Origin of the sequence: Mucilaginibacter sp., from assembly GCF_041660805.1 — a bacterium.
Lineage (GTDB): Bacteria > Bacteroidota > Bacteroidia > Sphingobacteriales > Sphingobacteriaceae > Mucilaginibacter.
This window is the reverse complement of record NZ_JBAZVP010000008.1, coordinates 57,672-173,014: the sequence shown is the minus strand read 5'-3', so window position 1 is coordinate 173,014 and position 115,343 is coordinate 57,672. Positions and strand designations below refer to the sequence as shown.

The following is a 115,343-nucleotide window of genomic DNA, read 5'->3' as shown; positions in this document are numbered from 1 at the left end:
CATTTCCGTTTGTACAATTGAATACAACACCTCGTAATTAACTGTGTTATCTATCCTGTCATCATTTAAAGCATTTTTTGCATTGAAATTCACTTTAACATCAACAAAAAAACGGGTGCCTAATAGTTGCTCTTCCGGGTAAAAACCGTGATAAGCAAAAAATTCTGCACCTTCTAAAGCTACTTTTACCATAACCAAAAGTAAGCGGATTATTTGATTTTGGATGGGATTAAAATTGACGGGTACTTCATTTGTTATTTTTTGCGAGACTGATAATAAATTTTCAAAAAAGTTTTCGCGCAAAAAATATGTTTAAACGGTTTAAAGCTACTTTTTGTAATAAAGGGGTCTCACACAATAAAAAACAACGATTTCGGCATATTTAAGTCGCCCCTAATTCAATATATTTGACCCACCAATTTATACTGCCATGGCTAAAACCGACCTGTACGAAGCACCTGACTATTACCTTTTAGATGAACTGTTATCTGAAGAACATAAGCTGATACGCCAAAGTGTACGCGATTGGGTAAAGAAAGAATTAAGCCCGGTTATTGAAGATTATGCTCAAAAGGCTGAGTTTCCGATGCACCTGATAAAGGGGCTTGCCGAAATAGGTGCCTTTGGCCCAACCATACCTGTTGAATATGGTGGCGCGGGGTTGGATTATATGGCTTACGGTATTATTATGCAGGAGCTTGAACGTGGAGATTCTGGGATACGGTCTACATCATCTGTACAAGGGTCATTGGTAATGTATCCTATTTACGCGTACGGATCTGAGGAACAAAAACAAAAATACCTGCCCAAATTAGCTTCGGGCGAATTAATGGGTTGTTTTGGGCTAACCGAGCCAGATCATGGTTCAAACCCCGGCGGCATGACCACGAATATTAAAGATAAAGGCGACCACTACCTTTTAAATGGTGCCAAAATGTGGATCTCAAATGCCCCCTTTGCTGATATTGCAATTGTTTGGGCAAAGGATGAAACGGGCAAAATACGCGGATTGATTGCAGAGCGCGGCATGGAAGGTTTTACCACGCCAACCACACATAATAAGTGGTCGTTACGTGCATCTGCCACGGGCGAACTTGTTTTTGATAATGTTAAAGTACCCAAAGAAAATATATTGCCAAATGTTGCCGGATTAAAAGGCCCCTTAGGCTGCCTCAACCAGGCCCGATATGGTATTGCCTGGGGTGCTTTAGGTGCGGCTATGGATTGTTATGACACCGCCCTGCGCTATTCAAAAGAAAGGGTGCAATTTGGAAAGCCAATAGCAGGATTTCAGCTGCAGCAAAAGAAACTGGCCGAAATGATAACCGAGATTACAAAAGGGCAATTACTGGTTTGGCGCCTGGCAACTTTAAAAAATGAGAACCGTGCAACAGCCGCGCAAATATCAATGGCTAAACGTAACAGTGTTGAGATAGCTATGCACATAGCCCGCGAAGCCCGGCAGATGCTTGGCGGTATGGGAATTACAGGTGAATACCCAATAATGCGGCATATGATGAATCTCGAATCGGTGGTTACTTATGAAGGTACCCATGATATTCATCTGCTAATAACCGGCATGGATATAACTGGTGAAGATGCTTTTAAATAGTAGTAAAAGCATCCAAAAAAATATTTATTAGTAGTAAGTATTTGCACGCGAGTATTATATTTGTTGTTTACCCCTAATTAACTTACATTGATCTGGAATAAAGACAATTTTGCCAAAACTTTAAACAGGCATTTTTGGCTTTATACTTTTCTGATAGCTTTAGCATCTTGCTCCCCCAAAAACACCTATAAAGACGACGGTAAATACTCCAAAGAGTTTGAACAAGCCCGTAAACAAATAGAAAAAGATTGGTTAAAAGGCGATGTTAAACAAGGCCTGCTTGCGTTTGACAGGTCATTTAATAAGATAGAAAACCCAACTATAAACGACCGTTTCCGTTTCTACGGATATCATTTCATTTACTATCAAAAAACAGTATCCCAGTTTGACAAAAGCCTGCGTTATGCTGATAGTATGCTTGCCATAAACGCTACAAGCGAAAAACACAGGCAGTATTATCTGAATATAGCTGATGCAAGTTTTGCCCGCGGCGATGCGCTTTTTGAACTAAAGCAATTTAGCGATGCCTACCAGTCATACTACCAGGGGTATCTTATTGGTAAAAACTATTTAAATTTAGAAGCCCTTGGCGATTATACTTATCGTATGGCCATGATGATGTATAAAAAGGGGCATTACAGAATAGCTTCTAATTATTTTAAAGATACCTATGGGTTCTTTAAAAATTCAGGCGATGGTTTTGTTTTCTTTTATCGCAGGCAGGAACTTTTAGACAATATCGGTTTGAGTTATCGCCATCTTAACCAGCCGGATAGCGCCATGATCTATTTTGATAAAGCGTTAGCCCTTGTAAAAGAAAAAGGCTACTTATATCCGGATAGAAAACAACAATTAGAAGCGGCACGCGGTGTTATTTATGGTAACCAGGCAGATATCTACATTCAAAAAAAACAGTATGTACAGGCAGCGGCGCTGCTCAAAAAAAGCATAACGATCAATTTACAAAAAGGGCGCGATAATCATGATGCCGAGTTAACTGAAATTAAGCTGGGCCAGATCTATCTAAATCTCGGGGAAAAAGATTCGTTAATTACTTTACTCGGGAATTTGCGTGCACAATTGGACTCTGTAAAAAACGATGATGCCGAAGCAGATTATAATCGTTTGATAGGCAATTACTACATCCAACAAAATGATCTGAAAAAAGCGATCGGTCACTTACAGCTTTACGACTCATTAAAAGATTCAATTACACAAAAGGCAAGCCTTTTAATGCAGACTGACGTTGACCAGCAGCTGGCCAATTATGAAAAGCAGCATGAGATAGATTTATTAAGCAATGATAACAAGCTGCAGGCTATCTATTTATATGTATCTATCTTTTTTGCTGTAATGGCGCTTATCATCATATTTCTGGTGTATCGTAACTGGCGGCGGTCTAAAAAAGATGTACAAACAGTTAACCTGTTAAATAAGCAGATAAACGAACAAAATGGGATATTAGAAAGCGCACTAAATGATCTTAATAATAGTAGTAAAGAGAAGGACCGCATATTGCGTACTGTTGCACATGATCTGCGTAACCCAATTGGTGGTATAGCGTCGTTAACCGCTATGATGGCCGAAGATGAGTACAACGAAGAGCAAAAAGAACTGATAAACCTAATCAAGGAAACCTCTTATAACTCATTGGAACTGATCAATGAAATACTGGAGGCAACAAATATGTCATCTGTTAACCTAAATCTTGATCAGATAGAGATTAATTCGCTGGTAAGTAACAGTGTTGAACTATTACGTTTTAAAGCCGCAGAAAAGGGCCAGCAAATTTTATTGCAAACTTTAGATAAGCAACAGGAACTATACATAAGCCGCGAAAAAATATGGCGGGTTATAAGTAACCTGATAAGTAACGCCATTAAATTTAGCCCTATTGGTGCATCTATTGAAGTAAAGGTGTTTGAAAAAGATAAACAGGTAGTTATTGCGGTTGAGGATAATGGCATTGGCATCCCGGATAAATTAAAAGACCAGGTGTTTAATATGTTCACCAGTGCGCAAAGGCCGGGTACAGCCGGCGAAAAATCATTCGGGTTGGGTTTATCTATCTGCCGGCAGATAATGGAAAAACATAACGGTAAAATATGGTTTGAAAGTAACGGGTTAAACGGAACAATCTTTTATATAAGCCTGCCGTTAGTGGGAACGGATATTGTTGCAGATCTACCTCAAAAAATTGGCGTACCATTGTCCTGATCCTTTAACAATACGCTGCTGAGTCTTAAAATCGATATATATCAGTCCAAACCTTGGGTGATAGCCTTCGGCCCATTCAAAGTTATCAGTAAGTGTCCACACAAAATAACCGCTTACCTTACATCCCTCCTGTTTAGCTTTTAAAACCTGTTGCAAATGAGTTTGCAGGTAGGCTATCCGCTTAGGATCGTTAACCTCGCCATTAATTACCTCATCCGGGAAGGCAGCCCCGTTTTCGGTGATCAGTATTTTCTTTATCTGCGGATATGCATTAAATTTTTTAAGAATATGATAAATAGCCGGTGGATATACTTCCCATCTCATAGTGGTTAACTCTTCCACATTCCTGTCTTCGGCTTTAACTAAACTGGCGCCAATGTATGGGGTAAAGAAAGAGTATTTTACAATTTCACGGGTATAATTTTGCAGCCCTATAAAATCAAAATCGAACGATAGCTTTTCTTCATCACCCGGCCGGTAATACTTTGAGATCCCTTTTAAGGCCACAACCTCATTGGTTGGGTAGCCCAAACCTATAATAGGTTCAATAAATAGCCTGTTTATTAGAGCATCGGCACGTTTGGCCGCGTTGATATCTTTTGGCTTATCAGAAAAAGGCTCAATATATGAGCAAGAAAACGTTGTGCCTATTATAGCATCAGGTAAAAGCTTCCGTAAAACTTTAGCACCCGCAACTATACTTAATACAGTGTGATGTACGGCAGGTAAAAAATTCCGTAACCCTCTCCTTCCGGGCGCATGCATTCCTAAAAAGTAACCCGCACCGGTAAACACGGCAGGCTCATTCATCACCATCCAATTTTTTACACGGTCACCAAAGTTTTGGGCGCAAATAGTAGTGAACGCCGTAAACCAATCTACAACAGCACGGTTAGTCCAGCCGCCCCTGTCTTCAAGCGCTTGTGGCAGGTCCCAATGGTAAACAGTTACCCATGGTTCAATACCTTGTTTAAGGCAATAATCAATAACCTTATTATAATGATCAATACCTGCTTTATTTACTTTGCCCTCACCATTGGGTAAGATCCGGCTCCATGATATAGAAAAACGAAAATTAGGGATATTTAATTCTTTTATAAGATCTATATCGCGTTCGTAATGTTCGTAAAATTCGCACGCTACGATAGGTTTATCGTTATTTAAGATCTTACCTTTTTTAGCCGAAAAGGCATCCCATATGGATGGGCCCTTGCCGTCAGCATCGCATGAGCCTTCTGTTTGCAGGGCGGCAGTAGATACTCCCCAGGCAAAATCATCGCCAAAAAGTTGTTTTGTAAGTTGCGGATCGTGGATGTCGGGCGTCATGCAATTGAGCTGGTTAAAGCCCAAAATGTACATTATTATTGTATAAAAAAAGCGTTACAGTTAAAAAACCTTAGTGTTTAAATGACGAACGCATGCTTTTTAAAAAAAGCCACTCACGAAAGTCACTGATTACTCTTGAAAACATGGTTAGCAGTTTCATAATGCTGTGATTTAAATGTTATACTAATTTACGGCGGCCATATAAGCTTAATGTGTGATTTACATTATATAATTATTAACATAATTTATGCCATGCTACCTGATAATTACCTGTATGATGCTTACTTTTACCGCGATGAAAAGCTACTTTATCCGCCTGTTTAATTATGACCAGTTTGCTAACAGGCAAATAAATGAATTAATACAGAAAACAAATGCGGGCGGTAAGCCTGTGGAGCTAATGGCGCACCTGCTTTCTGCAGAACAGGTTTGGCTTGCTCGCTGTAAAGGTATCAACACAAGCGGTGTAAGCTCCTGGCCCAATTGGCAGGCAGATAGCCTTGAAAGTATTATTAACAGTAACCATAATGAATGGATAGCATTTTTAAACACGCTATCTGAAAGTGATTTTGATAACATTATTCATTATCAGAACTCCGCAGGCGATGATTTTGAGAATACTTTATGTGATATTATGGCGCATGTTATTAACCATGGTACACATACCCGGGCACAAATTGGCCAGCACTTAAAGGTCAATGAAAATGATAAGCTGCCTATAACAGATTATAGCTACTATTTAAGACAAGTAAACCAATAACCATATCCTTATAAAGATTAACCTGTATAAATAATGAGAAGAATAATTGCCGCCGCCCTGTTAAGCATTACCTTATTTAGTTGTGCAGATACAAAAAAACAAGAGAAGGACCTGCTTACCGAAGTAATAAAAACCCATGATCGTGTTATGTCAAAAGATGAGCTGATCATGATAAACAAAATGAAGCTTGATACTTTGATTAAGGAAACAAAAGATCCGTTATTTAAAGCTGAGGCAACCAAGTTTGTCGCGGAGTTAGGGGCCGCCGACGTTAAAATGGAAGATTGGATGCACAATTTTGATGCAGAAAACAAGAATAAATCGCACGAAGAGATCATGGCCTATCTGACAGACCAAAAAAAACAAATTGATAGCATTGATAAACAGCTAACTACTGCTATAACATCATCAAGTACCTTCATTAAACAAAATAAAAACAAATGAGAAAACTAACAGGGGCACTATTCATCATCTTATTTTATACAGCCTGTAAGTTTAATGCTGCCGAGACGCCTAAATTGCCTATTTATGGTAACCGGGATACAGTAAGCAAAGTTGTAAATGGTAAAACAATTGTTGATTCAGTTTATGCCACTATACCTGCATTTAAATTTGTTAACCAGTACGGTGATAGCATTACCAACAAAAGCTTGAACGGTTATGTATATGTGGCCGATTTCTTTTTTACTACCTGCCCTTCTATTTGCCCTATAATGCACCGCAATATGCTTAAAGTCTATGAGGATTATAAGAACGTAAGCGATTTTAAGATCATATCGCACACCATTGACCCCAAGCACGATAGTGTTGCCGTGCTTAAAAAATATGCCGATAAACTTGGAATAAGTGGAAACAGCTGGTGGCTGTTGCAAGGCAAAAAAGAAGAAACCTATCAGTTAGGTGAGAAAAATTACCTGGTAGCTGTTAAAGAAGATAGCGGTACACCAGGCGGTTATGTTCACCAGGGATGGTTTGTTTTAATTGATAAACAAAAGCGCATTCGTGGATATTATGATGGTACCGACGAGAAACAGGTTGATAAACTAAGGGCTGATATTAAAACCCTGCTTGCCGAAACCAATACAAAAATAGCGCAATGAAACTAAGGGTAATTGGTGCCGTAATTATACTGCTGTCTGTTATAATTGCATCTTGCCAAAGCGAAGAGCAGCTGGAATTTCAGCGATATTATATTGGGGGCAAAATAATTTACGAACAAAAATGCCAGAACTGCCATAGCGCTAAAGGCGAAGGATTATCAAATCTTATCCCTCCCCTAACCGATTCTGCTTATCTTAAAACCAACAAAACAGCATTAGCCTGTATGGTAAAATACGGTATTAAAGAAACTATTATCACCGTTAATGGCAAAAGTTACGAAGGCGCTATGCCTGCAACAGACCTTGCAGCTGTTGATATTGCCAAAGTACTTACCTATGTTACCAATTCATTTGGCAATAAAATGGGAGTTGTTACCTCTGAGCAGATGGATAAAGATCTATTAAAGTGCAAGTAGGTGCTTATTTAATGAATATTATAGATAAAATACTTTTAAATAAACAATTCAATATTGTTGGATCGTTACAAAGTATTGAAACTATATTATTGACTGATAAAGGAAAGAGTTTCATACTGAAAAAGATGAATGATTGTCAATATAAATGCCTGGCAAATATTTCTATCGGCACGCTGTTAATCAAAGGAGGAATAGGCCTTGTTGATGGTATAAAAACAATGGTAATGCTTAAACCTGTTGCCAATAATATAATAGAAGTCACTTTAAAAACACACTTGAGAATAGAATTGGTTTTTGTAGCTATTATTTGGTTATCAGCCATTTGTTATCAAGTTTCAGATCGCCAGAATGTTCCTTTATGGGTGAATTTAACCCTGTTTCCTACAACATTAATTTGTTTTTGGGGTGTTTATAGATTCCAGGAACAAAGATTACAATTAAAAATTGAGACCCTTTTAAAAGCGGAGGGAAACCTTCCTATTTAATTTTTCCTACCTTTGTAATTGCAAAACGTTCTATCGCTCTTCGCTTCGGCAAAGGGAGGAAAGTCCGGGCAACATAGAGCATCCTGCTTCCTAACGGGAAGGCGCCGGCAGCCGGCGACAGCAAGTGCCACAGAAATGATACCGCCTCTGATTTTTATCAGCGGTAAGGGTGAAAACGTGAGGTAAGAGCTCACGGCTTTTCCGGGCGACCGGGATCGCGGTAAACCTCAGGAGTTGAAAAACCAAATAGGTTCTGAAAGCGGAGCTGCTCGCTTCCGTGCCGATTCGTCGGCCGTCAGAATGGGTAGGTTGATTGAACCTTTTAGCAATAAAAGGGCAAGATTAATGATAGAAATTCCCCTTCCGGGGAGAACAGAACCCGGCTTACAGGTTTGCTGCTGAGAAAATCCCCTCTTTGGAGGGGATTTTCGGTTTTTAGAGAGTGGTTTATTTAGTGAATAGTTTCTTGAAAAACATAACCACTCACCTAATCAACTCAATTAACAACCCTCTAAATTGAAAGTGTGTAATTTACTATACAATATATATATTAGCTGCTCAAACATTCTTCCCGTTTTTTAGTTTATGAACACATGGCGAAAATTTTAATCATTGATGATGAACGGTCTATCCGTAATACCCTTAGAGAGATTTTAGAATACGAAGACTATATTGTTGAGGACATAGATAATGGTGTGGACGGCCTTGAGTTGATCCGTAATAACGATTATGACCTGGTACTATGCGATATTAAAATGAACCGCATGGATGGCATGGAAGTGCTTACAGAGGGCTTAAACATTAAGCCCGACCTGCCTTTCATCATGATATCCGGCCATGGTACTGTTGAAACCGCTGTTGAAGCCAGCAAAAAAGGCGCCTTTGATTTTATATCAAAACCACCTGATCTTAACCGCTTACTGATTACCGTACGTAACGCCCTTGACAGGGGAAGCCTGGTTGTTGAAGCCAAAGTTTTAAAGCGTAAGGTATCAAAGGTGCGCCCAATTCTGGGTGAATCGCAAGCTATTTTAAGAATAAAAGAAACTATTGAACGTGTTGGCCCTACTGATGCCCGTGTATTGGTTACAGGTGCCAATGGTAGTGGTAAAGAATTGGTAGCCCGCTGGCTGCATGAAAAGTCAAACCGCGCTAACGGGCCTATCATTGAGGTGAACTGTGCGGCCATCCCTTCAGAATTGATTGAGAGTGAACTCTTCGGCCACGAAAAGGGTTCATTTACATCAGCTATTAAACAACGCATAGGTAAGTTTGAATCTGCCAATGGCGGTACGCTCTTTCTTGATGAGATAGGCGATATGAGCCAATCGGCACAGGCAAAAGTATTGCGTGCACTTCAGGAAAGCAAAATTACCCGTGTGGGCGGCGAAAAAGAGATTGATGTTGATGTACGCGTTGTTGCAGCAACAAATAAGGACTTGCTAAAAGAAATTGAGGCAGGGAATTTCCGTATGGATCTTTACCACCGTTTAAGTGTAATCCTGATACATGTACCACCGCTTACCGAACGTCGTGATGATATTGCTTTGCTTACCCAAAGCTTTTTGGATGAAATATGCAATGAATATGGCATGCCTACTAAGAAGATCTCTGATGCCGCACTGGATGCCCTGAAAGCCCTGCCATGGACAGGTAACATCCGCGAGCTTCGTAATATGGTTGAGCGCTTGATCATTTTAAGTGATAAAACTATTACTGATGCCGATGTTAAAGCATTTGCGAACCCATCGGCACCGACTGCGGCTGGAGCAGCTAATGCCGCACCACAAACAGACTTTGACCAGTTTACCAACTTCCAGGAATATAAGGATTATGCCGAGCGTGAATACATTAAATTCAAGCTGGAAAAAAACAACTGGAACGTATCAAAAACTGCGGATGATATTGATATACAACGCAGCCACCTTTACAGTAAGATCGAAAAATTTGGTTTGAAGAGAGGGGAATAAAGATTTAAATATGTAGAGACGAGAAGTATCTCGTTTCTACATGTAATTGGCTATGCCGGTTCGACTCCGGCGCTGGGTACAAAATCACTTGCCGTAAGTTGAACGTATGTTTGGCTTACGGTTTTTTTATTATTAGCGAGGAGATGCAAATGCCTCCGCAGCTTATGTAGGCCTTAGAAAGGTTCATTCTCCCAATAACCATATTCTATTTTCATAACTTTTTACCGTGAGACTGCACCTTTAGCATTACGCAAAAACCAAAGGTTTAGGTGTAACTTACATGAGCTGTTCTGTTGTCACAGGTAATTATATATTTCGTTTGTTGCTTTCCAACGCAACAAACTCCGGCAAGTAATCAGGAGTGCACCCTTTTGATACCATTTCATCTTTATAGAGACCTGTTTTTTCGCCAAGAGCGACACACCTATTTCGATACTTTTTTTCATAAACTCCAATCCAGCCTGCGGTGAAATTCATGGCCCATTGAACTTCGGGCTCTTCTATGGTAATACTGGTCTCAATTGCTGAAAGTAAGTCGGGCGTATTTTCTGGAGGCGTATGTCCCATCCATCTTAATCTTGCTTGATAGTACCAATAAGTTCGTCTTTGAAGTGAAGAAGGACTATTTTCCCAAGACTGGATCAGTGCAATTGTCTTTTTCTCCTTAGTGAGCTGATTGGCCATTAGCCAATCTATTAGCTGATTTCGCTCATTAAATGGATGAGTCTGCATATCCTTATCAAGTATATTAATCAAATCTTGGGAAAGAAGCTTATTATCCATAATCAAAATGGCCAATTGCCTGGGCAAAAACCTCCCGGTTGACCATAGTTCCATAGCCAGTTCATGATCCTTTTTGATATCCTTAGCAATTTTACGTAAGTCCCCCAGCTTGGTTTTGGTATTGATTTGAGCTATGATGTTTCCAGCTTGTGAAGAGAGTTTCATATCAATCTTTTGTTAGTGAAAATAAATAATAATTGCGCTGCAATAAAACATCTCGCTAAATTAATATGATTCGACAATAACCCAGCCTTTACTTTTTAACTTATTCCATAGCTGCCTAAAAAAGGCGATTTTCTTTAAATCTGTTAAAAACTCAGTTGACAATAATCCTGTTTGGAGTACCGGAAAATTTAGGTAGTATCCAACTTTACTGTACTAATTTAAAACCCCCTTTACAATGATGTAAAGAGGGGTTTTTGTTTCTTCAGTTTTTCGGTTCAATTCAACCCCGTCGAAGGCAAACCTAAGCGATTTCTGACCCTGATCTAACTCACTATAAATCCTATTCTATAAAACCTTTAACTTTTAAATCTTGGATTATTGGCTCTATAAGACGTAAAAAGCGCTCTAAATGTTGAAAGTATTCCCGCTCAGGGGGACACCCCTCTTTACAGTACGTAGAGAGGGTTTTTGTTTTTAGGGGACTTATAAGTGCTTCCATTGCTTGGAAACAACGCTTTTTGGTTCGATCTCCGGCAAGGTTAATCCATTACACCCGGCCGTATTGGTCGAACCGGCAGATATAATAATTAATTAATTAAGCAGATTCTTATTAAGAATACTGCATATGGCTCCGATTGTGTTCGAATGGATAAATGCGAACGTTTGACGGCATTACTTAAGTTAATATTGCCATCTAAACTTATAGCCATGTCGATTATCAACAAACCCGGAATTTGTATTTTACTGATCTCTTTTTTATTTGCACCCTACGCACACGCTCAAACTGCAACCTTTAAACCTAAGTCTGGTCTGGATTCTTTGTTGATAGCTATTGAGGGTACAATGAAGAAAGAGCACATGCCAGGATTAATGCTTTCCATTGTAACTAAAGATTCTATCTTATATTCGGGAGGGTTAGGCTACAGTAATCTTGAAAATAAGGTCAAAGTAAATAGCTCAACTTTATTTCACATGCAGTCGGTGACTAAAATGTTCACCGCCCTGGCAATACAGAAGCTTATAGCAGATGGCAAGCTTAATTTAAATGATGAGCTTAGCGTAATAGCACCTAAAATCTTATTTAAAAATGCCTGGGAGAAAACAGACCCTGTGAGGGTAGTCCACCTACTCGAACATACTGCAGGATTTGATGATGTGCATCTGAACAGCATGTTTAACAGATCAGGAAAGCCGCTCAATGGCCTCAAAGCTGTAGAAGCTATCTCAAATTCGCTTACTTCGAGGTGGCGACCGGGAGAAAGGATGTCTTATTCTAATCCAGACTATGTAGTTTTAGGATATCTGATTGAAAAGCTTTCACGAAAGCCCTGGAACGAATACATTATGCAAAACGTGTTGTTACCTCTTGGTATGGCAGGATCGTTCTATGATCTTAACGGGCAGGAGAACCCCAAATACGCCAGAGGTTATTATTCTACAGGTAATACTTATAAGCAATTTATTTTTGCTCCGCCTGGCGGTAACGGGGCCGGCAGTGCACTGGTATCCAATGCAAATGATATATCAGAATTTATAAAGAACCTTCTGAATGGCTGGAAAACGGTTAATGGGCAATGGTTGTCTGAATCCAGCCTTGAAGAGATGGAGAAGGTGCACAGTACCCTTGCCGCCAGGTACGGGCTTAAGACTGGCTATGCGCTTGCTAATGAGCTTTTCCCAAACAATAAAAAAATTACTTTTAGAGGCCATAATGGCACGGGAGAAGGGTTCAACTCCTGGATATTTTATAACAGAGAAGCAGGCATTGGTTATTCCATCTGCAATAATGGCAACAAAGGGATGTGGCCAATTTCACAGCTTATTGAAGATTTTTTGACCAGAGCGCTTAAACAGCAAAAACTTCAGGACAGTAAGCATAACATAGATTATTTGTCTCCATTAACCGGATACTACCGATTCACAAATCCCCGCAGTGAAAAAATAGGGTTCTTTGAAAAGGTTTTTGAAGGGTTTACGCTGTCTATTGTTAAGAATAAATTAGTAGTAACTTTCCGGAACGGTCGGTCAGATACCCTGATTAACACCGGAGGCAACGTGTTCAGAGCTTCAAATGATATTATTCCGTCATTCGTATTAGGTAAGGATAAAAGCGGACAGCCTTTTTTCCATGGCTACGGCAATGGTTTTTATCAAAGGACTTCCTATGGATGGATACTTTTTCAAAAGACACTAATACTTGGTGGTATTGCAGCGATGATCCTGTCTGTTTTTGTTGCTCTTGTAACGATCATTCTTAAGATGTTCAAAAAAGCGAGATGGATGGACGTTATTTTAACTGTTTTGCCGGCTTTGGGCGTATTATCGCTAATAGCAGCCTACCGCAAGATGAGCCTTACCGATGAAATTAATAAAGCCGCATTCTCAAGCGTAAATTATACAACTATATATATCTTTTTAGGAACATTGGGGTTCGGCTTGCTAAGCCTTGCATCAATATATTTTCTTTATAGCCGTTGGTCAGTAATAGGCAACCGTTGGTTTAGAGCACTGTTGACATTAAATAATATATTTATCTTCTACATGGTCTGTTTGCTTTTTTATCACGGGTGGATAGGCGTACGGATTTGGAGTTTGTAAACGTTGAAGCAACATCCCGGAAATAAAAAGATATTCAGGATTCCACTCCATTTACAGCACAATTTCAAGGTATCGACAAATAGCATTTAAATAACCTATTCGCTTCAAATCCTCGATAAAATGGTTCGACAATAATCCTGTTTCTGGTACCTGAAAATTTAGGTAGTACCCAACTTTACTGTAATAATTTAAAACCCTCTTTACGATGACGTAGAGAGGGTTTTTTAATAAGCATAAACTGTTTAAAAAATTGTCCTGATCTCTTTTGCGGGAACGCCTCCGACAACAGTATTGTCCGGAACATTTCTGCTAACGACCGCACCGGCTGCAACGACAGCGTTTTCGCCGATGGTCACACCTGGTAAAATGGTTGCGCCCGCACCAATCCAGGCATTTCGTTTTATCAAAATAGGTTTGCATAGCATCCCCCGCCGGTCTGCGGGATCAAGCGGATGATTTTCCGTAATGAGATTCACTTTCGGGCCAATGAGCACATGGTCTTCTAAGGTGATGCCGCCCATATCCAGGAAAGAACAGGCATGGTTGATGAAGACATGTTTGCCGAGATTTATGAACCGACCAAAATTGGTGTAGAACGGCGCAAATATGGTAGTACTCCCGTCCAGTGCAGTGCCAATAATCTCGCTAAGTTTCGTTCTGACCTCATCTACATTGGTTGCTGCATTGAGTGCCGGTGATAAAGACAGTGTGCGGCTGACCACCTCATTTACCCTAAAAAATTCCGGATCATCCAGCCTGATGAGTTCTCCCGCTTTCAATCTTTCGAAAATATCTTTCATAATATCGTTGACCCTTTATTTCTTTTAAAACAAATCTTTACAATGCGTGCACCGTCTGGCACGAGTATGCAGTGCCGGGCTAAGGGTGGCGTACTCGTGTCTTTTATGTTTGGTACTCATTTAAGCTAAAAGTAATTCATAGAATGCTACTTTGCAAGAAGCAGGCACGGTGATAACACCGACTATAGGCTGAACTCAATCAAGTTTATATGCATCAACTGATTTCCCTAAAAATGTCGGCACATAAATGATCCTGGCTTTGGGATCATAACCAATATCTGCGGTTCTTTTTTTCGTTCCCGATGAAATAGGTTCGACCTTTTCCAGGCTCTGGGTACCGGGCCAAAGTAAGCTCTATTTTTAGTTCTTACTCCGGTTTTTTATTTTGGTAAAAACACGTTCCCAAACAGCTTAATATTAAAACAATCCTGAAACTCGGTTACTCCCTTAATATCGACTATTCCGGATGATTTAATTTCGTTACCTGAGAATTTAATACCTGAGGTGCTCTTGGCAAAAAGCACCTTACTGTTCTTGTTTAGCACAAAATGATTATTACTTATCACAATGTTATGGTGCACGGGCTTATTAAATTTTTTATTTTCCGGGTGGATGCTGATGACGGGGGCACCGCATTCAATAAACTCATTATGCCGAATGGTAGCATTTTTAACCGATCCCGATTCAAACCAGCTTTCGGCGTCATCCTCAATCAGGACAGCATTCCCGCGGACGCGAAAGAACCGGTTGTGCTCAATCAATATCCTGCGACGGGTTGTGGCGAGAATGGCGCGTGTTGGAATTCGTGCGATAATAGTATGATGAACCCATAGTTCTGGTGTCCTGGTTGTGTTTTCAACTACATCATTAGCCTGAATATCTTCCGGAACTGTTTTTTTGAGCGTTAACAGGATGTCCTTGTCGTTAAGTCTTTCGCTATTAACTACAATATTGGCGGAGTACGGGTTTAATGTTTCGGCATGCACAAAGTCAATACTGTCTCCCGGCAAAAACGCGGTGAAGCCATAAGTCTGGTTATGCATAAAACGCACCTTTATTTTATTTTCGGCAGGTCTTTCAACAATTCTCAGATGGGTCCCATGTACATTGATAGCATCGTCATTAGCGGCCGAAAGATAACTATTGCTAATTTCTATCCTTCCGCTGCAACCCGAAAAATGTAATATATCCGCCCAGGCAGAACATGTTCTGCCTGTTCCCTCTTCCGGCCTCACTATTACCGAATCCATTTTGATATTACGACAGAACTGACTAACAATCCCCATACCATGCATAAAGTAGATTCTGACATTTTTAAGCCTGATATTGCTACTGTATTGCATAAAGATACCAGCACAATCCCGAAGCACATCTCGGGTCTGATAAATCAACCCGGCCTTAAACCCGGGATTTTTATCAAAAAAAGCCCTGACAATGCCATTACCCATATCGGCATATCTTACTTTCTCCAGGTTCATATCCTGTCTTTCAACGTATTCTGTTTTCGGGTCAAACACCTGCCAGTACCATTCCGGCTTGTGCCTCCACCCCTCGCCTTCCCACCATAATACGCTGTCCTTAATACTGTATGCCGAACTGCCGTTCATCTTTAAGTCGGCGTAGCGTTCTGTCAAGGCCATAATCTGCATTTCAGATACCGTTGGCCGATAATAATCATAACTTAGCCCTTCAAGGCTTATGTTACTGCTATTGCTGATACATGTCTCTATCATTTTGCCTCGTAAAATAATTCTTGCTTTATTGGCACTCACATTTACGAATTTGGAATTGACGATATACAAGGCTATTGCCTTCGGGGCCATGGGCACATCGTTAGTGTTTGATATATGCAGGGCCGTTTTGTAGGAACTATCAGGATAAATATTGTATCTGCCTTCTTCGAAATTTATACTGACTGGTTTTTTACTGCTTGCCTTCGCTATAATCATTAGTGACTTGTAAAAAGACCCGGGCTTTATCCATACTTTGTCACCGGCAGATAAGATCAGATGGTTGATACGATCAAATGTTTTCCATGGCTTGCTATATGTAGTGCCGGTATTAGCGTCATTCCCTTTTTGTGGGTCAATGTAGTAAATTTTTCCGCCGGGCGATAATTTACGTTCACGATAGGAAGGATAAGGATTCGTAGCTTTCGCGTTGATGGTGAAAAACGCGGTAACCAAACAAATTATCACTCTGTAAATAATTCTGTTCATTAAAATTGTTATCAGGTATTGATCTGTTAAAGTTAATTTCTTTTAACACTATTATACTTGATTGCCAAAAATGATTACCTACTAAAAATAAATAAATTAACGCGTCTAAAATACAAGGCAAATTCTTAGCAGATAAAAATTATCCATCATTTCCTTACATTTAGCCTGTGATGGTGTTATCCGCACCCTGCCTATCATCCGCTAAAATCCTTACATTGCCGCAAAAATCATCAATGCTTTTAAAGTCCAATAAAATAAGCGGTACCAGGCTGCAGGTAAATATTTATGCTGCTGTTACAGTCTTTTTAGCCTACACCATGATCTTTGGTTTCCGTAAATCGTTTACGGTAGCTACTTTTGATGGTATAACTGTAGCCGGTTACAGTTATAAAACACTTTTGGTGATAAGCCAGGTACTGGGCTATATGCTGGCAAAATTCTACGGTGTAAAATACATTGCCGAACTTAAACGTACCGGCCGCGGAACTATAATATTTATACTTACGGGCATAGCATGGTTTAGTTGGTTATGTTTTGCACTGGTGCCTGTACCCTATAACATTATTTTTTTGTTTGTTAACGGCTTCCCTCTCGGTATGCTGTGGGGCGTTGTCTTCTCCTACATAGAGGGCCGCCGGGGGACTGATTTTATTGGCGCCACACTTGCGGTGAGCTTTATTTTTGCGTCGGGTTTTGTACGTTCTGCAGGTGGGTGGCTGATGCTGGAGTTTGGTGTTACGGAGTTTTGGGTGCCATTTTTTACCGGGCTATTATTTGCGGGCCCGTTGCTGCTGTTTGTGTATTTGATGGAAAAGATCCCGCCGCCTGATGCCGGCGATATAGCCGACCGGATGGAACGCACTCCCATGAGTAAAGCCCAACGTAATGCCTTTGTACGCGCGTTTTTGCCCGGCCTTGCCGCGTGTATTCTTATATACACTTTCGCTACCATATTCAGGGATATCCGCGATAATTTTGGCGCCGAAATGTGGAAGGAAATGGGCTTTTTTAATCAGCCTGCTATTTTTTCTAAAACCGAAACCCCTATTACGCTTATCATTCTTGTGCTTATTGGCAGCATGGTAATGATAAGGGACAGCTATAAGGCACTAATGACGGCACACATTTTCATAGGCATTGGTTTTTTACTGGCAGGCTTATCAACCCTGGCATTCTTAAACGGCAGTTTGGCGCCAATATGGTGGATGACCACCGTAGGCCTCGGTCTTTATATGGTGTATATTCCTTTCAATGCTGTCTTTTTCGAAAGGCTTATCGCTACATTCAGATACGCCGGTAATGTGGGTTTCCTGATATATCTGGCCGATTCCTTTGGTTATGTAGGAAGTGTGGGCGTGTTGTTCTCTAAAGAGATATTTAAGGTGAAGCTTAACTGGGTTACTTTTTTTTCAAACAGCGTGATCGCTTTATCAGCCGTTGGCCTGTTTCTTACGTTGTTCTCCGCCCTTTATTTCGCCAGGAAATACAAACAGGCCCATTCAGCCTGATGCCACTTAATTTATAATCGATAAAACAAAACCGTTAAACAGGTATCTTTATCATTATGATATCCTACGAAGAACAAGTTTTAACAGAACTGCATGCCTGGCAGCATCGGATGCAAAAAGGGCCTTCGTTATCAAACCGGATAGCCAAAAGCCTGCAGAATAAAATTAACGGTTGGATACCCGAGAAAGTTCATAAGGTTATAACCGTTACTATCGAAAAGATGATAAAGGCAACCATCTTTGGCATCAAATACACAACCACAATTAAACTGGCGCCTGATGCCTCTTTGCTATTAAGGGAAAGCTATATTAAACAACAGGTAAGCTTTTATCAAAAAACAGCAACTGTAGAAGGCGCTGTAACCGGTGCTGGTGGCATCTTAATGGGCTTTGCCGATTTTCCTGTTCTTATCGGTATAAAAATGAAACTGTTGTTTAATATCGCCTCTCTTTACGGGTACGATGTTATGGATTATAAAGAAAGATTATACCTGCTGTATATCTTCCAGCTTGCTTATTCCAGTCAGCAAAGGCGAAATGAGATCTATCTGCTGCTACAAGATTGGGATAACTATAGCCGGGCTTTACCGCAAAACGCGGAAGATTTTGACTGGCGCATATTTCAGCAGGAGTACAGGGATTATATTGATCTGGCGAAAATGGCCCAGCTGCTACCTGTTATTGGGGCCGCTGTTGGCGCTATTGCTAATTATAAGCTGGTTGCACAACTGGGCGAGATAGCCATGAATTGCTTTAGGATGCGGATAATGAGCAAAGCAGGAAGATTGGAGCGTTAATATTATGACAGACCTAATTTTGCAAACATCCAACGATTATACATTACTTTTTTTAAGGGTTGTGGCCGGAATAATCATTTTCCCGTATGGTATGCAAAAACTATTTGGATGGTTTGATGATTTGGGCGGAGGTATAGGTATTAAAGAGTCATTGGAGCGGCTAAAGAAAAAGAAAGTTCCGGTATTAGTTGGCTGGCTTATTATTATTGGACAATCTTTCGGTAGTATCGCGCTCATACTGGGTTGCCTGGGAAGGGTTGCTGCTTTGGGAAACTTCATCATTTTTACGGGCGCCCTTATTTCTCACATACCCGAAGGATGGACTTTGAACTGGTTAGGGAAAAAGAAAGGTGAAGGTATTGAATACTTTATACTGCTCTTATCCCTCCTTTTAATTATAATAATAAGAGGCAGTGGGCCTCTATCAGTCGATTTTTGGCTACAGAGTGTTTAGTTATGCCTGATACGCCTTCCTAAATTCAGATGGTGTAAAGCCGGTGTTTTTTTTGAAGAATGAATTAAAATTTGGCTGTTCGGCAAATCCTATGCTAAACCCAATGTCTTGCATTGTCCAATCTGTTTGAAGCAGCAAGGCTTTAGTTTCTTCCAACAACCGGTTACGAATATGAGTACTTACATTTTGCCCTGTATGTTTTTTTAATACGGCATTAAGATAGTTAGGATGCACAGATAAATCAGCAGCGAATTCCTTAGCTGTTTTTAAGCGGATTGGGTTAGAGTAATTTATATTAGATGTTTCACGCTCCAGTAAGTCAAAAAAGTGGTAAATACGTGTAAAATCTTCCGAAACATCATCTGGTTTGGGGTAACGGCCAATCTTTAAACTTTCTACCATCAACAGCTGTAAATAAGCCTGCATGGCCTCCTCTTTATAATCAGAGTTAGAAAGATCTTCTTTTTCCATAATTTCAAACAACTGATTAAGAACGGGTAATTCACCTTCCGAAAGCCGTAATACCTTTTTACTCTTATCATTAAACAAGCCAAATTTTTCAATTTTCGCTCTAAGTTGCGGATGTGCATTGACAAATGAGCTTTTAAATAACACATAATGACCGCCCGATTCTTCTGTGAGCTTTTTCCATGATATGATATCATTCGGATGAATAAATAAGATGGTAGGCTCTTCAATATAGTAAGTATTTAAGCCCATTGTAAAAACCCCGCCACCTTTTGTGATCAGCAGTATTTTGTAAAATTCCCGCCTGTTGGGCGACAAATAATTTCTGCATTCATGATGTTTCCTGTTAAATACCCTTATGTTCCAGCTTTCATAAAACTCTCTAAAAACTGGTATCATATCAGGAAGGTCGCGAAGTGTATCGATAGCTTTACTATCCAATGAAAGTTGTTTCATAACCAAAGTTTTAATAAATATAAACAGAATTAAACGTGTAACTAACAGCAATTTGTTCGCATATTTCTGTCCACTGCCTCCCTTCTTTAATCATCTGACAGGGAATCACTATCTAACTGTGCCTTTTTAACACTTCTAAGGCAAAATCTTTGAAATTCATAAGTATTGCTTTGCTATTGCTTAACTATAGCCCTCTTCATCTTGCCACCTTTGTTATGTCAACTAAAACAAATATATCATGGATATCACACTCAATCAATCAGAAAAAGTACTAAGCCTGGCTAAGTCTAAAGCCCGGGAAATAGGCATCCCCGTTAATATTGTTATTATGGATACCGGCGGGCACCTTAAAGCGCTGGAACGCATGGATAACGCATTCATTGGCTCGCTTGATATTGCTATCCAAAAAGCTAAAACAGCAATGCTTTTCCGGATGAACTCTGAACAAGTTGGAGAGTTTCTTAAGCCGGAAGCGGCCACTTACGGACTTGAAAATACAAACGGTGGACTTGTTGGCTTCCCCGGCGGAATGCCAATTAAATTAGAAGGTACAATCATAGGATACATTGGTGTATCGGGGGGTGCAGTCCCTCAGGATTTTTCAATCGCGACAGCCGGAAGCATCATAGGATAATTAAACAAATCACACTTAAACAAAGCCAAAATTATGAACAACAAAAGAATTCTGATAACCGGGGCAGGCTCCGGATTCGGAGAAGGAACTGCTATTGGTTTAGCACAATTAGGACATCAGGTTATAGCAGGGGTTCAGATATCGCCACAAGTAACCGCGCTTCGCCTTAAAGCGAAAGAGCTTGGGTTAGAAAATAACCTTCGGGTTGAAAGGCTTGATATTTTAGACCCTTATGATGTAAACTATGCTTTAACCTGGGATATCGATATACTTTTAAGTAATGCCGGAATGGGTGAAGCAGGCCCGGTATTTGAAATACCTGTTGATTTAGTAAGGCGCAATTTTGAAACTAACGTGTTTGCCCCTCTTGATCTGGCTCAAAAATTCATAGCAAAGTTCATTAACGAAAAAAGAAAGGGGAAAGTGGTTTTCACCTCATCAATGGGTGGCCTGTTCACTCCTGCCGGCTATGGTATTTATGTTTCAACTAAACATGCTTTAGAAGCAATAGCCGAAGCTTTACAAAACGAACTTAAACCTTATAATATCCAGATCCAGACCATAAATCCCGGTGCTTATTTAACCGGATATAACGAAACGATGGCCGATAATCCGTTCCGTTGGCTGGATGACAGTAAGAACTTTACAAAACGTGCTGATATGAGGGCTACCTTTGATAGCCTTTTAGGTACACCCGAAGGTAGGTTAGATCCTAAAGAAATGATTGATGCCATGATTGAAATTGTGCCGTCAGAAACCGGTAAGTTTCGTAATGTGGTTCCTAAATTTGTAGAAGATATGTTGAAAGACCATCAGCTAAAGGCCTGGGAAAATACAATCTAAAGCTAACTAAAGTAATTAGGTTGATGTATAAACACCCCACCAAAGGTGGGGCGTTTATTTTAGATGGCATTTAATTGACAATAACCTTATGATGTAAATAGCTAAATGAATACGCTTCCGCCTCACAAATTATAATGAACTATCTTTGCTGCTTTCCACTTATAACAGATGATACAGCAAGCACTCCAAAATTTAAAGATAAATACCCTTAACCCAATGCAGGAGGCTGCGATCAGTGCCGCTAAAAAGGGTGACGTGATACTGTTATCGCCCACCGGATCAGGTAAAACATTGGGCTTTTTATTGCCTTTGCTTGGTTCGCTCAATACTGATATAGCAACTGTGCAGGCTATGATATTGGTACCCTCGCGTGAGCTTGCGCTACAAATAGAACAGGTATTTAGGGCTATGGGCAGCGGCTTTAAAGTGAACTGCTGTTATGGCGGGCACGCTTTAAAAATAGAATTGAATAACCTTTCGCAACCACCCGCTGTTTTGATAGGCACACCCGGCCGGATAGCTCACCACCTGCGCCGTGAAAGTTTTGATACCGCTAATGTTACTACATTGATATTGGATGAGTTTGATAAAGCTTTAGAGTTCGGCTTTCAGGAAGATATGGCCTATATTATCAGGCAGCTGCCGTCAATTAAGAAACGTATGCTTACCTCTGCCACACAAATGGATGCGATACCATCCTTTACCGGTATTCACAAGCCCCTAACGCTTGATTATTTAACCAACGCCGCCTCTGCGCCGGACCTTAAACAAAAAGTAGTTATATCAGAGCCTGCCGATAGATTAGACGCCCTTTTTGCGCTGGTATGTAAAATAAGCGATAAACCCACACTGGTATTTTGTAATCATCGTGAAGCTGTTGAACGCATCAGTGATCTGCTTTATGATAAAGGGTTACCGCATGATATTTTTCACGGAGGGATGGAGCAGGACGACCGCGAACGTGCCTTGCTCAAATTCAGGAACGGCAGCCATAGGATATTAATTACAACAGACCTTGCTTCGCGTGGTTTAGACATCCCGGAGATTGAACATGTGGTACATTACCAGTTGCCACATAATGAGGAAGCATTTTTACACCGTAATGGGCGTACCGCACGTATGCACGCTAAAGGTACCTCCTACCTTTTGTTAGCACCTGATGAAAAACCATCCTACTTAACTGAATTACCCGAAATTGAAGAACTGCCCCAAAAAACAACTATCCCCCAACCCTCTCCCTGGGCTACGGTTTATATAGCCGCCGGTAAAAAAGATAAGATAAATAAGGTTGATATTGTAGGCCTGCTGCTTAAAAAGGGCGAACTGGCTAAAGAAGACCTCGGATTAATAGAGGTGCTTGATTATTCGTCATATGCTGCGGTTAAACGTAAGCATATAGAGCGCACCGTACAATTGGTTAAAAACGAAAAGATAAAAGGCAGAAAGATCAAGATCGATATTTCAAGATAGAGATTTATTTAGCCCTGCAGTTGCTTATTATTTTTACATAAATACGGTATCTTAGCTGTACACTAAAAAACCTCATTATGAAAAAATTATCTTTATTTACTGTACTGGCAATGTTGTTTGCCTGTAGTTCTGTTTTTGCTCAAATAACTAAAGAACAGAGTGTTGCTGAATGGACGCGTGCCAAAGCTTACACCAAAGCCTATCTTGATGCCATGCCTGCAGATGGTTATACTTTTAAGCCTACTCCGGAAGTTAAAAGCTTTGCCGAACAAATGCTGCACATTGCAGACGCCGATTACTTTTTCGTTTCAACAGTAAGTGGTAAAGAAAGTCCGTTAGGAAAAACTTCTTTAGAAAAAACTATACCCCAAAATAAAGAAGCAACTACAAAAGCAGTAATGGACAGTTATGACTGGGTAATCAGCGCTGTACAAGGTATGACTCCAGCACAGTTTCAGGAAGTTGCAAGTATGGGAAAAGACATGAAAGTAGTTAAGGGATTACTTTTGGCTAAAGGCTTTGAGCACCAAACCCATCACCGTGGCCAAACAACAGTTTATATTCGCCTTAAAGGTGCAACCCCTCCAAACGAAATGCTTTTTTAATAGCAGATAAACTTGTTAAACGTACTTTTTAATTTAACCACAAAGAATATCCAGATTTTGTAATACTTATAATCCTGGTGTTCTTTGTGGTTTTTTTCTTCGTGCCTTATGGATAACTACCGTTAGCCATTTATTTATTCGCAAACACTTGCAATTGCTAAAATAATTAGCAAATTTGTATTGTGAATCAGAACTCCATTTCCATAAAAGCCGAGGCGCGTGTGCTGTTTGTTGATATGAACAGTTATTTCGCGCGTTGCGAGCAGCAAGCAAATTACTGGCTGCGCCACAGGCCGGTTGGGGTTTGTGTTTACACAGGCAAGTATGGTTGTGTAATATCGCTCTCAACAGAAGCTAAGGAGCGCGGTTTAAAAGCAGGCATGCGTTTAAATGATGCCATGGCTATATGCCCGGAGTTGGTCCCTGTTGAAAGTAACCCCACCCGTTACCGCGAATACCATAAAAAGATCATTAATGTAATGCGTAATTACTGTAATGATGTGGTTCCAAAAAGCATTGATGAGGCCATCATCAACCTGAGCAATTATGATCATATTGACCCAATGCAGATAGCCATCAATATTAAAAACGATATTTTAAAAGAAGTTGGCGATTGGCTCACCTGCTCGGTAGGGATTGCACCTAACGCGTTTTTAGCTAAGCTGGCCTCCGTTAGGGGCAAAAAAAAGAACGGGTTAATGATGATTACCCCTCAAAATATTGATGCTGTTTTAAGCGAATTAAAATTGGGCGATCTGCCCGGTATTGGAGCTAATATGTCATACAGGTTGGAGCGCGCCGGGGTTAAAACCCCGTTAGAAATGCGTTACGCCACACCACAAAAACTAAAGGCCATTTTTAAAAGCATTGATGGTATTTACTGGCATTACCGCCTAAATTTTATTGAAACTAATATTGCAGCGCATGATTATCAGGGTATGCAGGCTATGCGGCAGATCTCAGCAGAAAAACGTAAACACATTACTTATATCGATCAGTTATTTATGACCCTGTGCCTCACATTAGAGAAACGCATGGTACACCATAAATTTTATTGTAAATCGGTAGGGTTTACGGCTCGGTATGAAGATGATACCCGCTGGGATGATGCCTTTACTATTAGCACACCCGTACAAGACGCCATAAGCCTGATGCGAATGATCCGCATTCGTATTGCTAAGTTTGAGCAGGGCACAAATTCGGCCCCTGTCTTAAATACTAAAATAACACAAATGCGTGTGGCGGTTACCAATTTTGTAAACAATGGTAATATGCTTTACAGTTTGTTTGAGGATATGGACCGCAAGGAAACCGCTTTTAGGACCATGCACGAAATAAAAGATAAATTTGGTTCTGATAAATTGGTACGCGCCGTTGAAATGACGGACGGTAAAGTTATAAAAGATGTTATTGGCTTTGGATCAGTGAAAGATTTGACAGACCTGGATTATAAAACAATAAGTTAACCGCCGGCTTCCTCCCTATAGTGAACAATTACGTGAAGTAAACAATGCTTTAGTTGACATTCCGAATAAATATTCACGGAATAATATAACTTAATCAAAAAGCACTAATTTAACCATGTTAACTAACCATACAGTATGAACATATTGTTGTGCTATAAATCAGCACTATCGCTATTATTAACAGTATTCTTTTTATCGCAGTGCCACGTTAAACCCGTTCCTCAAAAAATCAATCAAACTACACCCTATGGTAACGGAACCGCTCAGCTGATATATCCTGCTAATGATATACCGCTTAAAAGTATGTTCGGCATCAATAGCTATGAATGGAACTTCCTTCAAAACCCTGCAGCGCCCGGTGATAGAAATGTTATTTATGAAGCTAATATGTCGCTTATAAAATGTTTTAGCTCGGTAAGGCATTATATGAACTGGAATAAATTAGAGAACACTGAAGGCAACTATACCTACAACCCCACCAATAACGGCAGCTGGAACTACGACTTAATATATACCCGCTGCAAACAGGAAGGAATTTTGGTTTTGGCTGATATGAAGAACCTGCCGGTGTGGATGATGAACACTTACCCGCCAGACCAGCGTGATAATGAGAATGTACCAGCTCCGTACGGATCAGACCGGAATAAACCGGCATCATATGTAATACAGGCCCGTACAGCTTTCCAGTTTGCAGCGCGTTACGGCTATAATACCGCCGTTAACAAAAGCCTCGTAAAAGTTGATAGCCGGCCGCGCTGGGCAAACGACCAAATTAATACTGTTAAAATTGGTATGGGCCTCATTAAGTATATTGAATGCAATAACGAGAACGACAGAGGGTGGAAAGGTGATAAAGCCACGCAATCACCTGAGGAATATGCGGCTAACATGTCGGCTTTTTATGATGGGCATAAAGGTACATTGGGTGCAAATACCGGCGTTAAAACTGCAGATCCTAATATGATAGTGGTAATGGGCGGGCTTTCTACGGCTAACCCGGATTATGTACAGAGAATGATAAACTGGTGTAAAACCAACCGGGGTTATAAAGCGAATGGTAAAATAAACTTATGCTTTGATGTGATCAATTATCACTTATACTCAAATAATGGCAGTATACTTACACACAAAAAAGCTACAACCGGGATAGCGCCGGAGCTTTCAGAAGCTGGCATTATTGCCGATTCTTTTATTAAAGTTGCCAATGGTATCCCGGTATGGTTAACTGAAACGGGTTACGATGTAAACCAGGAAAGCTATCAGCATGCTCCTCCTGTTGGTGATAAATCAGCATTAATGACACAGGCAAACTGGATCTTGCGCTCATCACTATTATATATCCGCCACGGAATTAAAAATCTGTTTTTCTATCAGTTATTTGATGCTTTCCCTAATAACCCGGTACAATATTCAACATCGGGCCTGGCCGAAGGAACCCAACGCCGTCCCGCTGCCGATTATATATTGCAAACCAACAAATTAATGGGTAGTTATCTTTACAAGGGAACCATTAATGCCGATCCACTGATTGATAAGTACCAGCTGGGAGCAAAAACCATGTACATACTAACCGTACCCGATCAAAAGGGCCGGACGACAGATTACACACTTGATTTGGGTAAAGCAACCTCGGCTATTATACACACCTTAAAAGTTGGTGCGGATATGATGGATAATAAACAGGTAAGCACAACAGGTGGTAAGCTTAAAATAACAGTTACAGAAACACCTGTTTTTGTGGAGGCAGCACAGTAAGTTTAATTTTAACTCAAAGGCAACGGATAATAAAGCTAATTAACAGTTACATGCCAATTTATCCGCTTAAAAAGTTATTTTTGCGCTTGAATGAAGCACATACGTAATTTTTGTATAATAGCCCATATTGACCACGGTAAAAGTACCCTTGCCGATAGGTTATTAGAATATACCAATACCATTACCCAGCGCGAATCGCAGGCACAATTGCTTGATGATATGGACTTGGAACGCGAACGCGGTATTACCATTAAAAGTCACGCCATCCAGATGGATTATGAACTTGATGGCCAAAAATATATCCTTAATCTTATTGATACACCTGGGCACGTAGATTTTTCTTACGAGGTATCCCGCTCTATAGCTGCATGTGAAGGCGCGCTGCTTATTGTTGATGCTGCACAGGGTATACAGGCGCAAACTATTTCTAATCTTTATTTAGCATTAGAGAACGACCTGGAGATTATCCCCGTACTAAATAAAATGGACCTTCCCGGTGCTATGCCCGAGGAGGTTAAAGACCAGATAGTTGAACTGATAGGTTGCAAACGCGAAGAAATTTTGGCAGCATCAGGTAAAACCGGTATGGGGGTGCATGATATTTTACGTGCCATTGTTGATCGTGTCCCCGCCCCTGTTGGCGACCCGGACGCACCGCTACAAGCATTGATCTTTGACTCGGTTTATAACTCATTTCGTGGTATTGTGGCTTACTTTAAAGTGGTTAACGGCGAGATCCGTAAAGGCGATAAGGTAAAGTTCTTTGCTACCGAGAAACAATATATTGCAGAAGAAGTTGGTACACTTAAATTGAAGCAACTACCAAAAGATGTAATCAAAACCGGTGATGTAGGTTACATTATATCGGGGATCAAAGAATCGCGCGAGGTAAAAGTTGGTGATACTATAACAACCATCAATCGCCCATGCGAAAGCGGTATACAGGGTTTTGAAGAGGTTAAGCCAATGGTATTTGCCGGTATTTACCCGGTTGATACTGAGGATTACGAAGAGCTGCGCGAGTCAATGGCTAAGCTACAGCTGAACGATGCTTCACTGGTTTTTGAACCAGAGTCATCAGCGGCTTTGGGCTTCGGTTTCCGTTGCGGTTTCCTGGGGATGCTGCACATGGAGATCATTCAGGAGCGTTTAGAGCGCGAGTTTGATATGACGGTTATTACAACCGTACCAAACGTGTCATATGTCGCCTATACCACTAAAGGTGAGCCAATAATAGTGAACAATCCTTCTGATCTGCCTGACCCAAGCAAGATAGATTTTGTAGAGGAGCCTTACATTAAAGCTACCATCATAACCAAATCTGAATTTGTTGGATCGGTAATGTCACTTTGTATCCAAAAGCGCGGTTTTATTAAAAACCAGTCTTACCTAACGTCTGACCGTGTTGAACTGGTGTTTGAGATGCCAATGGGCGAGATCGTTTTCGATTTTTACGACAAGCTAAAAACAATATCAAAGGGCTATGCCTCATTTGACTATCACCAGATAGGTTACCGCCAGAGTGATCTTGTGCGTTTAGATATTAAACTGAACGCCGAGCCGGTTGACGCTTTATCTTCACTGATATTCCGTGGTAACTCTTATGATTTTGGTAAAAAGATCTGCGAAAAACTAAAGGAGTTGTTGCCACGTCAGCAATTCGAAATTATTATACAGGCATCAATTGGTGCCAAGATCATTGCCCGTGAAACAGTGAAGGCTTTACGTAAAGATGTTACCGCTAAATGTTATGGTGGTGATATATCACGTAAGCGTAAACTGTTGGAAAAACAGAAAAAAGGTAAAAAACGCATGCGCCAGGTAGGTAACGTAGAGATACCACAATCGGCGTTCATGGCAGTATTGAAATTAGACTAATTTAGATTTGAGATGTTAGGTATGAGATTTGAGACAATGCAAATTTCTATCTATATCTCAAGTCTCACATCTCATATCTATAATGCAGTTATTAGACGGAAAATACGTATCAGAAAAACTTAAGGTTGAAATAGCCGAAGAAGCGGCTAAAATATTGGCAGCTACGGGTCGCAAGCCGCACTTGGTAGCGGTACTGGTTGGCCATGACGGTGGCAGTGAAACCTATGTGGCCAGTAAAATGAAGAACTGCGAAAAGGTAGGCTTCAAATCTACACTGGTACGTTATGAAGATGATGTTACCGAAGACGAATTACTTGCCAAAGTAGCCGAATTAAACGCAGATGCAGACATTGATGGTATCATCGTGCAGCTTCCCCTACCTAAACATATCGATCCTGAAAAGGTAACTGAGCAGATAGATTACCGCAAAGATGTTGATGGCTTCCACCCTGTTAACTTAGGCCGCATGCAACGCAATCTGCCATCATTTATCCCTGCTACCCCTTATGGCATTACTTTAATGCTGAAAGAATATGGCGTTGAAACATCAGGCAAACATTGTGTGGTTGTTGGCCGTAGCAATATTGTAGGCTCACCTATGAGCATCCTGATGGCGCGTAATACCTACCCCGGCAATTGTACCGTAACTATTTGCCACAGCCGCACACCTGATATTAAAAAGTTCACGCTTGATGCTGATATCCTGATCGTAGCTATTGGTAAAAAGAATTTTATCACTGCAGATATGGTGAAAGATGGTGTTGTTGTTATTGACGTAGGCATGAACCGCGAAACATCAACCGTAACAAAATCTGGCTATAAATTATATGGCGATGTTGATTTTGAGGGAGTTGCCCCAAAAGCATCATGGATAACCCCCGTACCCGGTGGCGTAGGTTTAATGACCATTATTGGGTTATTGAAAAACACTTTAGCTTCGGCCAATAAAGAAGTGTACGTTTAGGTTGTAAAGGGCAGTAATTGGTTCTTTAAAGCCCAATTCTATCCCAAAAGGATTCTATGCCTATGTAGATGCCATCTTTTCTTATTTCTATAGGGTAAGCATCTACATAATCATTTTGTCCCGGGCTGCCTTTACCTGTTTCCAAATCATAAGAGTAACGGTGAAATGGGCATATGATCTTTCCATCCTTACACCAGCCGCCACTTAATTCGGCACCTGCATGCGGGCAACTTGCGCCTAAAGCATACAATTTGTTATCATATTCAATAATACAAATGTTTTTGCCGCCGGCCTTTACTTTTTGGATGGTTGGCTCACCTGTTAAGGTAAGTCCGGGTAGATGATACCACTTCACCGGAACTTAAAAATCAATCTTTAGGTTCATCAAAGCAGGATTTTTCATTACCTCATCCATACTGGTTGTGAGTGTTACTTTACGCCTGTCGGCAGATAATATGGCTTTAGGGTTGTTTATCTTCTTAACAGGCTTGGCAAAGTTTAGTACCACCTTATAAGGCATATCTATCAGCATGGCTTTTGCCATAGCAAACTTTGAGCCTGCACTTTTTAAGAACGCGTTAAACTTAACCTTATCAATTATGCGGTAAAATTTGTGCGGGGTTATATCATATGTATAATAGCTTTGCCCTGTGATAAGTGGCTGTGCATCAAAATTTTTAACGGCATTGTTTTTGGCAACACTATTTAGCTGGTTATTCATTGATATACTGCTCAGATGTTGCAGGTAATATTTCAGATCGGCAGCATTCTTTGCTTCATGCCTTATACTTACCTTCATGATGTTTTTATTCAGATCCATTTTAATGGCAAGATCACTTCCCTGTGCCATTTTCATTTCATCTATATTCATCCCCTTTGAAATACTATCGGGCAACGCACTGTAAAAATTGAGTGTGGTATCCTTAACCAAGGCAAATTGCGGGGTTTCCCTAACGGAATCTGTCATGAGGTTCATTAAAACGGATACGGCCTTACCCATGTCAAAACCATAAGTGACGTTACAGGCGCCGTCAGGTTTAAAATCATAGCGTTCTTCAATATCAACACATGAATTTAGACTCAGCAAAACGAAAAATAAAACTGGGAAGAAAAGTTTTTTCATATTGCATTAATTTAAAGGTAATTATAGCAAAATAAGTTGATAGATTACGAGCATTATACTATACATTTTTTTATTGCTGAAATGTCATTTTGAGGCACTTTCAATCACCTTTTGCCTTTAAACTTTAACCTTTCATATCAAAAGGGTAACTTTGCGCCCTATTATGGCACATCAAGTTCCGGAAGACGGCACACTGCTTCCTTTAATGGAAGAGTTTTATACGATACAGGGCGAAGGATACAACACCGGTAAGGCAGCTTATTTTATTCGCCTGGGCGGATGCGATGTGGGTTGTCATTGGTGCGATGTAAAGGAGAGTTGGGATGCCGAGCTACATCCGCTTACCGCTGCCGATACTATTGTTGAGAACGCCTCCCGTTACCCTTCAAAGGCCGTGGTAGTTACCGGTGGCGAGCCGCTGATCTATAATTTAGATTACCTTACTCAAAGCCTTCAGCAAAAAGGTATTAAAACATTTATTGAAACATCCGGTGCCTACCCCCTTTCCGGCCATTGGGACTGGATCTGTTTATCGCCCAAAAAATTTAAAGCGCCTACACAACAAGTTGCTGATAAGGCGCATGAGCTAAAAGTGATCGTCTTCAATAAATCTGACTTTGCGTTTGCAGAACACCATGCTAAACTGGTTGGCCCAAACTGTAAACTATATTTACAGCCCGAGTGGTCAAAAAATAAAGAAATGACACCTCTTATTGTTGACTATGTAATGGCCAACCCGCAATGGGAAATATCATTACAAACCCACAAGTATTTAAATATCCCTTAATGTTGTAACTTAGTGTATTGAATAACGTATCAGTTAACAATGCGCATAGCCTTATTTCTGCTTATTTTAATGGGTTTTTTACCGGTATGCGCGCATGCGCAGCAAAGGCTATATTCCACCGCGGATAAAGAGGCCATTAAATACTACGCGCTGGCCAGTCAAAGCATTGATGAGCATTTGTATGACGAAGCCATTCTACAGCTGCAAAAAGCATTAGGCATTGATAATAAATTCATAGAGGCACATGCGCAGTTAGCAGATGTATTGCGATTGAGGCGGCAAAATAAACAGGCCATTGAGCATTATCTTAAAGTTATTGAGCTAAACCCCGACTATAACCGCTCTGTTTATTTAAAAGTTGGCGATTCTGAAATTACAGAATCGCAATATGCCAGCGCACAGCAGCATCTTGAAAAGTACTTAACTTACCCAAACATTACAGCATCAAATATAGCTTATGCCCAAAAGCTGGTGAATGATTGTAAGTATAGTATCCAGGCCCTGCTACATCCCGTAGCTTTTAAGCCGGTAAACATGGGGGCCGAAATTAATACTGCTGCTGATGAATATTTACCCACAGCTACTGCGGATGAAATGACGCTTATCTTTACCAGGAAGATAAATAATAACGAAGATTTCTATAAAAGTATTAAGTTAAATAACACATGGCAAAAAGCTGATTACCTGAGCAATATTATAAATACAGCGCAGTATAATGAAGGGGCACAGTCCATATCGCAGGATGGTAAATATTTATTCTTTACAGGATGTAACCGGCCTGATGGTTTAGGCAGATGTGATATTTATATATCTCAAAAGAAGGGTGACGACTGGGGTAAACCATTTAGTTTAAGCGCACCATTAAATACATCGGGCTGGGAAGCGCAGCCTTCTATTAGTGCAGACGGGCGAACATTGTATTTCGTAAGCAACCGTAAAGGTGGCTATGGCGGATACGATATCTGGAAATCAAGCCTCACAGAAAAAGGATGGGGTGCCCCTGAAAATATGGGCCCCGAGATAAATACAGCGTTTGATGAGCAGTCCCCTTTTATCCACCCGGACGATAGTACATTTTACTTTTGCAGTAACGGGTGGCCGGGCTTAGGTAATAAAGATCTTTTTGTAAGCAGGCTGGGTACCGATGGCAAGTGGAAGAAACCGGAGAATTTGGGCTATCCCATTAACTCCAGCGGTGATGAGAACGGTTTAACTATAACAGCTAATGGCGAATATGCCTTCTTTGCATCTAATAATCTAAAGGGATTTGGTGGATACGATATTTATACCTTTCAATTACCCGTAAACGTGCGCCCTAACATGGTAACTTATGTAAAAGGCAAAATAGTAGATGGTAAAACTAATGAACCTTTAGAATCGGCTATTGAAATAATTGACTTGCAAAAGAACATACCTGTTTACCAGGATTACAGTTCAGAAGACCAGGGTGAGTTTTTGGCAACTATTGCCGGCGGAAAAAATTATGGGCTAAATATCTCTAAAGAGGGCTATCTGTTTTATTCGGATAACTTCTCGTTGATTGGCCATAACGCTAAAAACGCTTATAATATTTCTATATCATTGTCGCCTATTGAAGTGGGCGGTAAAGTGATATTAAAGAACATATTTTTTGATACCAATAAATTTGATCTGAAGGCCGAGTCAAAAGCCGAGCTGCAAAAATTAATAGAATTTTTAACACTTAACCCTGCTGTGCATATAGAAATTTCTGGCTATACAGATGATATTGGCAACGATCAGATAAACCAGTTGTTATCAGAAAATCGTGCAAAATCGGTATATAGCTATTTGGCTGCAAACGGCATAAACGCAAACCGCCTTGTTTACAAAGGCTATGGCAAAACCGAACCTATTGCACCCAACACATCAGATGAGAACCGTGGCAAAAACCGCCGTACAGAGTTTAAAATAATAACAAAATAAAGGTAAAAGCAAAAAGTCCAAAACTGAAAGCTATGTGTTGCTTTCGGCTTTGGACTTTAAATTTTCTGCTTTAATAAACTTTAATTCCCTACTTCTGACAGGAACTTAATGCGCATCAGCTGTACTTCTTCACGGGTATAATCATCAGAGCCGAGCTCAACTAAGGCATCGTCAATAGAATCGATCTCGGCAGATTTAAAGTAGTCGAAAACTTCTTCCTGCTTATCTTCATCTATCATTTCATCAATGTAATAATTCAAATTAAGCTTTGTGCCCGAGTTTACAATGGTTTCAACCTCTTTTAATATCTCTTCATAGGTTAAGCCTTTTGAAGCCGCTATATCATCTAAATTTAAGTGTCGATCAATATTCTGGATAATAAATACTTTTAATGCTGATTTATTAGCCGCGCTCTTGATCACCATATCAATTGGGCGGTCTATATCGTTATCTTCAACATATTTATTGATCAGGTCAACAAACGGCGCACCAAATTTCATGGCCTTACCCGCTCCCACACCTGATATTTGCTTCAGCTCTTCGGTATTGATAGGATAATGTGTGCACATTTCCTCTAACGATGGGTCCTGAAAGATCACGAACGGTGGCAAACCTTTTTGTTTAGCCAGCTTTTTACGTAAATCCTTAAGCATCTGCAGCAGTACGGTATCTAATGCACCACCGGCTTGTTTAGGACCGTCCTCGCCTTCATCCTCGTCCATTGGGCCCATTTCTCTGTTTAAGACAAAACGGATGCTGTAAGGGTTATCAATGAATGAATTACCTGATTTTGTTAAATGCAGCAGGCCATATTGGTCAATATCCTTAGATAAGAAATTATTCAGCAGTCCCTGTCTCATTAAAGAGTTCCACAGGTTTTCGCCTTCCTCAACGCCCGATCCAAAATAATCCAGCTTATCGTGCTCGTAATTCTTAACCTGGGCATCATCTTTACCCATCAATATGTTGATGATGTGGCAATCGTCAAACTTTTCACCAATCAGCTTAATTAAGCTTAATGCTTTGTGCAGGTGCACTTCGCCATCAAAATGTGTTTTAGGTGCACTGCAGTTATCGCACATACAGTTACAGCCGGCTTCGTTAAAGTTCTCGCCAAAGTAATGCAGTAATTGTTTACGGCGGCAAACAGATGATTCGGCATAATCAATAACTTCTTTCAGTATTTGCGTGCCTATCTCCCGCTCAGCTACAGGTTTATCTTTCATAAACTTCTGCAACTTATCAATATCCTTGCCTGAGTAAAAGGCTACGCAAACCCCTTCGCCGCCATCACGGCCTGCCCTACCGGTTTCCTGATAGTAGCCTTCCATGCTTTTGGGCATATCGTGGTGTATAACATAGCGAACATCGGGTTTATCTATACCCATACCAAATGCTATTGTAGCTACAATAACATCCACATCTTCCATCAGGAATTTGTCTTGCGTATCGGCACGTACTTTAGGGTCTAAACCTGCGTGATAAGGTAATGCCTTAACGCCATTAAGGCTTAAAGCTTCGGCAACCTCTTCAACCTTTTTGCGGCTCAGGCAGTATATAATGCCTGATTTGCCCTGGTTTTGCTTAACAAACTTTACTATTTCTTTTATGGCATTACGCTTGGCCCTAACCTCGTAGTATAAATTTGCACGATTAAAAGATGACTTATAAACCGTAGCATTATTCATTTGCAGGTTCTTTTGAATATCCTGCTGTACTTTGGGCGTTGCTGTAGCAGTTAAAGCAATAATGGGGATATCATCGCCAATATTGCTGATAACTTGTCTTATTTTGCGGTATTCGGGGCGGAAATCATGCCCCCATTCTGATATACAATGCGCCTCATCAACGGCTACGAATGATACCTGATTAAGCCTTAAAAAATCAACGTTCTCTTGTTTGGTCAGTGATTCGGGGGCAACGTAAAGTAATTTGGTTTTACCACTTAAAACATCGTCCTTAACCCTTAAAATATCTGCTTTTGTTAATGAGGAATTTAAAAAGTGCGCTATACTGTCTGAACCTCCAAAGGCCCTTAACTGATCAACCTGGTTTTTCATTAGGGCAATAAGCGGCGAAATCACTATTGCAGTACCTTCGCTCATGAGTGCGGGTAACTGGTAACACATAGATTTGCCGCCGCCTGTAGGCATTATTACAAATGTATCGTTACCTGCTAAAATATTAGTTATAATCGCTTCTTGTTCACCTTTAAAGTTATCAAACCCGAAAAAATTTTGCAGGTTATCAAAAAGCGACTTCTTAGTCTCTATCATTATTTACTTGTGCGTTTGGAATTATGGTTCAAAATAACAAAAATTTATAAATAAACGCAGGGTTTAGTTAAAAATTTTATATTAAAATGATTATTTGATTAAAAACAATTTGTTTATTTATCGCTTTAAAGAATGGTAAAAACCGTAATGAAATATTTAGTTTTACTTAATATTAAATTTACAAACTAATGCACATATTTAACGTGGATTTGCCAAATTAAAAATTCTCTAACTTACACAATGAATAAAAACTATTATGCCATTATTATGGCAGGCGGGATTGGGAGTCGTTTCTGGCCAATTAGTCGCACATCTTATCCTAAGCAGTTTATTGATATACTGGGTACAGGCAAAACTTTAATTCAAAATACATATGATCGCTTTCTAAAGGTTTGCCCCAAAGAAAATATTTTTGTTGTAACTAATCAAAGTTATACCGATCTGGTTAAAGAACAATTGCCGGATATGGAAGATCAGCAGATACTGACTGAGCCTGTAATGCGAAACACCGCCCCTTGCGTGGCTTATGGTTGCTTTAAAATTGAAAGCATGAACCCTGATGCCGCAATTGTAGTAGCGCCATCAGATCATTTGATATTAGACGAGGCTGCATTTGTTGTTGCTATTGAAAAATCATTAAAAACAGCAACAGAACAAAATTGCCTGATAACTTTAGGCATTAAACCTTCGCGCCCTGATACAGGTTATGGTTATATACAGTATACCGATCAAACACTGCATGATGAATTTCATAAGGTAAAAACCTTTACCGAGAAGCCAACCGTTGATATTGCCAAGACCTTTATTCAAAGTGGTGATTTTTTATGGAACGCCGGCATATTTGTATGGTCTGCTAAAGCTATTGTTGAGGCCTTTAACAACTACTTGCCCGAAATGCATGAAATATTCGCGGAAGCAAGATCTGTTTATAATTCTGACCAGGAAAAATCTTTTGTACATAAAATATACCAGCGCTGCATAAATATCTCTATCGATTATGGTATTATGGAGAAGGCTTCAAACGTATATGTGCTGCCGTCTGAATTTGGATGGAGCGATTTGGGTACCTGGGCGTCTATTTACCAGCTTGCTGATAAAGATTACGTAGGTAATGCAGTTATCCCTTCAGATAAGGTTATTATGTATGACAGCAGCAATTGCATGGTAAACGTACCCGGCGAAAAGCTGGTAATACTACAAGGCCTGCATGATTTTATAGTTGTAGAATCAAACAACTCCCTTTTGATATGCCCACGTGATCAGGAGCAAAACATCAAACAGGTTGTTGCCGATGTGAAAAGCAAATTTGGGTCTAAGTATATTTAACCCCCCAGCCCCCTGAAGAGGGAGCTTTTGAAAAGCATAAAGCCCGGTCTGTTTTTACAGCCGGGCTTTATTATTAAAATTTTGCTCCCCCTTCAGGGGGCTGGGGGGTTCGCTGTCTTATAGCCTCATACAATATTACACCTGTAGATACTGATACATTTAGCGATTCAATTTCGCCAAACATTGGGATCTTGGCCAGATGGTCGGATATGCGGATGATCTCGTTACGGATACCATCTTCTTCAGACCCCATGATTATTGCGGTTGGTGCGGTATAATCAGGGCTGTAGATATAATCATTTGTCTTTTCGGTACAGCAAACCAATTGCAAACCCGATTCTTGCAAAAACTTAACGGTTTGCATAAAGTTATCATGTCTGCACACCGGGATCTTGTATAATGCGCCTGCTGAAGTCTTAATCGCATCAGGGTTTATCTGCGCTGAGCCTTTTGCGGGTATCACTATTGCATGTACGCCGGCACATTCTGCAGTACGGGCAATGGCGCCCATGTTGCGAACGTCGGTTATGCTATCCAGTACTAATATTAACGGGACTTCCCCTCTTTCAAATACTTCGGGAATGATGTTCTCTATTTTTTGGTAAATGATTGGTGATATGAAAGCGATTGCACCCTGATGGTTTTTCATGGTGATACGGTTCAGTTTTTCAACCGGCACCTGTTGCCCTGTTATCTGATGCTCGTTCAATACGTCTTTAAGCTCATTTAACAAGCCGCCGCCTAAGCCGCGTTGAATGTATAAAGCTTCAATTTCTTTACCTGCCAGTATCGCTTCAATCACTGCCCTTATACCAAAAACCATCTGATTGCCTTCACGTGGCGGAGGTTTAGAATTATATGCCATTTCTAAAAAAATTATTTCGCCAAAAGTAGCTATATTAACTGATTTAACCCTTATTGAAGTGAACAACTATGGCCTTATGTTTATAATACTTAACAATTGCCTACATTTATCAACATAGGTGAGCGTTAGGTACTTATAGCGTTATTAACACGTTATACACAGGGAATGTTAATAACGCCTCATGAAATTTATAGCGCTGACAATGTTTTTATTATGTGGAAAACTCAAGTGTTAGCGAATTAACAAGCAGGTAAGAACATTTTTTGTATATTTTTGTTCGTTATGATTTTCGAGAACGATACCCCCAATTACAAGCCAAATTCTACCGATCGCAAAAGCAGGCTAAGCACCCCTACTCCATTTAGTGGATTAGGCAAGCTGCCCCCGCAGGCAGTTGATCTGGAGGAAGCAGTTTTGGGTGCGCTGATGTTGGAAAAAGATGCTCTTTCATCAGTAATTGATGTATTAAAACCAGAGGTTTTTTATAAGGATAATCATCAAAAAATCTTTAACGCCATACGCGTTCTATTTGAAAAAACATCACCGGTAGATATTCTTACTGTTACCGCACAGTTACGCCAGCAGGGCGAACTGGAAATGATAGGTGGTGCTTATTATATAACAGAGCTAACCAATCGTGTAGCATCCGCAGCAAATATTGAATACCACTCCCGTATCATCATACAAAAATTCATACAGCGCGAACTGATCAGGATCTCAACAGAGGTAATTAACAGTGCTTATGAAGATACCAGTGATGTACTGGAGCTTTTAGATAAAGCCGAAAAGAACCTTTTTGAAATAGCACAAAACAATCTTCGCCGCGATTCGCGCAAGATGGATGATCTGGTACACCAGGCTTTGAAAGATATTGAAGCGCTTAAAGATAAAAAAGACGGACTTACGGGTGTTGCATCTGGCTTTACAGAATTAGACAGGATGACTTCGGGCTGGCAAAAATCAGATCTGGTTATTATAGCTGCCCGCCCTGCAATGGGTAAAACGGCATTTGTATTAAGCTGTGCCCGCAATGCCGCGGTTGATTTTGATAAGCCGGTTGTAGTGTTTTCATTAGAAATGTCATCTGTTCAGTTGGTTAACCGTTTAATATCCGGCGAAACCGAAATTGAGCAGGAAAAGATCCGTAAAGGTACTTTAGAGGAGTGGGAATGGCAGCAGATCCACTCTAAAATTGGCCGTTTAGAGCAGGCCCCATTAATTATCGACGATACTCCTTCATTAAATATATTTGAATTTAGAGCTAAATGCCGCCGTTTAAAGGCTCAGCACGATATTCAACTTATCATTATTGACTACTTGCAGCTAATGCAGGGTAAGGCTGATGGTAAAGGTGGTAACCGTGAACAGGAAATTGGTAGTATTTCACGAGCGCTGAAAACTGTTGCGAAAGAATTGAACGTACCGGTTATAGCATTGTCGCAATTAAGTCGTGCGGTTGAAAACAGGCCGGGTGGTTCAAAACGCCCAATGCTGTCAGATTTACGTGAGTCTGGTTCAATTGAGCAGGATGCGGATATGGTATTATTCCTTTACCGCCCTGAGTACTACGGATTAGATGTAGATGAGGACAATAACCCAACCCAGGGTGTTGGTGAAATTATTATTGCCAAACACCGTAATGGTGAAACAGGTAAGGTTAGGTTAAAATTCGTAGGTAAATATGTGAAGTTCCAGGATCTGGAGCCAAGCATGGATAGCTTCCCTGCACCAGGTGCTGCTTTTGCGGGCATAAACCCGTCGCAGGATTTTGAAAACAAGCAAAGCAACTTTATTATTCGTCCATCAAGAATGGATGATATTGACGACGAACCGCCGTTTTAAACCTTAACTGAAAGAGACAGATATTATAGCCCATCCGATTTATGATCAGATGGGTTTTTTATTTGAATTACCCTTCAAAAGCTCTCTCAATATGGTTTGAGATTATACTATCAACCCTATTACCACCCCAATAATAATAATAACGGGAGCCTTTATTTTAGTAAAATTAAGGAGTAAAAAGGTGGCTGCTACCAATCCGTAAGCCATAAAGCTTAACCCGAATGGTTTTACCAGCAAGATAAGCGCTGTTGCCATAAAGCCTACTGCTACAGCATTAATTCCGCTCAAAGAATTTTTGATCCGGGTTATTTTTTTCAGATCATTCCAAAAGGGAACTATGAATAATATTAATATCAATCCCGGCAGGTTAATACCAATTACAGCTACCAGGCTCCCTATTACTTGCCCAAATACGCTGTAGCCTTTGTTCCCCATGGCAATGCCCCCTAAAAAAGAGGTAAAGGCAAACGTTGGGCCCGGCAATGCTTGTTGCAAGGCGTATCCCGATAAAAATTCCGAATTGCTTAAATAATGCTTCAGCTCAACAAACTCTGTATACATTAAAGGCACTAACACCTGCCCGCCGCCAAAAATGAGGATACCGTTGCGATAAAAATTTTCAAACAAACGTATAGGTAAACTAAAGGGGGATGTTTTGTTAATAATGGCGCCCAATACTGCAAAAAACAGCAGTATCCCAATAAAGTAAGCTACCTTATTGGGGTTTACGTTAGCAAAAAGCTTTACCCTTAATTCATTTTCCTGTTGCTGTGTTTCTAAGGCGGATGATATGATGCCCCCCAACAATATTAAAATAGGGAACGCATATGGGGTTTGTAAAATTAACGTGGCAATTAACGAACCTAACGCCAGCATAATTGTCACCTTGCTTTTTAAGAACTTGCGGGCAAAAACATAAGTAGCATAAGCAACAATCCCAACCGCCATAGGTTGAATAAAGCGAAGTATGGAGGTAAATTTATCTTTATCAGCAAACATTTTGTAGCTGATGGCAGCCAAACACATGATAGTTGCTGAGGGTAAAATCCAGATCAAAAAAGTAATTATGGCTAAACGCAGCCCACCTACTTTCCAGGCTATACCTACCAGTGTTTGGGTGGATGACGGGCCCGGCATTATTTGCGATAATGCGTTTAGCTCCATTAATTCCTCCTCGGTAACATAGCGGCGCTTCTCTACAAACTCGCGCAGTAAAACGGCAATATGTGCCTGCGGGCCGCCAAATGCAGTAAGTGTGTACAAAGACACATCGCGGATAAATAAAAGTTGTTTGCCTTTCAATGGTTACCTGTTAATAGTCGTCATCGTCGTCGTCAAAACCTTTCAAATTCATATAAACGCCCTGTAGCTCAGAAAGGGCATGCATATCGCGTTTAGCTTTGGTAATCTCAATACCTTTTTCATAAATACTTATGGCATCATCTTTACGGCCTAAAGCTTCGTATAACTTACCTAGGTGATAATAAGTACCGGTGTAATTTGGGTGATTGTTAACTAGGTCCTCATAATAGTCTAAGGCCTTTTGGGTGTCATTAAGTCGCAGATACTCTGTAGCAAGGGCGTATTTTAAAAATTCATCTTCGGGTTCGTTCTGTATAAACGCTAATAGCTTATCTAATCTGCTTATCTCCATTTTAAACTCTCTCTTTTTTAACTAAATTTGTGCCAGTCCTAAATGACAATACCTGTAAAAATATAAACCAATTATAATGATGAAAATACTGGTATGTATCAGCAATGTTCCGGATACCACGACAAAAATAACTTTTACTGATAACAACACCCAATTTAATACCAATGGTGTTCAGTTTATATTAAACCCTTATGACGAAATTGCCCTTGCGCGTGCCATTGAGCTAACCGATGGCGGTAAAGGCAGTGTTACTGTCATTAACGTTGGCGAAGTTAGCACCGAGGCCACAATACGTAAAGCTTTGGCAATTGGCGCTACAGATGCCGTACGCATAAATGCTAAACCGCATGATGCCTGGTATGTGGCCTATCAAATAGCACAATATGTTAAAGCAAATCCGTTCGACCTGATACTTACCGGCCGCGAATCAATTGATTACAATGGTTCAAAAGTAGCCGGGATGCTGGGCGAATTATTAGATATCCCATCGGTATCTATCATCAAAAAATTAGATGCCGAAGAAACCCGGGCAACTGTTGAGCGCGAAATAGAAGGTGGTAAAGAAGTATTAACTATTCCCTTCCCTTTTGTAGCCGGTACTGCCGAAGGTGTTGCCGAACCAAAGATCCCGAACATGCGGGGTATTATGAGCGCACGTACCAAACCATTAACTGTTGTTGAACCTGTAGAAGTAAAAACTTTTTCGGAGATCATCAGTTATGAAACACCGGCACCGCGTGGACAGGTTAACCTGGTACCCGCCGATGACCCTGCCAAGCTGGTTGAGTTATTGCACACCCAGGCAAGGGTTATTTAATTAATTATTTTACGTAGAAGATCTATTTATGTCAGTTTTAATATATGCGGAAAATGCCGGCGGTAAATTCAAAAAATCAACTTTTGAAGCTGTATCATACGCCAAAGCCATTGCCGATCAAAACAACACCAATTTGGTAGCTATTTCTATTGGTGATGTTGCCAATGATGAATTAACCGCGTTAGGTAAATATGGTGCCGAAAAGGTTTTAAATGTAAGTAACGATAAACTAAAGAATTTTGTTAACCAGGCTTATGCATCGGTTATTACCGAAGCAGCAAAGGCTAATACCGCTGATATAGTTGTGCTGTCTAATTCATTTTCGGGCCGTGGCCTGGCCCCACGCCTGGGCGTTAAGCTGGAAGCCGGTGTTGCAGATGGTGCGGTTGCCCTGCCTGAACAGAATGGCGGCAAGTTCACCGTTAAAAAGACAGCTTTCTCGGGTAAAGCATTCGCTATAGTTGAGCTGACATCAGCAAATAAGGTTATCGCTTTAACACCAAATTCTTACAAAGTAGTTGAAAATGGTGCTGCGGCGCAGATTGAAGATTTTAAAGTTGAAGCCAAAGCATCAGACTTTACAGAAATGATCAAAGACATTGTCCGTTCAACTGAAAAGGTCTCGTTGCCTGATGCTGAGATAGTTGTTTCTGCCGGCCGTGGATTGAAAGGCCCCGAGAACTGGGGCATGATTGAAGAGCTTGCCGATCTTTTGGGTGCTGCTACAGCCTGCTCAAAACCTGTATCAGATGCCGGCTGGAGACCACATAGCGAACATGTTGGCCAAACAGGCATAGCTGTCAGTCCAAATTTGTATATTGCAATTGGTATTTCAGGGGCTATACAGCACCTTGCCGGGGTAAGTTCATCAAAGGTTATTGTTGTGATTAACAAAGATGCCGAAGCTCCATTTTTTAAGGTTGCTGATTATGGTATTGTTGGTGACGCATTTGAAGTACTGCCAAAATTAATTGCTGCAGTTAAAGAGTATAAAGCATCAGCTTAAAAATATAGGTTTGTGATGGGTAATGACATGAAAAAAATTAAGCTGGATATTGTAGGCCTTTCCTACAGTCAAACACAATCCGGCGCATATGCTTTGGTTTTGGGTGAAGTGAGCGGTCGCCGCAGATTGCCGATTATAATAGGCAGTTTTGAGGCGCAGGCTATTGCTATTGAAATAGAAAAGATGACCCCGAGCCGCCCCTTAACGCATGACCTGTTTAAAAGCATGGGCCAGGCATTTAACATTTCTGTACAGGAGGTTATAATTTACAACCTGGTTGATGGTATTTTTTATGCCAAGCTGATATGTTTTGATGGTAAGAAAACGGTGGAGATTGATGCCCGTACATCTGATGCTATAGCGGTATCGGTAAGGTTCGACTGCCCTATTTATACTTATGAGTTCATCCTGTCAACCGCGGGTATTGTAATTGAAGGGAATGACTTTGTTTACCTGGAGAACATTAATGAAACCTCTGAAGAAAAAACAAATACAGCTACGTCTGCCGGTACATTTGCATCGTTAAGCGAGGATGAATTGAAAACCCGCTTACAACAGGCGCTCGCAGATGAAGCTTATGAAAAAGCCGCCAGTATCCGCGATGAACTGAACAAACGCAAATCATCATAACTCTTCAAGATTTAAAAAAGCACTTATCAGTACCGGAATGAAAATTTTATTCCGTTTTAACTTAATCCTATGCGCTATAATTTCCCGATTTCGCATTATTTCACTACTTTCCGCTTTTAATTTAACAATACTCTAACTTGATTAAACCAGTACTGTATGAATATTAAGTTTCGCTTAATACTGATGAATTTTATGCAATTTTTTATATGGGGAGCCTGGCTGCTCACCATTGGAGCATACTGGTTTCAAAACAAACAATGGTCGGGTGCACAGTTTGGGGCTATTTTCTCTACTATGGGTATCGCATCTATTTTTATGCCCACTATTACTGGTATTATAGCAGACAGGTTTATGAATGCCGAAAAGCTCTACGGCATAATGCATATCCTGGGCGCTTTAACCCTCTTTTCATTACCGTTGGTAACCGATCCAAGTACTTTTTTTTGGGTGATATTATTGAATATGATGTTCTATATGCCAACCCTGTCGTTATCCATAACAGTGGCATATTCGGCTTTAAAGAGTCAAAACATTGATGTTGTAAAAGAATACCCGCCCATCCGCACCTGGGGAACAGTTGGGTTTATTGTTGCCTTGTGGGCTGTGAGCCTAACTCATAACGAAACATCTGCTAATCAATTTTACATCGCTTCGGCCATATCACTGGCATTAGGTATCTATTCATTCAGTTTACCCAAATGCCCCCCTCTTTTAAATAAGGCTAACAATAAATCGTTTTCGAGCCGTTTAGGGCTCAATGCTTTTGCTTTGTTTAAAACACCCAGGTTTGCTATTTTCTTCGCCTTTTCGCTGCTTTTGGGTGCAGCTTTGCAACTAACAAATGCCTATGGTGACACCTATATCCACGACTTTAAGAATGTGCCGGAATATAAAGATTCATTAGCGGTAAAATATCCTGCTATTATCATGTCTATTTCGCAGATCTCAGAAACGCTTTTCATTCTGGCTATCCCATTCTTCCTGCGCAAATTCGGAATTAAATATGTGATGCTGTTTAGTATGCTGGCCTGGGTATTAAGGTTTGGGCTTTTTGCTTTTGGTGATCCTGCAGGTGGTCTATGGATGATCATTTTATCATGTATCGTATACGGTATGGCATTTGATTTCTTTAATATTTCGGGGTCGTTATTTGTAGAAACGCAGGCAGCGCCCGAGATCCGGGGTAGTGCACAGGGTTTATTCATGATGATGGTGAATGGCTTTGGTGCATTTTTCGGCAGTATCATTAGCGGCGCCGTGATCCAGCAGTTTTTTACCATGCCTGATCAAAGTAAGAACTGGCATGGCATATGGCTAACATTTGCCGGCTATGCCTTAGTTATTGCTATCATTTTCCCTTTTGTGTTTAGATACAAACATAATGCAGCGTTAAAGCACGCTATACAACACGCCTAAATTTAATGCCCATCTATAATTAATTTCAGGAAAGTAAAATAAAATGAAAAAGCATTACCGGCACGAGAATGATTGCCTTAACTGTGGAACTATCTTAGAGGGTAAATTTTGCCATAATTGCGGGCAGGAAAACCTGGAGATGAAAGAAAGCTTCGGCCACATGTTAAATCATGCTATTAGCGATTACTTTCATTTTGATTACCAGTTTTTTCATACACTGAGGCCGCTTTTTTTTAAGCCGGGGCATCTTACCAACGAATATCTGATGGGCCGCCGGGCGCAATATTTGCACCCCGTTAAGATGTATATTTTTATTAGCCTTGTGTTTTTTGTGATTATCTTTTCAGGTAAAAAAAATGAAACTGGTAGTGAAAAAAAGGTCACTAAAAGCGAACAAAAAGGCCGGGATAATGCTAAGAAAGCTATAGATAAAGGTATAAATGCAAACCCAACTCTCAGTGCGGAGCAAAAAGCTGAATTGTCTAAAAAAATAAAAGCTTTTATACCAGATACTATTGCTAAAGAAATAAACGCCGACCTGAAAAAAGATTCTAAGAAGGTAAAAGAACAGAAAGCAGACGATGACGGCGGCTTTACCATTTATGGCGACGATAATATCAATAAATTTAAAACCTACGAAGAGTATCTGGCCGACCAAAATAAACTGTCAGCAGATAAACGTGATAATAGAATAGAGCATTATCTGGTTAAAAAGAATTTCGACTGGAAGAAACAAGGAAAGAATGCAAAGGAAATTTTAGGAGAAGGGCTAAAACATAACGCGCCAAAAATGATGTTTTTGTTGTTGCCTATGTTTGCGTTTATATTAAAGTTAGCATTCTGGAAAAATCATAAATTTTATGTTGAGCATGTTATTTACACCATACATCTTCACTGCTTTTTGTTTTTGTTTTTAACTCTTATCATGCTGGTAAACATAATCCTACCTGAAAGTTGGGGAACGGTTGTTGATTTATTTCAAACGTTAGCAATCATCATCATTATTTGGTACGTATATCGCTCATTACGAATAGTATATAACCGCAGCCGCTGGCGAACAGTGAGCAAAATGATAGGTGTATCATTCATGTATTCAATTGTATTTGGACTTTCTTTCTTTATAATCCTTATTATTACAGCTATAACATCGGTTTAAAATAAAACCGATGTGTTGCCCGTTTCGCTACTTAATAGCTAACTGTTTCTGCAAAGCTTCAATAGCGTTTGCAAGGTATGCCATTGGTGCATTCCAGTTAATAGCTATCTCATTAGCAGCATATGCCCTGTCATCATCAATAAAAGCTTCGTCTGGGACGGTTGACGGGACTTTGATGCCGTCCTGCATACCCGGATTGGGCCCGCCGGAAAGCAAGCCCGGGATTGGGTCAACCACTCCATCCGCAACCGATGGCCTGTGGTGCGGGTGCATAGGGCTTTTACTTCCATACCCGGTAATATACGAGTAACCAGCTCCATTCCTGCCTAAAACATAATCGAGGTTACTTAAAGCGTAATCCAAATATTTTTTATTGTTAGATAACTTGTAAGCCTTTATCAGTAATATGCCCTGGTTGGCCGCATTGCTGTTACTTCCCCAGTTAAAGTTTGAAGCAGCCTTGGTCATAACTGTTTGGTAGGCATTTTTATCCGCGTTCGCTATCATTGAATCTGCATAAGCTACAAGGTGTTGTTTAACTTGTTGCAGTTCGGGGTGATGGGCAATGTTGCTGCCTGAATTTTGGGCAAGGGTATAATAACCCAGCATTTTTACCTGCGCCCATGACGGCACCTGCATTTTATCATTACCGATTAAATTAAGCTTACTGTAATATTCATCCTTACCGGTTGTTACATATAACTCTGATGCGGCCCAGATAAATTCATCAGCAAAACTCCTGTCACCATAACCTCCGGTTACAACTTCTGGTTTAAACTTTTTGTTCATCGCATCCTGATTGTATACCATATCCGGGTTTTTAACCGCCCACTGATAGGCACTTTCTGATGCTTTTATACAAGAATCTGCAAGACCGGGTAACTGCCGCGGGAATTTTTTAAATATGCGGGATGCCTGCGCCATAACCGCTGCAAAATCTAATGTGGCTGCCGTTCCTTTTTGTACTACATATCTTTGCTCAACGGCTTTGTCTGGCATTATCATGGCATCAAACTTTGGGTTGGTAAGCTTATGGTATACGCCGCCATCATTTGGGTCCTGCATGGTAAGCATCCAGCGGAGGTTCCATAAAATTTCATCCAAAACATCGGGCAACTGATTGTTACTTTCCGGGATGTTTAGTTTTACGGTTTTCATGTAATCAGGAAAATCCTCATACAGGGAAAGCAATGTTGCTGTTGTGATGCCGCTGTTCACTATGTATTTGTTATAATCGCCGGCATCATACCAACCACGCGGACTTGATATCACAGTTCTTTCCGGGCGCTTATCACTCGCAGCAGATGCATGTACCAAAACTTTATCATCCGGGTGCCCTTCTGCCCTATGCCATTTACCGGCATATTTTTCATCTAACGGAATTGATGCACGCTGAAAGTAAAATGCCTTAATGGTAGCATCTGCAACACTTTTATAAACAGAAGTTTTAATATTGAACGGATAAGAATTACCAGTTCCCGGTACGTATACGGTATAGGTTCCTGGCTTTTTAAAATCAGAAAAATTGGCTATTGCAGTAAGCTTTCCGGAGAATGCCGGTTGTACGGATGGTTTTAACTCACCGGTGTAAACTGTTTTCTTGTTTGTGTTTTGAATATAAAATTTACCTGTATTGCTATTTGTTAAGATAGCAACTTTGGCTGCGCCAGGATAAAATCCAATTTGGTTGAGGCGGATACTTCCTTGCCCGTTATTTATAGATTGCGCGTTTAAATTGGATGCGCAGCAAATAGCAACGGCTAATGTAAGAGTAAAAAGAGATGCTTTAGGTTTTGCTTGTGACATAATTGGAGTGGTTTATCCCCATAAAGATAAATATCTAAACCACTTTTATGAAACAAAAAAGGCCTGTGCAATGCACAAGCCTTTTATTAAAAAGTTGGTTTAATTATAAGAACGCGTAACCTAAGCTTAAGTTGAATAAGCTAACACGTGTTTTAAAGGAAGTTGATCCATCATAATAGTTTTGCTTGGTTAAACCGGCCTCATAACGTAAATCAATAGATATTTTTCGGATATCGACACCGGCACCTACTGTCCAGGCAATGTTTGAATCTTTATAATCTAATCTGGTAGCATCACCTGCTGCATTAAAAAACTTCTGGTCTTTATTAATAGCAAATGACATTAACGGGCCGGTATAAAACCTGCCACCAAAGCCAAACGCTCCAACTTTACCACCAAAAAGTAATGGTACATCAATACTGGTAAATTTTGCATGATTTGATGTGTTTCCGCTATTTAAATCAACGTTTTTGCTGGTGACGTAAATTTCTGGTTGAAAGTTAAAGCCTAATGCGCCAAAGCGGGCCCATAAACCACCCAGGTAACCCGCGCGGTTGTCGCTATTAAATGTACTTCCTGAATTTGATAGGCTGGTTAAATTAACACCGCCCTTTACTCCTAATTGAAATTTAGGTAATAACTGGGCCTGTGAAGCAGTTGCCGCGACTAAAAATATAGAAAGCGAAAGGATAAATTTTTTCATAAGGTTGTTTTAAGGTTGAACAGCAAAGTTTAGAAATTGTGTTAAATAATCAAAGCTTTTTAAAAATAGAATATCCGGTTTACCACATTGGTAAACCGGATATTCTATTCTAAATTGATAATTACAAATGCTACAGAGCTAGTTTACCCTGGTAATAGTCTAATATTTTATTGTAGATATAGCAATCGTATCGGGCATTAATGAGGTTGAAGTTTGCCCTGTCAAGGTTGTTCTTGGCAACTACAAAGTCAACCGAAGTTAATACGCCGGCGTTGAAACGGATCTCGGCGGTACGGAATGATTCGGTATAAGCTTTTACTTGCTCTACCAACGCGTTATACCTTTCATAAGCCGATGTCATGTTTAAATAAGCCTGCTCTACGTTTTGCTTTAGTTGAACCTTGGTAGTTTGCTCAACATAAATATTGTTTTGTAATTGAATTTTGGCTAAAGCTACCTTGTTGCGGTTTTGAAAGTAATTCAATATCGGTACTCGCAAAGATACCCCTACCTGCGTACCATAATTGTTTTTAAACTGATCGTAATAGCTAATATTCTGGCCGGCAATTTGTGCCGCGCTGGAGTAATTGGTAGATATACCTCCAAACAAAGATATTGTAGGTAGTAAACTTCCCCTGGCAGCACTTACGCCTTTTTCGGCACTCTGGCGTCTTAAAGTGGCCGCTTTTACATAAGCCAATTGGTTTAAAGCAATATCGTACACCTGGTCGGCCGAGTTGGGCGTTTGCTTGGCCAATTCATCAGCATTTATAGGCTGTAGGGTAATTGTTTCTTTATACGGAATGTTCATTATCTGCAATAAATTAAGCTTTGATGTTTTCAAAGTATTGGCAGTATTTACAACCGTTACCTGGTTATCGCCATAAGTACCTTTCAAATCGTAAAGATCTGATGGTAATTTGTTGGCGCCCTCTTTCTCTAAGATCTCTAAACGTTCTACTTGTTTTTTTGATACCACCAGCTGGGTTTTAACCTGATTTAGCAGTTCTGTATTATCAAGCACCGTTAAATAAGCTGTAATAACATTAATAGTAACCTGGTCTTTAGCTTGTTGGAAATCCATTTTACCGGCTTGATAGGCTAAAGATGTTTGTTTGATATTATTAAGGTTTTGTAAGCCACTAAATACGGTAAGATCACTGCTTAAGCTATAATTACCCTGTTTAAACGATTGGTTTACATAAGTGTTGGTTGATGGATCAATACCACGGCCACTGTTAATGCTATGGTCTACCTGGCCATTTATAGAAGGCAGCATGTTTTCTCTTGCCTGGTTAAAGTTAACATGAGTGGTTTGCATTTGCAGCTCGCTCTTCTTTACATCGAGATTGTTTTTGATGGCAATATCAATGCATTGCTGCAAGGTAAGTACACTATCTGTGGCAGTTTGGCTGTGCGCCAATGCCGGTAGTACAGTAATTAAACTAAAAAATATAAATTTAAAGTATCGCATTTTGTGTTATAGTTCAGAATTTTTTGGAAGATTCTACCCTTCCATCCAGCAGGTTAATAATACGCGTACCATATTCCGCGTTTTTTTCGGAGTGGGTTACCTGGATGATAGTAACGCCATCTTCTTTGTTCAGCTTACGAAACAGCTCCATAATCTCTTCGCCTTGTTTAGAGTTAAGGTTACCTGTGGGTTCATCAGCTAATAATAATTTCGGTTTGGCAATCAAAGCGCGTGCAATACCTACTAATTGCTGTTGCCCGCCGGATAACTGCGCCGGGAAAAGATCCTTCTTGCCTACTATCTGGAAACGGTCAAGCATGTCGGCTACCATCGCTTTGCGTTCAGATCCTTTTACATCCTGATAGATCAAAGGGGTCTCGATGTTTTCATAAACGGTAAGCTCGTCAATTAAATGGTAGGCCTGGAAAACAAACCCGATGTATTGTTTATACAATGCCGAGCGCTGTTTTTCTTTAAGCTGATGCACGGGCTGGTTTACAAAATAATGGTAACCGGCCGATGGCTCATCTAACATGCCTACAATATTAAGCAACGTTGATTTCCCTGAACCCGAGGGGCCCATTATTGAAACAAACTCGCCTTCTTCAACATCTAAACTAATGTCGTTTATAACAAAATTCTTGTTTCCGCCTACCTGGTAATACTTTGAAATATGCTGAAGTGATAACATTTTAATTGTTTGTGATTAATGAATTGTTGTTTACTGGTTGCAATTTCTTATTTGATTTTGGCATTAAAGCATCAATAATATACCAAAGTTATAAAGCACTTATTATGAGCATATTATAATATAAATTAAAAACTAAACTGTACGCTTATGCACAGCGTGCGTTCGGTAATGATACAGTTATAGTGATAGAACCAGGCACAAAAAGACAAGAATCAGGTGCAAAAAAAACACGACCGAAATCGTGTTAATTATTTAATATGTGAAAACACATCTATCCTATTCGCTCCGCAAGCTTTTCACCGGGTTACTCAGGGCCGCTTTTACAGATTGATAACCTACCGTAATAAAGGCGATGATAACAGCCATGCCTCCTGCCAATGCAAATACCCACCACTCAATATGTATGCGATAAGCAAAATCCTGCAGCCATTTACTCATGGCATACCAGGCTAATGGCGAAGAGATGATAACGGCAATGATCACCAGCTTTAAAAAATCTGAAGAAATAAGGCCTACAATATTCAATACCCCGGCCCCTAAAACTTTACGTATACCTATCTCTTTAACACGCTGACGGGTTGAGAATACTGCTAACCCGAACAACCCCAGGCATGATATAAATATGGTAACAACGGTAAAAGCAGTTAATATACTGCTTGTGCGCTGGTCGTTCTTGTACATTTCATTAAACTCCTGGTCAAGAAAATGATATTCAATAGGCGTGTTTGGATAAAACTTATGCCATTGGGCTTGTACGGCTTCAATAGTATTGGCGGTATTTTTACCATTTGTTTTTACCAATAACTTACCAAACCAATCATATTCTGGAAACATTACTATCGGCGAGATCTTGGTGTGCAGCGATGTAAAGTTAAAATCCTTCGCTATGGCCTTTATAGTGCCTGTACGGCCATTTAAACCTATGCGCTTGCCAATGGCCTCCTCCGGCTTCCATCCCATCTCACGTATGGCGGTTTCATTTAATATAAAACTGTATTTACGCTTTTCGCTGTCTTTTGATTGTACCTGCTGCTCGTCGCTTATGTTAAGGTCATTGCCTTGTATCAGCTTAATGCCCATAGTTTTGATAAAGCTTTTTTCAACAGGCATGGCTATTACAGATAAATTATAATCGGGTGCTTTACCTTCGGCGCTATTGATAGAATAGCCGCCCCGTACATTTACAGGCGAATCATAAGTAGCTGTTGCGCCCTGGATGCCCGATTGCCGCATTATCTCACTTTTAAAAGCCTCCATATTACTGTAAGGCATGCCGCCAATTTCCAGCACCATTACCTGCTCACGGTTCATACCGGTATTTAAATGCTGTATATATTGTAACTGGCTGCCTGCAATTAATGTGCTGATGATAAAGAATACCGATACAACAAACTGAAATACTACCAATGATTTACGTAGCGTATTTCCCCCTGCATAACCACCTGAATTACCCTTAAGCGTTACCACCGGCTTAAAAGCCGACAGATATAATGACGGATAAGTACCGGCCAATAAAGTCACCAAAATAAACAGGCTTATCAGCGCGCTTACCAGCCAGGTAATATTCCAGGTGTTAAAGCTGAGTACCTGGCCGCTAAAAGTGCTAAATGATGGGAAACAAGCTGCTGCCAACAATAAGCCCGCTACTAACGACAGCAATGTTATAATAGCGGCCTCTGTTATAAATTGGAAAAATAACTGGCCACGCTGTGCACCCATTACTTTACGTACGCCTATTTCGCGTGCACGTTCTGCCGATTTAGCGGTAACTAAGTTTAAAAAGTTAACACAGGCAAGCACCAGTAATATTATAGCGACTATACCTAAAATATAAATGTATTTAATGTTGCCTGACGGCTCTAACCCTGATGATGCAGCTGAGTAAAGATGCACCCTGGTAAGCGGTTCTAAAGTGAACCATGCTTTAGAGCCCGGGTTAGTGTCGTCTTTGGAGAGATTATTTAAGTAACTGTTCATTTTATTTTGAACAGTTAACGGGTTTACGCCTGGTTTAAGCAATAGGTATGAGTAATCGTTTGCCGAATCCCATTTGCGGCTTTTTGAGCGCTCCAGAGTGGCATAGCTGCCCATCAAATCAAATTTTATCTGTGAGTATTCCGGCATATCTTCAACAACACCGGTTACCATCATATTATTGGTTTGGTTAACCTTTAGTATTTTACCGATAGGGTTATCATCACCAAAATATTTTTTTGCTGTTGATTGCGAAATAACCACTGACGATGGGTTCTTTAAAGCGGTAGCCCTGTTACCGGCCACAAACCTAAAGCTGAAGATCTTAAAGAACGACTCATCGGCTAAAAGCATTTTCTTCTCACTCAAAAGCTTATCACCATATTGCACAGCGGCAGGCCTGCCGCCAGAGTAATCATAAATTCGTACACCATCTTCAATTTCCGCTAATTCCTGCTTAAACACCGGCACAGGTGCCGTAGGTGTTCTGGCAGTGTTGGTAGCTTCAGGGTCATCGGCAGATTTGTAACTGTAGGCAATCCGTACTATCCGGCCGGCCTTTTCATGAAAACGGTCATAGCGTAATTCGTTGATCAGATAGGTAGACAATAGTAAAAAGCAGCAGATGCCAACTGCTAACCCGGCTATGCTTATTAAAGATGTTGTTTTGTTTTGCGACAAATTGCGCCAGGCTGTTTTAAAATAATTTCTTATCATGCTACTAATTAAACTTTATGACCCCAGTGATTTTTAACTGTTAATACTAACTCTATTCGCTTCTTAAACTTTTTACCGGGTTAGCTATTGCTGCTTTAACTGATTGAAAACTGATGGTTAACAAAGCTATTAGCACAGATAGCAAGGCCACAAACGCAAATGTGCCCCATGTAATATCTATACGGTAAGCAAAATCTTGCAGCCAACGGTTCATTACATACCAGGCAAGCGGCCAGGCAATAAGGTTTGATATAAATACCAGCTTAATAAAATGCCCGGAAAGCAACAGCACCACACTTTGCACAGATGCACCCAATACTTTGCGCACGCCTATTTCCTTAACCCGTTTTTCCGCAGAGAATGATGCAAGGCCAAACAGTCCAAGGCAGGATATAACTATGGCCAATCCGGCCAGTATGCTTACTATTTTACTAACCTGGTTATCGGCACGGTAAACTTCCTCAAAATGTTCATCTAAAAATTGATATTCAAAAGGATAATCAGGGAACATGGATTTCCACGTCGCTTTAATAAAGTTGATGGCCTCCGCTGATTTGCCCGGTTTTATTTTAACAGATGCGTTGCTGTAACCCCAGTCCTTTTGATTAAACATGAACATGGTTTCCACCTTGTAATGCAACGAATTAAAATTGAAGTTTTTGGCAATACCGGTTATTACACCGGCCGAATCAAAACCAAAATGCTTACCAACAAGCGATTCTGTTGTAGCCTTAGGATAATCTTTTAACAGCTCTTTAGCCAGTGCTTCGTTAATAATGTATTCACGGCCATTAGCGCCTTTTTCATTGGAGAAGTTTTTACCCGCAACAAGCTTTATTTTGTACAGGCTTAAATAATCAGGATCAACAATTAAGCGGGTTGATGCCAGTTTCCTTAATGGCCCGCCGCCATATTTAAACTCCACGCCAGACTGATCCAGATGGCTTCCCAAATTATCCTGTGCACCTGTTACCCCTGCAATTAAGGTATTGCCGGATAATTGTTGTTTTAAAACATCAAACTTGCGCGAAGTAATGTTATCCAATGGAATGGTAACAATCTGTTCGCGGTTAAAGCCGGGGTCTTTCTTTTGCATAAAATCCAGCTGCTTAAGCACAAACACAGTGGCTATCATCAAGAAAACTGCGCTGGTAAACTGGCCTACAACTAATATATTACGCAACCTGCCTTTATTTTTACCACTTTCAACAGATCCCTTTAATACTTTAACCGGCTGGAACGACGACAAAAATACAGCAGGATAGATCCCCGATAGTATCCCTACCAGTGTAGTACCGCCAAGCATCACTAATATAATTAACGGGTTACTGAATAATGGCAGCGTTATATGGCGCTGACTTAAATTATTCACAAATGGCAGTGTAAGTTCAACCAAAGCAATAGATAACAGCAGTGCTAATAGCGATAACAAGATGGTTTCGCCTAAAAATTGCATCGCTAATTGAAAACGGCCAGCTCCTATTGATTTGCGAATGCCAACTTCTTTTGCCCTTTCAGATGAACGTGCGGTTGAAAGATTCATGAAGTTTATACAGGCTATGATGAGCACAATGAATGCTATTATACCAAACAGATTAGTTGAGTTTTTGTCGAACTTTTGGAAGTTGATATAATCAAGCCCGATATCTGCAGAGTTGGCGTGAACGGCCTTAAGCGGCAATACAAACAGTTCATAAAAGGTTGCGCCTTCTTTAGACATGTACTTTTTCAGAAAATTTGGAAATTGCTTTTCTAAAGCGGCAGTTTTAGTACCCGGCGCTAACTCAAAATAAGTATTTAACCAGTTACCACCCCAGTTATTCATCCAGGGTTTATAAATGCTGCTGAACGAGTATACGGCATCAAATTGCAACTGGGAGTTTTGCGGCACATTAGCTAATACACCGGTAACCGCAAATTTAACCGTATCGCCACCATAATGGGTTATTACCTTACCCATGGGGTCTTCAGTACCAAAAAGTTTTTCGGCAGTTTGCTGGGTAATTAAAACACTATTTGGCTTTTCTAAAGCAGTTTCTTTATTGCCTTTTATCAATTGAAAATCGAATATTTTTAAAAAGGTAGAATCAACAGCAAACACCTGTGGCAAAAATATCCGTTTATCGCCGTTAGTGACCTGATATTTAGCATTCCATTTTACACGCGTAAAGTTTTTGATCTCCGGAAACTCGTTCTTTAACGCCGGCCCCATTGGGTACATAGACAGCGCTACTTTTTGAGAAGCCACCATCCCCGGGAATTTTTGTACCTCGTTAAGGCGGTAAATGTTTTTGGTATGGAAGTTATCAAAGCTCTTTTCGTATGATACGAATAGAATGATAACAATACAAGCGGCCATACCTATGGCAAGGCCAATTATATTTATCACAGACGATACTTTGTTTTTCCAAAGATTACGCCAGGCGGTTTTAAAATAATTCTTTATCATATCTTAATCATTACTTCATTCGTTATTGAGTCAAAATTATTAGGTCACAGATACATTTCTTTAAATGTATCTGTGACCTAATGAAAAATCATTATTCGCTTCGTAAACTCTTTACCGGGTTACTTAGCGCTGCTTTTATAGCCTGGAAACTTATGGTTGTAATAGCCACTATCATAGCCAGGATACCTGCAACTACAAATACCCACCACTGTATATCAATACGGTAAGCAAAATCCTGCAGCCATTTATACATAAAGTACCAGGCAAGAGGGCTTGCAATAAAAAAAGAAATAAGTACCAGTTTCATAAAGTCGATAGAGAGCATATTTACTATACCAGGTGTTGAAGCGCCTAATACTTTACGGATACCTATCTCGCGGGTGCGTTGATAAGTGCTGTAGGAAGCCAGGCCTAATAAACCAAGGCATGATATGGCTATTGCCAGTATAGAAAAGTTAAAGAAGAGTTTACCAAAACGCTGTTCGCTGCGGTATTGCCTGTCAAAAAACTCATCTAAAAAGTAATAGCTAAAAGGCCTGTTCGGTAAAAGCTGTTTCCATTTACTTTCAATAGCGGCAAGTGTGCCCGGCAGGTTAGCTGCTGATACTTTTACTGATACCAGGTTAAGGTTATTCAATTCAACACGCATGCTCAAAGGCTTTATTTTTTCTTGCAGCGATCTGAAGTGAAAATCTTTCATCACCCCTACTATTTTACCTTCGCGGCCCCATTGTTTAAAACGCCTGCCAATTGCCTGTTGTGGCGAACTGTAGCCAAACAACTTAACTGCTTCTTCATTTAGCAGCATTGCTTGTGATGTATCAGTTGTCATAAAGTCTTTAGAGAACGGCCTGCCTGCGACCATTTTTATTTTAAACTGGTTGATGTAGTTAAAATCTACAAAGTATAGGTCGAGGTTGGCTATTTGCAGGTCACCTTTTTTGTTTTCGATCTCTGAATAAGCGCCTGAATTGCCACCACCGGGTACGCTTGATGATAATGAGACTGATTTAACACCCGATAAAGCTGCTATGGTTTGACTGAATGCTTGTTTACCCGGGTCGCCATTACTATCTAAAACGATCACCTGATCTTTTGTGAAGCCCAGATCACGGTTACGCATAAAATCCATTTGGTTATAAACGATAATGGTACCGATGATTAGCGCAATAGATATACTGAACTGTGCTACAACCAGGCTTTTTCTCAGCATGCTGCCTTTTGTACCGGTAGAAAACCTCCCCTTTAAAACCAAAACCGGTTTAAATGATGTAAGTACCATAGCAGGATATATACCCGCAAGTAAACCAATGCCAATAGAGGTAACAAATAAAATAATTATATTCCAGGCATTTGAAAATATACCCGGACTAACAATTTTACCTGACAACTGGTTAAACAACGGCAGTAATAATACAGATAGAATAACAGTTATTACAAAGGCGATGAGGCACAGCACTACAGATTCGCCTATAAATTGCCTGGCCAATTCGCCTTTGGCTGCACCCACAACTTTACGGATGCCAACTTCTTTTGCCCTTTCAACAGAGCGGGCTGTGGTAAGGTTAATAAAGTTGATACAGGCAATCAGCAGTATAAATACCGCTACGATACTGAAAATATAAACGTTGCTAATGCTGCCTGTTTCTTGTCCGCCTCTTTTGGTGTGCAAATAAACATCCTTCATAGGTTCAAGGAACAGCGTTGCAAACATTTGATTTTTTTTTGCCTCAACCCCATTACGTTTTTCCATAAATGCCGGTAATTTCTTTTCCAATGTTTTTCCATCAGTACCCGGCTTTAAAAGAAGGAAACTTGTAGCACCGTAGTTACCCCATTGCTTATCTAAACCTTTATTAAATCTTTCTGTAAGCGATGTCATAGATACCAGCATATCTGCTTTTATCTGCGAATTTTCGGGCATGTCCTGCATTATACCTGTTACCGTTGCAGGTATGGCATCACCGGTAATTAATACGGTTTTCCCCACAGGGTTGCTATTACCGAAATACTTTTTAGCAGCAGTTTCTGTAAATACCACACTTGCCTGGGCAACTAATGCTGTCTGAGGGTTCCCTTTTAATAGCTTGAAATCAAATACCCTGAAAAAGGATGAGTCAGCAAATAGAGTTCTTTCCTCCTGAAATTTAATATTATCTTTTCTTACCAGAAAGCTACCACCACTCACCCTTACAAATGATTCCACTTCAGGGAAATCTGCTTTTATATTTGGAGCGAAAGCCCATGAAGTAACACCTGTGTTTATTGTTTCTGATGGGGTTTTAATATCTGTAACTATACGGTAAATACGATCTACCTTGGTGTGGAACCTATCATAGCTCAGCTCGAAGGCCACATACATGAATATGAAAAAACATGCTGTTATACCAACAGATAAACCTGTGATATTAATAAATGAAAAAACTCTGTGCCTCCAGAGGTTTCGCAAAGCTATTTTAAAATGATTCTTTAACATACAGATTAACTATTATAGGGTTTAGTATATTTTTTGATTTATTACTCGCTTCTTAAACTTCTAACAGGGTTAACCAAAGCCGCTTTAATAGCTTTATATCCTACAGTTATCCAGGCAATTATTATGGATATGGATATGGTTAAAATAAATATACCAGCACCGGGCTTAATGCGGTAGGTATAGGCTTGCAACCATTGATTTATAAAATACCACGCAATGGGCGCTGCAATTACAAACGCAATTACAATAAGCAGCGTAAATTCTTTTGAGAACAGATAAACGATATTTGCTACAGATGCGCCTAATGTTTTACGAATGCCTACTTCCTTAGTGCGCTGAACAGCCATAAATGACACCATACCATATAAGCCCAGGCATGATATAAAAATGGCTATGCCAGCAAATATTTTATACAGCTGTGATAGCTGACTTTCTTTTTTGTAGAAGTTGGCAATCTTGTCATCCAAAAATTTGTATTCGTAAACATTATCAGGAAAGGTGGCGGTCCAAAGTTTTTCTATGGTAGCCAGGGTCGATTTAACATTTGATGGCTTTAGCTTTATATTAGCAATGCTATACTGACCCGTCCATGAAGCCATTACAACAGGTGGGATCTGTTCCCGAAGAGAGCTAACATTAAAGTCTTTCACCACACCAACAATTTTCTGGGTCAGGTTCTTGTCCTCCCATATGTTAATGGTTTTACCAATAGCCTCTTTGGGGTCGGTAACACCAAGGTTTTTCAAAAGGGTTTCGTTAACTACATATCCCCTTACTGTATCACTTTTTATGTAAGGGCCACCAGCAATAAACTTTATATTATATAATTTAAAATATTCGTTATCAGACCATTTTAAGTTTACCTTAAAGTCTGTTTCCTCAGTAGCATTATTATATCTTATTGGCGTACCCCAATTGGTATTGTCTGATGGACTGGTAAAACTGTAACTAAAGTCCTTTACGCCTGCTTGTTGCATGATACCTCTCTGTAGAGATTTCATGTTTAACCTGCTTAAACTGTCTCCGGGTAAAGTCACCGTTATTACAGCATCTTTATCAAACCCCAATGCCGAATTTTTAAAATGATCTACCTGGCTTATAATTACTATGGTGCCAATAACCAGCACCTGCGCAATGCCAAATTGTAATACAACCAAACTGCGCCTTAAAGTAATTCCATTGGCTTTACCTGTGCTTATTTTGTTTTTTAAAGCAGCTATAGGATTAAAGCCCGAGAGTACAATTGCAGGATACATCCCCGCCAGCAGGGTAACACCAACGAGTACACTGGCTAAAAACAGCATTATATCGGGCGATGTAATAAAGCCAGCGCTAAGTTTTATCTCAAGCAAATTGTTTAAACCCGGCAGTGCGGCTTCGCTAATTATAATTGCCAGTGTTATGGCAAACAAAGTAATAATAAAGGTTTCGCTTATAAATTGGAGGATAAGCTGTTTACGCCTGCTTCCAAGTACTTTGCGTATACCAACTTCTTTTGACCGGTTTACAGCCTGTGCTGTAGCCAGGTTAATAAAGTTAACACAGGCAATAATTAACAAAAACAAACCAATAAGGCTAAACGCCTTTATCAGGTCTTTACTAAATACCTGCCCGCTAAAAAGCCCCGCGCGTGTATCATAATGCATTTCGGTTAAAGGCTGTAATAAAAAGGCCTCTTGTTTGGCCTGATTAGGTTTATGCTTTTTCACAAAAGCGACTAAATCATTGGTGAATTTTGCTTCGCTGATGTTATCAGGCAGCACAATAAAGCAAGAGTGAGAACCAAAAGTGCTTTGCCAGTCTTGAAGGTTATTCCCGTAGTCGGTACCTTTAATTGTGTTGAAAGATATAGCGATATTAACCGGCAGATCGGTATTTAAAGGAAGGTTTTCTAAAACACCTGTTACCTTAAGGTCAATCTTATTGTTATACTTAATTGTTTTCCCCATTGCGTTATCCCAGGTGCCAAAGTATCTTTCGGCAATTTGCCGGGTGATCACAACAGTGTTGGGTTCGGTTAAAGCATTCTTTTTGTCACCGGCCAGCCAGGCAAAATCAAAAATATTGAAGAACTGAGGTTCTGTAAAATACAGGTCCTTCTCTTTAAATCTTTTTACCTGCCCTGTATTGTCGTTAACACTTATTTGCTGATTTTCATCATTTAAGGCGGATGCTACAAACGGCAATTGGGGATAGTCAACACGTAAACCTTCTGCTACCGGGAATGGCACACCAGCCCTGATCTTTATACCTTCGGACGATGTACGTTTACTAAGCAAACGGTATATGTGGTTCTTTTTAGTATGGTAATTATCAAAGCTGGTTTCAAAATTAATTACTAAAAATATAAGCAGACAAGCCGCAATACCTATAGCTAAACCAATAACATTTATAATAGTGTAACTTTTATTACGCTGTATGCTGCGCCAGGCAGTCTTTATATAATTTTTTAGCATATAGGTTTATTATAGGTTTTAGTATAATTTAAATATTGATTTATTACTCGCTTCTTAAACTTCTTACCGGGTTAACCAAGGCAGCCTTAACGGCTTTGTATCCTACTGTTATCCATGCTATGCCTGTAGATGCTACGATGGCCAATATAAAAACACCACCCGTTAGCGGGATACGGTAAGCGAAGTTCTGCAACCATTCCGTCATCATGTACCAGGCGGCAGGCATGGCTATTACAAATGATATGGCTATCAGTATCATAAACTCTTTTGAGAATAAAAAAACAATGCTGAATACTGATGCGCCTAATACCTTTCGCACGCCTACCTCTTTGGTGCGCTGTACTGCCATGAATGATACTAAGCCATAAAGGCCAAGGCACGAAATAAATATGGCGATAATAGCAAAGATCTTATAAACCAATGCCAGCTGGTTCTCTTGTTTGTAGAATTTAGCAATGTTCTCATCCAGGAAATAACCATTGTATGCGTATTCCGGGTAAGTATTTTCCCACAGGCTTTGAATCTCAGCAACGGTATTTTTCAAATTTTTGGTTTCTATTTTAACAGCCGCCTGCGATTCAAACTTTTTGCGGGCGGTTATTACAATTGGCTTAACGGCATCACGTAATGAATTTGTTTTAAAATCTTTTACTACTCCGGTTATAGGTACCCACTGGCCCGATCCTAATTTTACATCTTTACCAATAGCATCTTCGGCTTTTTGGATCCCCAACTTATGAATAAAGGTTTCATTTACCACTGCCTGGCGGGTAGTATCGCTATGATCGTAACCACGGCCGGCTGCAAACTTCATCCCGTAGGTTTTAAAGTAATCGGCATCGCCATATTTTAAAAAGGTAGGGTATGTAGGGTCTTTATCTGAGTGGTTAAAATAAAAATTCTGTGCCCAGTTATTATCTGACGATGGCGGATCTGATGAAAAGCTCACCGATTTTACACCCGGTTTTTGAAGTAATTGCTGTTTAAAAGCGTCTAATTTGTTTAGGCTGATACTATCGGTATACCCCGGCAGTATTAATACGGCACTTTTGTTAAAGCCGAGATCAGCTTCGTTTACAAAGTTCATTTGATTTACAGCTACAAGTGTACCTATGATGAGTAATTGTGCTATAGCAAACTGTGCGACAACCAATGCCCGGCGTAATGGTATACCACCGATGGAAGCTGCTGTAATTTTATTTTTAATAGCCAGTACCGGTTTAAAGCCCGATACAACCATTGCCGGATAAATGCCCGATAACAATATTACCACTACCATGGTAATTATGATGAACAAAACACTGCCTGTGTTAAATAAACCAATATTATCTGGCACGCTGGCTATGTTCTTTAATAAAGGCAAAGCTAACTTAGCTATTACTATGGCAAGGAAAACCGAAAAAATAACGATGAGGGTGGTTTCGCCAATAACCTGTATTACTAATTGTTGCCTGCTGCTGCCTAACACTTTACGGATACCAACCTCTTTTGACCTGCCCACAGACTGCGCTGTTGACAAGTTAATGAAGTTGATGGATGCCATTACGATAATAAGTACCGCAATAAATGATAATGTGCGTAATGTGCTCTTGCTGGTTAGGTGATCGCCGAGAGTATTGCCTACACGGGTATCAAAATGCAAGTCGCTTAAAGGCTGTAATTCATGTATCCGGGTAGTTTTGCGGGTATCCTTTTCAACATATTTTTTTGTAAATGGAACTAACTGCTTATTTATGCTCTCTGCAGTTATATTTTGCGGCAATAGCACAAATACCTGGTTGTTACTGCTTATGGTGTTCCAGTCGTTATTGTAGTTATAATCTTTGGAGTTCTGTTTCCAGGTGATATATGACACCAGCACTTTTAATGGGAAATCGCTGTTATCAGGTGCATCCTCAATAACCCCTGCAACTTTTAAGGTTAATATATTATCCATTTTAAGGACTTTACCTACTGCATCTTTCCAATCGCCAAAATATTTTGCGGCTGTACTTTTATCAATAACAACCATATTTGGCTGAGCCAGTACATTTTTGTTGCCGGCCAACCAGTTAGTATTAAAAATATCGAAAAACTGGGGCTCCATAAAGAATACACCTACGCTTTCGGTGAATTTTTTATCGTCCGCTGCGTTATTGGATGAATTGCCGGGTACCGTTAACTGGCTGCCATAGCTTGAGTTTAAGGCAGCAAATTTTATCTGCGGAAAATCATTTCTTAAAGCATCAACAGCGGGCGGGGATGTACCCGGGTTATAACTTACACCACCATCCTGCTTTTGTTCGGTAATTAAATGATAGATGTTTTTGTAACCGGTGAAATTGGTATTAAAACTTAACTCGAATTGCAATACAACAAATATGAGCAGGCAAGCTGCAATACCTACGCTTAACCCCGATATATTAATTATAGAATAGCCCTTATGGCGAACTATATTCCTCCAGGCAATTTTGAAGTAGTTTTTAAACATAATTATGGCATTAGCCTAAACTATGATTAAATCCTATACCAATAAATTAAATTACTGATAATCAATAATTTAATAATTGTGTAATTGTATCGCTATGTTCGTAAGTGTAACACCTTGTGTACGGTAATGATACAGTTGGAGGCAGCAGTTTGAGATAAGCGATTAGTTAACATATTGCAGCATAAAGCTAATGACTAATCACTTATCTCTGCTATTGAAAATTAAAATCCAAAATGGTTAATGTAAGTAGCCAGGTCCTTATCGCCTCTTCCCGAAATACATATTACCACATTATCATCCTTTTTGAAGGTCATTTTCTCTAAATAGGCTAAAGCATGGGCCGTTTCAATCGCCGGAATAATGCCTTCCATTTGCGAACAAAGTAAACCTGCCTGTAATGATTCATCATCTGTAATACTCACATACGTGGCCCGGTTTATTTTAAACAAATGTGCATGCTGCGGACCTATGCCAGGATAATCAAGCCCGGCAGAGATAGAATAAGGCTCTATAACCTGCCCATCGTCGCTTTGCATAAGTATGGTTCGGCTGCCATGCAATATGCCCTCACGCCCTAAAAAAGTGGTAGCTGCGGAGTGGCCGCTATCAACTCCCTTACCGGCTGCTTCAACGGCTATTAGTTTTACATCCTCGTCATCTAAAAAATGATAGAACATACCCATAGCATTACTGCCGCCGCCAACACAGGCCATCACATATTGTGGCAATTCGTTACCAGTTTGCTCTAAAAGTTGTTTTCTGGTTTCTGCTGATATGATAGACTGGAATTTAGCAACCATATCAGGATACGGATATGGGCCTACTACAGAACCTATTATGTAATGTGTATCAACCGGGTTGCCTATCCAGTCGCGCAAGGCCTCATTGGTAGCATCCTTAAGTGTTTTACTGCCTGATGTTGCCGGTACTACCGTTGCGCCCAGCATTTTCATGCGGGCCACGTTTGGTGCCTGGCGCTCCATATCAATCTCGCCCATATAAACTACGCACTCAATCCCTTTTAAGGCACAAACAGTAGCTGTAGCCACACCATGCTGACCGGCACCGGTTTCGGCAATTATGCGTTTTTTGCCTAATCGCTGTGCTAAGAGGATCTGCCCGATAGCATTGTTGATTTTGTGCGAACCTGTATGATTAAGGTCTTCGCGCTTAAAGAAGATATTGGCACCGTATTTTTCAGAGTATCTTTTGGCATGATACAATGGCGAAGGCCTGCCCACATAATCGCGCAGCAGTTGGTTAAACTCAGCCTTAAAGCTTTCGTCATCTATAATTTTAAGGTATTCCTTCCTTAGCTCTTCAATATTTGGATACAGCATTTCAGGTATGTACGCTCCGCCAAAATCTCCGTAATATCCTTGTTCATTAACTCCGTACTTCATTGCTGTTAAATGTTTTTAATAGTATTAAATGCTTGTATTAGCTTATTTATATCTTTCATCCCGGGCGAAACCTCGAACCGGCTGTTCAGATCAACCCCATATAACATAGGATGATCTATCTTTTTTATCTCTTCTATATTTTCCAAACTCAATCCGCCCGACAAAAAGAACGGCACACTCAGATCATATTTCCTCATAATATTCCAATCAAAAGTCTTGCCTGATCCGCCATGTACCGCCGTTTTGGTATCGAACAGGAAAAAGCTGACTATGTTCTCATAGGCCTTAAGTTGCGAAAAATCAAAGTTCTCATCTACACCAAAGGCTTTTATAACTTGTACTTCGTGCTTAAAAAGGTCACAAAACTCCGCATCTTCTGAACCGTGCAATTGTATCGCATCCAGTTTGTATTTGTATATCAGCTTACTTATAGCGTCGGCATGTTCATCAACAAAAACACCGGTTTTAATAATATCTGCAGGTATGTAATCTAAAAAGTTCTCATTAAGCTCACTAACAAACCTTGGCGATTGTTCATAAAAGATAAAGCCCATGTAGTCGGGCTTTAAAGCTTCCACAGCTTTAATATTATCAGTGTACTTTAAACCGCAAACCTTAATTTTCATATTAATTGGCAATCAGGGTTTTAAAACTGTTCAACGCTTTTTTGCTTACTAACGCTTCTTCGGCCTCGTAATAGCAATCGGCAAAGTTTTTATCCGGGTTGATGGTTTTGATGGCTAAAGCGGCATTGCTTAACACTACGCTGCTTTGCGCTATGGTGGCCTCATCATTTAAAACTTTCATGAATATTTCTGCCGAGTCACTCACCGTATGTCCGCCGGTGATCTCGTCTTCATTCAGTTTGGTAAAGCCCAGGGCTTCAATGCTGTTTATCTTTTCGCCTTCGGCAGAAAATGTTTTAAAATCGCAGGTAAGCGAAATTTCATCATAACCGTCCAGTGCATTTAAGATTGTATATTTTATCCCCGATTTTTGATACAGGTAAGCATATACCCTTGCCAGTTCAAGGTTAAACACCCCAACCAGTTGGTTTTGAGGCTTTGCCGGGTTAACCAGCGGGCCAAGCATATTAAAGAATGTTTTTACGCCCAATTCGCGTCGGATAGGCGCTACTGTTTTCATAGCCGGGTGAAAAAGCGGCGCATGCAAGAAACAGATATTCGCTTTATCAATGTTTCGCCTTAATGCATTCTCATTATTGGTAAACACATAACCCAAATGTTCCATTACGTTTGATGACCCACAGCCTGACGAAACGCCATAGTTACCATGCTTGGCCACCTTATACCCTGCCCCGGCAACTACAAATGATGCAAGGGTTGATATGTTAAAGGTATCCTTACCATCGCCACCAGTACCGCAAAGGTCTATCAATTCTCCTGTTTGCAAGTCAATGGGCAGGCAAAGCTCCAGCATGGCATCACGGAAACCCTCCAGTTCATTAACGGTAATACTACGCATACAATAAGCAGTCATAAACGCTGCCATTTGCGAGTTGTTATATTTACCCAAAGCAATGTTCTTCAAAATTTCTTTTGATTGCTCGCGGGTAAAGGTCTTATGTTCAAAAAGGTGATTTAATATCTGTTTCATAATTTGGGCATAAAAAAAGGGTTACCATGTGGCAACCCTTCTGTATAGCTTAAAAACAAAAAATGAGGCTGCCTTACGAATTTTCGTTAAGCCACCACCAATTGTTGTTTAATGTTTTCATTTTGTTAAGGCAAATATGGAAATACTTTTCACTAAAAGCAAGCAGAATGATATTTTTACGAATGCATTTAGTGCGTTAATGGTTTAGCGAATTTGTGATTGGGGCAAAATCTGTTCGTTTATTCAAAAATCAATAAATCACTAATTCGCCAAATCACTAAAAAAGTCCATGGCAATACGTAAGCAAACTATCAATCCGGAGAACGATCTTGGCTTTGGCCCGCAACCAGTTATTAAAAGCCAGCCGCTCCTGAATAAGGATGGCTCGGTAAACGTAAGGCGAAAAGGCCTCTCGCTATTTAATACAGCCGACAATTATCACACGTTGATAAAGATGAGTTGGGGCAGGTTCTGGGTGATAATTTTAAGCGGGTATTTAGTTACTAACCTGGTTTTTGCCGCAATTTATGTGTCAATAGGGCCTGATAGCCTGGATGGTGGTGCCAGCCATAACGGTATAGGGCGTTACCTCGATGCGTTTTTCTTTTCGGCACAAACCATATCTACAGTAGGTTACGGGCACATAACCCCAAATGGAGTTATTGCAAACAGTGTTGCTGCAATTGAATCAATGATGGGTTTACTGGCCTTTGCGTTGGCTACAGGTTTGCTTTACGGTCGTTTTTCAAAACCATCAGCAAAAATTGTTTATAGTGATCAAATGTTGGTTAGCCCCTACCGGGAAAATGGGAAGGGGTTGATGTTCAGGATATCTAACTTACGCAGAAATGTACTTATAGACCTGGTTGTTGAAGTGATATTTTCTTACAACGAGATGGTAGGTGATAAACCTGTAAGGAAGTTTTTTCAACTGGAATTGGAACGTAAAGAAGTTAGCATCCTTACCCTCAACTGGACAATTGTTCACCCATTAGATGAGAATAGTCCATTGGCCGAAATAACTCCCGATGAACTGGAGAAGACACAGGCCTCCTTTTCGATATTACTTAAAGCTTTTGACGATACGTTTTCGCAAACCGTACACTCACGTACCTCCTACCAATACCATGATATGGTTTGGGGTGCTAAATTCATCCCTATGTTTGGGCGGGATGATGAAGGGAGGATTGTTTTAGATATGAGTAAGATAAGTGAGTTTGAGCCGGTTGATTAATTAAATCGTTGAACGTAGCTAGATCAACTGCGAATTCTTATTTAAGCAATGCGTTCTTTTCTTTAGCAAACACATTATAAACCTGCTTATCTAAAAAGGCAGGTAAAAACTTGCTCAAAAAAACAGTCAGCTTTCCCTGGAAGGTCATGATAAGGGTACGTTTACGGTTCTCAACGCCATTTACTATCAGCATGGCCACCTCTTCAGATGTCATCATTTTATCTTCTTCAAGCGTGCTTTCACCTTGCTGGCTGCCGTTCTTATCAAGCGCGGTGTTGCGGATATTTGATGAGGTAAAGCCCGGGCAAGCCACCATTACATGAACCCCGGTTTTTAAATTCTCTATGCGCAAAGCATCCATAAAGCCATTCATAGCATATTTTGATGCTGAATAACCTGCACGACCGGGCAGGCCTTTATAGCCGGCAATTGATGATACGCCAACAATACTGCCCTTGGTTTTAATAATCTCGGGCAAGGCATATTTGGTACAATAAACAGTACCCCAAAAGTTTACATCCATTAATGATTTAAGAACTTTAAGATCAACATCCTTAAAAAGGGCGCGCATGGAGATACCGGCATTGTTTACCAGTACATCTATTTTACCAAAAGTTGTTATGGCTTGTTTAATTAAATGGGCACAATCTTCTTCTACAGATACATCACATTGTACCGCAATGGCTCTTATATTGTATTGTTTTTCAAGCTCCTGGGCTACTTCACATAAAGTAACATACTGCCTGGCACCTAATATGAGGTTAGCACCACGTGCAGCAAACTCTTCGGCCATGGCTTTTCCTATACCTGATGATGCACCTGTTATAATGACTGTCTTATCTTTCAACTTCATATTTCGCGGCGAATATCCGCGGGATGCCCGGTAGTTTAATTTCAGGCATGTGGAACAGATATTTCGCTGCGAATATAATCATAGCACCATAAAAATGCTTAATGTAGTCCCAGCTAAATTTGGGTTTTAGCTGCATGCCAAAATTTAATATAAACGTTTTGGGATAGTAGTAATTTTTATACCCAGCCAGCCTTATCCTAAACGAAAGATCAACATCATGGCCAAATGTGGTAAACCTTTCATCCAGTAAACCAACCTCGTTCAATACCGATCTGCGTAATAACATAAAGGCACCGTTTATTACATCAACCTCGGTAATGTCAAATTCCTCTTCTTCTATCCAGGCACCTGTATCGGCCTTGTAAAGGCGCGATTTTGGGAAATACTTTGCCAGGCCTGTAAGCTTCAAAACTATAGCCCAGGCTTTGTTAAAACCGATTCTTGATTCGGTAAGAAAGTTGCCGCGGGAATTTAGCATCCGCACACCTACACCACCGGCATCGGTATGTTTATCCATAAATTCAACAAGATTCTCTAAAGTTTTTTTGCTGCAAATTGTATCCGCACTGACTAGTAAAACATACTCTCCGGTTGCTTGTTCAATACCCTGATTACGGGCTTTGGCAATACCCACGGAATTTGCGTTTTGGATAAGCTTTATATCCGGAAATTCATTCTGGAGCATGTAAACCGATCTGTCTGTAGAAGCATCATCTATCACAATCACCTCATAGTCAATATCTCTGCACGCTCTAATTAAAGTAATTAAACATTGCTTCAATAAAGAGCACAAACTCTTATTAACTATAACGATAGATATCTTCATGGGATCAGGATAATGAATTTTCATACGGTACACGGGTTACTATAGATCGTCCTAAAGTAATCTCGTCTACGTACTCTAATTCACCACCAAAAGCTATGCCACGTGCTATTGTAGAGATATTTATATTAAATTGTTTTAAACGTTTGTGCAAATAGAAGATAGTGGTATCCCCTTCCATTGTTGCGCTTAAGGCAAAAATTATTTCGCTTACTGTGTTATTTTTTAACCTTTCGACAAGTGTATCCACTTCCAGATCGGCGGGGCCAATGCCATCCATAGGCGATATCAATCCACCTAAAACATGATAAACACCATTGAATTGATTGGTGTTTTCAATAGCCATAACGTCGCGTGTATCTTCTACAACGCATATCAGGCTATGGTCTCGTTTAGGTGATGAACAGATCTGGCAAACCGATTGGTCTGCTATATTATGGCAGGTTTGGCAGAACTGTATCTCGTTACGCAGCTTGCTTATTGCACTGCTAAACTTATGCACTTCTTCCTTATCGCGGTTAAGCAAATGCAGTACTAATCGCAAAGCAGTTTTTTGTCCTACCCCTGGTAATTTAGCAAATTCGGCAACGGCATCCTCCAGCAGCTTCGATGAAAAATTCATGCATAAAGGTACGGTTTTAGCCCAAAACACCTCTTAAAATCTCTAAATATCTCTAATTTCCACTGATTTTCTTTACCGTATTTCGATTAAAACTATTTATCTACAAATATTTCGACAAGAAAAAATAATCAGCTCCAAATTGAATTAATTCATCATTGGATTGGCAGATCTTTACTCACTCCTCAAACTTTTTACCGGGTTGGCAATGGCGGCTTTTATAGATTGATAACTTACGGTTACAAAAGTGATAAGCAATGCAGAAAGGGCGGATATTGCAAACACCCACCAGTGTATATCAATACGGTAGGCAAAGTTTTGCAGATATTTGCTCATCATGAGCCAGGCTATAGGCGATGCGATAATAACCGCCAATACAATCAATTTTAAAAAGTCGACAGTTAACAGTGAGGTGATGCTGGTAACCGATGCCCCCAGTACCTTGCGGATCCCGATCTCTTTTGTACGCTGAAGGGTTAATAGTGAAATTAACCCCAACAAGCCTAAACAACTTATAAATATGGCTATTAAAGCGCTTGAGCGGATCAGTTTGTTCAATAGATCTTCCTTCTGATAAAAATCATTGATCTGCTCATCCTGAAAACGGTATTCAAAAACACTCTCGGGATATACCGACTGCCAATTATTTTTAATACGCTCGATAGATGCCGAGGCATTATTGCCGCTTATTTTTACTGCCATAAACCGGTAGCTTTTACGATATGCGCAGATAGACTCCGGCAAAATAGCAGTGTATAAAGACTGGGCATGAAAGTCTTTTATCACCCCTACAATAATACCCGGGTTATTGGTGATGCCACCCGCAACAAATTGATGGCCAATTATCTGTTGCGGATCTTTTACGCCTAATCTCTTCACCATCATTTCATTAACCAGGTATTCGCTGGCGGTATCACTTTCAGCTATGTTGCGGCCGGCAATAATTTTTAACCCAAATGTTTGTGCAAAGCTGGCATCGCCCATTATTGTGTAGCCTGTGAAATTTTCCCAATTACGTTTGTCGTATTTTACCGAACCACCATCATTAAATGTTGATGCCGCGGGCCTGTCGCAATAGGTTACATTTTTAATATCAGGATGTGCCAGTAACTGGTTGCGCAGAAAGTCGGTTTTGTTTTTAGCATTATCAGGTACCGGCATTACCACCACAGCATCCTTGTTAAAACCTAAACCGGCAGATTTTAAGAATTTTACCTGCATGGTGATCAGGATAGCGCCGATGATAAGTACCTGTGCAATCACATTTTGAAAAACTATCAACCCTTTACGCGCGAAGCCTGTCGACCGGGCGCTATCGTTCACCTGGTTCTTTAAAGCATTTACGGGTTTAAACCTGCTTAAAATAATAGCAGGGTACGAACCGGCCGCCAAAGTGATGATAACAAGCACCGCCATTAAGAAAAGCGACAGCTGATAATCCCGAAGAAAATTAAAATGAAGTTCGGTTTGCAGCCAGGTGTTTAATATGGGTAAAAATATAATTACCCAAACAACAGCCAATAATGCGGCAAATAAAACTATACAAGCAGTTTCGGTAATAAACTGAATAAATATGGCAGATGGTGAGCTGCCTAAAACTTTTCGTGTACCAATTTCCTTTGCTCTTTTAAAACTTTGGGCTGTGGCCATATTAATAAAATTAACACAGGCTATCACTAACAGCAAAAACCCGATTATACCTAAAGTTAATAATAACGATCGTTGGATAACACCACCATACCGGCCATCAAAATGCACTTCTTTTAGCGGCTGCAATACAAAAGTATAAGCCGATTTCGTATCACCCAGATCCTGCTTGTCCATTTTTTTGATCATGGCTTCAATGGTTTTGGTTGACGTACCATTGGCAAGGGATACATATATGCTATTCTTTGAATCTATCCAGCCCCAGTTGTTTACCATTGGTTCAGCGGTTTCGGGATAAACGCTTTTTAAAGATGACAGCGATAAAAATATATCGGTTTTAATATCAGTATTGGCAGCATGGTCTTTTACGATCCCCGTTATTTTGAAGGTGTTTTTACTATCGACAGATATAAATTTGCCGATAACATCCTGACTGCCAAAATATTTTTGAGCTATACTATGGCTTAAAACAATTGTATTAGGAGCTTTAAGTGCTGTAGATTTATCGCCCTGCTCCCATTCATAATCAAACAGGTTAAAGAAGTGCGCGTCTGTAAGGGCTATATTACCGTTCTCAGCAAAGAGTTTATTTACCGGGCTTTCTTTTTGAGGAATGCCCACAGTAATTTTACGGATCTTAAATAATATAGCAACATCTTTTGCCTGCGGAACCTTGGCCCTTACACTATTAGCCAGCGCTATTGAATTACCCTGATCATAAATAACACTGCCGTCACCAACACGTAATTCGGTTACTACCTTGTACAGCTGTTTTGCGTTATGATGATAAGTATCAAAACTTAGATGGTAGGTTATAAACTGGAATAAAATGATACTGCAGCCAATGCCCAATGAAAGGCCAAAAACATTTATGGCTGTGTAAAATTTGCGACTTATTAAATTACGAAAAGCTATCTTGAAGTAGTTTTTTATCATAACCGGTGATTAGTAGTTGTTGGCACTACAATATCAGCACTATGGGTGTTAAATTATAATTTTTAACATCTCTTAACTAAACAACGGCACGAGCCTACTAATGGTTCGACAAGCTCACCATGACACAAAAGCGCCGGGTCATCCTGAACCTGTTGAAGGACGCGCGTGGCATTATTCGCTCCTCAAACTCTTTATAGGGTTAACAATTGCTGCTTTTACTGATTCATAACTAACCGTAAGCCAGGCAATGCTTAATGCGGCTAATGAGGCCGTAAAAAATACTACCCAGCTCACATTGATATGATAGGCAAAACCGGCAAGCCAGCTGTTAACCGCATACCAGGAAAGTGGTACAGCTATTACTATAGCGATCAGTATTAACCTGGTGATGCCGGAGGATAATAAATAGACGAGGTTTAATACGGATGCACCTAATACTTTACGTACACCAATCTCTTTGGTGCGCTGCTCGGCCATAAAAGCCGACAAGCCATATAAGCCCAGGCTGGAAATAAATATACCCAGTATGGCAAACAGATTAAAAATGTTGCCCATCTGTTGTTCTCCTTTATATAGATTAGCCAGATCCTGATCAAGGAAATCATAACTAAACGGGTAGGCGGGGTTGAGTTCCTGACTTATTTTTCCCAGAGCCTTTATTGTAGCGCCGGTTTTGCCGGGTAATGTTCTTACCACTACAAAACCACCAAGTTTATTAAACCTCATCACTAACGGCTCTATGGCCTGTTGTATCGGTTTAAAATTAAAGTTCTTTACAACACCAATGATATTACCTTTAACACCCTGTACTATTAGTGATTTACCGATTGCTGTAGTAGCATTTAAACCCATTACATTTAGCATTTTTTCATTAACCATGTAATTAGTGGAATCTGCTATAGCAGACCCTGAAAAGCTTCGGCCTGCCAATAATTTCATCCTAAATACATGGGTAAAATCCTCATTAACGGCCATGCATGGTATGGCTATATTTAAGCGTGGGTCTTTGCCATTCCAATCTGCGCCGGTAGCATTGGCAAGATTAGTAGGAAGGTCAGAAGTGATCGTAAAATCTCTGGTAAGCGAATTTTGTTTTAGCCCGTCTTTCAAGGCTTGCTGATTATTCCAGATATCACCTGTTATTGGCATATACAAGAGATTAGCCTTCTCGAAGCCGGGATTCCTGTCTTTGATAAACTTAAGCTGATTGTAGATGACCACTGTACCTACCAGCAATACAATAGAAACCATGAATTGGATTACGACCAAACCGTTACGAAACAGTAAATTACCACCCATTGATTTTACATTCCCTTTGAGAACCTTAACCGGGTTAAAACCAGAAAGGAACAAGGCCGGATAGCTGCCGGAGATAAGACCGGTTAACAAAGCGATACCTAAAAGACTTATCCAAAATTTTGCATCCGACAAATCAATGGTAAGTTTTTTGTCGGCGAGTTCGTTGAATACGGGCAGAAAGAAAAAGACGATCCCGAGTGCAAATAACAAAGACAGAAAAGAAATAAATACTGATTCGCTTAAAAACTGGATGATCAATTGCCCGCGAACAGCGCCTGCCACTTTGCGTAAGCCAATTTCTTTAGCCCTGCGGGCTGAACGTGCAGTAGCCAGGTTCATAAAATTGATACAGGCTACTACAATTATCAAAATAGCGATTATAAAAAAGATGTTTACGTATTGCGCATTCCCATGTCCCGGCAAATCCCCCAATCTTTCAGGTGCCAGATGGATTTTTGTTAAAGGCTGCAATTGAAATGCGGCCGTCATTTCGGGATTATGCTTATGAAATATCTGATTGACCTGCTTTTCCAACCCTAATAAGTTCGCAGCAGAAGGGTCAAAACCCTTGTCTAATTGAACGTAGCTGTAGTAACTGAAGTCATCCCATGAATTTTTTTGCAGGCCGTTATCCGTTCTGGCTAAGGAGGCCATTGGCAGGATAAAGTCGAACTGAAGCTGTGAGTTAGCTGGGATATCAGCAAAAACTCCTGTTACTACTACATTTTCACTATTATCTTTTCTTAAGAACTTACCAATGGGGTTTTGGTTCCCAAAGTATTTTGTTGCCATTTCCCGCGTTATTAAAACGCCATCCACATTTTTTAATGCCGTGGCCGGATTGCCCTGCACAAGGAAAAAAGAAAACACATCCATGAAACTTGGGTCGGCATAAAATACTCGTTTTTCTTCAAATTTTTTGCTGCCTGCTTCAAGCAGGGCAGTTTTGATTGAGCTTAAACGAACGGCATTTTTGATGACCGGCATTTCTGCCTTCAACCCGGCGGACATACCTGCCGGGGTAATTGATGCTTTAAAATCACCGATACTACTGGTTATACGATAGATCTGGCCGGCATTTTTATGGAACTTGTCGTAACTTAACTCATTTTGTACCCAAAGCAAGATCAGGATACTTGATGCCAGGCCTATAGCCAAACCCGTTATATTTATAATGGAATAGGCTTTATCTTTTGTTATATTCCTGTAAGCAAGTTTGAAATAGTTCTTAAACATTGGGCATATTTTTAAAAATGAATAATTAATCTTAATTCGCGATGGTGACATTTATAACTTGATCACTCGCTCCTTAAACTCATCACCGGGTTAGCTACAGCGGCTTTAACCGTTTGGAAGCTTAACGTAAACAATGCAGCCGTGAGCATACCGGCACCACTCAGGGCAAAAATCCACCAGTTAATGGTAGTACGGTCGGCAAAGTTTTGCATCCAGGTGTTCATAGCATAATAAGCTATTGGCGTTACCAGTACAAATGCCAGTATAATTAACAAGATAAGTTCTGTTGAAAGCAGGGTAACTATCTGCGCTACAGATGCACCCAGCACCTTGCGGACACCAATCTCTTTGGTGCGTTGCGTAGTGGTGTAAATAGCCAATCCTAACAAGCCAAGGCAGCTTATGAATATAGATAAGCCGGTAGCCCAGGTTAACAACTTTGACGTGTTTTGCTCGGTAGTGTAAAACTTGGCAATGCTTTCATCAAAAAAGGTATATTCATAATCATCTTCGGGGTATACTTCTTTCCATGCTTTTTCAAGGCTGCTTAAACCGGTCTTCCACTCCTCCCCGCCTGCTGTTTGCGGCCTAAGGGCTAAGTGAAAAGTACGGCTATTGTATTTTGTAGGCGCAACAATAACCAAAGGTTTTACAGGCGCATGTAACGATTTCTGATTAAAATCGGCCACAACACCTACAATTTGCATATTTTTATCATTACCATTATACTTTACTACTTTTCCTACGGCCTCGCCCGGTGTTTTAAACCCTAATACTTTTGTATAGGTGGTGTTTACCACTAAACCGGTTGATGTATCGGCCATTGTAATATTGCGCCCGGCCAAAAGTTTAAGCTGGTAAACTTTAATATAATTTTCATCAGCAAACTTTTGTTGTACATCTGTTTTTATTTCGGTTTTACCATTCATGTACGTGGCCTGTGTAGAGTTTGTATTACTTGACGATGGCGGCGCTCCTCCTACACTAATCATTGCAATTTGAGGGATAGCTTTTACCTTATCCATAAAAACCTGCTTACGGTTGGTGTTAATACCCTTCCACGGGGTGTTTATAAAAACAATGGCATCCTTTTTAAAGCCCAGATCCTTGTGTGTAGCATAATATATTTGCTTGCTCACTAATATGGTAGCCATTATAAAAAATTGCGCTATTACAAATTGCGTTACCGTAAGCGATTTTCGCAGCCATGCACCACGTGTAGTACCGCCACTGTTAACAGATTGCCCCTTTAATACTTGCACCGGCTGATAAGAAGACAGTACAACTGCCGGATAAAAGCCCGATAAAATACTCTCTGCAACGGTAAGCAGTAATAAAAAGCCTAATAATGCAGGCTGAAAAGTATAGGTTTCGCGTACACCCGGCGGAATAAAATCAGCAAACAGCTTAAGTATTATTGGGCATGCACCTACTGAAATTATCACCGCTAACAAGGTTATTAAAAATGTTTCGCTCAAAAACTGCATGATCAATTCAGTCCGGCTGCCGCCCATAGTTTTACGGATACCAATCTCTTTAGCCCTTTGCGAAGCCTGGGCAGTTGTTAAATTGATAAAATTGATACAGCCGAGTATTAAAAGAAACGCGGCGATACCTAACAAGCCATACAGCGTTGTTTTGTTAGCCGTGCGCATACCGTCCAGTCCGCCGTAAACCTGGTCAAAATGGATATCGCTCATTGGCTGCAGTTTGAAATCCTGTGTACTGCCTTTATTGTTAGCAGTTGGCGGGTTATGCTTTTTAAGCATCGCGTTCAATTGTTTCTCTAATTGAGAAGGTGATGTTTTGGCAGCCAGTTTTAAAAAAAGCTGGGAGGATGAACTGGTATTTGTCCAATTATCCGACTGAAAGTACGGCTTTAAATAACTTTGGCTGCGGCCGCTTATATAAGAAACAATGTCATGAAATGCAAAGTCGGAGTTCTCTGTAAATGGCGCTATTATACCGCTCACTGTTGTTTTAACCGAATCATCATAAATTATTTCCTTACCTATCATTTGATCGTAACTAAGTGAAGGGAAATAAATTTTAGCCTGTTTGGAAGATAGCACTACCTGGCCGGGATCTTTTAGTGAGGTTTTAGCTGAACCTACCAGCCATGTGTAGTTGAATATTTTAAATAAATTTTCATCGGCAAAGGTCAGACCTATTTTTTTGAACTTAGCAGCTGTTTTACTGCCGTTAGGTACAGCAACGGTAGTTTCTCCATACAAGTAATAAGGGGCAACAATATCAATACCGCTGGCATCGGTTTTAGCAGCATCAGGCAAGGCCAGGGTAACCCCGTTGTTATGCACCGGCTCGCCGGAGAAAGAATAATCTGTTACTACGCGGTATATCCGGTTACTGTCTTTATGAAAGTTATCAAACGAGAAATCATATTTTACAATAAGAAAAATAGCTAATGATGCGCTAATGCCTATTGAAAGGCCCACTACATTGATAATAGTAAACAACTTATGTTTACGAAATCCCCTTAAGGCGATCTTGAAATAATTCTTTATCATTTGACAACTAATTTTACGTGATTTTATCTTTCCTGAACTCCTGACTCTTGTTTCTTATATCCTGACTCTAATTCTTACTCACTTCTTAAACTTTTAACCGGATTAGTAACAGCGGCTTTTATGGCCTGCCAGCTTACTGTTGTTATAGTTACCGCAAGGCTAATAAGTATGGTTATTATAAACACCCAAACACTTATTTGGGTATGGTAGGTATAGTTACTTAGCCACTCGTTCATAAAATACCAGCTAAACGCCGCACCTATAAAAAATGCGATCAGCACCAATTGTATAAACTCTTTTGACAGGTTGAACCACAAGCTACCGATTGACGCGCCCAATACTTTACGGATCCCTATCTCCTTCCGGCGCTGTTCTGCCGAGAAGGATGCCAGGCCAAACAAGCCCAAACATGATATAACAATAGCCAGTATGGTGAATGAGTTAGCCAAAGTGCCTAACAATTGCTCTGTTCTAAACTTGTCATTGTAACGCTCATCAACAAATTTGTATTCGAACGGATACTCGGGGTTATACGTTTTGTAAACTGCTTCTAATTTTGCCAATGAACTTGACACTGATAGCGCCGGGTTTAAGCGCATGGTTGCCGTTCCGTTCCATTCTTTCATATAACCCACTATAAGGGGTTTTATAGGGGCGCCGGGTGCACCCCAAATAAAATCTTTTATAACAGCTACCACGGTACGCGGCTGCCCCTGCCAATTAATTATTTGACCAAGCGGCTCTTTTAACCGCATCATTTTAACCGCCGATTCATTCATCATGATGGCTAATGAATCTGATGGATTGGCCCGGTCAAAGTCGCGGCCTTTCAGGATCTTTACACCAAATGTTTTAGTGAAGTGATAGGTAGTAACCAACTGATCAATAGGTATCTTATCTTCACCCGGCAACTGCCCCGGCCATTTAACACCCCATGATGAGCTCCCGTCAGTCGTAATTGTACCTGATGTGGCCGATCCTTCAATTATCGCTCTGGAAGCAATAGCATCCCGCCTGAATTCCTCAAACTTTTCGTACAGGGTGCCCTCTTGCGAAAGTTCAACGAGACCGTCTTTATCATAACCCGCCGGGCGGTTTTTAATATAATTGATTTGGTTATATATCAATATGGTTGACAGGATAAGGCAGGTTGCAAATGCAAACTGTATAATAACCAGTACCTGCCTTGGCCTTAAAGATGTTTTACCATCTTTAATAAAACCCTTTAGCACCCTAACCGGCTTAAATGCCGATAGGAACAAAGCCGGGTAACTGCCCGCGATGATGCCTGTAATTACGGTTATACCCAAACCTACTACCCAAAAGTTAGGTGCGTTATATGGAACAGTGAGATTTTTTTGAATAATGCCATTGAAATATGGCAACAGCAATGTTATAATAACCAACGCGAATACAAAAGATATGACAGCCATCAGCAGTGATTCGCCCATAAACTGTTTGATGAGGGAAATGCGCCTTGCCCCTACAACCTTGCGTACGCCTACCTCACGGGCCCGGTTCTCTGAGCGTGCGGTAGAGAGGTTCATAAAGTTAATACAGGCTATCAGCAAAATACCTATAGCCAGAAACATAAACAGGCGGATGTATTCGATATCGCCACCTGTATTTACGCCATTTTCAAACTTGGCATATAAATGGATCCGTTCAAATGGGAATAAGAACAGTTTGTTCTCTTTGTTATAAACATCGTTTTTGGCGATTAGGCCACTCATTTTGGCATTTAACTTTTTTATATCAGCACCTGGCTTTACCAGCGCATAGGTTTTAAATGAGTAGTTGCCCCAGCCGGAATTTTTAACCCATTCCTGCTCTGCCTCTAATAATTTCCATGAGCCCAGCATGTTAAATCTGAGAGAAGCGTTTTCCGGAATATCTTTTATAATGCCGGTAACTTTTACCATCCGGTTTTTGTTTAGCTTAAAGGTTTTACCCATAGCCTCATCATTCCCAAAAATAGATTTAGCGCCCGATTCAGTCAGTATAACAGAAGCAACGTCATCAAATACTTTTTGCTTGTTGCCTTTAACAAACTGGTAGGTAAAAATATCCAACAGCTCCGGGTCGGCCGAGAGCATTTTTACCTTTAACGTTTTGCCATTATAATTAACCAGGTTATCATTAGGGTAGTTAGTCCGTGCTGCTTTCTCAATTTCGGGGAAGTCTTTTTTTATAGCTCCGGCAACCTGTACAGGCATGCTGTTACTGGTTTGTATTTCACTTTCCGAAGGCTGATTACGGAACAACATATAGATCCGGTCGCCCTTTTCATTTTGCTTATCAAACGTAAACTCGTTATATACATACAATAACAGCATAAAGCTAACTGCCATACCCACTGCCAGGCCGCCAATATTTATAAAGCTAAAAAGCTTATGTTTAGCCAGGTTGCGCCAGGCTATTTTTAAATAATTTCTAAACATTGTTTTAAACTTTAAATTCTAAACACTTAGCGGCGGCTTTAAACACAGTTATTCGCTTTTTAAGCTTTTTACCGGGTTAGCCAACGCTGCTTTTATTGATTGAAAGCTGATAGTTATAAATGCAATTACAATTGCCCCAATTCCTGCCGATAGTATGATCCACCATTTTATGCCATCGCGATAAGCAAAACTATTTAACCATTGCTGCATAGCAAGCCACGCTAACGGCGATGCTATAAGAATAGACACGATCACTAATTTTATAAAATCTTTTGAAAGCATGGCCACAATAATAGAAACATTAGCTCCTAACACTTTACGGATGCCAATTTCTTTTGTACGTTGCTCGGCGGCATAGGCAGCCAGGCCAAACAAGCCAAGGCAGGCAATTATAATAGCCATGCTGGTAAAGGCTATAAAGATGTTACCCATGCGTTGTTCGGTACGGTAGGTCCTCTCAAAATCCTCATCCATAAAAGAGTAATCAATTTGCTGATTAGGTGAGAGTGTGCGCCATTTGCCTTTAATTTGCGCTATCAGCGTGTTTGTATTAGCAGTATTTATACGAATGGCAAGACTCCCCCTGTTTTCAGACAGTGAAAAAATTACCGGTGTTATATTTTCCCTAAGCGTATTAAAGTTAAAATCTTTCACTACCCCAATAATATGAAGCTGCTTGAATGTCTTTGCCATATTATCCATAGGGCGATACAACTCCTTGTTAATGGCATTTTTAAAGCCCAGCAGTTTAACAGCAGCTTCGTTCAAAATTACTGCTGATGAATCCACTTTATTTTCTTTTGAAAAATTGCGGCCCGCTACCAGTTTCATTCCCATTGTGGGTACATAGTCTTCATCAACATCCCATAGCTGGCTGGCAAGCGCTGTTTTAGTATCCAGCGCCTGGCTTTGGAAGAAAGTGGTGCTGTTTCTCCACCCTCCTGTGGGTACGTAGCCCGTCATGGTGGTACTTACAACGCCCGGCAAGCGCCTTAGCTCTTCTTTAAGCACTTTGGCCCGGTTGTCTAAGGCATCAATATTATTTATGATCATTACCTGCTGGCGATCATAACCGAGGTCTTTATTCTGGATATATTTAAGCTGATGATGGATCACCAGCGTACCAATGATCAGAAAAATAGATACCGAAAACTGAAACACCACCAAAAAGCTGCGTAAAAAGCCACCTTTAAATCCGGCAGATAACTTTCCCTTTAAAACATCAATGGGTTGAAATGCCGACAGGAAAAATGCCGGATACGAACCTGCCAGGCAGCCTATTACTAACACCGCTACAAACAATACCGGCAGCAACCAGGCAAAAATGCTTACAGTAAAAGCAAGCTGTTTATCGGCTATTTGGTTAAACACCGGGAATAACAACCATGCACCTATCACCGCTATTACTGTTGCAATAAAAGTTACGATGATAGATTCTGACAAGAACTGCGCGATCAAATACTTTCTGGGCGAGCCTAATACTTTGCGTACGCCAACCTCGCGGGCCCGGTTAGATGAGCGGGCGGTGCTCAGGTTCATGAAATTCACACACGCTATCAACAATATAAATATAGCTATGGCCGAAAATATGTACACATATTGGATGTTGCCATTACCGCTTAACTCGGCCACACGATTTGATGTGAGGTGAATATCTTTAAGCGGCGTTAAAGTTAATTTAAAGTAGCTTCCGCTTTTTTCAAGCTGGTCATAGGTCATGTGTACGGCTGCTTGCAACTCGCCTCCCACGTATTTGCGTACTACTTCCGGAAATTTTGCATCCAGCCGGGCAACGCTGGCACCTTTCTTTAGTAAAAGATAGGTATTAAAATTATTGCTTAGCCAGCTATTTTCTTTGCTTTCGTTAAGACCCGACATAGCCAGCAGGAAATCGAAATTAAAGTGCGATTGCTTAGGGATGTCTTTTATAACACCTGTAACTTTATATAACAACGTATCGTTAAATATTAACGATTTGCCAACGGCATCCGTGGTGTTAAAGTATTTTTTCGCGGTAGTTTCATTTATAACCACGCTTTTAGGATCGTTCAACGCTGTTTTAGGATCGCCCTGCAACATGGGCAGCGTAAACACATCAAATACCTGCGGATCAGCATATACAAAACGGTGTTCCTGGATGTTTTCATCCCCTTTACGAACTTTAAAGTTTCCCCGTTCCCTAAATCTCGTGGCTTTTTCTATCTCCGGGAAATTATTTAAAAACGTTTGTGCTAACGGTGCCGGCGATACGGCATAATCGTTAGTATTACCGCCGAATTTTATTTCATTATTTACCCGGTAAATGCGATCGGCTTTTGTATTAAACTTATCATAGCTTAATTCATCAATCACGTAAAAAACAATGAGCATACAAACACACAAGCCCAAAGCAAGGCCAAATACGTTAATAAGCGTAAACCCCTTATTCTTTTTTAAGCTACGGAATGCCGTTTTAATGTAGTTTTTAAACATGATCTTTAATTTTTGAGTTACTGGTTTATAGAATTGTTAATTAATTCAAATACACCTAACTCGTTACTTATCCCTATTATGTAATAACTTAATAGATGAGCTGATGCATTTAACATCTATGACCACATCTCAATGCTATTGGTTACTCGCTTCTTAAACTTTTAACCGGGTTTGCTAACGCTGCTTTTATCGATTGGAAACTAACCGTAACAAACGCTACTAACAATGCCAATAAACCGGCAACAACAAATACCCACAATGATATATCAATGCGGTAAGCAAACTCCTGCAGCCATTTATTCATGGCATACCATGTAACCGGTACTGATACCAGTATCGCTATAACTACCAGCTTCAAAAACTCTTTGGACAGCATGCCGGTAATGGTTGCAGATGATGCCCCCAGCACCTTACGGATCCCTATTTCTTTAACCCGCTGGCGTATCATAAAGGCCGCTAAGCCAAATAGGCCCAAACTGGCTATTATTACGCCTACGAACGCGAACGAGGTAAATATTTTACCCGTACGTTGCTCTGATGCATAAAGCGAGGCATACTGCTCATCCAAAAACGAATAGCTGAAAGGTGCATTAGCACGGTAATTAGTCCACTGGTTTTTTAGATCTGATAAAAAGTTTTTCATATCGGCTGCTTTAACCTTAACCGCCATTAGCACATTGCTGCGGCCGGGTAAAAGCATTAGCGGCGCAATTTTAAGTTTGGCAGATGCGTAATGAAAATCTTTCACCACACCTACCACCGTAAATTCTCTCCTGCCAGATCGTACAATGGTTTTGCCTACCGGATCTGTATTGGCCCAGCCCAGTTCCCTTACGGCAGCCTCGTTAATTACTACTACAGATGAGTCTGCAGGTGATGATGTAAAGTTGCGGCCATGTGCCATTTGGATCCCCAAAGTTGGCACAAAACTATCCTCCACATGAAAGATGTTCATGTGGATCTCTTTGTGAACTTCGTTATCCTTAAATTCCTTTGCAAATACCTGCGTACCGTCCATATTTAAACTCCCGGGTACACTACCAGTTATAGTTGCGTTAACCACGTGGTTATTACGCAGTAATTGCTGTTTAAAAGCATCAAGGTTGTTGCCCAGGGCAGATACATCATTTATAACCAGTACCTGATCTTTATCATATCCCAGCTTTTTATTTTGCATGTAATTAAGCTGCCTGTATACTACCATAGTGGCAATAATAAGCGAAGTAGAGATGGCAAACTGAAATATTACCAATCCGCTGCGCAGGGCGCTTTTGTTTGCAAGGCCCGTTGAAGAAGCCCCCTTTAAAACACTTATTACCTTAAATGACGACAGGAAGAACGCCGGATAAATACCTGCGAAAACGCCTACTAATAACACAAGCAAAATTTCTACCCCGATGGCCTGGTAATTGAAAAACAACCCCATACTAACCTGCTTGCCGGAGATTGCATTAAAATAAGGTAATGCCAGCCAAACAAAGGCCAGTGCAAACAACATGGCAAACGCGGTAACAATAACCGACTCTACCAAAAACTGCGTTACCAGTGAGCTTTTTAATGAGCCCATTACCTTGCGGATGCCTACCTCTTTCGACCGGTTTACCGAGCTGGCGGTAGATAAATTGGTAAAGTTGATACAGGCCAATATCAGGATGAAACCGGCCAGCGCGCTAAATATATAAACATAGTTGATATCTCCGTTGGGCTCCATTTCGTACTTGGTTGCCGAATGCAGGTGGATATCTTTAAGTGGTTGTAAAAAGAAAAGAAAGGTATTTACAGATTTTTGTGCTTCGGCAAGGCTAACGCCCATATCTTGCTGAATTTCGGGTACTACATATTTGCTTACTAAAGCCGGGAATTGTGCTTCTACCTTTTTAGCATCCACATTCTTATCAAGCAGCAGGTAGGTATAATTACCCACGTTACTCCAGCTGCGATTTACGATAGGAAAAGTAGAACGGCTGATAAATCCATCGTAATGGAAGTGAGAATTATCAGGCACTTTATCAATAACACCGGTTACTTTTAAAGGATTTGATCCAGGTTGTTCTATAGCCTTACCTACACAAGCTGTGGTGCCAAAGTATTTTTTAGCCATTTCACTGGTAAGCACAATACTGTTAGGGTCTCTTAGTGCCGATTTGCTATCCCCCTCAATAAAAGGGATAGAGAACATATTTAAAAAGTTCGTGTCGGCCATGCTAAGGCGTTCTTCCTTAAAAGTTTTGTCCTGGTATTTGAGGTACTGCGGGCCCATATTTACAATACGCGTTGTTGCTAAAACACCCGGAATGTTATTTTTAATACCCTCTCCCACAGCGTTATCAACCATTGGGTATTCGTCAACTACACCGGCGCCAATGGTACGCAAGCCAATACGGTAAATGTTTGATGCATTTTTGGCATAAGTATCGTAAGTAAGTTCTTTATACAAATACGCGCTGATAAGCATGCAGCAGGTTATACCAATGGCTAAGCCGAATATATTTATAAAAGAGAATACCTTGTTTTTAGTAAGGCTCCTCCAGGCGATGGTCAGATAATTTTTAATCATTGTAAAACAATATGGCTAAAAGCAATACCAAAAATATAACTAATTAATAATCAATGATATAAATATGCGCCAAGTAGTATCTACTGTACGTATGCGTAACAGTGGTTGTACGGTTATGATACAATTAGCGGATAAAAGATGAAAGGACAAAAGAGTAAAGATATCCTTATTCCTTTGTCCTTATTCTTTACTCCGACCGAAGGCTCTTTACAGGGTTTGCCAAGGCTGCCTTTATGGCCTGGTAACTTACTGTTGCAATGGCTATAAACACGGTTATTAAACCGGCCATTGCAAACATCCACCAGCTTAGGGTTATATGGTATTCATAGTTTTGCAACCACTTGTTCATGGCCCATATTGACAGCGGTACAGCAACAATAATGGCTATTGCGACCAGCTTTAAAAAATCTTTAGAAAGCAAACCGGCTAAACTGGTAATGCTTGCCCCAAGTACCTTACGCACTCCTATTTCTTTCACACGTTGCTCTGCAGCGTAGGCAGCCAGGCCAAATAAACCAAGGCACGAAATAATGATAGCTAATCCGCCGAAGATATTTGCCAGGGTAGCCAGCAGTTTTTCGTTCTCGAATTTCTTTTCAAAATCACTGTCAACAAAGTTTACTGTTGGCGGGTATGCCGGGTTTATGCTTTTTAGCGTTTTATTAATAACATCTAAATTTGCACTAATGCTTTTGGCAGCGTTTAAGCGCATAGCAATTACACCACCGTTAAGGTTACAAAAGTTTATCATAGGCGCAGCCTTTTGATAAGGTGATCCCCATACAAAATCTTTATAAACACCAATAACTGTTACCGGCTGATCTACTGTTATAATACTGCCAACAGGGTTTTTAAGGTTCATTGCCTTTGCGGCAGCCTCATTTATCATAACGGTTTTACCGGCAGTATCTGCAGGGTATTGAGCCGAAAATTCGCGCCCATCTATTAACTTGATTCCGGCGGTACGGGTAAAGTCATATCCCACCTTAAACATATCAAACAATATCTTTTGATCTGGTCGTTTACCCGGCCATTCAACACCCCAGGTATTGTTGCCACTGCTGGTGATACTTTGCGAAAATACCGTGGCGTTAGTAACTACATTATCGCCCTTTAACTGGTTTATTACCACACCGGTATTTTTATCAAGCGTACCCTCTATCTTAACTTCAACCAGTCCGCCTTTGTTATAACCAATGGAGCGGCTTTGGGTAAACCTTATCTGGCGATAAATACATATTGTAGCGGTAATTAAGAACACGGTGAATGTAAACTGTACAACCACCATAATTTTACGAACCGGCAATGCACTGCTGCCACCTTTAAATACACCTTTTAAAACTTTAATAGGTTCAAACGACGATAAGTAAAAAGCCGGGTAACTGCCGGATATAAACCCGGTAAGAACGGCGAAGCCAATTAAAATAACCCAGGTATTCAAGTCGTTATAAGGCAACGCTAACTTAATATTCAGCAAATCGTTAAAGAACGGTATGCTGATAACCAACAGTATGAAAGCTGCTACCATGGAGAGTACCGATAGAATGACCGATTCTATAATAAACTGCCATACTAATGAGCTCCTGTTTGACCCTATCGCTTTGCGGATCCCCACCTCTTTTGCCCGCTCTTCTGATCGTGCCGTTGAAAGGTTCATGAAGTTTACGCAAGCAATTAATAATATGCATATAGCCAATACAATAAACAGGTTTACTTGCTCAATAAGCCCGCCTACAGATTTACCATTTTCAAACTTTGAGTATAAATGCAACTGGGTATAAGGAAACAGAAAAGCCTCGGCCTTATACTCGCTTTGATGACTGTTGATCATTTTACGAACCAGGCCATCAGCATGTTTGAAATACTTTGGATCTTTAAGGAGAATGGCAGTTTGGCAAAAATTACTACTCCAGGTCGCGGTTTTAATCCATTCTAACTCGTTTTCAAATATCTTCCAGGGCATTACATAATCAAACTGGAAACTTCTGTTAGGTGCCGGATCTTCTACCACACCGGTTACCATCAGTTCAGTTTTGTCATTCCGTTTTACAATTTTATTGATGGGATTTTCGTTACCAAACAATGTTTTTGCAAGGCTTTGGGTGATCACAATAGAATTTGGCTGTGCAATTGCAGTTGCCGGGTTGCCTTTTATAAATTTATAAGGGAAAACTTTAAAATAGCCATCGTCACTAAAAAGCCCAACCTTTTTAAAGCTGTTGTTTTTGTAAGATATTAAGCCACCTGCCGCGTAATTGCTTATCCGTATGGCGCGCTCTACCCCCGGTACCTGGGCTTGTATGGTTGCAGCCATTTGCCCGGGTGTAGATAAAAACGTAAATATCTTACCATCGCCCTGCTGATTGTTCTCTACAAGGTAAACGTTATCGGCGTTTTTAAACTGCTTATCAAAGCTTAAATGATAGTTTACATATAACAGCAAAAGCAGGCAGCTTGCCATGCCTAATGCCAACCCGCCCGCGTTTATAAATGAGAAGCCTTTGTGCTTTGTAATATTGCGCCAGGCGATTTTCAGATAATTCTTGAACATAGAGAATCTTAATTAAAATGTAACCGGAAATTATTTTGTAGAAACTGAAATACTGCTTTGGCCGCGTACCTGTACAGTTGCACCGCCGCCATTTAGCTTCCCAACAACTTTATCTTTGCTTTTTTCGCCGTTAAAATTACCCGGCATGCCAAAGCTAACCCGGTCTGCACGCAAATCAAGGTCTAAACCCTGGCCTGCCGGCAACGTTAAATCAACATGGCCGGCGCTTGATTCCAGCTTAACATATTTACCAACTTTAATCATTTCGGCATGCATGCTGCCGCCGCTGGTAGATGCATCAAGGCTGCCGGATATGCCAGCCAGGTTAACACTGCCACCACTTGTACCTGTTATAAGTTCACCATCAACGTTGCTGCCGCTAATGCTGCCGCCGCTTGTAGTTGCATTAATATAACCTTTAAGGTTATCTAATTTTAATGACCCGCCTGATGTTTCCAGTTTAAGTTTTCCCTGGCAGTTGCTGGCGGTGATGCTGCCGCCGCTGGTAGTTAAAACAATGTCTTGTCTTGAGTTTGAAACATTAATGCTGCCGCCTGATGTTTCGCCTTTTATAATACCTGTTACCAGGTTTACACGTAAGCTGCCACCGCTGGTTTCAAAATTTTGGTTGCCGGTTAAATTATCAATGCTTATTGATCCGCCGCTTGTGTTCAGATTGGTGGAAGCCTGCTTGTTCACATAAACTTTAAAGCCAATGCTCAGGCTTCTTCTCCAGTTAATGTTGTTCCTTTTTTGCTTTGCAGTGGCGTGCAGCTCGCCGTTGCTTACAGATATATCCAGCGTGTAATCTTCGTCTAAACGTTTTTTGATCTCGTCTTTACTCAGGTTTTGATTGTTATTGCCAACTATGTAAACATCAATATGTGGCTCCTCCCTACCACCGCTAACAGAGATACTGCCGCCACTGGTGTTTACAAATACATTTTTTATCCCATCAGATGCTAATGACCTGGTAAGGTACGGGGTGCGGTTATCCTGAGCAGATGCCACATATGCTGAAGATGAGATTAACAATAAAAAGAGATATTTTTTCATGATTTTTGGTTTTATATAAGAGGGTTTATTGGTTGTAATGGTTGCATGTGTTTGAGAGAAAAAATCAAAACTTAACATATCTTAATTCCTGGTTCTTGTCTCTTGATTCTAATTTCCTCTATTCGCTTCTTAAACTTTTTACCGGGTTTGTTAAGGCCGCTTTTATGGATTGGATGCTCACCGTTGCCAGTGCAATTAATGCCGCGCCGCTGCCTGCTAACAAAAACACCCACCAGCTAATGTTTATCTTGTAAGCAAAATCCTGCAGCCAGCTATTCATCGCATACCAGGCAATTGGGCATGCAATAACGGTTGCTATGATCACCAGTCGCATAAGGTCTGTTGATAATAGTCTTACAATACTGGTTACGCTTGCCCCTAATACCTTACGGATGCCTATCTCTTTAACACGTTGCTCGGCAGTAAAGGTTACCAGCCCAAACAAGCCTAAACAGGCAATGCTGATAGCCAGTATGGTAAAGATCAAGAGTATAGTACCCTGGCGTTGTTCTGTCTGATATTGCGCGGCAAAACTTTGATCAAGGAAGTGAAACTCGGGCTTGTTCTCATTATCAAAACTGGCGTAAACTTTGGTGATATAATCTAAGGATGCCTGTATATTATTCTTGCCGATACGAACATATAAATTGTCTTTATCATTGGTTTGTGCAGGCATCTCCATCACCATAGGAGATATTTTATGCTGAAGCGAATAGGTGTTAAAATCTTTAACTACACCTATAATGGTTTGCTCAATAATTCCCCCCTTTTCATCTACCCCGGTACGTACCTGTCTGCCAACCGGGTTTTTCCATCCCAGTTCATTAACCAATGTTTGGTTTACGATTATGGCGTTTTTTACATCGCTGATATTTGAGGCCGAAAAATTACGGCCGCCTGCCATTTTTATTTGCAGCGTAGGTATAAAATCAGGATCGATAACCAGGTTCTGTACAATTTTTGATTCGCCATTTGCTTTACCATCGGGCCCAAGGTTAAAGTCGCCGCCACCAATATTGTTATTACCTATGGGGTTACCAGCTACACCAACACTTTCAATATTTGGGTTTTGCAGCAACCGTTGCTTTACCGCATCAATATTACCACGAACCTCTTTTTTGTTAATATGAAAAGTAAGCGTTTGCGCCTTATTAAAGCCCATGTCTTTATTTAAAACAAAGTGCAGCTGCTGGTAAATAACGCTTGAGCCGGCTATCATTACGATGGTAATAACAAACTGAAATACCACCAACGATTTCCTGAAAAGAATGGTGGAGAACTGGTTACCCAGCTGGCCTTTCATAGCCGATATGGTTTTGAAGCCGGATAAAAATAAGGCCGGATAAATACCGCTTAATATGCCGGTAAACAGCGAGAACCCCAAAAATATAAGTACTGTTTTTGTTGTTCCAAATTGCAGCAGGATAAGACTTTTACCCGATAGCTGATTAAAGTATGGCAATGCAAATTGTATAATAACCCCTGCAAGCATTGTAGCAATAAAGGTGAGCAGTACCGATTCGGCAAAGAACATGACCATCAGTTGCTTTCTATCTGAGCCGATAACTTTTCGTACCCCTATTTCTTTTATCCGGATGGACGAACGGGCTGTGGTTAAATTTACATAATTGATAACCGCTATGATCAATATCAGCAAGGCGGTTATGCTAAACACATACACATAAGTGATATTCCCGTTTGAACCCAACTCGTAGCTTAAATTAGATCGTAAGTGGATATCTGTAAGCGGCTGCAGCTCCATTTTAAAAGTCATGGCACCCATATCATTTTTTAGATGCTTATTAAAGAAAGATCCTGCGGCGGCTTCAATTTTTTTATAATCGTCATGCTCTTTTAAAAGCACATAGGTGTAAAGGTTGGAGTTTCCCCAGCCTGCTTCATAGCCGGTATACTCCTGCAATGAGCGCAATGCTTTAAAATTAAAGTGTGAGTTTGCCGGCACATCGGCTATTACGCCGGTAACAGCGGTTGGCATACCGTCAATTGATATGGTATTGTTAAAAGCTGCTTCGGCGCTGCCAAATAAGGTTTGGGCAAGGGTATTGGTAAGTACTATGGTTTGTGGTTTTAGCAGGGCTGTTTCAGCATTGCCATATAAAAACTGGTAGCTGAATATGTTAAAGATGCTGTTATCAGCAAATAACATACTGCCCTCGTTAATTACCTTTTCGCCAACGGTTATTTTGCCGCCGCCTTCAGCATTAATTCTTGCGGCATCAACTACTTGCGGAAATTCGGCTTTTAAAGTGCCTGCAAATGGCGGCGAGGTAACGGCTAAATCAAATTTACCGCCGTTCCATTTTCCATGCTGTGTAATGCGGAAAACATTATCGGCTTTTTTGTTAAACCGGTCATAGCTCCATTCATCAGTAACATACAGGGTAATTAACCAAAAGGCGGCTATACCTACAGCCAGGCCAAAAATGTTTATAAAAGAGAAAGCTTTGTGCTTTTGTAAGTTTCGCCAGGCTATTTTAAAATAATTCTTCAGCATGATGTATTGGTTTAATACTAAAGCCTAAAATACATACCAATAAGTAAATATACTGATTTACAATAACTTAACATAAATGAAAATTGCACGCCTGTACGCAAGTGTAACAGTTACTGTTCGGTTATGATACAGTGGCGGATAAAAGATGGAAGGACAAAAGAGTAAAGATATCCTTATTCCTTTGTCCTTATTTGTTACTCGGACCGTAAACTCTTTACCGGGTTTGCTATAGCTGCTTTAATGGCCTGAAAACTTACCGTTAATATAGTTATAGTTATAACAGATGCGCCGGCAATAAGGAACACTATCGGGCCCATATTTATACGGTAAACAAAGCTTTGCAACCAATTATGCATTGCCCACCACGAAAGCGGAAAAGCTATCAGTACGGAGATCAAAACAAGCCTCAGAAAATCTTTAGTAAGCATAACCATGATGTTATTTACCGACGCCCCGATAACTTTGCGGATCCCTATCTCTTTTTGCCGTTTTTGAGCAGTAAATGCCACCAATCCGAATAAGCCCAGGCACGAAATGATGATGGCCAGCGCCGAAAAATACCCGGCTAAAACGGATACCCTTGTTTCGGTTTCGTACTGTTTCTGATATGCTTCATCCAGGTAATTAAAGGTGAACGGGAAACCGGGGTTATATGATTCGTACATTTTCTGGATCTGCGCAATGGTTTCCTTTTGCTGCCCTCCTTTTAACCTTATCATAATTTTAAACCAGGGGTTAACGCCCTGCCCAAGTAAAATAAATGTAGGCTTCACTACATCATGTAACGATTCAAAATGAAAATCTTTAACTACGCCTATAATTTGAAAAGGCCCGTCTCCCCATTTAATGGTCTTGCCAATAGGGTCCTTAACGTTTATAGCCCTGGCGGCAGTTTCATTTATTACTATTTTATTGCCATCGGAGGCGCCAAAATTTTTAGAGAAAGCCCTGCCCGAAGCCATTTGCATCCCCATAGTTTCTATGAAGTTATACCCGCCAAAAATGCCTTCAAAGTAAATATCCTGATGAGGGTTTTTACCATCCCAGCTTAAATCGGCAGAACCAAAATTGCGCCCTACCATATTATGCTGTGTAAAGCTTGCACTTACTACACCGGGAATGGTTTTTAAAGCAGCTGTAAAATCTTCTTCATTCCCAAGGAGTTTACCCTCTGAGTCAAACCTGATCACATTATCTTTATTATAACCCGGTTTGGTGGCTTGTATAAATTGTATTTGCTTATACACAACCAGCACTGCCACAATAAGCATAACAGAAAGCGTAAATTGAAACACCACCAGGCCCTTACGGGCAATCAATTCTGCAAATGATGATTTAAACTTGCCCTTTAAAATGGCTAAAGGCTTAAATTTAGACAGATACAATGCCGGATAACTGCCGGATATTAAACCGGTAAACAGTGTAATGCCTATCAATACCAAAACCAGCGGCAGGTCAAATACGAATTTTATATCCTTACCGGTTAACAGGTTAAACTGTGGTAACAGTAACCATGCAATCGCGATAGCAACCATCATAGTAAATATAGCCATCAATAAAGACTCTGACAGGAATTGGATGATCAGCTGACCGCGCTCGGCACCTACAACTTTTTTAATACCTACTTCTTTCATCCTGCCGGATGCTTTGGCGGTTGATAGGTTCATGAAATTGATACATGCTATAATCAATATAAAAATAGCGATGAGCGAAAACAGTTTTACATACTCGTACCGGCCGCCTACCCTTGCGCCATGGTTAAAGGTGTTTTGCAGGTAATTTTTTGAAAATTGCATAGCAAACAGGCTGCGGATGGTATCACCACTATTTTTCTTAACTACATCTGCTATCCGTCTGTTAAAAGCATCAACATCGGTGCCTTTTTTTAGCATTATAAAATTATGCGGGCCGCTATTGTTCCAGGTTTTAACCCAGCTCTGTACATCTGCCAGGTAATCAAACGATAACACAAAATCAAACTTCTGCGAAGAATGGACAGGTAGCTTTTCAAACACGCCCGATACAAAAAAGTCTCTCTCATGCTGAAACTTTATGGCTTTACCTATAGCATTTTCACTTGTATTGAAAAGCCTTTTTGCAAGTTCATCAGATATTACAATAGCGTTTTTGGCATTAAGCACTTTGCTTTTGTCGCCATCAAGCATTTTAAAGGAAAAAATATTAAAGTAATCTTTACCTGCATACTGCCCCAGTGCTTTAACATTTTTATCACCTGCCGATAGCGTAAACTTCTGATACCAATCTGCAGGACAAACCGGCGAGGCGTACAATACCTCGGGATCCTGTAGTTTCAGCACTTCGCTAACAAGACCCGATGATTCATCTGAAAGGCCCTGGTTGCCGCTATTTAAACGACGCTCCATAACCTGGTAAACCTGGCTATCGTTCTCAAAAAACTTATCGTAGCTCACCTCATCATGCACCCATAAGTAAATTAATAAGGTACAGGCTATGCCGGCAGATAAGCCTATCACATTCAACAAGGTAAATTGTTTATCCTTTACCATGTTACGCCACGCGATTTTGAAATAGTTTCTGATCATATCTTGATTATTAAGTCATTAGTTATTCAATCATAGGTTAACGCTTTTTCAAATCACCCGATGACCAATGTCATTATTTTAAGATAAACCCCATCGGGGTTAAAGCTTTATAGAAAAATAATCAGGTAACCATACCGTGACATCGGTACGGAACCAAGCCAGGTAGCGTACCGATGGCACGCTAAAATGTTTAATTATAATTTCCTACAAAGCTTTAGCACCTACGGCGCTATTTATAAAAATATATCTCTTTAGCTTAATTATCCCAATGTCATTATATAAGGGTAAACCCCGTTAGGGGTTAAAGCTTTGTAGAAAAACAATCCAGTAACCATACCTGCCATCGGTTATGGTACCACGCCAGTAGCGTACCGATGGCACGCTAAAATGTTTAATTATAATTTCCTACAAAGCTTTAGCACCTACGGCGCTATTTATAAAAATATATCTCTTTAGCTTAATTATCCCAATGTCATTATATAAGGGTAAACCCCGTTAGGGGTTAAAGCTTTGTAGAAAAATAATCAGGTAACCCTACCGTGCCATCGGTACGGAACCACGCCAGGTAGCGTACCGATGGCACGGTAAAATGTTTAATTATGCTTTCCTACAAAGCATTAGCACCTACGGCGCTATATTATAAAAACATATTTCATTAAATAATGACATTCCCCAATGACAATTCCTGTTATTCACTTCTTAAACTTTTTACAGGGTTAGCAGTTGCAGCCCTCATTGTATTTAAGCCCACAACAACAAGGGTTAGCAGCAATATAAGTACCCCTACTACAGCAAACAGCCATATACTGATGTTAATGTGGTAAGTGTATTTTTGCAGCCAGTTACTCATTAGCCACCAGGTTAGCGGCACTGCAATTAAAAACGCAACCAATACAAGTTTTAAAAACTCGGTTGATATTAACATTAACAGTTGCTGTACCGATGCACCCATAACCTTGCGTACACTTATTTCCTTAAAGCGTTTTTCGATAGTGAATGATGCCAATCCGGCCAGGCCTATACAGCATATGAATATGGCCAGCCCGGCAAAAATATTGGTGATACGGCTAATCAGTTCTTCGGTGACGAATTTCTTGCCAAATTCCTGATCAACAAACTGGTACTCAAACAAATTGTCGGGATTGTATTTTTTAAAGATAGTTTCTAATGATTTTATTGCCTTTTGAGGCTGTGTGCCATCTTTTAGCCTCACACTCACCATGCTGGAGCCATTTGGATTGTAATAAACCATCAATGGGTCAACCGCGTCATAGGGCGATGACATAACTATATTATCAACTATACCAACAATGGTGTATTTACGTGGGCCATACCGCATTTCTAAACCAATAGGGTTTTTAACGTTCATGGCAACAACAGCGGCCTTGTTTATGAGCATCACAGCCGAATCGCCGGGAGTAGCTCTAAAATCGCGGCCCTGCAGTATTTTAACACCCATTGTTTTAGTAAAATCAATATCGGTGCTTAAACCCGAAAAAATGATATTACCATCGGGAGATTTGCCATTATAATCCGGCGATCCCGATTTCCACCAGATCTCAGTTATAGGCGCCGAGGTACGGGTAACCGCGCTTATTAAACCGGTATTAAATAATTCCTGTTTTATGGCGGCATAGTTCTTATCAACAGCCTGTGATGATGGCAGCATGATCAGGTTATCAGGATTGTAACCAATGTTCCTGTCTTTTACGTGCTGTATTTGCTGGTATATGATAATGGTTGCCGAGATCAGTAATATGGACATAACAAACTGCCCTACAACTAATATACGTCTTGGCAGTACCGCGCTTTTACCCGCGGCAAATGTTCCTTTTAATACCTTAACCGGGTTAAATGACGAAAGGTATAGTGCCGGATAACTCCCCGCTACAATCCCTGTGAAAAGGATAACAACCAATGCGCCTATCATAAAGAAAGGGTCGATAATATTTAAATGAAGCGTTTTGTTTACCAGGGAGTTGAATAACGGCATCAGCAGGTAAACCGCAGCTACTGACAGGATAAACGCGATAAGGGCAAGTATGATCGATTCAAAAAAGAACTGGGTAATGAGCTGCCTTTTATCAGACCCTAATGTTTTGCGAATGCCTACTTCCTTAGCGCGTTTCTCTGAGCGGGCGGTGCTCAGGTTCATGAAATTGACACAAGCTATCAGCAATATAATTATAGCTATAACAATGAATAGCCTAACGTATTCTATCATTCCTCCTACATTCTTACCATCTTTAAATTCGCTGTATAAGTGCCACTTATCCATCGGGAAGGTAAAGTATGTGCTTATTTTATCATTAACATCATGCTGGTGTTTAATTTTGTCGATGTATTTATCTACAGCAACCATATTAGCACCCGGTATAGTTTGGATATATACCTGATGTGATGAGTTTGTCCATTCCTTCATCCTGTTTTTAATATAGTCTGACGAGTAATCAAACGGGGCGATAAAATCAAACTTAAAAGTTGAATTATCCGGCGGATCGGCCACTACAGCGCTCACCTTATAGTTTAATTCATTATCTATCTTAACAACTTTATTAATGGGGTCATCATTACCAAAAAATGATTTCGCTGCAGATTGTGTAATAACAATAGACTTAGGGTCATTTATTGCAGTAGCGGCATTGCCCTTCACAAATTTCCATGAAAACATGTTAAAGAACTGGTCGCTTACCTGGTAAAGATCCTTTTTGAGCTTTGTTTCACCATATTGTACCAGGTGCGATTCCTGATGCGTGGTAACAACGGTCCTTTTCAATAATGGGCTCCCTCCTTCTAAGGTTTTTGCAAATGGCAATACCATGTTGGGGTCGGTAAAAATATTGTTCTTAAAATCGCGGGTAGCCATTACCTGATAAATGTTATCATGATCTTTATGGAACCTATCAAACGCGAGCTCATTCTTCACCCATAAAAAAATGAAGATGGTACATGTCATTCCAATAGTCAATCCCAGAATATTGGTTATAGAGAAGCCCTTGTTCCTGATCAGGTTCCTCCATGCTATTTTGAAATAGTTTTTGATCATGATATTTAAGTTCTAAATACTAAAACACTAAATTCTAAACTCTAATTTCTAATCTTAAATCGAAGATGATAACAGTCAACTAATCACTAATTAACTGACCTCTAATCACTCACTCCTTAAACTCTTTACCGGGTTAGCGAGCGCCGCTTTTATTGATTGTATGCTGATGGTTGCCAGTGCTATTAAAGTAGCTCCGCCACCCGCGAACAGGAACACCACCCAGCCAATGTTTATTTTATAAGCGTAATCCTGCAGCCACTTGTTCATAGCGAACCAGGCTATAGGCATAGCAATTATAAGGGCTACTATTATCAGCACCATAAACTCGGTTGCCAGCATGCTGATGATTTTTGCCACGCTTGCGCCAAGCACTTTGCGGATACCAATTTCGCGTGTTTTTACCTGTGCCGAATAGGTAGCAAGCCCGAATAAACCCAGACACGATATTACAATAGCGATGGTGGCAAACAGGTTAAATAACTCGCCTTGCTTTTGCTCTGTTGTGTAAAGCTTGTTATAGGTTTCATCTAAAAAAGCGTAGTTAAACGGTACATCGTTGTTATACTGCTTCCATTCGGCAAGTGCGGCTGCTATGGCTTTTTGCGCGTCGCGACCGGTAGTTTTTACATACACCTTCCAGGAATACTCGGGCTGATATTGAAAAACCACGGGTTCAATTTTTTTATGAATTGTAGTAAAGTGGAAATCTTTAACCACTCCTATGATAGTGCCGTTACGGGTTTGAATACGCAGGCGTTTACCAACCGGGTTGGTAAGCCCCATCTCCTTTACGGCGGTTTCGTTTATCAGAAAGTGGGCCGAATCGGCTACAGCACCTGTAAAATTGGCGCCCTCCAGTATCTTCACTTTAAAGAACGGGATAAAGTCCTTATCAGAATAGATCTGGGTGAACCACATGTTTGAGTTCGCCGGTTTGCCATCCCAATCGTTATCACCTGTAGAACTACCGCTTTGTATTATATCAGCTCCGGCACGGGTTACCGATAGCACTGCCGGGTTTTTCAGCAAATCAGTTTTTACAACATCATAATGCTTCTGCATTTCGTTACGCATACCAAAGGAGAAAACATTCTCTTTATCGTATCCCAGATTTATATTGCGGATAAATTTAAGCTGGTTGCCTATAACCAGCGTACCAACAATAAGTATAATAGATACCGCAAACTGCACCACTACCAGTATGCGCCTAAAAGCTACGTTGCCAACGCCTACGGATACTTTACCCTTCAAAGCTTTCAACGGTTCAAAGGATGATAACAGCAAGGCAGGATAAATGCTTGATGCCGCAAGGGTACCAGCAAGGGTTAAAATAATGCAAACCCAGATATTATAGTTCGACAGGTCTAACGTGATCTGTTTGCCCGAAAACTGGTTGAATTGCGGTAATAGAACTACCATTAGCACAAAAGCGAAAATAGCGGCTATTACAAATAACAAGGCCGTTTCTACTATAAACTGCATAAATAACTGGAACTTACCCGCCCCTATTATTTTTCGCATACTCACTTCCTTGGCACGCAGCATAGAGCGTGCAGTTGAAAGGTTTACGTAGTTGATACAGGCTATTACCAGTATCATTAAAGCCACAATAGCAAAGGTGCTTACGGTAGACATGCCCCCATCGGTACCATCAGCTTTGTATAGGTGCATTTTTAACAATGGTTGGGTAAGGTATGGCACCGGTGCGTCTTCGGGCTTGTTACGCTCATGAATGGCCTGTAATTTTTTCTCGAGTGCGGCTACATTTACTTTATCATTATTTAACAACAAGTAGGTTTGAAACCTAAAGGCCGACCAGTCGGCATCTATTGATGACACAACAGTTTTATTATCGTAACTGGTTTTACTTTTTACGTAGGCCAGGTAATTAAACCTCGACATAGGCATTAACACACGGTAATGAAGGCTTGAATTAGCCGGATAATCAGGTATCACCCCGGTAACTTTGTTCTGCTCGTCCTGCCCGGTGATAACCACCTTGCCTATAGGATCCTCGTTACCAAAATACCTTTTGGCGGTGCTTTCGGTAATTACAATGGAATTGTTGTCGGGAAACGGGTTACTTTTGTCGCCTTTTATCAGGTTAAAATCAAACACCGTAAAGTACGAGGGATCCACAAAGGCGAAATCGGGCTCGTAAAAAATCTTATTTTTATATTTAAATGGCGCATCGCCGAGTGCTATTATGCGTACGGCATCTTTAACCTCGGGGATCTCGTTTTTTGCGAAGGTAGCAACCGGCCCTATTATATTATTAAATATTTGCTTGCTGATACCTGTACCGCCTATAATACCAACTTTATAAATGTTAGGCGCCTTAGAATTAAACTTGTCAAAGCTCAATTCATCCTGCACCCAAAGCAGCATAAACAAGCCCACAACCAGGCCAACCGTTAGCCCGGCAACATTTATAGTGGCGTAAAATTTATTGTTTAAAATGTTTCGCCAGGCTGTTTTTAAATAGTTCCTTATCATAATATGTAAATTCTAAATACTAAAACACTAAATTCTAAACTCTAATTTCTAATCTTAAATCGAAGATGATAACAGTCAACTAATCACTAATTAACTGACCTCTAATCACTCACTCCGTAAACTCTTTACCGGGTTGGCCAGCGCGGCTTTTACGGCGTGGTAACTTATTGTTATTATGGTGGTTACAATGGCTATAAACCCTGCAAAGGCAAATACCCACCATGGTATTGTTATGCGGTAAGCAAAGTTTTGCAGCCAGTTATGCATAGTCCACCAGGCAATAGGCGAGGCTATGACTACCGACAGCACTACCAGCTTTAAAAAATCTGCCGACAGTAACGCGGCAATAGCAGACAGCTTTGCGCCCAGTATTTTACGGATGCCTATCTCTTTGGTGCGCTGCTCAATAGTAAAGGCTGCTAAACCAAACAGGCCCAATGTTGCCAGTATAATAGTGATATAGGTAAATATGCCAAATATAGATGCCAGCCTGTCCTCGGCTTTGTACTGTTTATCAAAGGCCTCATCCATAAACGTATAGCTGAACGGGGTATCCTGATCGTACTTCTTGTACAGGTTTTGGATGGCGGCTATCATAGATGGTATATTGGTATGCGGTTTTATCCGTGCAAATAAATTACAGCCAACCAAGCCCCATGCCTGTGTAGTATCAGCCGCGATGAACAAGCCAAGAGACTTGATTTTGCCTTCCATTGAGCTGAAATTAAAATCTTTTACTACACCGGCTACCTCTATTCTTTGGTCGCCGTTTTTAAGGTAGCTGCCAACAGGGTTTGCGGGCAGGTTTAACTCTTTAATTGCCGTTTCGTTTATAATGACCTTATCGGGATTAGCTAATTGGGTATGTGGTACAGGCGCGAACTTCCATTTAAGGCCCAGCGTTTGGATATAATTATTGTCAACCGATAAGGTAGACAAGGGTATATTTTCACCGGGATTTTTACCATCAATAAAGCGCATATCATAACCACCATACATGGCATAATGCGAGGTGGCTACATCACTGATGCCTGCTAACCCCTGCACATCTTTATTAAATGCCGGATAATTTTTACCAAAGCTCCTTGCCACCGGTATCATCACCACATTTTCGCGGTTAAGGCCGGTATCAGCATGCCTGATAAAGAAAAGCTGCCTGTCAATAATTACCCCGCAAATGATGAGGCCAACAGCTATGCTAAACTGCAACGTGGTGAAAACCTTGCGCACTACCGTTCCGCCGGTTTGCCTGCTCATTTTACCCTTTAGCGTAATAACCGGTTTAAATGCCGATAACACTACAGATGGATATATTCCTGCTATTAAGGCTGTTATAATAAACAAGCTAAATAATAGCATTAATACAATTGGGCTGTACAAAAACGAGTTGTCTATCTTCAGTTCCAGCACATTTAAAAACCAGGGCTTAAACATGTAACACAATACATACCCCATAATAAACGACAAACAAGTAAACAACCCCGATTCTACATAGAACTGGGCGGCTATTGTTTTCCGGCTGGCGCCCGATACCTTGCGTACCCCTACTTCTTTAGCCCGGAGAGTTGCACGTGCTGTGGTCAGGCTCATATAATTAACCAGCGCCAGCAATAATATCAGCACAGCTACAAGCGGGAATATCTTAAGATATTTGGTGTTTGAAAAATCGCCGAAATTATTTTTGAGGTGTAAACTTGTCAATGGCGATAAAAAGAATTGTGTTTCGGGAAAATCCTTACCTTTTTTAACCATTGCCTGCATACCCCGTTTTACATTTGCAGTATCGGCAGTATTTTTAAGCTGCAGATAAAGATCAAAAGATCCGGGCCCAAGGTCTTGGTCGCTCTTATAACTTTTGCCCTCTTTCATCGCTATAAGGCTTGCAGTTGAAGCTATAATATTATATTCTATAGAAGAGTTTGAGGGATTATTTTCTGCAACACCAGTAACCTGGTAAGTGTAAGTGCTGTCTGTTTTTAGAGTGATGGTTTTACCTACCGGATCTTTGTCGCCAAAATATTTTTTGGCGATATCTTGCGATATAACAACCGAAAACGGGTTTTTAAGTACATTAACCGGCTTACCTGAAATCAGCTTGAATGAAAAGAAGCTAAAAAAATCACTATCAGCAAATATTAGCTTGCTTTCAGCAAACTTAGTTTGCGGGCTTAACGGATTGTTTACAATTACAGGTTTAGAATACCTTAAGCTGCGCATATAACCTTCTACAGCAGGCTGGTTTTGCTTAACCAGCGGACCCGACACATAGCTCATACGATCCATATTAAGGGTATTGCCGCCTATTTTGAGGCTGCTTTGAATCTTATATATACGGTCGCCATTCTTGTGGAACCTGTCATAGGTCATTTCATGGGTAACGTATAGCATTATCATCATGCAAACAGCCAAACCAACTGCCAGCCCGCTAATATTTATTAAGCTGTAAAGCTTCTGGTTTTTAAGATTGCGCAGGGCAATTTTCAAATAGTTTTTAAACATGATGTTAATTTTTGCCTTTATATTTTATTCTCTTTATTCGCTCCTTAAACTATTTACGGGGTTGGCCAAAGCCGCTTTAATTGATTGAAAGCTGATGGTTACAAAAGCTATTACCAGCGCGGCGCAGGCTGATCCTGCCAATACCCACCATTGTATACTAACCCGGTAAGCAAAGTCCTGCAGCCATAAATGCATCATATACCATGCAAGCGGCGATGCTATTAAAATGGCTATTAGAACAAGCTTGATAAAATCTTTTGATAACATACTTACTATCACGGTTACATTGGCACCTAAAACCTTACGGATGCCTATCTCCTTGGTACGCTGTTCTGCTGCATAAGCTGTAAGGCCAAATAAGCCCAAACAAGCTATAATGATAGCCAGGGAGGTAAATACGATGAAGATGGTGCCTACGCGCTGCTCTGAGCGGTAGGACGCATCAAAATCCTGATCCATGAACGAATAGTCCATTTGTACTGCCGACAACGTTGCCCACTTTTCCTTTATCTGCGACATTAATGCCGGTAAGTTCTTAGTGTTTACGCGCAAACTTATTGCGCCATTGTTTTCGCCTAGACGAATGATAAGAGGCTCAATTTTTTCGTGCAGGGAACTGAAGTGAAAATCTTTCATCACACCGATAACCTGATATTTCTTGGTATTAGATAACTCTGTTTTTCCGCCAAGCGATTTGTACAGGGTTTGGTTTAATGGATTTTTATAACCGAGGAATTTAGCGGCGGCCTCGTTGATGATTACGGCTCCCGAATCTGATAGCCTGTCTTTAGAAAAATTGCGTCCCGCTGTCATTTTGATATCCAGCGTAGGGATCCAGTCGGCATCCACTTCCCAGCTTTGCGGAAAAATGGAGTTCTTTTGGTCGAGCGTAGCATCTTTAAAATAAATGGATGTGCTTCTGTAATTAGACACCGGGATAAATCCCGTCATGGTAGCGCTGGTAACGCCCGGCAGTTGGCTCAATTCGTTTTTAAACGTGTTGGTTGCCTTGTTAAGTTCGTAAGGGTTTTTAATAACAAGTACCTGGTTACGATTATAGCCAAGGTTGGTGGTTTGTATAAAGCTGAGTTGATTTTTGATAACCAGCGTACCAATGATCAAAAACACAGAGATCCCAAACTGAAAAACCACCAAAAAGCTGCGCAAGCCGCCGCCTTTAAAACCTGCAGACAGTTTACCCTTCAGTACATCAATAGGCTGAAATGCCGAAAGGAAAAACGCCGGGTAAGAACCGGCCAGCGCCCCAACAACCAATACAATAAGCGTTGATACCGGCAATAACCAAAGTAATGTTGCTTGTGTAATGGCGATGTTCTTTCCGGCCAGTTGGTTAAACAGCGGCAGCAATGCTACAGCAGCAAAAAGGGCAATAACTGTCGCAAAGAAAGTGATCATGATAGATTCGGAAAGGAACTGCGCTATCAAATATTTACGCGGCGAGCCTAATACTTTACGTACCCCTACCTCGCGGGCACGGTTTGATGAACGGGCAGTAGAAAGATTCATGAAGTTTACGCAGGCAATCAGTAATATAAATATGGCAACGGCCGAAAAAATGTACACGTACTGGGTAGTGCTATTGGCAGCCAGTTCGCCAATACGGCTAGATTTGAGGTGGATATCGGTAAGTGGTGTAAGGTTTAGGCGGAAGTAGCTGCCACTTTTCTCAAAATCGGCGTAACTCATTCCTATCTCACTCTTCATTTGATCGCCGCTCATTTTTAGCAAGAATGCATCTAAGCTTCCAGCCAGCTTTTTGACATCTTTGGCATCCTTTAGCAATACATAAGTGCTATAATCGTTACGCAGCCATGCATTAGAGCGGCTATCCGCCCAGGTGGCCATCGATAAAAAGAAATCGAAGTTGAAGTGCGAGTTTTTTGGCACGTCCTTTATCACCCCGGTGATCTTGAAATTTTGATTATCGTTAAGAACCATCATCTGGCCCACCACATCCGTTTTATCAAAATATTTTTTTGCGGTGCTTTCGGTCATTACTACCGAGTTTGGCTCAGCGAGGGCTGTTTTAGCATCACCGCTTATCATTGGCAGCGTAAAAACATTAAAAAGCGATGGATCAGCAAAGGCAACCTTGTTCTCTATCATATTCACCTCACCTTTTTTAACATGCATGGTGTAGGCATTCTTTAGGCGTACGGCATCTGCTACATAGGGGAACTCCGCAATAAGTGTTTTTGCCAGGGGCGGCATTACTACAGCATAATCTTTCCGGTTCTCGCCCAGTTTAAGGTCGGCATTAACCCGGTAAATCCTATCGGCCTTTGTATTGTAACGATCGTAGCTTAACTCATCAACAACATATAAAACAATTAATAAACAGGTTGCTAACCCTAAGGCTAAGCCGAGGATATTTATAGCGGTGAAGCCTTTATTTTTGTAAAGGCTGCGAAAGGCGGTTTTTATATAGTTCTTAAACATGATCTTCTGTTTTAAATTTTTCTAAATCAAAGGCTTGTTTAATACTATTCACAAACCTTCACTAATCATTAACACTATTCACTTCTCAGGCTCGTTACCGGGTTTTTTAATGCCGCTTTTATTGATTGAAAACTGATAGTTGCTACGGCAATAACTACAGCCGAGATACCGGCTACTGCAAACACCCACCACTGTATATTAATATGGTATTGGTAACCCTTAAGCCAGTTTTGCATTGCCCAGTAAGCAACCGGGAAAGCAATTACACAGGATATGATCACCAGTTGTAAAAAGTCTTTAGATAGTAAACCCGCAATGCCAGATACACTTGCACCCAATACCTTGCGGATGCCAATTTCTTTTACTCTGCGTTCGGCAGTATAAGCGGCCAGGCCAAACAAGCCCAGGCAGGATATAACAATGGCCAATGCAGAAAATACCCTCGACAATTTACTCACCAGCATTTCGCTTTGGAACATCTGGTTAAACTGATCATCAACAAAGCGGTAATCAAACGGGTAAGCCGGGTTGTCCCTTTTCAAAACATCTTGTATGGCTGTCAATGAAGCCTCAATTCCCTTTTGCGATTTGATGCGTACGTACATCATTTGTGTGTTTTTTGGATCGGCGCTAAAGAACATCACCGGATCGGGCTTACCGTACATATTGCCGTATACATAATCGTTTACTACACCAACCACAATAGCAGCTGTAGTATCGCCCTGGTAATGGATCCGTTTGCCTAAGGCGCTATTTTTACCCATTAACTGCTCAAGGCTTTTGGTGATAACTATGGCAATTGGTTTGGAATTAGTGTCTTTTACTGTAAGGTTGCGCCCATCTAATAACTTAAGTCCGGCTGCATCAAAAATATCTGGTGTAACATATCTCTGCGATATTAATACTTCAGAACCCGCGGGCTTGCCATCCCAGGTAAGGCCTGATGTGTTATTGCCGCCGTAAATAATCTCATGATCTGACAGGGCAACATTTTGAATATAACCGGTATTCAACAGGTCCAGCTTAATGGAATTAAAGTTTTTGGCCATATCTCCCTGCAAAGGGATCTCCATCAGTTTATCTTTATTAAAGCCTAACTGCCTGTTTTTTACATGCTGTATTTGCTGATAAACAATAATGGTACTGATGATCAGGATCACCGATGCGGTAAACTGCATAACCACCAAACCTTTACGGATATAAGCGGCGCCGCTGTCTTTTAGCTTAAGCCCTTTTAATACTGATACCGGTTTAAACGACGAAAGATATAATGACGGATAGCTGCCTGCAACTAAACCGCAAATAAGGGTGATCATCAATAAACCAATAAGGTGATATGGATTATTAAAGCCCGGTGTTAATTGTTTTTGAACCAGTACGTTAAATGCCGGTAACGTAAGCATAACGATGATCACTGCAAAAAAAGCGGCTATAACCGACATTAATACCGCTTCGCCTATAAACTGCATGGCAAGCGATCTTTTACCTGCGCCAAGCACTTTGCGTACACCCACTTCACGGGCGCGTTTCTCGCTGCGCGCAGTGGCCAGGTTCATGAAATTTATACAGGCTATGAACAATATTATCCAGGCGATAACCGTGAACAGCCTTACATATTCTATCTGGCCGCCGCCTGTTTTTATACCATCTTTAAATGAATCATATAAACGCCAGTCGTTCATGGAAAATAAAAACACACGGCCTAAATTTCGTGGCTCCCGTTTTTGGATAAAGCCGTATAACTGTTTGTTTACAGCGTTAGGATCTGCACCGGGTTTTAATTCGATATAAGTGCTTAAAGAATTATTGCCCCAGCTTTTTAACCACGGGCTTTTGTCCCAGAATATCTGAAAAGGCATCAACCACTCAAACTGAATACTGGAATTTGCCGGGATATCTTTTAAAACCCCTGTTACAACATAATCCTGTTTATTATCAACCCTGATGCTTTTACCGATAACGTTTTTATTATCTCCAAAGAATTTCCTGGCGGTTTTTTCTGTAATAACCACAGAATGCAATTGGGTGAATGCTGTAGCCGCGTTACCCTGTAAAAACGGCAGTGTGAATATGCTAAAAAACGAAGGCTCTACATATTTACCTTTGGCAAAAACAGATTTATCTCCGTTGCCAAATAACAGGGACTCGGGCCCGTCACTGGTGCGGCAGGTATTAGCAACACCTGGTATTTCGGCCTTAATGGCCGGCCCCATTACACCCGGGGTTGATGAGTGCGTAAAAACGTAAGTATCGTACTTTTGATTTTCGCGGGCAATGTAGATCCGGTCTTTCTTCACGTTGGTAGAGTCGAAATTAACTTCATCCTCCACCCATAAAAAAATAAGGGAGGCGCAAGCTATACCTATTGCTAAACCAAAAATGTTTAAAAAACTATATGCCTTGTTTTTGGTAAGGCTGCGTATTGTGGTTTTTATGAAGTTTTTAAACATGACTAATAGTTTTAGATATACTGATCTTATTCGCTTCTTAAACTTTTTATAGGATTTACCATGGCCGCTTTAAGTGATTTAATACTTACTGTAAGTAATGCTATAGCGAAGGTTATAAACGCGGCAAATACAAATATCCACCAGTTTAGTGGTGTGCGGTAAGCAAAGTTTTGCAACCACGTGTGCATAAAATAATAACCAAGCGGAATAGCAATTGCGGTTGCAATAACAACCGGTTTAAGCAGGTCTTTTGATAATAGCAATAATATATTAACCACAGATGAGCCCAGCACTTTTCTTACACCAATCTCTTTAGTACGCTTCACGGCAGTAAATGATGCCAAACCAAACAAGCCCAAACAAGCTATGAAAATAGCCAGGCCCGAAAATATAGTTAACATGGTTTGCTGACGCAGATCTGTTTTGTAGGTGACATCAAATTTTTGATCGAGAAAACTATACTCAAACGGGTAAACGGGAGCTGCTTGCGTATATGCATCCTTGATAGTTGCTATGGTGGCTTTTATATTACCCGGTTTTATTTTTATTACAGCCACTCTCCTGTCTTCGGCAGGTGAAATAACCAGGGCATCCATGTTCTCTTTTAGCGACAGGAAGTTATAGTCTTTTATCACACCAATTATGCGGCGTTTTGTGCTGTCACGGATGGTGTTTTTGATAAGCTTACCAATAGCCTGTTGCGGTGTAAAGCCCAGCTTTTTAGCTGCGGTTTCATTAATAAGGGCAGCATCTGCAGTATCTGTACTAAACTTGGGCGAAAAATCACGACCGGCAACTATCTTAAGTCCGAGTGTTTTTACATATTCAAAATCGGCAAACTCCGTTCTTGATTTAAATGTTTCGGTTTGGCCTTCTGCATCAAAGCTTTGTACATCATGAAAGCCTCCCGGCTCGCCAGACATTAAGGAGACAGATGCTATATTTCCCTTTCCCTCAAGCTCATTCTTAAATACTTTTCTATGATTATATATATCGTCGTTATCTATGGGTACAACTACAATCTGCTCTTTATCATAGCCCAGTTCTTTACCTTTTACAAAGCTCATCTGGTTCATGATCACTATTGTGCCGATGATCAGTAATACAGAAATACTGAATTGAACAACCACTAATGATTGCCTGAAGAAGGTACCGCTTTTCCCTAAACGCAATTTCCCCTTTAAGGCCTGTATAGGTGAAAATGCCGATAAGAAAAAAGCAGGATAGCTCCCTGCCAGGAAACCAATAACCAGTATTACGCCTGCTAAGAACAAATATATCGGGCCTGAATTCCAGGATACTGTAAGGCTATAGCCAAGCAATTCTTTATACCAGGGCATAAGTAAAAGTAGCGCAACTACAGAAAGCACACATGATATTACAGTTAACAGCATTGACTCTCCTATAAACTGAAGCACCAGGTGATTTTTTAATGCGCCCAGCACTTTACGCAGGCCTACTTCTTTAGAACGTTCTACCGCCCTTAAAGTAGATAAATTGGTAAAGTTGATACATGCTATCAGCATGATCAATACCGCTATAGATATAAAAATGTAAACCACGGTTTTATCGCCATGCTTAACACTGTCAAATGCTGATGAAGGCTCAAAGTATATAGCAGATAGCGGAGTAAGGCTAAGATTCATTTTCATACCAAAGCGGGCCAAATCTGCACCCATATACTTGTTTACAAATTGCGGGAATTTTTTTTCGAGCGCGGCTTTATCGGTATGCTCATCAAGCAGTACATAGGTGAACAAACCGTTATTTATCCATACATTAAAGTAGTCTGCTTTAAAGTAATTGGCTAATGGCACAACCATATCAAAATCTAAATGTGAATTGGAGGGCACATCTTTTGCAATACCGGTAACCTTTAGTTGCAGTTTCTTATCCATGGTAAGCACCTTGCCCATGGCATTATCAATGTTACCAAAATATTTTTTCGCTGTTGTTTCAGTAAGTACAATGCTTGAAGGATCTTTGAGTACTGTTGCTGCATTACCTTTTATAAGTTTAAAAGTAAACAGATTAAAAAATCCGGCATCTGTTACATATAGTTTTTTCTCAATAAATGATTTGTTATCAAAAGAAATTAATCCCTGGCTGGTGTTAACACGTACAGCTTGTTTGATCTCCCCCGGGAAATCATTTAATAAAGCCGGGGCGTACGGCCCTGATAAATAAGGTACGCCTTGCTTTAATTCTTTAAAATTCCGCATTACGCGGTAAATGCGTTTTCCTTTGGTATGAAAATTATCCATGCTAAATTCATTCATAATATAAATGAATATCATCATGCAAACAGTAATGCCTATGGTTAACCCCATTATATGAATAAGCGAAAACCCCTTATTTTTATAAAGGTTACGCCAGGCTATTTTTATATAATTTTTTATCATAACAAACTAAACTAACAGGCATTCTCTAACCAACCCATCCGCCTGTTAGGGCGGAGGGTAGCAAGAGACACACTTAACTATATATTAATTCAACTAAATCAGGTAGTATAACTAAACCATAATGTTCTCCATTACAGTTTGTCCATCCAACAGGCGGATGATACGGTGGCTGTAACGGGCATCATGTTCAGAGTGGGTAACCATTATTATGGTGGTTCCCTGTTCGTTCAGGTCTGTAAGTAGTTCCATTACATCATTACCGTTGCTGCTGTCCAGGTTACCTGTAGGCTCATCCGCAAGTATTAGTTTAGGTTTATTAACAACCGCACGGGCAATTGCTACACGCTGTTGCTGGCCACCCGATAACTGCTGCGGGTAGTGGTTACGGCGATGCATGATCTGCATTTTATCCAAAACCTCTTCTACCCTTTTAACACGGTCGGCACTGCTTACCCCGGTGTATATTAACGGCAGCTCAACGTTTTCAAATACGGTAAGCTCGTCAATAAGGTTAAAGCTCTGGAAAACAAAACCGATGTTGTGCTTACGCAGATCGGCACGTTTGCGCTCATTAAAATGGGCAATTTCAACGCCATTAAAAACATAGCTGCCCTCATCCGGATCATCAAGCATGCCTAAAATGTTTAACAATGTAGATTTACCGCAACCAGACGGGCCCATTATGGCCACAAACTCGCCGGTGTTAACTTCCATTGACAGCTTGTTCAAAGCAATGGTTTCTACCTCTTCAGTGCGGTAAAACTTTTCAAGATTTGTAATTTTTATCATTTGGCCTCCCTTTAAGCCCTTCCGCCGGTTAAAGCGGAAGGACTTGATTTTGATTTAATTGTGATTTATATTTTTATAGTTTTATTTCTGTTTATCTTTTTACAAGACGCATACCTTAACATAAGGTTACACTTGTTGCATTATTTTTTGAGCACCAGTTCCTGTATATCACCGTAGTTCTCATAGCTTGATGTTATTACCTTGTCGCCTGGTTTTAAGCCTTGCAGCAATTCATAATTATCAGTGTTAAACCTGCCTATTTGTATATCAGTTTTATAAGCTGTTTTGCCATCTTCACTCACCTTAAAGATCCAGTTACCACCTGTTTGCTGGTAGAAACCTCCCTTAGGCACTAATAAAGCAGTTGTTTCGTCGCTCAATGCTAAACGGATCTGCAATGTTTGCCCTTTACGGATCCCTTTAGGTACTTCGCCAACAAACTCCATGTCAACTGTAAAGCGGCCGGTTTTCTCAACGGATGTATAAACCTTTTTAATAACCAATTTATAATTTTTTTCTGCAAAGGTAAAGTCGCCCTTTAAACCGGTGTAAATTCTTGACAGATAATGCTCTTCAACATCAACCCGTACTTTAAAACCACCCTGCGCATCTAACTGGCCCAGGTGTTCGCCCTTGTTTTTGCTTTGGCCAATTTCGGCATCCATCGAGGTAAGCTGCCCGTCTATAGGAGCCCTCACTATCAGATCGCCCACTTTTTTCTTCATCAGCTCAAGCGTGCCTTTCATGTTAGCGTATGACTCTGCCGACTGTTTTGCCTGTGCACCTGTTGATACGGTATCTTGTTTTAAGATTTGTACAGCAAGTCTTTTACGCCTTACCTGATAGTTATATAAGTTTAAGGCCGACTGGTATTCCTGTAAGCCTATCGCTTTTTGATCGTATAGTTTTTTATCAAGATTATAAACCCTTTCAGCTTCTTTTAAAGCATTATCTACATCGGCCATTGAATTTAATTTGGTGATGGTATTTTGCTGCGCCTGGTCACGTGATATTTGCATTTGGGTAAGCACGTTAAACACGGCTGTTTGCTGGTTAGCCAAGCTCAATTCCAGATCGGTATTTGATAACCTTAGTATCGGGTCGCCTTTTTTAAGAACAGCGCCGTCTTCTACGTATTTCTCTTCTACACGTCCGCCTTCAATCGCGTCCAAATAAATAGTAGTAAGCGGTAATACAACACCATTCACCGGAATAAACTCCTGGAAGGCACCTTTTTTAACTTCACTGATAGTAATGCGTTCTGTATCAACATTTAGCTTGCTTTTACCCGATGTAAAAAATATGCTGCCTCCAACTAATAATACCACTCCTGTTATGCCGGCTATGGTCATTAGCCGTTTGGTACTCCACGTCTTTTTTTCTATTACTCTGTCCACTGTATTTATTAATATTTTGTAATTGAATACAAAAACACATGCCACAAATTAAAAACCTGTAATTCAGTAGTTTAAACACAATTACCATAATTGCACCGTACGCTTCTGTTACAGCATGTGTTCGGTTATGATACACTATAAAAACAGGTTCATTGTTAATGCTTCATTATTCATAGTTGATTTCCAGTTTAATAGCTGTAATATCATAAATGGTATGATATTTAACATTCAATTACTAATTTGCAGGTGCATATATAGTATATGAACCATGACCCAATTACGATAACATGATACTCAAAAAAGCGACTGTTTTAATTGTTGATGACGACCCTGATGTGCTTACAGCCGTTAAGTTATTGCTTAAAACCGAAACACAGGAAATTATCACCGAAAAAAACCCCGAGAACCTGAACTCGCTGCTGCAGCGTAACCAGGTTGATCTGGTTTTACTGGATATGAATTTTAACAGTGCCATAAACACAGGTAACGAAGGCATATACTGGCTGCGTAAAATAAAAGAATGGAAACCCAATGTTTACGTTGTAATGATTACAGCCTATGGCGATATTGACCTTGCCGTACGCTCCTTAAAAGAGGGCGCGAATGATTTTGTGGTAAAACCATGGCATAACGAAAAGCTGATAGATACTATTAAAGACCTGCTTGATAAAAAAGAGGGCGTTAAAACCAACAAGCCATCAAAAGGCGGTTCGGGGCAAACATCTATTTTGGGCGAATCTGAAGTGATGGAGGACATCTTTCATAAGGTAAATAAAATAGCCCCTACCGATGCCAATATTTTAATACTTGGCGAAAACGGCACAGGTAAAGATTTGATGGCCAAAGCTATTCATGAGCGCTCGTTACGTGCCGATAAGCCTTTTGTTAAGGTTGATGTGGGCGCGCTTACCGATTCATTATTTGAGAGTGAGCTATTCGGACATAAAAAAGGTGCCTATACCGATGCCCGCGAAGACCGCATGGGGCGTTTTGAAGAAGCCGAAGGCGGCACATTGTTTTTAGACGAAATTGGCAACATCAGTCTGCAGCAGCAGGCTAAACTATTAACTGTATTACAAAACCGCCAGGTTACCCGCTTAGGTACCAACAAAGCGGTTGATGTGAACATAAGGCTGATATGTGCTACCAACGTTCCGCTGCAGGAACTGGCTAATGAGAACCATTTCCGTAAGGATCTGATCTACCGGATCAATACCGTTGAAATAAATATGCCCCCGCTGCGCAAGCGTAACGAGGATATTGTAATACTGGCCAAGCATTTTGCAAAGTTGTATGCAAGTAAGTACTTAAAGCCAACCATGGATTTTGAACCGGCGGCTTTGCAAAAGCTAAAAATGTACAACTATCCGGGTAATGTGCGCGAGTTGCAATATACTATTGAACGCGCTGTAATAATGGCCGACGAGCATATTTTAAGGGCCGATGATCTTATCTTCTCTATACTGGAAACACCCGGAGAAAACGTTATTAATGAAGATAACATTCAATTAAGCACACTGGAAAAGAACGCTATATTACGTGTTATTGAAAAACATAACGGTAACATTACCCGCGCCGCTAAAGAATTAGGTTTAACGCGTACCGCGTTATACCGCAGATTAAGTAAGTATGATATTTAACCGTTATGAGTGGCGGCTGGTGCTGCGTGTAATATTGCTGTTTATAGCAGTTGCGGCTACGGCAACAATTGTTGTAAAAGGTGCGGGCGTATATTTATACACTGTTATTACTGTGCCCTTAGTTGTATACTCGGTGCTTGACCTTATACGCTTTAATAAAAAAGCGCAGGATGAGGTTAACCAGTTTGTAGAATCCATCCACTATCGTGATTTTTCAAGGCATTTTGATGTGCGCAAGGCACCAAACGAGTTAAAACCTTTAAGAAAAGGCTTTAACGATATCAATACTACCTTTAAGCTGATAAGCCGGGAACGCGAAACACAGTATCACTATCTGCAAAAGATCTTAGAACTGGTTGATACCGGCATCCTTTCATTTGAGCAGGAAACCGGCGAAACCGGCTGGATAAACGAAGCTTTTAAAAGTCTAATAAGTATCCCATACTTAAAAACCATCCATTCGCTTGAAAAGCGCGAACCCGGTTTATACAAAGATATTATGCGGTTAAAGCCCGGCGATGCAAAAGTACTGAGCATTACCCGCGATCAGCAGCAAATTAAAATGCTTGTTACGGCAAGTATTATCCGTAGCGACGAAAAAATGTATAAGCTTATCGCTTTTCAAAACGTAAGTGAGGCGTTGGATGAAACGGAATCAAAGGCATGGTCGAAATTACTAAACGTAATGACCCATGAGATCATGAACTCGGTTGCCCCTATATCGTCGCTTGCCGATACATTAAAGAACCGCCTGCAAAGCCCTGAAATAGCCAACAGCATACAAAGTGCCGAACTGGAAGATATCTCCCTGGGTATTGATACCATTAAACGCCGCAGCGAAGGCCTGCTTAAATTTACCGAAAGCTACCGCAGCCTTAACAAGATAACCAAGCTTGATTTGAACAAGATACTGGTACGTAACATGTTCGAGAACCTGAACAGCCTCATGCGCCCTACATTAGAGAAAAAGAAAATTGAGCTGGAAATAATATTACGCGACCCGGCACTGGCTATTGAGGCCGATATAAACCTTATAGACCAGGTAATGATAAACCTGCTGATAAACGCCATAGAGGCCGTTAAGGACAAGGAACATCCCCGCATAACCCTATCTGCTGAGGTACAAAGCAATAACCGCACACTGGTTAAAGTAATGGATAATGGCCTGGGCATGCCGCCGGAGCTAATGGATAAGATCTTTATCCCTTTCTTTAGTACCCGTAAAACCGGCAGCGGTATAGGTTTAAGCCTTTGTAAGCAGATAATGCTGCTGCATAAAGGCAATATCCAGGTACAATCTGCAGAAGGTAAAGGTTCGGCGTTTATATTGCAGTTTGCAAATAATTAGGGAGATAGTCTAATAGCTTCTTGCCGATTTGACTCACCCCGACATCGCTGCGCTTGTCACCCCTCTCTACTTTGTAGAGAGGGGGAAAACATTTCTTGTAATTTTGCCCTCTTTCCGCCGCAGGCGAAGAGAGGGCCGCGCACGAAGTGCCGCGGGGTGAGTCAGCCGGAGAGAAGATGGGTGATTATATTTTTTCATCTGCACATCTGCATATCCGCACATCTAATTCCTCCTGCCAATTTGGCAAACCTCCAGCTTTGGAACGTTCATTGATAAATGGGTTTAGTTAATTATTCAAATTTTCTAAACACATAACACTATGCAAGAAAAAGGAACGATTTCGATACACACCGAAAACATTTTTCCCATAATTAAAAAGTTCTTATATTCTGATAATGAGATATTTATTCGAGAACTTGTATCCAACGCAGTTGATGCTACCCAGAAAATAAAACGCCTTGCTTCATTAGGCCAGTACAGCGGCGAGCTTGGCGAACTGCGTGTTGAGGTTGCTTTTGATGCAGACAAAAAGACCATCACCATATCTGATAATGGTTTGGGTATGACGGCTGATGAAATAAAAAAATACATCAACCAGATAGCTTTTTCGGGTGCTACAGAGTTTGTGGAGAAGTTTAAGGAAGCTAAAGATGCCAAT

At 40.5% G+C, this 115,343-nt stretch carries 78 protein-coding genes and 1 other RNA gene (2 of these 79 cut by a window edge); 34 read left to right on the top strand and 45 right to left on the bottom strand.

The window, feature by feature from the left end; genetic code table 11:
* On the bottom strand, window positions 1-192 hold the 5' portion of the coding sequence (folB, locus tag WC743_RS13105; RefSeq protein WP_373012458.1) for a dihydroneopterin aldolase. Its footprint begins 174 nt before the window's first position; the window shows 192 of its 366 coding nt (coding positions 1-192); it begins with the start codon at window positions 190-192; the stop codon falls past the left edge of the window.
* 238 nt (window positions 193-430) lie between these two features.
* Here folB and WC743_RS13100 point away from each other — a divergent pair, with 238 nt between their 5' ends.
* Complete coding sequence (locus tag WC743_RS13100; RefSeq protein ID WP_373012457.1) at window positions 431-1,612, top strand: acyl-CoA dehydrogenase family protein; 1,182 nt, start codon at window positions 431-433, stop codon at window positions 1,610-1,612.
* Window positions 1,613-1,699: 87 nt separating this feature from the next.
* A complete protein-coding gene (locus WC743_RS13095) occupies window positions 1,700-3,829 on the top strand; it encodes an ATP-binding protein (RefSeq protein ID WP_373012456.1) in 2,130 nt (709 codons plus the stop codon).
* Here the strand turns inward: WC743_RS13095 and WC743_RS13090 are convergent.
* Entirely contained in the window at window positions 3,797-5,155 is a 1,359-nt protein-coding gene (locus WC743_RS13090; protein ID WP_373012455.1) for a GH1 family beta-glucosidase, read from the bottom strand. The two genes, WC743_RS13095 and WC743_RS13090, sit on opposite strands and share 33 nt — an antisense overlap.
* 247 nt (window positions 5,156-5,402) lie before the next feature.
* Between WC743_RS13090 and WC743_RS13085 the strand changes: the two genes are divergently transcribed.
* The 7 genes from WC743_RS13085 (at window position 5,403) to WC743_RS13055 (ending at window position 9,886) form a co-directional block, all read left to right on the top strand.
* Window positions 5,403-5,915: a DinB family protein gene (locus WC743_RS13085; RefSeq protein ID WP_373012454.1), complete on the top strand. Its 513-nt coding sequence runs from the start codon at window positions 5,403-5,405 to the stop codon at window positions 5,913-5,915.
* A 33-nt stretch (window positions 5,916-5,948) separates the two neighbouring features.
* The gene (locus WC743_RS13080) at window positions 5,949-6,359 is read left to right on the top strand and encodes a hypothetical protein (RefSeq protein WP_373012453.1); all 411 of its coding nucleotides are present in this window, start codon (window positions 5,949-5,951) and stop codon (window positions 6,357-6,359) included.
* Complete coding sequence (locus WC743_RS13075; protein ID WP_373012452.1) at window positions 6,356-7,015, top strand: SCO family protein; 660 nt, start codon at window positions 6,356-6,358, stop codon at window positions 7,013-7,015. Before WC743_RS13080 ends, WC743_RS13075 begins: the two co-directional genes overlap by 4 nt.
* A complete protein-coding gene (locus tag WC743_RS13070; RefSeq protein WP_373012451.1) occupies window positions 7,012-7,431 on the top strand; it encodes a cytochrome c in 420 nt (139 codons plus the stop codon). The genes WC743_RS13075 and WC743_RS13070 overlap by 4 nt, the downstream gene beginning before the upstream one ends.
* Window positions 7,422-7,916: a hypothetical protein gene (locus tag WC743_RS13065; RefSeq protein WP_373012450.1), complete on the top strand. Its 495-nt coding sequence runs from the start codon at window positions 7,422-7,424 to the stop codon at window positions 7,914-7,916. Before WC743_RS13070 ends, WC743_RS13065 begins: the two co-directional genes overlap by 10 nt.
* A 17-nt stretch (window positions 7,917-7,933) precedes the next feature.
* An RNA gene (rnpB, locus tag WC743_RS13060) (RNase P RNA component class A) lies at window positions 7,934-8,319 on the top strand.
* Window positions 8,320-8,509: 190 nt separating this feature from the next.
* Complete coding sequence (locus WC743_RS13055) at window positions 8,510-9,886, top strand: sigma-54-dependent transcriptional regulator (protein WP_373012449.1); 1,377 nt, start codon at window positions 8,510-8,512, stop codon at window positions 9,884-9,886.
* Between the two features lie 306 nt (window positions 9,887-10,192).
* Here WC743_RS13055 and WC743_RS13050 read toward each other — a convergent pair whose 3' ends face one another.
* A complete protein-coding gene (locus WC743_RS13050) occupies window positions 10,193-10,834 on the bottom strand; it encodes a DNA alkylation repair protein (RefSeq protein WP_373012448.1) in 642 nt (213 codons plus the stop codon).
* Window positions 10,835-11,542: 708 nt separating this feature from the next.
* On the opposite strand from WC743_RS13050, the gene WC743_RS13045 reads away from it, so the two are divergent.
* Window positions 11,543-13,432, top strand: a complete 1,890-nt coding sequence (locus tag WC743_RS13045; protein WP_373012447.1) for a serine hydrolase domain-containing protein — start codon at window positions 11,543-11,545, stop codon at window positions 13,430-13,432.
* 242 nt (window positions 13,433-13,674) lie between these two features.
* Here the strand turns inward: WC743_RS13045 and WC743_RS13040 are convergent, their stop codons facing one another.
* Both WC743_RS13040 and WC743_RS13035 read right to left on the bottom strand, forming a co-directional pair.
* Entirely contained in the window at window positions 13,675-14,232 is a 558-nt protein-coding gene (locus WC743_RS13040; RefSeq protein ID WP_373012446.1) for a DapH/DapD/GlmU-related protein, read from the bottom strand.
* 380 nt (window positions 14,233-14,612) lie between these two features.
* Entirely contained in the window at window positions 14,613-16,451 is a 1,839-nt protein-coding gene (locus WC743_RS13035) for a right-handed parallel beta-helix repeat-containing protein (protein ID WP_373012445.1), read from the bottom strand.
* 233 nt (window positions 16,452-16,684) lie between these two features.
* On the opposite strand from WC743_RS13035, the gene WC743_RS13030 reads away from it, so the two are divergent.
* The 3 genes from WC743_RS13030 to WC743_RS13020 are packed head-to-tail and all read left to right on the top strand — an operon-like array spanning window position 16,685 to window position 19,210.
* The gene (locus tag WC743_RS13030) at window positions 16,685-17,959 is read left to right on the top strand and encodes a DUF5690 family protein (protein WP_373012444.1); all 1,275 of its coding nucleotides are present in this window, start codon (window positions 16,685-16,687) and stop codon (window positions 17,957-17,959) included.
* A 56-nt stretch (window positions 17,960-18,015) separates the two neighbouring features.
* A complete protein-coding gene (locus WC743_RS13025) occupies window positions 18,016-18,756 on the top strand; it encodes an EcsC family protein (protein ID WP_373012443.1) in 741 nt (246 codons plus the stop codon).
* Window positions 18,757-18,760: 4 nt separating this feature from the next.
* Window positions 18,761-19,210 (top strand): DoxX family protein, encoded by a 450-nt coding sequence (locus WC743_RS13020; protein WP_373012442.1) that lies wholly within the window; start codon window positions 18,761-18,763, stop codon window positions 19,208-19,210.
* Here the strand turns inward: WC743_RS13020 and WC743_RS13015 are convergent, their stop codons facing one another.
* Window positions 19,211-20,134: an AraC family transcriptional regulator gene (locus tag WC743_RS13015; protein WP_373012441.1), complete on the bottom strand. Its 924-nt coding sequence runs from the start codon at window positions 20,132-20,134 to the stop codon at window positions 19,211-19,213.
* A 238-nt stretch (window positions 20,135-20,372) separates the two neighbouring features.
* Here WC743_RS13015 and WC743_RS13010 point away from each other — a divergent pair, with 238 nt between their 5' ends.
* From WC743_RS13010 to WC743_RS12975, 8 genes are all read left to right on the top strand, one after another.
* Window positions 20,373-20,768: a heme-binding protein gene (locus tag WC743_RS13010; protein ID WP_373012440.1), complete on the top strand. Its 396-nt coding sequence runs from the start codon at window positions 20,373-20,375 to the stop codon at window positions 20,766-20,768.
* Window positions 20,769-20,801: 33 nt separating this feature from the next.
* A complete protein-coding gene (locus WC743_RS13005) occupies window positions 20,802-21,611 on the top strand; it encodes an SDR family oxidoreductase (RefSeq protein ID WP_373012439.1) in 810 nt (269 codons plus the stop codon).
* 168 nt (window positions 21,612-21,779) lie between these two features.
* A complete protein-coding gene (locus WC743_RS13000) occupies window positions 21,780-23,081 on the top strand; it encodes a DEAD/DEAH box helicase (protein ID WP_373012438.1) in 1,302 nt (433 codons plus the stop codon).
* A 77-nt stretch (window positions 23,082-23,158) separates the two neighbouring features.
* On the top strand, window positions 23,159-23,686 hold the full coding sequence (locus WC743_RS12995; RefSeq protein ID WP_373012437.1) for a DinB family protein: 528 nt from the start codon (window positions 23,159-23,161) through the stop codon (window positions 23,684-23,686).
* 182 nt (window positions 23,687-23,868) lie between these two features.
* Complete coding sequence (locus tag WC743_RS12990) at window positions 23,869-25,152, top strand: DNA polymerase IV (protein WP_373012436.1); 1,284 nt, start codon at window positions 23,869-23,871, stop codon at window positions 25,150-25,152.
* 135 nt (window positions 25,153-25,287) lie between these two features.
* A complete protein-coding gene (locus WC743_RS12985) occupies window positions 25,288-26,907 on the top strand; it encodes a hypothetical protein (protein WP_373012435.1) in 1,620 nt (539 codons plus the stop codon).
* A gap of 90 nt (window positions 26,908-26,997) precedes the next feature.
* Complete coding sequence (gene lepA / locus WC743_RS12980) at window positions 26,998-28,785, top strand: translation elongation factor 4 (protein WP_373012434.1); 1,788 nt, start codon at window positions 26,998-27,000, stop codon at window positions 28,783-28,785.
* A gap of 82 nt (window positions 28,786-28,867) precedes the next feature.
* Window positions 28,868-29,749 (top strand): bifunctional 5,10-methylenetetrahydrofolate dehydrogenase/5,10-methenyltetrahydrofolate cyclohydrolase, encoded by an 882-nt coding sequence (locus tag WC743_RS12975; RefSeq protein ID WP_373012433.1) that lies wholly within the window; start codon window positions 28,868-28,870, stop codon window positions 29,747-29,749.
* A gap of 25 nt (window positions 29,750-29,774) precedes the next feature.
* Here WC743_RS12975 and WC743_RS12970 read toward each other — a convergent pair whose 3' ends face one another.
* Both WC743_RS12970 and WC743_RS12965 read right to left on the bottom strand, forming a co-directional pair.
* Window positions 29,775-30,104, bottom strand: a complete 330-nt coding sequence (locus tag WC743_RS12970; RefSeq protein WP_373012432.1) for a Rieske (2Fe-2S) protein — start codon at window positions 30,102-30,104, stop codon at window positions 29,775-29,777.
* Between the two features lie 6 nt (window positions 30,105-30,110).
* Window positions 30,111-30,872 carry a hypothetical protein gene (locus WC743_RS12965; protein ID WP_373012431.1) on the bottom strand — a complete coding sequence of 254 codons (762 nt, stop codon included), beginning with the start codon at window positions 30,870-30,872 and terminating at the stop codon, window positions 30,111-30,113.
* Between the two features lie 163 nt (window positions 30,873-31,035).
* On the opposite strand from WC743_RS12965, the gene WC743_RS12960 reads away from it, so the two are divergent.
* Together WC743_RS12960 and WC743_RS12955 are read left to right on the top strand one after the other, a co-directional pair.
* On the top strand, window positions 31,036-31,659 hold the full coding sequence (locus WC743_RS12960) for a 7-carboxy-7-deazaguanine synthase QueE (protein ID WP_373012430.1): 624 nt from the start codon (window positions 31,036-31,038) through the stop codon (window positions 31,657-31,659).
* A 39-nt stretch (window positions 31,660-31,698) separates the two neighbouring features.
* Window positions 31,699-33,603 (top strand): OmpA family protein, encoded by a 1,905-nt coding sequence (locus WC743_RS12955; RefSeq protein ID WP_373012429.1) that lies wholly within the window; start codon window positions 31,699-31,701, stop codon window positions 33,601-33,603.
* Window positions 33,604-33,683: 80 nt separating this feature from the next.
* Here the strand turns inward: WC743_RS12955 and recQ are convergent, their stop codons facing one another.
* Window positions 33,684-35,876 carry a DNA helicase RecQ gene (gene recQ, locus WC743_RS12950; protein WP_373012488.1) on the bottom strand — a complete coding sequence of 731 codons (2,193 nt, stop codon included), beginning with the start codon at window positions 35,874-35,876 and terminating at the stop codon, window positions 33,684-33,686.
* Between the two features lie 243 nt (window positions 35,877-36,119).
* Between recQ and WC743_RS12945 the strand changes: the two genes are divergently transcribed.
* Complete coding sequence (locus WC743_RS12945) at window positions 36,120-37,205, top strand: mannose-1-phosphate guanylyltransferase (RefSeq protein ID WP_373012428.1); 1,086 nt, start codon at window positions 36,120-36,122, stop codon at window positions 37,203-37,205.
* A 73-nt stretch (window positions 37,206-37,278) separates the two neighbouring features.
* Here WC743_RS12945 and rlmB read toward each other — a convergent pair whose 3' ends face one another.
* On the bottom strand, window positions 37,279-38,070 hold the full coding sequence (rlmB, locus tag WC743_RS12940) for a 23S rRNA (guanosine(2251)-2'-O)-methyltransferase RlmB (RefSeq protein WP_373012427.1): 792 nt from the start codon (window positions 38,068-38,070) through the stop codon (window positions 37,279-37,281).
* A 282-nt stretch (window positions 38,071-38,352) separates the two neighbouring features.
* Between rlmB and dnaB the strand changes: the two genes are divergently transcribed.
* Window positions 38,353-39,912: a replicative DNA helicase gene (gene dnaB / locus WC743_RS12935; protein WP_373012426.1), complete on the top strand. Its 1,560-nt coding sequence runs from the start codon at window positions 38,353-38,355 to the stop codon at window positions 39,910-39,912.
* A 102-nt stretch (window positions 39,913-40,014) separates the two neighbouring features.
* On the opposite strand, the gene chrA is transcribed toward dnaB, so the two are convergent.
* Window positions 40,015-41,214, bottom strand: a complete 1,200-nt coding sequence (chrA, locus tag WC743_RS12930; RefSeq protein WP_373012425.1) for a chromate efflux transporter — start codon at window positions 41,212-41,214, stop codon at window positions 40,015-40,017.
* A gap of 10 nt (window positions 41,215-41,224) precedes the next feature.
* Window positions 41,225-41,566: a tetratricopeptide repeat protein gene (locus WC743_RS12925; protein WP_373012424.1), complete on the bottom strand. Its 342-nt coding sequence runs from the start codon at window positions 41,564-41,566 to the stop codon at window positions 41,225-41,227.
* A 79-nt stretch (window positions 41,567-41,645) separates the two neighbouring features.
* Between WC743_RS12925 and WC743_RS12920 the strand changes: the two genes are divergently transcribed.
* The 5 genes from WC743_RS12920 to WC743_RS12900 all read left to right on the top strand — a co-directional run bounded on the left by WC743_RS12920 (window position 41,646) and on the right by WC743_RS12900 (window position 46,591).
* Window positions 41,646-42,383, top strand: coding sequence for an electron transfer flavoprotein beta subunit/FixA family protein (locus WC743_RS12920; RefSeq protein WP_373012487.1), 738 nt, complete (start codon window positions 41,646-41,648; stop codon window positions 42,381-42,383).
* 28 nt (window positions 42,384-42,411) lie between these two features.
* The gene (locus tag WC743_RS12915; RefSeq protein ID WP_373012423.1) at window positions 42,412-43,389 is read left to right on the top strand and encodes an electron transfer flavoprotein subunit alpha/FixB family protein; all 978 of its coding nucleotides are present in this window, start codon (window positions 42,412-42,414) and stop codon (window positions 43,387-43,389) included.
* Between the two features lie 27 nt (window positions 43,390-43,416).
* Window positions 43,417-44,019 carry a bifunctional nuclease domain-containing protein gene (locus WC743_RS12910; RefSeq protein ID WP_373012422.1) on the top strand — a complete coding sequence of 201 codons (603 nt, stop codon included), beginning with the start codon at window positions 43,417-43,419 and terminating at the stop codon, window positions 44,017-44,019.
* A 156-nt stretch (window positions 44,020-44,175) separates the two neighbouring features.
* On the top strand, window positions 44,176-45,435 hold the full coding sequence (locus tag WC743_RS12905) for a nucleoside permease (RefSeq protein ID WP_373012421.1): 1,260 nt from the start codon (window positions 44,176-44,178) through the stop codon (window positions 45,433-45,435).
* A gap of 43 nt (window positions 45,436-45,478) precedes the next feature.
* Window positions 45,479-46,591, top strand: a complete 1,113-nt coding sequence (locus WC743_RS12900) for a DUF3667 domain-containing protein (protein WP_373012420.1) — start codon at window positions 45,479-45,481, stop codon at window positions 46,589-46,591.
* Window positions 46,592-46,618: 27 nt separating this feature from the next.
* Here WC743_RS12900 and WC743_RS12895 read toward each other — a convergent pair whose 3' ends face one another.
* The 12 genes from WC743_RS12895 to trpD form a co-directional block, all read right to left on the bottom strand.
* Window positions 46,619-48,397, bottom strand: coding sequence for a glycoside hydrolase family 9 protein (locus WC743_RS12895; RefSeq protein ID WP_373012419.1), 1,779 nt, complete (start codon window positions 48,395-48,397; stop codon window positions 46,619-46,621).
* 103 nt (window positions 48,398-48,500) lie between these two features.
* On the bottom strand, window positions 48,501-49,100 hold the full coding sequence (locus WC743_RS12890; RefSeq protein ID WP_373012418.1) for a porin family protein: 600 nt from the start codon (window positions 49,098-49,100) through the stop codon (window positions 48,501-48,503).
* Window positions 49,101-49,230: 130 nt separating this feature from the next.
* Complete coding sequence (locus WC743_RS12885) at window positions 49,231-50,574, bottom strand: TolC family protein (RefSeq protein ID WP_373012417.1); 1,344 nt, start codon at window positions 50,572-50,574, stop codon at window positions 49,231-49,233.
* Between the two features lie 13 nt (window positions 50,575-50,587).
* Window positions 50,588-51,265, bottom strand: a complete 678-nt coding sequence (locus WC743_RS12880) for an ABC transporter ATP-binding protein (protein WP_373012416.1) — start codon at window positions 51,263-51,265, stop codon at window positions 50,588-50,590.
* Between the two features lie 276 nt (window positions 51,266-51,541).
* Entirely contained in the window at window positions 51,542-53,956 is a 2,415-nt protein-coding gene (locus tag WC743_RS12875) for an ABC transporter permease (RefSeq protein WP_373012415.1), read from the bottom strand.
* Window positions 53,957-54,008: 52 nt separating this feature from the next.
* Window positions 54,009-56,405, bottom strand: a complete 2,397-nt coding sequence (locus WC743_RS12870) for an ABC transporter permease (protein ID WP_373012414.1) — start codon at window positions 56,403-56,405, stop codon at window positions 54,009-54,011.
* A 91-nt stretch (window positions 56,406-56,496) separates the two neighbouring features.
* Complete coding sequence (locus WC743_RS12865) at window positions 56,497-58,881, bottom strand: ABC transporter permease (protein ID WP_373012413.1); 2,385 nt, start codon at window positions 58,879-58,881, stop codon at window positions 56,497-56,499.
* Between the two features lie 41 nt (window positions 58,882-58,922).
* A complete protein-coding gene (locus tag WC743_RS12860) occupies window positions 58,923-61,337 on the bottom strand; it encodes an ABC transporter permease (protein ID WP_373012412.1) in 2,415 nt (804 codons plus the stop codon).
* A 43-nt stretch (window positions 61,338-61,380) separates the two neighbouring features.
* Window positions 61,381-63,807 carry an ABC transporter permease gene (locus WC743_RS12855; RefSeq protein ID WP_373012411.1) on the bottom strand — a complete coding sequence of 809 codons (2,427 nt, stop codon included), beginning with the start codon at window positions 63,805-63,807 and terminating at the stop codon, window positions 61,381-61,383.
* 221 nt (window positions 63,808-64,028) lie between these two features.
* Window positions 64,029-65,210 (bottom strand): tryptophan synthase subunit beta, encoded by a 1,182-nt coding sequence (gene trpB / locus WC743_RS12850; protein WP_373012410.1) that lies wholly within the window; start codon window positions 65,208-65,210, stop codon window positions 64,029-64,031.
* Window positions 65,211-65,215: 5 nt separating this feature from the next.
* Window positions 65,216-65,836, bottom strand: a complete 621-nt coding sequence (locus tag WC743_RS12845) for a phosphoribosylanthranilate isomerase (protein ID WP_373012409.1) — start codon at window positions 65,834-65,836, stop codon at window positions 65,216-65,218.
* Between the two features lies 1 nt (window position 65,837).
* Window positions 65,838-66,827 carry an anthranilate phosphoribosyltransferase gene (gene trpD, locus WC743_RS12840; protein WP_373012408.1) on the bottom strand — a complete coding sequence of 330 codons (990 nt, stop codon included), beginning with the start codon at window positions 66,825-66,827 and terminating at the stop codon, window positions 65,838-65,840.
* A 289-nt stretch (window positions 66,828-67,116) separates the two neighbouring features.
* Between trpD and WC743_RS12835 the strand changes: the two genes are divergently transcribed.
* Window positions 67,117-68,061, top strand: coding sequence for an ion channel (locus WC743_RS12835; protein ID WP_373012407.1), 945 nt, complete (start codon window positions 67,117-67,119; stop codon window positions 68,059-68,061).
* Window positions 68,062-68,098: 37 nt separating this feature from the next.
* On the opposite strand, the gene WC743_RS12830 is transcribed toward WC743_RS12835, so the two are convergent.
* From WC743_RS12830 to WC743_RS12730, 21 genes are all read right to left on the bottom strand, one after another.
* Window positions 68,099-68,914, bottom strand: a complete 816-nt coding sequence (locus WC743_RS12830) for an SDR family oxidoreductase (RefSeq protein ID WP_373012406.1) — start codon at window positions 68,912-68,914, stop codon at window positions 68,099-68,101.
* On the bottom strand, window positions 68,898-69,764 hold the full coding sequence (locus WC743_RS12825; protein WP_373012405.1) for a glycosyltransferase family 2 protein: 867 nt from the start codon (window positions 69,762-69,764) through the stop codon (window positions 68,898-68,900). The genes WC743_RS12830 and WC743_RS12825 overlap by 17 nt, the downstream gene beginning before the upstream one ends.
* Window positions 69,745-70,359, bottom strand: a complete 615-nt coding sequence (gene recR, locus WC743_RS12820; protein WP_373012404.1) for a recombination mediator RecR — start codon at window positions 70,357-70,359, stop codon at window positions 69,745-69,747. Before recR ends, WC743_RS12825 begins: the two co-directional genes overlap by 20 nt.
* Before the next feature lie 171 nt (window positions 70,360-70,530).
* Window positions 70,531-72,939, bottom strand: coding sequence for an ABC transporter permease (locus tag WC743_RS12815; RefSeq protein WP_373012403.1), 2,409 nt, complete (start codon window positions 72,937-72,939; stop codon window positions 70,531-70,533).
* Window positions 72,940-73,110: 171 nt separating this feature from the next.
* Entirely contained in the window at window positions 73,111-75,474 is a 2,364-nt protein-coding gene (locus WC743_RS12810) for an ABC transporter permease (protein ID WP_373012402.1), read from the bottom strand.
* Window positions 75,475-75,536: 62 nt separating this feature from the next.
* Window positions 75,537-78,002: an ABC transporter permease gene (locus WC743_RS12805; protein ID WP_373012401.1), complete on the bottom strand. Its 2,466-nt coding sequence runs from the start codon at window positions 78,000-78,002 to the stop codon at window positions 75,537-75,539.
* A gap of 74 nt (window positions 78,003-78,076) precedes the next feature.
* Window positions 78,077-80,443, bottom strand: coding sequence for an FtsX-like permease family protein (locus WC743_RS12800; RefSeq protein ID WP_373012400.1), 2,367 nt, complete (start codon window positions 80,441-80,443; stop codon window positions 78,077-78,079).
* A 48-nt stretch (window positions 80,444-80,491) separates the two neighbouring features.
* The gene (locus WC743_RS12795; protein WP_373012399.1) at window positions 80,492-82,915 is read right to left on the bottom strand and encodes an ABC transporter permease; all 2,424 of its coding nucleotides are present in this window, start codon (window positions 82,913-82,915) and stop codon (window positions 80,492-80,494) included.
* Window positions 82,916-83,057: 142 nt separating this feature from the next.
* On the bottom strand, window positions 83,058-85,472 hold the full coding sequence (locus WC743_RS12790) for an ABC transporter permease (protein WP_373012398.1): 2,415 nt from the start codon (window positions 85,470-85,472) through the stop codon (window positions 83,058-83,060).
* Window positions 85,473-85,659: 187 nt separating this feature from the next.
* Entirely contained in the window at window positions 85,660-88,023 is a 2,364-nt protein-coding gene (locus tag WC743_RS12785) for an ABC transporter permease (RefSeq protein ID WP_373012397.1), read from the bottom strand.
* A gap of 30 nt (window positions 88,024-88,053) precedes the next feature.
* The gene (locus tag WC743_RS12780; RefSeq protein ID WP_373012396.1) at window positions 88,054-89,079 is read right to left on the bottom strand and encodes a DUF4097 domain-containing protein; all 1,026 of its coding nucleotides are present in this window, start codon (window positions 89,077-89,079) and stop codon (window positions 88,054-88,056) included.
* Between the two features lie 118 nt (window positions 89,080-89,197).
* A complete protein-coding gene (locus WC743_RS12775; protein WP_373012395.1) occupies window positions 89,198-91,594 on the bottom strand; it encodes an ABC transporter permease in 2,397 nt (798 codons plus the stop codon).
* A gap of 194 nt (window positions 91,595-91,788) precedes the next feature.
* Window positions 91,789-94,158: an ABC transporter permease gene (locus WC743_RS12770; RefSeq protein ID WP_373012394.1), complete on the bottom strand. Its 2,370-nt coding sequence runs from the start codon at window positions 94,156-94,158 to the stop codon at window positions 91,789-91,791.
* A 688-nt stretch (window positions 94,159-94,846) separates the two neighbouring features.
* Window positions 94,847-97,204 carry an ABC transporter permease gene (locus WC743_RS12765; RefSeq protein WP_373012393.1) on the bottom strand — a complete coding sequence of 786 codons (2,358 nt, stop codon included), beginning with the start codon at window positions 97,202-97,204 and terminating at the stop codon, window positions 94,847-94,849.
* Window positions 97,205-97,309: 105 nt separating this feature from the next.
* A complete protein-coding gene (locus tag WC743_RS12760) occupies window positions 97,310-99,700 on the bottom strand; it encodes an ABC transporter permease (protein ID WP_373012392.1) in 2,391 nt (796 codons plus the stop codon).
* A gap of 105 nt (window positions 99,701-99,805) precedes the next feature.
* Complete coding sequence (locus WC743_RS12755) at window positions 99,806-102,199, bottom strand: ABC transporter permease (RefSeq protein ID WP_373012391.1); 2,394 nt, start codon at window positions 102,197-102,199, stop codon at window positions 99,806-99,808.
* A gap of 33 nt (window positions 102,200-102,232) precedes the next feature.
* Complete coding sequence (locus tag WC743_RS12750; protein WP_373012390.1) at window positions 102,233-104,659, bottom strand: ABC transporter permease; 2,427 nt, start codon at window positions 104,657-104,659, stop codon at window positions 102,233-102,235.
* Between the two features lie 74 nt (window positions 104,660-104,733).
* Window positions 104,734-107,109 (bottom strand): ABC transporter permease, encoded by a 2,376-nt coding sequence (locus WC743_RS12745; RefSeq protein WP_373012389.1) that lies wholly within the window; start codon window positions 107,107-107,109, stop codon window positions 104,734-104,736.
* 26 nt (window positions 107,110-107,135) lie between these two features.
* A complete protein-coding gene (locus WC743_RS12740) occupies window positions 107,136-109,511 on the bottom strand; it encodes an ABC transporter permease (RefSeq protein WP_373012388.1) in 2,376 nt (791 codons plus the stop codon).
* Window positions 109,512-109,622: 111 nt separating this feature from the next.
* Window positions 109,623-110,300, bottom strand: coding sequence for an ABC transporter ATP-binding protein (locus tag WC743_RS12735; protein ID WP_373012387.1), 678 nt, complete (start codon window positions 110,298-110,300; stop codon window positions 109,623-109,625).
* Window positions 110,301-110,440: 140 nt separating this feature from the next.
* Complete coding sequence (locus WC743_RS12730) at window positions 110,441-111,697, bottom strand: efflux RND transporter periplasmic adaptor subunit (RefSeq protein ID WP_373012386.1); 1,257 nt, start codon at window positions 111,695-111,697, stop codon at window positions 110,441-110,443.
* 287 nt (window positions 111,698-111,984) lie between these two features.
* Between WC743_RS12730 and WC743_RS12725 the strand changes: the two genes are divergently transcribed.
* From WC743_RS12725 to htpG, 3 genes are all read left to right on the top strand, one after another.
* Window positions 111,985-113,337, top strand: coding sequence for a sigma-54-dependent transcriptional regulator (locus WC743_RS12725; protein ID WP_373012385.1), 1,353 nt, complete (start codon window positions 111,985-111,987; stop codon window positions 113,335-113,337).
* Window positions 113,327-114,685, top strand: coding sequence for a PAS domain-containing sensor histidine kinase (locus tag WC743_RS12720; protein WP_373012384.1), 1,359 nt, complete (start codon window positions 113,327-113,329; stop codon window positions 114,683-114,685). The genes WC743_RS12725 and WC743_RS12720 overlap by 11 nt, the downstream gene beginning before the upstream one ends.
* A gap of 319 nt (window positions 114,686-115,004) precedes the next feature.
* Window positions 115,005-115,343 carry the start of a molecular chaperone HtpG gene (gene htpG / locus WC743_RS12715; protein ID WP_373012383.1) on the top strand. 1,545 nt of this gene lie beyond the right edge of the window, so the window shows 339 of its 1,884 coding nt (coding positions 1-339); it begins with the start codon at window positions 115,005-115,007; the stop codon falls past the right edge of the window.

Excerpts from the sequence above, each read along its gene's own strand:
- WC743_RS13100 (WP_373012457.1), top strand. The coding sequence starts at position 431 with ATGGCTAAAACCGACCTGTACGAAGCACCTGACTATTACCTTTTAGAT.
- WC743_RS13090 (WP_373012455.1), bottom strand. The coding sequence starts at position 5,155 with ATGACGCCCGACATCCACGATCCGCAACTTACAAAACAACTTTTTGGC.
- WC743_RS13085 (WP_373012454.1), top strand. The coding sequence starts at position 5,403 with ATGCCATGCTACCTGATAATTACCTGTATGATGCTTACTTTTACCGCG.
- WC743_RS13080 (WP_373012453.1), top strand. The coding sequence starts at position 5,949 with ATGAGAAGAATAATTGCCGCCGCCCTGTTAAGCATTACCTTATTTAGT.
- WC743_RS13075 (WP_373012452.1), top strand. The coding sequence starts at position 6,356 with ATGAGAAAACTAACAGGGGCACTATTCATCATCTTATTTTATACAGCC.
- WC743_RS13070 (WP_373012451.1), top strand. The coding sequence starts at position 7,012 with ATGAAACTAAGGGTAATTGGTGCCGTAATTATACTGCTGTCTGTTATA.
- WC743_RS13055 (WP_373012449.1), top strand. The coding sequence starts at position 8,510 with ATGGCGAAAATTTTAATCATTGATGATGAACGGTCTATCCGTAATACC.
- WC743_RS13050 (WP_373012448.1), bottom strand. The coding sequence starts at position 10,834 with ATGAAACTCTCTTCACAAGCTGGAAACATCATAGCTCAAATCAATACC.
- WC743_RS13045 (WP_373012447.1), top strand. The coding sequence starts at position 11,543 with ATGTCGATTATCAACAAACCCGGAATTTGTATTTTACTGATCTCTTTT.
- WC743_RS13040 (WP_373012446.1), bottom strand. The coding sequence starts at position 14,232 with ATGAAAGATATTTTCGAAAGATTGAAAGCGGGAGAACTCATCAGGCTG.
- WC743_RS13035 (WP_373012445.1), bottom strand. The coding sequence starts at position 16,451 with ATGAACAGAATTATTTACAGAGTGATAATTTGTTTGGTTACCGCGTTT.
- WC743_RS13030 (WP_373012444.1), top strand. The coding sequence starts at position 16,685 with ATGCTTTTAAAGTCCAATAAAATAAGCGGTACCAGGCTGCAGGTAAAT.
- WC743_RS13025 (WP_373012443.1), top strand. The coding sequence starts at position 18,016 with ATGATATCCTACGAAGAACAAGTTTTAACAGAACTGCATGCCTGGCAG.
- WC743_RS13020 (WP_373012442.1), top strand. The coding sequence starts at position 18,761 with ATGACAGACCTAATTTTGCAAACATCCAACGATTATACATTACTTTTT.
- WC743_RS13015 (WP_373012441.1), bottom strand. The coding sequence starts at position 20,134 with ATGAAACAACTTTCATTGGATAGTAAAGCTATCGATACACTTCGCGAC.
- WC743_RS13010 (WP_373012440.1), top strand. The coding sequence starts at position 20,373 with ATGGATATCACACTCAATCAATCAGAAAAAGTACTAAGCCTGGCTAAG.
- WC743_RS13005 (WP_373012439.1), top strand. The coding sequence starts at position 20,802 with ATGAACAACAAAAGAATTCTGATAACCGGGGCAGGCTCCGGATTCGGA.
- WC743_RS13000 (WP_373012438.1), top strand. The coding sequence starts at position 21,780 with ATGATACAGCAAGCACTCCAAAATTTAAAGATAAATACCCTTAACCCA.
- WC743_RS12995 (WP_373012437.1), top strand. The coding sequence starts at position 23,159 with ATGAAAAAATTATCTTTATTTACTGTACTGGCAATGTTGTTTGCCTGT.
- WC743_RS12985 (WP_373012435.1), top strand. The coding sequence starts at position 25,288 with ATGAACATATTGTTGTGCTATAAATCAGCACTATCGCTATTATTAACA.
- lepA (WP_373012434.1), top strand. The coding sequence starts at position 26,998 with ATGAAGCACATACGTAATTTTTGTATAATAGCCCATATTGACCACGGT.
- WC743_RS12975 (WP_373012433.1), top strand. The coding sequence starts at position 28,868 with ATGCAGTTATTAGACGGAAAATACGTATCAGAAAAACTTAAGGTTGAA.
- WC743_RS12965 (WP_373012431.1), bottom strand. The coding sequence starts at position 30,872 with ATGAAAAAACTTTTCTTCCCAGTTTTATTTTTCGTTTTGCTGAGTCTA.
- WC743_RS12960 (WP_373012430.1), top strand. The coding sequence starts at position 31,036 with ATGGCACATCAAGTTCCGGAAGACGGCACACTGCTTCCTTTAATGGAA.
- WC743_RS12955 (WP_373012429.1), top strand. The coding sequence starts at position 31,699 with ATGCGCATAGCCTTATTTCTGCTTATTTTAATGGGTTTTTTACCGGTA.
- WC743_RS12945 (WP_373012428.1), top strand. The coding sequence starts at position 36,120 with ATGAATAAAAACTATTATGCCATTATTATGGCAGGCGGGATTGGGAGT.
- rlmB (WP_373012427.1), bottom strand. The coding sequence starts at position 38,070 with ATGGCATATAATTCTAAACCTCCGCCACGTGAAGGCAATCAGATGGTT.
- dnaB (WP_373012426.1), top strand. The coding sequence starts at position 38,353 with ATGATTTTCGAGAACGATACCCCCAATTACAAGCCAAATTCTACCGAT.
- WC743_RS12925 (WP_373012424.1), bottom strand. The coding sequence starts at position 41,566 with ATGGAGATAAGCAGATTAGATAAGCTATTAGCGTTTATACAGAACGAA.
- WC743_RS12920 (WP_373012487.1), top strand. The coding sequence starts at position 41,646 with ATGAAAATACTGGTATGTATCAGCAATGTTCCGGATACCACGACAAAA.
- WC743_RS12915 (WP_373012423.1), top strand. The coding sequence starts at position 42,412 with ATGTCAGTTTTAATATATGCGGAAAATGCCGGCGGTAAATTCAAAAAA.
- WC743_RS12910 (WP_373012422.1), top strand. The coding sequence starts at position 43,417 with ATGAAAAAAATTAAGCTGGATATTGTAGGCCTTTCCTACAGTCAAACA.
- WC743_RS12905 (WP_373012421.1), top strand. The coding sequence starts at position 44,176 with ATGAATATTAAGTTTCGCTTAATACTGATGAATTTTATGCAATTTTTT.
- WC743_RS12900 (WP_373012420.1), top strand. The coding sequence starts at position 45,479 with ATGAAAAAGCATTACCGGCACGAGAATGATTGCCTTAACTGTGGAACT.
- WC743_RS12895 (WP_373012419.1), bottom strand. The coding sequence starts at position 48,397 with ATGTCACAAGCAAAACCTAAAGCATCTCTTTTTACTCTTACATTAGCC.
- WC743_RS12890 (WP_373012418.1), bottom strand. The coding sequence starts at position 49,100 with ATGAAAAAATTTATCCTTTCGCTTTCTATATTTTTAGTCGCGGCAACT.
- WC743_RS12885 (WP_373012417.1), bottom strand. The coding sequence starts at position 50,574 with ATGCGATACTTTAAATTTATATTTTTTAGTTTAATTACTGTACTACCG.
- WC743_RS12880 (WP_373012416.1), bottom strand. The coding sequence starts at position 51,265 with ATGTTATCACTTCAGCATATTTCAAAGTATTACCAGGTAGGCGGAAAC.
- WC743_RS12875 (WP_373012415.1), bottom strand. The coding sequence starts at position 53,956 with ATGATAAGAAATTATTTTAAAACAGCCTGGCGCAATTTGTCGCAAAAC.
- WC743_RS12870 (WP_373012414.1), bottom strand. The coding sequence starts at position 56,405 with ATGATAAAGAATTATTTTAAAACCGCCTGGCGTAATCTTTGGAAAAAC.
- WC743_RS12865 (WP_373012413.1), bottom strand. The coding sequence starts at position 58,881 with ATGTTAAAGAATCATTTTAAAATAGCTTTGCGAAACCTCTGGAGGCAC.
- WC743_RS12860 (WP_373012412.1), bottom strand. The coding sequence starts at position 61,337 with ATGCTAAAAAATTATATAAAGACTGCCTGGCGCAGCATACAGCGTAAT.
- WC743_RS12855 (WP_373012411.1), bottom strand. The coding sequence starts at position 63,807 with ATGTTTAAAAACTACTTCAAAATTGCCTGGAGGAATATAGTTCGCCAT.
- trpB (WP_373012410.1), bottom strand. The coding sequence starts at position 65,210 with ATGAAGTACGGAGTTAATGAACAAGGATATTACGGAGATTTTGGCGGA.
- WC743_RS12845 (WP_373012409.1), bottom strand. The coding sequence starts at position 65,836 with ATGAAAATTAAGGTTTGCGGTTTAAAGTACACTGATAATATTAAAGCT.
- trpD (WP_373012408.1), bottom strand. The coding sequence starts at position 66,827 with ATGAAACAGATATTAAATCACCTTTTTGAACATAAGACCTTTACCCGC.
- WC743_RS12835 (WP_373012407.1), top strand. The coding sequence starts at position 67,117 with ATGGCAATACGTAAGCAAACTATCAATCCGGAGAACGATCTTGGCTTT.
- WC743_RS12830 (WP_373012406.1), bottom strand. The coding sequence starts at position 68,914 with ATGAAGTTGAAAGATAAGACAGTCATTATAACAGGTGCATCATCAGGT.
- WC743_RS12825 (WP_373012405.1), bottom strand. The coding sequence starts at position 69,764 with ATGAAAATTCATTATCCTGATCCCATGAAGATATCTATCGTTATAGTT.
- recR (WP_373012404.1), bottom strand. The coding sequence starts at position 70,359 with ATGAATTTTTCATCGAAGCTGCTGGAGGATGCCGTTGCCGAATTTGCT.
- WC743_RS12815 (WP_373012403.1), bottom strand. The coding sequence starts at position 72,939 with ATGATAAAAAACTACTTCAAGATAGCTTTTCGTAATTTAATAAGTCGC.
- WC743_RS12810 (WP_373012402.1), bottom strand. The coding sequence starts at position 75,474 with ATGTTTAAGAACTATTTCAAACTTGCTTACAGGAATATAACAAAAGAT.
- WC743_RS12805 (WP_373012401.1), bottom strand. The coding sequence starts at position 78,002 with ATGATAAAGAATTATTTCAAGATCGCCTTAAGGGGATTTCGTAAACAT.
- WC743_RS12800 (WP_373012400.1), bottom strand. The coding sequence starts at position 80,443 with ATGTTTAGAAATTATTTAAAAATAGCCTGGCGCAACCTGGCTAAACAT.
- WC743_RS12795 (WP_373012399.1), bottom strand. The coding sequence starts at position 82,915 with ATGTTTAAAAACTACATTAAAACGGCATTCCGTAGCTTAAAAAAGAAT.
- WC743_RS12790 (WP_373012398.1), bottom strand. The coding sequence starts at position 85,472 with ATGATTAAAAATTATCTGACCATCGCCTGGAGGAGCCTTACTAAAAAC.
- WC743_RS12785 (WP_373012397.1), bottom strand. The coding sequence starts at position 88,023 with ATGTTCAAGAATTATCTGAAAATCGCCTGGCGCAATATTACAAAGCAC.
- WC743_RS12780 (WP_373012396.1), bottom strand. The coding sequence starts at position 89,079 with ATGAAAAAATATCTCTTTTTATTGTTAATCTCATCTTCAGCATATGTG.
- WC743_RS12775 (WP_373012395.1), bottom strand. The coding sequence starts at position 91,594 with ATGCTGAAGAATTATTTTAAAATAGCCTGGCGAAACTTACAAAAGCAC.
- WC743_RS12770 (WP_373012394.1), bottom strand. The coding sequence starts at position 94,158 with ATGATCAGAAACTATTTCAAAATCGCGTGGCGTAACATGGTAAAGGAT.
- WC743_RS12765 (WP_373012393.1), bottom strand. The coding sequence starts at position 97,204 with ATGATCAAAAACTATTTCAAAATAGCATGGAGGAACCTGATCAGGAAC.
- WC743_RS12760 (WP_373012392.1), bottom strand. The coding sequence starts at position 99,700 with ATGATAAGGAACTATTTAAAAACAGCCTGGCGAAACATTTTAAACAAT.
- WC743_RS12755 (WP_373012391.1), bottom strand. The coding sequence starts at position 102,199 with ATGTTTAAAAACTATTTGAAAATTGCCCTGCGCAATCTTAAAAACCAG.
- WC743_RS12750 (WP_373012390.1), bottom strand. The coding sequence starts at position 104,659 with ATGTTTAAGAACTATATAAAAACCGCCTTTCGCAGCCTTTACAAAAAT.
- WC743_RS12745 (WP_373012389.1), bottom strand. The coding sequence starts at position 107,109 with ATGTTTAAAAACTTCATAAAAACCACAATACGCAGCCTTACCAAAAAC.
- WC743_RS12740 (WP_373012388.1), bottom strand. The coding sequence starts at position 109,511 with ATGATAAAAAATTATATAAAAATAGCCTGGCGTAACCTTTATAAAAAT.
- WC743_RS12735 (WP_373012387.1), bottom strand. The coding sequence starts at position 110,300 with ATGATAAAAATTACAAATCTTGAAAAGTTTTACCGCACTGAAGAGGTA.
- WC743_RS12725 (WP_373012385.1), top strand. The coding sequence starts at position 111,985 with ATGATACTCAAAAAAGCGACTGTTTTAATTGTTGATGACGACCCTGAT.
- WC743_RS12720 (WP_373012384.1), top strand. The coding sequence starts at position 113,327 with ATGATATTTAACCGTTATGAGTGGCGGCTGGTGCTGCGTGTAATATTG.